General features: G+C 69.7%; 111 protein-coding genes and 1 CRISPR repeat array (1 of these 112 running past the window's edge). Of the genes, 37 read left to right on the top strand and 74 right to left on the bottom strand.

Annotated elements, in window-relative coordinates:
• The 19 genes from ABZ463_RS20295 to ABZ463_RS20205 form a co-directional block, all read right to left on the bottom strand.
• Window positions 1–409: the beginning of an SDR family NAD(P)-dependent oxidoreductase gene (locus ABZ463_RS20295; protein ID WP_362777898.1), read on the bottom strand. Its footprint begins 416 nt before the window's first position; the window shows 409 of its 825 coding nt (coding positions 1–409); the start codon lies at window positions 407–409; the stop codon falls past the left edge of the window.
• Window positions 410–615: 206 nt separating this feature from the next.
• Entirely contained in the window at window positions 616–2,439 is a 1,824-nt protein-coding gene (locus ABZ463_RS20290) for a BTAD domain-containing putative transcriptional regulator (RefSeq protein WP_362777896.1), read from the bottom strand.
• A gap of 171 nt (window positions 2,440–2,610) precedes the next feature.
• Complete coding sequence (locus tag ABZ463_RS20285) at window positions 2,611–3,288, bottom strand: hypothetical protein (RefSeq protein WP_362777893.1); 678 nt, start codon at window positions 3,286–3,288, stop codon at window positions 2,611–2,613.
• A gap of 883 nt (window positions 3,289–4,171) precedes the next feature.
• Window positions 4,172–4,822, bottom strand: coding sequence for an antibiotic biosynthesis monooxygenase (locus ABZ463_RS20280; RefSeq protein ID WP_362777891.1), 651 nt, complete (start codon window positions 4,820–4,822; stop codon window positions 4,172–4,174).
• 162 nt (window positions 4,823–4,984) lie between these two features.
• On the bottom strand, window positions 4,985–6,241 hold the full coding sequence (locus ABZ463_RS20275) for an MFS transporter (protein ID WP_362777889.1): 1,257 nt from the start codon (window positions 6,239–6,241) through the stop codon (window positions 4,985–4,987).
• 19 nt (window positions 6,242–6,260) lie between these two features.
• A complete protein-coding gene (locus tag ABZ463_RS20270) occupies window positions 6,261–6,485 on the bottom strand; it encodes an acyl-CoA carboxylase subunit epsilon (protein WP_352011031.1) in 225 nt (74 codons plus the stop codon).
• A gap of 11 nt (window positions 6,486–6,496) precedes the next feature.
• On the bottom strand, window positions 6,497–8,068 hold the full coding sequence (locus ABZ463_RS20265) for an acyl-CoA carboxylase subunit beta (RefSeq protein WP_362777886.1): 1,572 nt from the start codon (window positions 8,066–8,068) through the stop codon (window positions 6,497–6,499).
• A gap of 83 nt (window positions 8,069–8,151) precedes the next feature.
• Complete coding sequence (locus tag ABZ463_RS20260; protein WP_352011033.1) at window positions 8,152–8,913, bottom strand: SDR family oxidoreductase; 762 nt, start codon at window positions 8,911–8,913, stop codon at window positions 8,152–8,154.
• 109 nt (window positions 8,914–9,022) lie between these two features.
• Window positions 9,023–10,987 carry an SDR family oxidoreductase gene (locus tag ABZ463_RS20255; protein WP_362777882.1) on the bottom strand — a complete coding sequence of 655 codons (1,965 nt, stop codon included), beginning with the start codon at window positions 10,985–10,987 and terminating at the stop codon, window positions 9,023–9,025.
• Between the two features lie 15 nt (window positions 10,988–11,002).
• On the bottom strand, window positions 11,003–11,950 hold the full coding sequence (locus ABZ463_RS20250; protein ID WP_352011035.1) for an aromatase/cyclase: 948 nt from the start codon (window positions 11,948–11,950) through the stop codon (window positions 11,003–11,005).
• 41 nt (window positions 11,951–11,991) lie between these two features.
• The gene (gene fabG, locus ABZ463_RS20245; protein ID WP_362777879.1) at window positions 11,992–12,777 is read right to left on the bottom strand and encodes a 3-oxoacyl-ACP reductase FabG; all 786 of its coding nucleotides are present in this window, start codon (window positions 12,775–12,777) and stop codon (window positions 11,992–11,994) included.
• Between the two features lie 64 nt (window positions 12,778–12,841).
• The gene (locus tag ABZ463_RS20240; RefSeq protein WP_352011037.1) at window positions 12,842–13,114 is read right to left on the bottom strand and encodes an acyl carrier protein; all 273 of its coding nucleotides are present in this window, start codon (window positions 13,112–13,114) and stop codon (window positions 12,842–12,844) included.
• A gap of 65 nt (window positions 13,115–13,179) precedes the next feature.
• The gene (locus ABZ463_RS20235; protein WP_362777876.1) at window positions 13,180–14,397 is read right to left on the bottom strand and encodes a ketosynthase chain-length factor; all 1,218 of its coding nucleotides are present in this window, start codon (window positions 14,395–14,397) and stop codon (window positions 13,180–13,182) included.
• A complete protein-coding gene (locus ABZ463_RS20230) occupies window positions 14,394–15,674 on the bottom strand; it encodes a beta-ketoacyl-[acyl-carrier-protein] synthase family protein (protein ID WP_362777873.1) in 1,281 nt (426 codons plus the stop codon). The genes ABZ463_RS20235 and ABZ463_RS20230 overlap by 4 nt, the downstream gene beginning before the upstream one ends.
• A complete protein-coding gene (locus ABZ463_RS20225; RefSeq protein WP_362777870.1) occupies window positions 15,671–15,997 on the bottom strand; it encodes a TcmI family type II polyketide cyclase in 327 nt (108 codons plus the stop codon). Before ABZ463_RS20225 ends, ABZ463_RS20230 begins: the two co-directional genes overlap by 4 nt.
• Before the next feature lie 65 nt (window positions 15,998–16,062).
• Window positions 16,063–17,532 carry an FAD-dependent monooxygenase gene (locus tag ABZ463_RS20220; RefSeq protein ID WP_362777868.1) on the bottom strand — a complete coding sequence of 490 codons (1,470 nt, stop codon included), beginning with the start codon at window positions 17,530–17,532 and terminating at the stop codon, window positions 16,063–16,065.
• Window positions 17,533–17,580: 48 nt separating this feature from the next.
• Window positions 17,581–18,618: a methyltransferase gene (locus ABZ463_RS20215; RefSeq protein WP_352011042.1), complete on the bottom strand. Its 1,038-nt coding sequence runs from the start codon at window positions 18,616–18,618 to the stop codon at window positions 17,581–17,583.
• A gap of 619 nt (window positions 18,619–19,237) precedes the next feature.
• Window positions 19,238–19,930, bottom strand: a complete 693-nt coding sequence (locus ABZ463_RS20210) for a response regulator transcription factor (protein ID WP_362777865.1) — start codon at window positions 19,928–19,930, stop codon at window positions 19,238–19,240.
• Window positions 19,931–20,369: 439 nt separating this feature from the next.
• On the bottom strand, window positions 20,370–21,836 hold the full coding sequence (locus tag ABZ463_RS20205) for a DHA2 family efflux MFS transporter permease subunit (protein WP_362777862.1): 1,467 nt from the start codon (window positions 21,834–21,836) through the stop codon (window positions 20,370–20,372).
• Window positions 21,837–21,968: 132 nt separating this feature from the next.
• Between ABZ463_RS20205 and ABZ463_RS20200 the strand changes: the two genes are divergently transcribed.
• A complete protein-coding gene (locus tag ABZ463_RS20200; protein ID WP_362777860.1) occupies window positions 21,969–22,619 on the top strand; it encodes a TetR/AcrR family transcriptional regulator in 651 nt (216 codons plus the stop codon).
• Window positions 22,620–22,824: 205 nt separating this feature from the next.
• Here ABZ463_RS20200 and ABZ463_RS20195 read toward each other — a convergent pair whose 3' ends face one another.
• On the bottom strand, window positions 22,825–23,085 hold the full coding sequence (locus ABZ463_RS20195; RefSeq protein ID WP_362777857.1) for a hypothetical protein: 261 nt from the start codon (window positions 23,083–23,085) through the stop codon (window positions 22,825–22,827).
• Between the two features lie 143 nt (window positions 23,086–23,228).
• Between ABZ463_RS20195 and ABZ463_RS20190 the strand changes: the two genes are divergently transcribed.
• Window positions 23,229–23,486, top strand: a complete 258-nt coding sequence (locus ABZ463_RS20190; protein ID WP_352011047.1) for a holin — start codon at window positions 23,229–23,231, stop codon at window positions 23,484–23,486.
• Between the two features lie 172 nt (window positions 23,487–23,658).
• Here ABZ463_RS20190 and ABZ463_RS20185 read toward each other — a convergent pair whose 3' ends face one another.
• A complete protein-coding gene (locus ABZ463_RS20185) occupies window positions 23,659–24,255 on the bottom strand; it encodes a TetR/AcrR family transcriptional regulator (RefSeq protein ID WP_362777853.1) in 597 nt (198 codons plus the stop codon).
• A gap of 141 nt (window positions 24,256–24,396) precedes the next feature.
• Between ABZ463_RS20185 and ABZ463_RS20180 the strand changes: the two genes are divergently transcribed.
• Both ABZ463_RS20180 and ABZ463_RS20175 read left to right on the top strand, forming a co-directional pair.
• The gene (locus ABZ463_RS20180; protein ID WP_352011049.1) at window positions 24,397–25,416 is read left to right on the top strand and encodes an aldo/keto reductase; all 1,020 of its coding nucleotides are present in this window, start codon (window positions 24,397–24,399) and stop codon (window positions 25,414–25,416) included.
• Window positions 25,417–25,547: 131 nt separating this feature from the next.
• Window positions 25,548–25,853, top strand: a complete 306-nt coding sequence (locus tag ABZ463_RS20175) for a hypothetical protein (protein ID WP_352011050.1) — start codon at window positions 25,548–25,550, stop codon at window positions 25,851–25,853.
• A 117-nt stretch (window positions 25,854–25,970) separates the two neighbouring features.
• Here the strand turns inward: ABZ463_RS20175 and ABZ463_RS20170 are convergent, their stop codons facing one another.
• The 3 genes from ABZ463_RS20170 to ABZ463_RS20160 all read right to left on the bottom strand — a co-directional run bounded on the left by ABZ463_RS20170 (window position 25,971) and on the right by ABZ463_RS20160 (window position 30,986).
• Complete coding sequence (locus ABZ463_RS20170; RefSeq protein ID WP_362777848.1) at window positions 25,971–27,104, bottom strand: acyl-CoA dehydrogenase family protein; 1,134 nt, start codon at window positions 27,102–27,104, stop codon at window positions 25,971–25,973.
• On the bottom strand, window positions 27,094–29,013 hold the full coding sequence (locus ABZ463_RS20165) for a radical SAM protein (protein ID WP_362777846.1): 1,920 nt from the start codon (window positions 29,011–29,013) through the stop codon (window positions 27,094–27,096). Before ABZ463_RS20165 ends, ABZ463_RS20170 begins: the two co-directional genes overlap by 11 nt.
• A 155-nt stretch (window positions 29,014–29,168) precedes the next feature.
• Window positions 29,169–30,986 (bottom strand): non-ribosomal peptide synthetase, encoded by a 1,818-nt coding sequence (locus ABZ463_RS20160; RefSeq protein WP_362777843.1) that lies wholly within the window; start codon window positions 30,984–30,986, stop codon window positions 29,169–29,171.
• 1,111 nt (window positions 30,987–32,097) lie between these two features.
• On the opposite strand from ABZ463_RS20160, the gene ABZ463_RS20155 reads away from it, so the two are divergent.
• Both ABZ463_RS20155 and ABZ463_RS20150 read left to right on the top strand, forming a co-directional pair.
• Window positions 32,098–33,060, top strand: coding sequence for a hypothetical protein (locus ABZ463_RS20155; RefSeq protein WP_352011054.1), 963 nt, complete (start codon window positions 32,098–32,100; stop codon window positions 33,058–33,060).
• A complete protein-coding gene (locus ABZ463_RS20150) occupies window positions 33,057–34,496 on the top strand; it encodes an MFS transporter (RefSeq protein ID WP_362777840.1) in 1,440 nt (479 codons plus the stop codon). Before ABZ463_RS20155 ends, ABZ463_RS20150 begins: the two co-directional genes overlap by 4 nt.
• On the opposite strand, the gene ABZ463_RS20145 is transcribed toward ABZ463_RS20150, so the two are convergent.
• From ABZ463_RS20145 to ABZ463_RS20095, 11 genes are all read right to left on the bottom strand, one after another.
• Complete coding sequence (locus ABZ463_RS20145) at window positions 34,487–35,479, bottom strand: LacI family DNA-binding transcriptional regulator (RefSeq protein ID WP_352011056.1); 993 nt, start codon at window positions 35,477–35,479, stop codon at window positions 34,487–34,489. The genes ABZ463_RS20150 and ABZ463_RS20145 overlap by 10 nt on opposite strands.
• 179 nt (window positions 35,480–35,658) lie before the next feature.
• Window positions 35,659–36,612: a diiron oxygenase gene (locus tag ABZ463_RS20140; RefSeq protein ID WP_362777836.1), complete on the bottom strand. Its 954-nt coding sequence runs from the start codon at window positions 36,610–36,612 to the stop codon at window positions 35,659–35,661.
• Window positions 36,609–36,884, bottom strand: coding sequence for a PqqD family protein (locus tag ABZ463_RS20135; RefSeq protein WP_352011058.1), 276 nt, complete (start codon window positions 36,882–36,884; stop codon window positions 36,609–36,611). The genes ABZ463_RS20140 and ABZ463_RS20135 overlap by 4 nt, the downstream gene beginning before the upstream one ends.
• Window positions 36,884–37,663, bottom strand: a complete 780-nt coding sequence (locus ABZ463_RS20130; protein ID WP_362777832.1) for a hypothetical protein — start codon at window positions 37,661–37,663, stop codon at window positions 36,884–36,886. Before ABZ463_RS20130 ends, ABZ463_RS20135 begins: the two co-directional genes overlap by 1 nt.
• On the bottom strand, window positions 37,653–39,836 hold the full coding sequence (asnB, locus tag ABZ463_RS20125) for an asparagine synthase (glutamine-hydrolyzing) (protein ID WP_362777830.1): 2,184 nt from the start codon (window positions 39,834–39,836) through the stop codon (window positions 37,653–37,655). The genes ABZ463_RS20130 and asnB overlap by 11 nt, the downstream gene beginning before the upstream one ends.
• 31 nt (window positions 39,837–39,867) lie before the next feature.
• A complete protein-coding gene (locus tag ABZ463_RS20120; RefSeq protein ID WP_352011061.1) occupies window positions 39,868–40,011 on the bottom strand; it encodes a hypothetical protein in 144 nt (47 codons plus the stop codon).
• Between the two features lie 54 nt (window positions 40,012–40,065).
• Entirely contained in the window at window positions 40,066–41,832 is a 1,767-nt protein-coding gene (locus tag ABZ463_RS20115) for a prolyl oligopeptidase family serine peptidase (protein WP_362777826.1), read from the bottom strand.
• The gene (locus ABZ463_RS20110) at window positions 41,829–42,350 is read right to left on the bottom strand and encodes a DinB family protein (protein WP_362777824.1); all 522 of its coding nucleotides are present in this window, start codon (window positions 42,348–42,350) and stop codon (window positions 41,829–41,831) included. The genes ABZ463_RS20115 and ABZ463_RS20110 overlap by 4 nt, the downstream gene beginning before the upstream one ends.
• Before the next feature lie 25 nt (window positions 42,351–42,375).
• Window positions 42,376–43,404, bottom strand: coding sequence for a winged helix-turn-helix domain-containing protein (locus tag ABZ463_RS20105; protein WP_352011064.1), 1,029 nt, complete (start codon window positions 43,402–43,404; stop codon window positions 42,376–42,378).
• Window positions 43,404–44,585, bottom strand: a complete 1,182-nt coding sequence (locus ABZ463_RS20100) for an adenylosuccinate synthetase (RefSeq protein WP_362777822.1) — start codon at window positions 44,583–44,585, stop codon at window positions 43,404–43,406. Before ABZ463_RS20100 ends, ABZ463_RS20105 begins: the two co-directional genes overlap by 1 nt.
• Before the next feature lie 11 nt (window positions 44,586–44,596).
• Window positions 44,597–46,024, bottom strand: coding sequence for a radical SAM protein (locus ABZ463_RS20095; RefSeq protein WP_352011066.1), 1,428 nt, complete (start codon window positions 46,022–46,024; stop codon window positions 44,597–44,599).
• A 327-nt stretch (window positions 46,025–46,351) separates the two neighbouring features.
• Between ABZ463_RS20095 and guaA the strand changes: the two genes are divergently transcribed.
• From guaA to tmk, 3 genes are all read left to right on the top strand, one after another.
• A complete protein-coding gene (gene guaA, locus ABZ463_RS20090; RefSeq protein ID WP_352011067.1) occupies window positions 46,352–47,941 on the top strand; it encodes a glutamine-hydrolyzing GMP synthase in 1,590 nt (529 codons plus the stop codon).
• 130 nt (window positions 47,942–48,071) lie between these two features.
• Window positions 48,072–48,854, top strand: coding sequence for an SDR family oxidoreductase (locus ABZ463_RS20085; protein ID WP_362777818.1), 783 nt, complete (start codon window positions 48,072–48,074; stop codon window positions 48,852–48,854).
• A gap of 114 nt (window positions 48,855–48,968) precedes the next feature.
• Window positions 48,969–49,616, top strand: coding sequence for a dTMP kinase (gene tmk / locus ABZ463_RS20080; protein WP_362777816.1), 648 nt, complete (start codon window positions 48,969–48,971; stop codon window positions 49,614–49,616).
• A gap of 173 nt (window positions 49,617–49,789) precedes the next feature.
• Here the strand turns inward: tmk and ABZ463_RS20075 are convergent, their stop codons facing one another.
• Window positions 49,790–51,673 carry an ABC transporter ATP-binding protein gene (locus ABZ463_RS20075; RefSeq protein WP_352011070.1) on the bottom strand — a complete coding sequence of 628 codons (1,884 nt, stop codon included), beginning with the start codon at window positions 51,671–51,673 and terminating at the stop codon, window positions 49,790–49,792.
• A 449-nt stretch (window positions 51,674–52,122) separates the two neighbouring features.
• Between ABZ463_RS20075 and ABZ463_RS20070 the strand changes: the two genes are divergently transcribed.
• Together ABZ463_RS20070 and ABZ463_RS20065 are read left to right on the top strand one after the other, a co-directional pair.
• Entirely contained in the window at window positions 52,123–52,371 is a 249-nt protein-coding gene (locus ABZ463_RS20070) for a DUF6400 family protein (protein ID WP_362777814.1), read from the top strand.
• Complete coding sequence (locus ABZ463_RS20065; RefSeq protein WP_352011072.1) at window positions 52,358–52,588, top strand: hypothetical protein; 231 nt, start codon at window positions 52,358–52,360, stop codon at window positions 52,586–52,588. Before ABZ463_RS20070 ends, ABZ463_RS20065 begins: the two co-directional genes overlap by 14 nt.
• A 3-nt stretch (window positions 52,589–52,591) precedes the next feature.
• Here ABZ463_RS20065 and ABZ463_RS20060 read toward each other — a convergent pair whose 3' ends face one another.
• From ABZ463_RS20060 to ABZ463_RS20040, 5 genes are all read right to left on the bottom strand, one after another.
• Window positions 52,592–53,707, bottom strand: coding sequence for a methyltransferase domain-containing protein (locus ABZ463_RS20060; protein ID WP_362777810.1), 1,116 nt, complete (start codon window positions 53,705–53,707; stop codon window positions 52,592–52,594).
• Window positions 53,704–53,844, bottom strand: a complete 141-nt coding sequence (locus ABZ463_RS20055; protein ID WP_352011074.1) for a hypothetical protein — start codon at window positions 53,842–53,844, stop codon at window positions 53,704–53,706. Before ABZ463_RS20055 ends, ABZ463_RS20060 begins: the two co-directional genes overlap by 4 nt.
• Window positions 53,845–53,984: 140 nt before the next feature.
• Window positions 53,985–54,842, bottom strand: a complete 858-nt coding sequence (locus ABZ463_RS20050; RefSeq protein WP_362777807.1) for a helix-turn-helix transcriptional regulator — start codon at window positions 54,840–54,842, stop codon at window positions 53,985–53,987.
• A 5-nt stretch (window positions 54,843–54,847) separates the two neighbouring features.
• Window positions 54,848–55,360 carry a DUF6879 family protein gene (locus ABZ463_RS20045; RefSeq protein ID WP_352011076.1) on the bottom strand — a complete coding sequence of 171 codons (513 nt, stop codon included), beginning with the start codon at window positions 55,358–55,360 and terminating at the stop codon, window positions 54,848–54,850.
• Complete coding sequence (locus ABZ463_RS20040) at window positions 55,329–55,604, bottom strand: hypothetical protein (RefSeq protein WP_362777804.1); 276 nt, start codon at window positions 55,602–55,604, stop codon at window positions 55,329–55,331. The genes ABZ463_RS20045 and ABZ463_RS20040 overlap by 32 nt, the downstream gene beginning before the upstream one ends.
• A gap of 218 nt (window positions 55,605–55,822) precedes the next feature.
• Here ABZ463_RS20040 and murJ point away from each other — a divergent pair, with 218 nt between their 5' ends.
• Window positions 55,823–57,385, top strand: coding sequence for a murein biosynthesis integral membrane protein MurJ (murJ, locus tag ABZ463_RS20035; RefSeq protein ID WP_362777801.1), 1,563 nt, complete (start codon window positions 55,823–55,825; stop codon window positions 57,383–57,385).
• Between the two features lie 123 nt (window positions 57,386–57,508).
• Here the strand turns inward: murJ and ABZ463_RS20030 are convergent, their stop codons facing one another.
• The 3 genes from ABZ463_RS20030 to ABZ463_RS20020 form a co-directional block, all read right to left on the bottom strand.
• Entirely contained in the window at window positions 57,509–58,132 is a 624-nt protein-coding gene (locus tag ABZ463_RS20030; RefSeq protein ID WP_362777799.1) for a hypothetical protein, read from the bottom strand.
• Window positions 58,116–59,393: an aminotransferase class I/II-fold pyridoxal phosphate-dependent enzyme gene (locus ABZ463_RS20025; protein WP_362777796.1), complete on the bottom strand. Its 1,278-nt coding sequence runs from the start codon at window positions 59,391–59,393 to the stop codon at window positions 58,116–58,118. Before ABZ463_RS20025 ends, ABZ463_RS20030 begins: the two co-directional genes overlap by 17 nt.
• A 117-nt stretch (window positions 59,394–59,510) precedes the next feature.
• The gene (locus ABZ463_RS20020) at window positions 59,511–60,518 is read right to left on the bottom strand and encodes an aldo/keto reductase (protein WP_362777793.1); all 1,008 of its coding nucleotides are present in this window, start codon (window positions 60,516–60,518) and stop codon (window positions 59,511–59,513) included.
• 106 nt (window positions 60,519–60,624) lie between these two features.
• Between ABZ463_RS20020 and ABZ463_RS20015 the strand changes: the two genes are divergently transcribed.
• Window positions 60,625–61,182, top strand: a complete 558-nt coding sequence (locus ABZ463_RS20015; protein ID WP_362777790.1) for a helix-turn-helix domain-containing protein — start codon at window positions 60,625–60,627, stop codon at window positions 61,180–61,182.
• Here ABZ463_RS20015 and ABZ463_RS20010 read toward each other — a convergent pair.
• The 5 genes from ABZ463_RS20010 to ABZ463_RS19990 form a co-directional block, all read right to left on the bottom strand.
• Window positions 61,166–61,390 carry a BldC family transcriptional regulator gene (locus tag ABZ463_RS20010; RefSeq protein ID WP_362777787.1) on the bottom strand — a complete coding sequence of 75 codons (225 nt, stop codon included), beginning with the start codon at window positions 61,388–61,390 and terminating at the stop codon, window positions 61,166–61,168. The two genes, ABZ463_RS20015 and ABZ463_RS20010, sit on opposite strands and share 17 nt — an antisense overlap.
• An 11-nt stretch (window positions 61,391–61,401) precedes the next feature.
• Window positions 61,402–61,638, bottom strand: coding sequence for a hypothetical protein (locus ABZ463_RS20005; protein WP_362777785.1), 237 nt, complete (start codon window positions 61,636–61,638; stop codon window positions 61,402–61,404).
• Window positions 61,639–62,049: 411 nt separating this feature from the next.
• On the bottom strand, window positions 62,050–62,355 hold the full coding sequence (locus ABZ463_RS20000; RefSeq protein ID WP_362777783.1) for a hypothetical protein: 306 nt from the start codon (window positions 62,353–62,355) through the stop codon (window positions 62,050–62,052).
• A gap of 80 nt (window positions 62,356–62,435) precedes the next feature.
• Complete coding sequence (locus ABZ463_RS19995) at window positions 62,436–62,780, bottom strand: hypothetical protein (RefSeq protein WP_362777781.1); 345 nt, start codon at window positions 62,778–62,780, stop codon at window positions 62,436–62,438.
• Window positions 62,777–62,992, bottom strand: coding sequence for a hypothetical protein (locus ABZ463_RS19990; RefSeq protein ID WP_362777779.1), 216 nt, complete (start codon window positions 62,990–62,992; stop codon window positions 62,777–62,779). The genes ABZ463_RS19995 and ABZ463_RS19990 overlap by 4 nt, the downstream gene beginning before the upstream one ends.
• Window positions 62,993–63,290: 298 nt before the next feature.
• Between ABZ463_RS19990 and ABZ463_RS19985 the strand changes: the two genes are divergently transcribed.
• Together ABZ463_RS19985 and ABZ463_RS19980 are read left to right on the top strand one after the other, a co-directional pair.
• Window positions 63,291–64,643 (top strand): tetratricopeptide repeat protein, encoded by a 1,353-nt coding sequence (locus ABZ463_RS19985; protein WP_362777776.1) that lies wholly within the window; start codon window positions 63,291–63,293, stop codon window positions 64,641–64,643.
• A gap of 22 nt (window positions 64,644–64,665) precedes the next feature.
• Window positions 64,666–65,172 carry an NUDIX domain-containing protein gene (locus tag ABZ463_RS19980; protein WP_362777773.1) on the top strand — a complete coding sequence of 169 codons (507 nt, stop codon included), beginning with the start codon at window positions 64,666–64,668 and terminating at the stop codon, window positions 65,170–65,172.
• A gap of 140 nt (window positions 65,173–65,312) precedes the next feature.
• Window positions 65,313–65,662: direct repeats of the CRISPR family, unit length 29 nt; unit sequence GTCACTCATCACCCTGAAGGGTTCGCAAC.
• Between the two features lie 37 nt (window positions 65,663–65,699).
• Here the strand turns inward: ABZ463_RS19980 and ABZ463_RS19975 are convergent.
• Both ABZ463_RS19975 and ABZ463_RS19970 read right to left on the bottom strand, forming a co-directional pair.
• A complete protein-coding gene (locus ABZ463_RS19975; protein WP_362777770.1) occupies window positions 65,700–66,668 on the bottom strand; it encodes a magnesium transporter CorA family protein in 969 nt (322 codons plus the stop codon).
• 20 nt (window positions 66,669–66,688) lie between these two features.
• Window positions 66,689–67,744, bottom strand: a complete 1,056-nt coding sequence (locus ABZ463_RS19970; protein WP_362777767.1) for an FAD-dependent oxidoreductase — start codon at window positions 67,742–67,744, stop codon at window positions 66,689–66,691.
• A 237-nt stretch (window positions 67,745–67,981) separates the two neighbouring features.
• Here ABZ463_RS19970 and ABZ463_RS19965 point away from each other — a divergent pair, with 237 nt between their 5' ends.
• Entirely contained in the window at window positions 67,982–68,413 is a 432-nt protein-coding gene (locus ABZ463_RS19965) for a hypothetical protein (RefSeq protein WP_352011086.1), read from the top strand.
• Between the two features lie 71 nt (window positions 68,414–68,484).
• Here the strand turns inward: ABZ463_RS19965 and ABZ463_RS19960 are convergent, their stop codons facing one another.
• Window positions 68,485–69,681, bottom strand: a complete 1,197-nt coding sequence (locus ABZ463_RS19960; RefSeq protein ID WP_362777763.1) for a benzoate/H(+) symporter BenE family transporter — start codon at window positions 69,679–69,681, stop codon at window positions 68,485–68,487.
• Between the two features lie 112 nt (window positions 69,682–69,793).
• On the opposite strand from ABZ463_RS19960, the gene ABZ463_RS19955 reads away from it, so the two are divergent.
• Both ABZ463_RS19955 and ABZ463_RS19950 read left to right on the top strand, forming a co-directional pair.
• Window positions 69,794–70,378 (top strand): XRE family transcriptional regulator, encoded by a 585-nt coding sequence (locus ABZ463_RS19955; protein ID WP_362777760.1) that lies wholly within the window; start codon window positions 69,794–69,796, stop codon window positions 70,376–70,378.
• 241 nt (window positions 70,379–70,619) lie between these two features.
• On the top strand, window positions 70,620–71,864 hold the full coding sequence (locus ABZ463_RS19950) for an MFS transporter (RefSeq protein ID WP_362777757.1): 1,245 nt from the start codon (window positions 70,620–70,622) through the stop codon (window positions 71,862–71,864).
• Here ABZ463_RS19950 and ABZ463_RS19945 read toward each other — a convergent pair.
• Together ABZ463_RS19945 and ABZ463_RS19940 are read right to left on the bottom strand one after the other, a co-directional pair.
• A complete protein-coding gene (locus ABZ463_RS19945) occupies window positions 71,845–72,594 on the bottom strand; it encodes an MBL fold metallo-hydrolase (RefSeq protein ID WP_352011090.1) in 750 nt (249 codons plus the stop codon). The genes ABZ463_RS19950 and ABZ463_RS19945 overlap by 20 nt on opposite strands.
• Window positions 72,595–72,743: 149 nt before the next feature.
• Window positions 72,744–73,172: a hypothetical protein gene (locus ABZ463_RS19940; protein WP_362777754.1), complete on the bottom strand. Its 429-nt coding sequence runs from the start codon at window positions 73,170–73,172 to the stop codon at window positions 72,744–72,746.
• A 111-nt stretch (window positions 73,173–73,283) separates the two neighbouring features.
• On the opposite strand from ABZ463_RS19940, the gene ABZ463_RS19935 reads away from it, so the two are divergent.
• On the top strand, window positions 73,284–74,114 hold the full coding sequence (locus ABZ463_RS19935) for a putative RNA methyltransferase (RefSeq protein ID WP_362777751.1): 831 nt from the start codon (window positions 73,284–73,286) through the stop codon (window positions 74,112–74,114).
• Between the two features lie 175 nt (window positions 74,115–74,289).
• Entirely contained in the window at window positions 74,290–76,056 is a 1,767-nt protein-coding gene (locus ABZ463_RS19930) for a prolyl oligopeptidase family serine peptidase (RefSeq protein ID WP_362777748.1), read from the top strand.
• Window positions 76,057–76,234: 178 nt separating this feature from the next.
• Here the strand turns inward: ABZ463_RS19930 and ABZ463_RS19925 are convergent, their stop codons facing one another.
• Window positions 76,235–77,773, bottom strand: a complete 1,539-nt coding sequence (locus tag ABZ463_RS19925; RefSeq protein WP_352011094.1) for a GAF domain-containing SpoIIE family protein phosphatase — start codon at window positions 77,771–77,773, stop codon at window positions 76,235–76,237.
• Between the two features lie 121 nt (window positions 77,774–77,894).
• Here ABZ463_RS19925 and ABZ463_RS19920 point away from each other — a divergent pair, with 121 nt between their 5' ends.
• Window positions 77,895–82,073, top strand: coding sequence for a HAMP domain-containing protein (locus tag ABZ463_RS19920; protein WP_352011095.1), 4,179 nt, complete (start codon window positions 77,895–77,897; stop codon window positions 82,071–82,073).
• Window positions 82,074–82,706 carry a response regulator gene (locus tag ABZ463_RS19915; protein ID WP_362777744.1) on the top strand — a complete coding sequence of 211 codons (633 nt, stop codon included), beginning with the start codon at window positions 82,074–82,076 and terminating at the stop codon, window positions 82,704–82,706.
• Window positions 82,707–82,795: 89 nt separating this feature from the next.
• On the opposite strand, the gene ABZ463_RS19910 is transcribed toward ABZ463_RS19915, so the two are convergent.
• Window positions 82,796–84,022: an NYN domain-containing protein gene (locus ABZ463_RS19910; protein ID WP_352011097.1), complete on the bottom strand. Its 1,227-nt coding sequence runs from the start codon at window positions 84,020–84,022 to the stop codon at window positions 82,796–82,798.
• Between the two features lie 267 nt (window positions 84,023–84,289).
• Between ABZ463_RS19910 and pyrE the strand changes: the two genes are divergently transcribed.
• Window positions 84,290–84,826 (top strand): orotate phosphoribosyltransferase, encoded by a 537-nt coding sequence (gene pyrE, locus ABZ463_RS19905; RefSeq protein WP_362777740.1) that lies wholly within the window; start codon window positions 84,290–84,292, stop codon window positions 84,824–84,826.
• On the opposite strand, the gene ABZ463_RS19900 is transcribed toward pyrE, so the two are convergent.
• On the bottom strand, window positions 84,827–85,234 hold the full coding sequence (locus ABZ463_RS19900; RefSeq protein WP_352011099.1) for a hypothetical protein: 408 nt from the start codon (window positions 85,232–85,234) through the stop codon (window positions 84,827–84,829).
• Window positions 85,235–85,322: 88 nt separating this feature from the next.
• Window positions 85,323–86,042, bottom strand: coding sequence for a VTT domain-containing protein (locus tag ABZ463_RS19895; RefSeq protein ID WP_352011100.1), 720 nt, complete (start codon window positions 86,040–86,042; stop codon window positions 85,323–85,325).
• A gap of 167 nt (window positions 86,043–86,209) precedes the next feature.
• Here ABZ463_RS19895 and fbaA point away from each other — a divergent pair, with 167 nt between their 5' ends.
• Window positions 86,210–87,232 (top strand): class II fructose-bisphosphate aldolase, encoded by a 1,023-nt coding sequence (gene fbaA, locus ABZ463_RS19890; RefSeq protein ID WP_352011101.1) that lies wholly within the window; start codon window positions 86,210–86,212, stop codon window positions 87,230–87,232.
• 228 nt (window positions 87,233–87,460) lie between these two features.
• Here the strand turns inward: fbaA and ABZ463_RS19885 are convergent, their stop codons facing one another.
• Genes ABZ463_RS19885 through ABZ463_RS19870 form a run of 4 tightly spaced genes read right to left on the bottom strand, consistent with a single transcriptional unit; the run spans window position 87,461 to window position 90,412 of the window.
• Entirely contained in the window at window positions 87,461–88,135 is a 675-nt protein-coding gene (locus ABZ463_RS19885; protein ID WP_362777736.1) for an SDR family oxidoreductase, read from the bottom strand.
• Window positions 88,132–88,953, bottom strand: a complete 822-nt coding sequence (locus ABZ463_RS19880) for a GDSL-type esterase/lipase family protein (protein ID WP_352011103.1) — start codon at window positions 88,951–88,953, stop codon at window positions 88,132–88,134. Before ABZ463_RS19880 ends, ABZ463_RS19885 begins: the two co-directional genes overlap by 4 nt.
• Window positions 88,950–89,660, bottom strand: a complete 711-nt coding sequence (locus ABZ463_RS19875; RefSeq protein ID WP_362777733.1) for a hypothetical protein — start codon at window positions 89,658–89,660, stop codon at window positions 88,950–88,952. Before ABZ463_RS19875 ends, ABZ463_RS19880 begins: the two co-directional genes overlap by 4 nt.
• Window positions 89,657–90,412, bottom strand: a complete 756-nt coding sequence (locus ABZ463_RS19870; protein ID WP_352011105.1) for an SDR family NAD(P)-dependent oxidoreductase — start codon at window positions 90,410–90,412, stop codon at window positions 89,657–89,659. The genes ABZ463_RS19875 and ABZ463_RS19870 overlap by 4 nt, the downstream gene beginning before the upstream one ends.
• 68 nt (window positions 90,413–90,480) lie before the next feature.
• Between ABZ463_RS19870 and ABZ463_RS19865 the strand changes: the two genes are divergently transcribed.
• From ABZ463_RS19865 to ABZ463_RS19855, 3 genes are all read left to right on the top strand, one after another.
• On the top strand, window positions 90,481–90,969 hold the full coding sequence (locus ABZ463_RS19865; protein WP_362777731.1) for a MarR family transcriptional regulator: 489 nt from the start codon (window positions 90,481–90,483) through the stop codon (window positions 90,967–90,969).
• 73 nt (window positions 90,970–91,042) lie between these two features.
• Window positions 91,043–91,459 carry a DUF3151 domain-containing protein gene (locus ABZ463_RS19860; protein WP_352011107.1) on the top strand — a complete coding sequence of 139 codons (417 nt, stop codon included), beginning with the start codon at window positions 91,043–91,045 and terminating at the stop codon, window positions 91,457–91,459.
• 113 nt (window positions 91,460–91,572) lie between these two features.
• The gene (locus tag ABZ463_RS19855) at window positions 91,573–92,856 is read left to right on the top strand and encodes an adenylosuccinate synthase (RefSeq protein WP_362777728.1); all 1,284 of its coding nucleotides are present in this window, start codon (window positions 91,573–91,575) and stop codon (window positions 92,854–92,856) included.
• Between the two features lie 94 nt (window positions 92,857–92,950).
• Here ABZ463_RS19855 and ABZ463_RS19850 read toward each other — a convergent pair whose 3' ends face one another.
• Entirely contained in the window at window positions 92,951–93,349 is a 399-nt protein-coding gene (locus tag ABZ463_RS19850; RefSeq protein WP_362777726.1) for a nuclear transport factor 2 family protein, read from the bottom strand.
• A gap of 62 nt (window positions 93,350–93,411) precedes the next feature.
• Between ABZ463_RS19850 and ABZ463_RS19845 the strand changes: the two genes are divergently transcribed.
• The gene (locus ABZ463_RS19845) at window positions 93,412–93,909 is read left to right on the top strand and encodes a helix-turn-helix domain-containing protein (RefSeq protein ID WP_362777723.1); all 498 of its coding nucleotides are present in this window, start codon (window positions 93,412–93,414) and stop codon (window positions 93,907–93,909) included.
• A gap of 5 nt (window positions 93,910–93,914) precedes the next feature.
• On the opposite strand, the gene ABZ463_RS19840 is transcribed toward ABZ463_RS19845, so the two are convergent.
• Window positions 93,915–94,499 (bottom strand): HD domain-containing protein, encoded by a 585-nt coding sequence (locus ABZ463_RS19840; protein WP_362777720.1) that lies wholly within the window; start codon window positions 94,497–94,499, stop codon window positions 93,915–93,917.
• A 121-nt stretch (window positions 94,500–94,620) separates the two neighbouring features.
• On the opposite strand from ABZ463_RS19840, the gene ABZ463_RS19835 reads away from it, so the two are divergent.
• Complete coding sequence (locus tag ABZ463_RS19835) at window positions 94,621–95,601, top strand: GlxA family transcriptional regulator (RefSeq protein WP_362777717.1); 981 nt, start codon at window positions 94,621–94,623, stop codon at window positions 95,599–95,601.
• A gap of 211 nt (window positions 95,602–95,812) precedes the next feature.
• Complete coding sequence (locus tag ABZ463_RS19830) at window positions 95,813–96,178, top strand: hypothetical protein (protein ID WP_352011114.1); 366 nt, start codon at window positions 95,813–95,815, stop codon at window positions 96,176–96,178.
• Between the two features lie 180 nt (window positions 96,179–96,358).
• Here ABZ463_RS19830 and ABZ463_RS19825 read toward each other — a convergent pair whose 3' ends face one another.
• Entirely contained in the window at window positions 96,359–97,282 is a 924-nt protein-coding gene (locus ABZ463_RS19825; protein WP_362777714.1) for an alpha/beta hydrolase, read from the bottom strand.
• 55 nt (window positions 97,283–97,337) lie between these two features.
• Here ABZ463_RS19825 and ABZ463_RS19820 point away from each other — a divergent pair, with 55 nt between their 5' ends.
• Window positions 97,338–97,913: a TetR family transcriptional regulator gene (locus ABZ463_RS19820; RefSeq protein WP_362777711.1), complete on the top strand. Its 576-nt coding sequence runs from the start codon at window positions 97,338–97,340 to the stop codon at window positions 97,911–97,913.
• Between the two features lie 40 nt (window positions 97,914–97,953).
• Here the strand turns inward: ABZ463_RS19820 and ABZ463_RS19815 are convergent, their stop codons facing one another.
• The gene (locus tag ABZ463_RS19815; RefSeq protein ID WP_362777708.1) at window positions 97,954–99,642 is read right to left on the bottom strand and encodes a hypothetical protein; all 1,689 of its coding nucleotides are present in this window, start codon (window positions 99,640–99,642) and stop codon (window positions 97,954–97,956) included.
• 311 nt (window positions 99,643–99,953) lie between these two features.
• Here ABZ463_RS19815 and ABZ463_RS19810 point away from each other — a divergent pair, with 311 nt between their 5' ends.
• A complete protein-coding gene (locus ABZ463_RS19810) occupies window positions 99,954–101,345 on the top strand; it encodes a hypothetical protein (RefSeq protein ID WP_362777706.1) in 1,392 nt (463 codons plus the stop codon).
• Between the two features lie 57 nt (window positions 101,346–101,402).
• On the opposite strand, the gene ABZ463_RS19805 is transcribed toward ABZ463_RS19810, so the two are convergent.
• From ABZ463_RS19805 to ABZ463_RS19790, 4 genes are all read right to left on the bottom strand, one after another.
• Complete coding sequence (locus ABZ463_RS19805) at window positions 101,403–102,518, bottom strand: hypothetical protein (protein ID WP_362777703.1); 1,116 nt, start codon at window positions 102,516–102,518, stop codon at window positions 101,403–101,405.
• Complete coding sequence (locus ABZ463_RS19800) at window positions 102,515–103,033, bottom strand: SigE family RNA polymerase sigma factor (protein ID WP_352011120.1); 519 nt, start codon at window positions 103,031–103,033, stop codon at window positions 102,515–102,517. Before ABZ463_RS19800 ends, ABZ463_RS19805 begins: the two co-directional genes overlap by 4 nt.
• Window positions 103,034–103,148: 115 nt before the next feature.
• On the bottom strand, window positions 103,149–103,625 hold the full coding sequence (locus ABZ463_RS19795) for a lamin tail domain-containing protein (RefSeq protein WP_362777700.1): 477 nt from the start codon (window positions 103,623–103,625) through the stop codon (window positions 103,149–103,151).
• An 81-nt stretch (window positions 103,626–103,706) separates the two neighbouring features.
• Window positions 103,707–104,621, bottom strand: a complete 915-nt coding sequence (locus tag ABZ463_RS19790) for a sigma-70 family RNA polymerase sigma factor (protein ID WP_352011122.1) — start codon at window positions 104,619–104,621, stop codon at window positions 103,707–103,709.
• 83 nt (window positions 104,622–104,704) lie between these two features.
• Between ABZ463_RS19790 and ABZ463_RS19785 the strand changes: the two genes are divergently transcribed.
• On the top strand, window positions 104,705–105,154 hold the full coding sequence (locus ABZ463_RS19785; protein WP_352011123.1) for a carboxymuconolactone decarboxylase family protein: 450 nt from the start codon (window positions 104,705–104,707) through the stop codon (window positions 105,152–105,154).
• Between the two features lie 73 nt (window positions 105,155–105,227).
• Here ABZ463_RS19785 and ABZ463_RS19780 read toward each other — a convergent pair whose 3' ends face one another.
• Genes ABZ463_RS19780 through ABZ463_RS19770 form a run of 3 tightly spaced genes read right to left on the bottom strand, consistent with a single transcriptional unit; the run spans window position 105,228 to window position 108,195 of the window.
• On the bottom strand, window positions 105,228–105,662 hold the full coding sequence (locus tag ABZ463_RS19780; RefSeq protein WP_352011124.1) for a DUF6463 family protein: 435 nt from the start codon (window positions 105,660–105,662) through the stop codon (window positions 105,228–105,230).
• The gene (locus tag ABZ463_RS19775) at window positions 105,659–106,255 is read right to left on the bottom strand and encodes a DUF2867 domain-containing protein (RefSeq protein WP_362777696.1); all 597 of its coding nucleotides are present in this window, start codon (window positions 106,253–106,255) and stop codon (window positions 105,659–105,661) included. The genes ABZ463_RS19780 and ABZ463_RS19775 overlap by 4 nt, the downstream gene beginning before the upstream one ends.
• A complete protein-coding gene (locus ABZ463_RS19770; RefSeq protein ID WP_362777694.1) occupies window positions 106,252–108,195 on the bottom strand; it encodes a fumarylacetoacetate hydrolase family protein in 1,944 nt (647 codons plus the stop codon). The genes ABZ463_RS19775 and ABZ463_RS19770 overlap by 4 nt, the downstream gene beginning before the upstream one ends.
• Before the next feature lie 85 nt (window positions 108,196–108,280).
• Here ABZ463_RS19770 and ABZ463_RS19765 point away from each other — a divergent pair, with 85 nt between their 5' ends.
• On the top strand, window positions 108,281–108,928 hold the full coding sequence (locus tag ABZ463_RS19765) for a TetR family transcriptional regulator (RefSeq protein WP_362777692.1): 648 nt from the start codon (window positions 108,281–108,283) through the stop codon (window positions 108,926–108,928).
• Window positions 108,929–109,174: 246 nt separating this feature from the next.
• Here ABZ463_RS19765 and ABZ463_RS19760 read toward each other — a convergent pair whose 3' ends face one another.
• Window positions 109,175–109,960 carry a GntR family transcriptional regulator gene (locus tag ABZ463_RS19760; protein ID WP_352011128.1) on the bottom strand — a complete coding sequence of 262 codons (786 nt, stop codon included), beginning with the start codon at window positions 109,958–109,960 and terminating at the stop codon, window positions 109,175–109,177.
• A 202-nt stretch (window positions 109,961–110,162) separates the two neighbouring features.
• Here ABZ463_RS19760 and ABZ463_RS19755 point away from each other — a divergent pair, with 202 nt between their 5' ends.
• The 3 genes from ABZ463_RS19755 (at window position 110,163) to ABZ463_RS19745 (ending at window position 111,280) form a co-directional block, all read left to right on the top strand.
• Complete coding sequence (locus ABZ463_RS19755) at window positions 110,163–110,486, top strand: hypothetical protein (RefSeq protein ID WP_352011129.1); 324 nt, start codon at window positions 110,163–110,165, stop codon at window positions 110,484–110,486.
• Between the two features lie 228 nt (window positions 110,487–110,714).
• Complete coding sequence (locus tag ABZ463_RS19750) at window positions 110,715–110,939, top strand: hypothetical protein (protein ID WP_362777688.1); 225 nt, start codon at window positions 110,715–110,717, stop codon at window positions 110,937–110,939.
• Window positions 110,936–111,280, top strand: coding sequence for a hypothetical protein (locus ABZ463_RS19745; protein WP_362777685.1), 345 nt, complete (start codon window positions 110,936–110,938; stop codon window positions 111,278–111,280). The genes ABZ463_RS19750 and ABZ463_RS19745 overlap by 4 nt, the downstream gene beginning before the upstream one ends.
• Window positions 111,281–111,584 lie beyond the last annotated feature (304 nt).

Raw genomic sequence — 111,584 nt, 5'->3', positions numbered from 1 at the left:
CCGCGACGTTCATGATGACCGGTCTCTCCCCCTTCTCCAGAAGGCCGCGCAGATCGTGGCCGAGCAAGAACCGGCTCAGGTAGAAGAGCGCGAAGGTGTACTCGAACCCCTCGGCCGTCTCCCGGCGCTCCGAGAGGAAGTGCCGTGCGCACAGGACGAGTACGTCCACCGCGGGAAGCCTCTCACCGATCTCGCGGACCACCCTGCGGTTCTCACTCACCAGGCTCAGGTCCGCCCGCACGAAATGGGCTCGCCCGCCCGCGCCGATCTCCCTGGCAGCGGAGAGGAAGGACTCCCCCTTCCTCTCGTCGCGCCCGATGACGACGACCTCGTCGCCCCGCTCCAGGAATGCGGCACCCATTCCCCTCCCCATCCCGTCACTGCCCCCCTGAACAACGATTCTTTTCACATTTGTCCTTTCGAATGGTGTGATTCCCGGCTGATTTTACGTCGAGACGGACCTGGCATCGCAAAGAACAAAGAAAAACTCCGAGCACGGTTTTCCAGGTGGATGACAAATCCATCTCCAAGACGGGGCGGAAACGCAGGAGAAAGTAAAGCGGCGGCTCCGTCCAGGCGGGTGACGGAGTGGGCGGCGGTCCCCGCGACTCCTCCTCACCGTGATCGGGCGGCCTGCGCGGAAACCAGGGACAGGCGGTCCTCCCCGTCGAATGCGAAATCCCCCACAGAGGCACTCCATGGCCGGTCCGCCCAGGTGGACAGCATCAACCGCAGCAGCCCGGGAACCTCCAGCACCGGACCGTCGTGACGGTCGCGCACCTTCAGCGAGTGGGACGCGAGAAGGGACTCCACCAGACGACCGAACTCCCTGGCGTACGGCCCCGGCCGTCCCGCCTCGTTCCAGAGGTCGGCCTCCCGCACCGGCCCGGGAAGCCGGGACAGGGTGGACAGCAGGCGCCGCTCCGCGGCGGGGAGCCGCAGATACGCTTCTCTGAGCCTTCGCAGGCAGTCGTTCCGCGGCCCCTGGAGCAGCGCCAGCCGCTCGGTGTGGTCGCGCGCCCGGCGGAGCACCTCGTGCAGGAAAAGGTGCGGCCGGGCCCTGAGCCGCTCTCCCAGTGCGACCAGGGCCAGCGGCGATCCCTCGTACAGCCGTACCAGTTCCATGGCGGCCGCCCGCTCCCGCGCGACGCGTTGGGCACCGACGACGGAGCTGAGAAGTACCACTCCTTCGTGGTCGGACATGCCCTCAAGCGGGACGTGGGTGACGGCGCCGGGTAAGCCCTCCAGTCGCCAGCGTGAGGTGACGATCACCGCGCAGCCCGGACTGTTCGGTATGAGGGGAAGCACCTGCCCGCAGGAGTGGGCGTCGTCGAGCATCACCAACATGCGCCGTTCCGACGTCCAGCTGCGGAAGAGCCGCGCCATGTCCTCCGTCGACTCGGGCAGGTGCCGTTCGAGGTATCCGGCCGACAGAAGCAGCGACGTGAGCGCGTCCCGGACGGGCACCGGGGTGCTGTCCGGACGGTGCAGTGTGGTGAAGAGCTGGCCGTCGGGATACCGGCGGCGCAGGCAGTGGGACGCCTCGACCGCCGTCACCGTCTTACCCACTCCCACACCGCCCGCCACGAGCACGATGCGCACCGTCGACGGGCCGCTGGAGGCCGCGGCGGCCGGTCGGACGGCGCGTACGATGTCCGCGACCTCGCGACTGTGCGCGGTGAAGCCGGGTGTCCTGGCCGGCAGCTCCGCCGGAGGTTTCTGGGGCGGCCCGCCGACGACGCGCACCCTCGGCCTCTCCAACGACACCTGGCCCTCCAGGATGCGGCGTTGCAGATCCCTCAGTTGTGGGGAGGGTTCCAGACCGAGTTCGTTCGCCGTCGTGGTCCGCAGCCGTCTGTAGGCGTCGAGTGCCACGTGCTGCCGTCCGGAATGGGCCGCCGCGCGCATGAGCTGCCCGCAGATCACCTCGTTCAGCGGATGGCTGATCACCAGGCCGCTCAGCTCGGTCAGCAACTCACGGTGCCGCCCCAGTGCCATGTCGGCCTCGATCCGCTGTTCCAGGGCGTGCATCCGCAGCTCTTCCAGCCTGGCCTGCTGGGCCATGAGCAGCACCCCGGTCTCCACGTCCTCGAAGGGCCGCCCACGCCACAGCGCGAGCGCCCTTCGATAACTGTCCGAGGCCGCCTCGACATCTCCCCCGCCCAGCTCGGAGAATCCCGCTTCGCACAGTTTCTGGAAACACCAGAGGTCGAACCGGTCCTCTTCCGGCCGGATCCGGTAACCATGCTGTCCGGTCTCTATGGGAGGCTTTCCCTCCATGTTCTTCCGCAGTGCCTTGCGCACGGAGTAGATGTACGTCTGTACGGTCTTGCGGGCGAGTTTCGGGGGCCTTTCCCCCCAGAGCTCCTCTATCAGGGTCTCGACCGAGACCGTCTGCCCGGCGTGGGCGAGCAGCAGCGAGAGCACTCGGCGGCCCATCGGGGACATGGGATCAAGGAGCCCCCGCTCTCCACACACCTCCAATGGGCCAAGAATGGCGAAGTACATGATGACCCCCGTTCATCAGCCGGCATTCATGACGTTTCCACGGCGTCCAGCGTGCTTTCCTGGACGAAGAAGGACCGCCACGGCACCCCATCGGCAATCAGGTCACGGGCCCGTGAGCGTCAGCGCGTGCGTGTAGCGCGCTCCCGCGTCGCCACCGCCCGCCTGGTCGAGCAACGGCTGGATCACCTCCTCGATGTGTTCGGCCGCCTCTTTCTCCGAGGCCCACTCAGAGAGCACGAAGACGCCACCGTCGCCCAGACCCACATGGAAGTTGGCCGCGATCGCACCGGGATAGGCGCGTTCCTCTCCCTCGACCTCCTCCTCGGAGGCCAGCAGATCGTCGATCCAACGACACGCGGCGTCCTCGCCGGGCATCGGGAAGACCGCGGCGGGGAAACATTCGGGGACCGGTTCGGGTTCGGTGATCGCCCCACCTCTCACGACCCGGTACAACCGGTACGGCACGGCGCCGAGGGAGTGAGCCCCCTCGACGCCCAGGTAGGGGCCCTCCTGCGGTCCGTCCTCCTCCTCCCGCAGGGCGTTCAGCGCGGCCTCCCTGGACGACCACTGCGCGTACGTGAGCACGGAGTCTCCGTCGGTGCTCACGTAACAGCTGAAGGAGAGGAGTTCCGCGGGCCAGGGGCGGGACCGCCGGTGGGCGGCCGTCGCGTCCACGACGGCGCCCTGTCCATCGGCTCCGCCGACGGATATCACCTCCACGCACACCGCGGCGGCGTCCGGACGGTCGATGACGGGAAGACTGTCAGCGGTACGGAACATTCTTGACCCCTTATCAAGGATTTTTCGGCCGCGCCGCACCCGGTGATCCGGCGCGACATGTCATACCGTTGAATGCGCGGACAGGAAATCTTTAAGGAGAGCGAGGTCCCGTTACCAGGGAATCGCCGAAGCGGCCACATTATTTCGGCTCATGCATTCGGTGCCGTCTAAGAGACTGTTCGCGACCTCATTGCCATTCTTCATCCTCCCGCACGGCGGGGGTAGCCCCCTGCGGGCGCCCGAACGGGTTTCATTCGCCCCTACACCCGAGCGCCCCAAACGGGTAGGCCGACCGTCCGCGCCGGACGCGTCACGCGTATCATCCGCGGGAAAGGGAATCACTCCGCACGGCGAGCCCGCAGACAACCCCTGGCCTGCGCGTTCGCCACCTTCACCCGGGTGGGGAAAACCACGACGGCACGTCCGTCGGAATGTGTTCGCGAAACGATCAGGAAACGTTTCCCGTCACCCTAAGTCAATTAGGGGCTACGATACACAGTCGGGTGCGAGCGCTCAAGGCGCCTCTTCTCACGACCATGTCGAAAAATGCGGCGGAACAGGCCCGAAGTGCGGAACCGTCTTTTCACGCCTCGTTCTGCGCCGCTGCGCCCCGGCCCGCCGGGCCCGCCGTACGGGCTCCTCCGGGGGGCCGCCTGCCCCGTGCTCGCCGCCCGGCCCGAGGCCACCGCCGTCGTCGTGGTCCGACGTGGCGGCACCGGAGAGTCCTGTGTGCCCCTCCGCGATCCGGCCCGCGGGTGTCCCGCCGCCCGCGGGCCGATGCCGTCGAGGGCGTCGCGGCTGGAACGGCCTCGCGGTTCCGCCCTTCCGGCCCTTGACGAGGCGCTCAGGACCGGGAGAGCGCCGGACGCCCTCGTGCACGGCTCTACGCCTGTCTTTCGAATCCTCGGTAGAGGTGGTAGCGCTTGAACCCGATGGGCCGTACGCCGGGAATGTCGTCACTGACGCTCCTGGTCGTGACCCGTGCCGCGCTGTCGAGGAACGCCGTGTGCGTCTCGTCGGACGTCCACTCCGCGTAGTTGAGGACCCGGGTGGCGTCGGTGCTCACGTGGAAGTTCGCTGAGAGCATTCCGGGGGATCGGCCCGCCCGCGTCCTCTCCAGCGCGTCGGTCAGGGAGTCGATGACCCTGTCCTGCCGTTCGGCGCCGTCGACGTCGAACGTCGCGACGACCATGCATCCGGGGGTCCCCGCCGCCCCCCGCGGCACCACGCTCCCCCGCAGGCGGTACTCCACCGCTCCGGCGTTGGCGGCTCCGTGCAGGGAGGCGACGAACGGCCGGTACACCGCCGCGTCGGAGCACTGCGCGTAGGTCAGTACGGTGTCCTCCTCGACGCTGAGGTAACAACTGAAGGAGAGAACGCCGACGGGCCACGGCGTACCGCTCCACTGCTCGACGTGCTGCTGCAGTACCTCGATCGCCGCCTGCCGGGTCGGCACGTACCGTTGTCCGACGAAGACGGCCCGCGCGTCCGTGCGGCGAACGTCCGGCATGCGCGCGGAGGTGAGCCGGGTCATTCCGCCTTCCCTTCGAGGAAAGCCAGGCGGTGTCCATGGGGAACAACCGTTCGCGGTGTTTCTCGCCGCACGGTGGAGCTCCCCTCGTCGCGGGCGGCGACGCCGGGACTGACGGGCCCCTCCCGGACACCGCCGACGGTCACGACGAGGTCGGCAGGACGATCAATCATGAACAGGACCTCCCATGTGTTCTCCGGGGCGCCGCAACGCGCCCCCGCGTAGTCCGGCGAGCGCCGCCAGCAGGCCCAGTGCCCCGGCGGCGGTGATCGCCAGCGTCGCCGCCCGGGGGGTGGGCCGAACGGTCACCAGCACCGCGACGAGCGGCAACATCACGGCGGCGCCGAGTTGGACCCCGGTCTGGTAGAGCGGAACCGCCAGCCCCCGTTCTGCGGGCCGGATCCCCGCCGTGGCCTGCATGTTCAGCGCGGCGAAGGAGAGGACGAACCCGGTCTCGACCAGCAGCAGCGTCGGCAGTGTCCCGGACCAGTACGGCCTCGTCTCCGGCGACAGAAGGTAGAACGCGTAGCCGAGAAGCGAAGTGGAGGCACCCGCCGTTATCAGCTTCTCCGTTCCGAAACGGGCGGTCAGACGCCCGGCGAACGGCACCGTCACCGCCAGTGGCACGCAGGCGGGCAACAGCGCCAGGGCACACCGCCAGGGGGACCATCCCAGCCTCTGCTGAAGATCGAAGGTGACCATCAGGAGCAGGCTGACGTAGCCCCCGTTGAGCGTGGCCGCGCCGATCGTCGCGTTACGCAGCCGTCCGTCGCGGAGCAGCGACGGCTTCACCCAGGTCACGCGTCTCCCCTCGCCGGGTTCCTCCGTCATGGTCCGTGCCGCGAGGAGGAGCAGCACCAGTGCGACCGGGGCAGGGAAGAGGAAGGTCCACCGCCAGTTCACGGCGAGGAAGGCCGCGGAGAGCAGCAGACCCGCGGTGAACCCGACGGCGCCGAACAGGGCGTAGACGGAGACGGCCCTGCGCCGCCTCGGCCCCTCTTCGAAGGTGGTGGCGATGACGGCCAGACCGGTGGGCGCGGTCAACGCGGCACACACCCCCTTGACGACCCGGCTCGCGACGAGAAGGGCCTCGCTGTCCGCCGTACCGCCGGCCACCGAGGCGACGACGAACAGCAGCATGGCCCCGAGATAGGCGCGGCGCCGCCCCAGGCGGGCGCAGATCCAGGGCCCCAGGACGAGCAGAGCCGCGAAGCCGAGGGCGAATCCGCTCATCAGCCACTGCGCCTCCGGCAGCGACATGCCCAGGGCGCCGCCGATGGTGGGCAGCGCGAGGAGCACCACGGACACCTCGACGGCGTCCAGGAGCATGTTCCCCGACAGGACGAGCAGCAGGACCCATTGGCGTGCCCCCCGGGGGTCCGGGACGGTGAGGGAACCCCGTGTCGTGCGGTCCGCCGTCACCGTCCCACCGTTCCGGCCGTCATGTGCCGTCCCTTCGCCAGGATCGTGGGTCCTCGAAGACGGCCGTCCGTTCCGGCCTGCGCCAGCGGGCGTTCGCCTCGGCTCCCGGGGGGAGGCCGTCGCGTGGAAGATCACGTTTACGGCGCGCGCAGGCGAGCAGCACGGCCGTGATCGCGGTCAGTTCCTCCGCGGTCGGGCGCCCCCTCCTCACCCGCAGCAGGGTCCGGTCATGAGGTTCGCTCATCGGTTGACTCCTCACTGTGGCGGGTTGCCGTGTTTACGGCGGGGCAGGTCACGGTCCTTGGCGCGGAGCATGGCGAGCGAGCGGGCCAGCGCCGAACGCGTCTCCCGTGGATCGATGACGTCGTCGACGAGACCGCGTTCGGCCGCGTAGTAGGGATGCACCAGCTCCCTCCTGTACTCCTCGATCTTCTGCCTGCGCACCGCATCGGGGTCGTCGGCCGCCGCGATCTCTCTCCGGAAGACCACGTTGGCGGCGGCGTCCGCCCCCATGACCGCGATCTCGTTCCCCGGCCAGGCGAACGCGACGTCCACACCGATCGACCGGGAGTCCATGACGATGTACGCCCCGCCGTACGCCTTGCGCAGCACCACGGAGACGCGCGGCACAGTCGCGTTGCAGTACGCGTACAGCAGTTTCGCGCCGTGCCTGATGATGCCCCCGTGTTCCTGCTCCACGCCGGGGAGGAAGCCCGGCACGTCGACCAGGGTGATGAGCGGAATGTTGAAGGCATCGCAGAACTGGACGAAACGTGCACCCTTCTCCGACGCCCTGATGTCCAGCACACCGGCCGTCACCGACGGCTGGTTGGCGACGACGCCCACGACGTGGCCGTCCAGCCGGGCGAGCGAGCACACCAGGTTGGGCGCCCAGATGGCGTGCACCTCCATGTGCTCACCGTCGTCGACGATCTCCTCGATCACCTGGCGGATGTCGTAGGAGCGGTTGCCCTCCGCCGGGACCAGGTCCACCAGCGCCTCGCACACCCGGTCGGCCGGGTCTCCCCCGGATCCGACCGGCGCCAGCTCACGGTTGTTCGAGGGCAGCAGGGACAGGAGGTAACGCACCTCGTCCAGACAGGTCTCCTCGTCGTCGTAGACGAAATGGGCCACGCCGGAGATGCCCCCGTGGACGTCCGCCCCGCCCAGCCCTTCGTGGGAGATCTCCTCCCCCGTAACCGTCTGGACCACGTCCGGCCCGGTGACGAACATCTGGGAGACACCGCGGACGGCGAAAACGAAGTCGGTCAGCGCGGGTGAGTACGAGGCGCCCCCGGCGCACGGCCCCAGCATCACGCTGATCTGCGGGATGACACCCGAGGCCCGGGTGTTGCGGCTGAAGATGCCACCGTAACCGGCGAGCGCGGAGACTCCCTCCTGGATGCGTGCCCCCGCTCCGTCATTGAGCGAGACGAGCGGCGCCCCGGCCGCGACGGCCATGTCCATGATCTTGTGGATCTTCTGCGCGTGCGCCTCCCCCAGCGCTCCGCCGAAGATGCGGAAGTCATGGGCGTAGACGAAGGTCGTGCGGCCGTCGACCGTACCCCAGCCTGTCACGACGCCGTCGGTGTACGGACGTTTCGCTTCCAGCCCGAAGCCGGTGGCGCGGTGGCGCCGCAACGGTTCGACCTCCACGAAACTCCCCTTGTCGAGCAGGAGGTCGATGCGTTCACGGGCGGTCAGTTTGCCCTTGGCGTGCTGCCGTCGCGTGGCTTCGCCGTCCGGCCCTTGGCGGGCAAGCTCCCTCACCTTCCCCAGTTCCCGCAACGGGTCAGGTGCCGGAGGAGCCTGGTGTGCGGCCTTCATCGGCGTTCACTCCTTTCCTACGTCGCCGCCCAGAGCCCTGAGAAAGCCCGTGGTCCCTGGGCTCCTGGAAGAGCACGAGGCCGTCACCAGGCCAGCTCCCGGCCGGTGTCCGAGCCGTCCTCCCCCAGGAACACGGCTGTGGGGCCGTCGTCGCCGAGGGTCGCCAGGAGCACGGGAACGCGCGCGCCCTGTTCCGGCGTCAGATGTCCTCGGTGACCGTTGATGTCGGTCGCCACGAAACCCGGGGAGACGGCGTTGACGAGGATCCCCTCCCCCCGCAGTTCGTTGGCGTAGGTGACGGTGAGGGCGTTCAGCGCGGCCTTCGACGTGTTGTACTCCAGCAACGCCGGGAAGACCCCCTCGGCGAACACCCCCGTCGGGTCGTGCCGGGCGGCCGCGTGGGTGAGGGAGCCGAGGACGCTGCTGACGTTCACGATCCGAGCGGCTTGCGAGCGGCGCAGCAGCGGCAGCATCGCGTTGGTGACGGCGATGACACCGAAGACGTTCGTCTCGTACGTCCGCCGCACCTCGTCGAGGGAGACCTCGCTGGGGGCGCTCACCGAACCGCCGACGCCCGCGTTGTTCACCAGGACGTCGAGGCGGTGGGACTCCTCGTCGATGTGCTTGGCCGCCAGGAGAGCCGAGGCCTCGTCCGTGACGTCGAGGCGTACGAACCGTGCGTCCAGCCCGTCCGCGCGCAGGTCGCGCTCGGCCGTCCGGCCCCGTTCGCCGTCACGGACGCCCAGGTAGACACGCATCCCCAGCTCTCCGAGGCGGCGGGCGACGGCGTGTCCGATGCCCTTGTTCGCCCCTGTGACGAGTGCGACGCGAGGCGTGCTGGACATGTGCGACCTTCTTCCTATCTGGCTTCCTGTCTGGCTTCCTGTCTGGCTTCCTGTCTCGATGCCGGAGGCTCCGACGGGCCGGTCTCCCGGCCGGGAGACCGCAGGGCGCTCATCGGAGCAGGGTTCCGCCGCTGACGTCGAGGAACGCGCCGGTGATCCATCGCGCCTCGTCGGTGGCGAGGAAGGTCACCACGTCGGCGACGTCACCGGCCTCGCCCACCCGGTTGAAAACCGACAGACCGGCCATCTGCTCCACCGCCTCGGGAACGTCGAAGATCGGCCCGCCGTTGTCGGTGATGCCGGGCGCCACGGTGTTCACCGTGATCCCGCGCGGACCCAGATGCTTCGCGAAGTGCAGCGTGACCTGTTCGAGGGCGCCCTTGGTCATCGCGTAGGCGACCTGGCCGGGGTTGGCGAACCGGGTGAGCCCGGAGGAGATGTTGATGACACGGCCTCCGGACGGCATGTTGGTCAGCACACGCTGCACGATGAGGAACGGGGCCTTGGCGTTCACCTCGAAGTACCGGTCGAGCTGCTCCTGTGTGACGTCCTCAGGGGAGAAGCCGTCCATGCCGGTGACCGCGGCGTTGTTCACGAGGATGTCGAGCGTGGCCTCTCCCGTGCGTTCCTTCAGCCCCTGTTCCAGGCCGGTGAAGAGGGTGTGCACGGCGCCGGGGGTGCCCAGCTCCGCGCGGACCGTGAAAGCCCGGCCCCCCTCCTTCTCGATCGTGGTGACGGTCTCCAGCGCCGCCTGTTCGTTGACGGCGTAGTGCACGGCGACCAGCGCCCCCTCGCGGGCGAGCCGTACCGCTATGGCCCGGCCGATGCCCCGGCTTGACCCGGTGACAAGCGCCGTCTTGCCGGCGAGCCTGTTCATGATGGAACTCCCGTGTGTCGAGAAAGGGTGGGTGATGTCACGCTCCGCCGTACGGGACTCCGCCCGGTCGTCCAGGCCGCTGATCATCCGGGCCAGATGACGGCGGACGACTCCCATCCGCAGCAGCCGGCCGAAGACCTCCCGCATGCCGTCCACCTCAGGCCCGCCGAACAACAGGAGGGCCTGGGCCTGGATGTTGGCCAGCGTCCGGGCGCCGACCGGGTGGCGCTCGCGGTGGTAGCCGTCCAGTACGCCGTCGTCGGCCCGGCCGGTGACGCACGCGGCCAGCCTCGGTCCCAGGTCGGCCGCGTCCTGCAGGCCGAGGTTCAGCGCCTGACCACCGACGGGCATCTGGATGTGGGCGGCGTCACCGGCCAGCAGGACACGTTCCCTGCGGTACCGGGTGACCTGTCGGCAGGTGTCGTCGAAGCCGTTCAGCCAGACCGGTGTGCCTCCCGCGAGGTCCTCACCCGTCACCCGTTCCCAGGCCGTCCTGACGTCCGCGAAGTCCGTTTCCCTTGGGTGGGGGCGCGGGACGCGGGTGCGGTCGTGGACCATGAGGCGAGTGGTCCCGTCGGCGCGGCGGTACGCCGTGGCGGTGCCGTACGGGAAGCGCTGGAGGCGGCGGGCGGGGATGTCCACTCCCAGCACATCGGCTCGCAGCATCTCCCGGGTGGCGTCCCGCCCGGCCGTCTCGAAGCCCGCCAGCTCGCGTACGGTGCTCCGCTCCCCGTCGCATCCCACGACGTATCCGGCGGTGTGACCGTGTGTTCTCCCGTCGGCGTCGACGGAGACGACCTGCACCCGGTCCCGCCACTGGGTCAGCGCGGTGACCGTGTGCCCACGGCGCACCTCGGCCCCCAGGCCCACGGCCCACTCCTGCAGGACCGGCTCAAGCCGACTCTGCAGGCACTCCCACTGACCCGCGTGGGGGTTCTCCGGGTCCGCCCCCCTCAGGTCGAGCGGGATCCCGCCGAAGTGGCCGCGCCCCGCGTCCGGCACGGCGCCCAGCCTGTGGAGGATGCCGCGCTCGGCGAAGATCTCCATGGTCCGCGCGTGGAGTATCGACGCCCGGGATTCGAGGGTCGGCTCGCTCAGCCGCTCCAGTACGACCACCCGGGCGCCGCCCGCGCTCAGGTCGCCGGCGAGCATCAGCCCGACCGGGCCCGCGCCTACGACGATGACGTCCGCGTCCACTGGGCACACCGGCGTTCAGCGCCGTGCTTCGGCGAACTCTTTGGCGTGCCGGAGCGTGGCCCTGCTGTTGGCTCCGAGAGCCTCCCGCAGGAACGCGCGCGCCTCGGGAACGCCCGCGTCCGGCCCCAGGACCGCGGCGATCTTTTCGGTGTTGACCATCACCGTGTGCCGTGAGGTCACGACGGTGGTCCCGTCGTCGTCCTCGGCGAAATCCCAGTAGCCGGTGTGCAGCGTCATCAGGGCCGGAAGCGTGGTCTGTTTGTAGGCGATCCCGCGATGAGGGAAACAGATCCTGATCGACTCGGTGGTGTGCGTGGAGCCGTCCTTCGCGACGGTGTCCATACGCAGGGTCTGGATGCCCGGTGTGTCCTCCGTCAGCCGTACGGCGGACACGTGCGGCAGCCGTTCGGTCCACAGCCGGGCCTCGTTGATGAAGTCGTAGGCGTCCTTGGCCGAGCCGTTGATCCGGACGCCGTCCTCGAACGAGAGCGTGAGTTCGGCGGACCGGGCGGCGAGCTCCAGGTTCTCCCGCAGGGCGGGCAGCTCCGCCCTGCTGTTGCGGTCCACCGCCTCGTCGATCCACCTCAACCCCTCGGGGTCGTCGTCGACGGCCCGGTAGGCGTGCAGCAGACGGACCTCGCACCCCCCGTCGCCGCGCGGCTCGATGATCCAGGTGCCGCTCATCTCGGCGACGGGCGGGGCCGAGACCTCCTGCCAGAAGGTGATGCGGAGCCTGTCCGGCTCAAGTCTGCGGCGTGACGTCCAGTTCTTGACCTCGCCGTTTGCCGTGGCCCAGATTCGGATGCGCTCTTCGTCGCGGTTCTTCTCCACGTAGTCCACGTACACCGACGGCGGGAAGAGCCTGGGCCAGTTCTCCACCTCCGCGAGAAGGCGGTATGCCTCCGCGGCGGGGGCGGAGACGGTGATGGTGTGCTCGACCTCGCGGGACACGCTCTCGGTCATGTTCCTCTCCTTGGTCGCCATGGGGCGCGGTGCCGCCGTGATCAGAAGTTGCCCAGGCCGCCGCAGACGTTGAGCGCCTGGGAGGTGATCGAGGCCGCGGCGTCGGAGACCAGGTAGCCGACCAGACCGGCGACCTCCTCCGGGGTCGAGTAGCGTCCCAGCGGGATCTTGGCGGTGAACTTCGCCAGGATCTCCTCCTCGCTGGTCTTGTACGCGGCGGCGTATCCCTGACGGACCCGCTGGGCCATCGGGGTCTCCACGTAGCCGGGGCACACGGCGTTCACGGTGATGCCGGTCGGCGCGAGCTCGTTGCCCAGGGCCTTGGTGAAACCGACGACGCCGTGCTTCGAGGCGGAGTACGGCGCCCCCAGCACGACGCCCTGCTTGCCGGCGGTCGAGGCTATGTTGACGATGCGGCCCCTGGCCTTGTCCCGCATCCCGCCGGTCGTGAGCACTTCCCGCGTCACGCGGAAGACACTGTTGAGGTTGGTGTCGATCACGTCGTGCCACAGCCCGTCGTCGATCTCGGCGGTGATCCCGCCCCCGCTGCGGCCCGCGTTGTTCACCAGGACGTCGACGGTCCCGAAACGGTCGACGGCGGCCCGGACCAGGTCGCGGACGTCGTCCGTCGACCGTACGTCGGCCGCCCTGCCGTCCGCCTCGAACCCCTCGTTCCTGAGGTCCTTGACCGTCCGCAGGACGGCCTCCTCAGTGCGCGCGCACAGGAACACACGGCAGCCCGTACCGGCCAGCAGGCGGGCGACGGCCAGGCCGATGCCGCTGGTGGCGCCGGTCACGATCGCGGTCTTGGGTGCGTCTTGCGTCATGGCTTCTCTCCTGGGAGTGGGTCGGAGACGCGCGGCGCACGGATCTGGCCGCGGTGCGAGCCGGTCATCGGGTACGGCCGGTCGGGAGTTGCTCGTTGACCAGGTCGATCAGCGCGCGAGGGGTACGGACCTCACCGAGGGCCTCGTCATCGAGCCTGATCCCGTATTCGCGCTCTATCCGGCTGCCCGTCTCCAGCAGCGCGATGGACTCGTATCCCAGTTCGTCGAACTGCCTGTCGAGAATGTCGTTGTCGAGATCGACGGCCTCGTCGGCTCCCGCTCCTTCACGCAGGATCCGCCTGAGGTCGTCGACACCGAAGGGACTTGCGGTCGGCATGGCTGTCCTTTCTTCGCAACGTTGTGCGGGTCTGAGGGCCGTTCGCCGGAGTCGGTTCGCCGGGCTCACGGCCCGAACGCGCGCACGACCAGCGCGGAGTTGAATCCGCCGTAACCGCGGGCGAGCACCAGCGCGGTGCGCACGGGCGCCTCCCGGGGGACGTCTCTCACCAGGTCGATGTCGTAGCGGTCGGAGAGCGAAGTGTTGACGGTCGGCGGTATCACGCCGTCCCGGACGCTGAGGAACGCGGCGGCCACGTCCAGCGGCGCGGCACCGGAGTAGAGCCGTCCCGTCATGGTCTTGGGAGCCGTCACGGGTACGGCACGCGGGCCGAAGACCTCGCTGACCGCCTCGGCCTCGATCCGGTCCAGGTCGGGTATCGCCGCGGCGTCGGCGAAGACCACGTCGACCTCGCCGGGTGTGGCCCCCGCGTTGGCCAGCGCCGACTCGATCGCCCGCCTCGTTCCGGGCGGACGCCCGCTGGAGGGCGGCGGGTCGAACGTGGCGGCGTAACCGGCGATCTCACCGTAGATCCGCGCGCCCCTGGAGCGGGCGTGGTCCGCGTTCTCCAGAACGAGCAGTGCGCCGCCCTCTCCGGGAACGTGACCGGCGGCATCGTCGTCGAAGGGCAGGTAGGCCCGCGTCGGCTCCTCACCGCCGCTCAGCCGGCGGCTCGCCAGCTGGGCCACCCAACCCCAGGGACAGACCGAGGCGTCGACCGCGCCGGACACGACCAGGGGTGTGCCCCGGCGAATCTGCCTGCGGGCCTGGGCCATCGCGTCCAGCCCTCCGGCCTGGTCGCTGACGACGACGCCGCTCGGTCCGCGCATGCCGTTCCTGATCGAGATCTGACCGCTGTTGACGGCGTAGAACCAGGCGAAGGACTGGTACGCGCTCACATACCGGCCTCCCTTGCTCCACAACGCCCTCAGCTCGTTCTGACCGAACTCGAAGCCGCCGGAGTGACTGGCCGTGATCACTCCCATGTCGTACTCGGGCAACGTGCCCGGGACGATCCCGGCATCGGCCAGGGCCCAGTCGGCACTCGCCAGCGCGAGCTGGGTCATGCGGTCCGTCTGCGGCAGCAACCTGTTGGGCAGGTGATCGGCCGCGGAGAACCCCTTGATCTCCCCGGCCAGCCGTACCGGATAGGACGAGGCGTCGAAACGGGTGACGGGGCCGATGCCGCTGACGCGCGCCAGGGTGGCCGACCAGTACGCCCGCGCGCCCAGCCCGTTGGGCGCCGCGACGCCGAGCCCCGTCACGACCGTGGCGGTGCTCATCGCCGGGCCCTGTCCGGACGGGCGAGCACCACCGCGCTCTGGAAGCCCCCGAAACCGCTGCCCACGGACAGTACGGCGTCGATCCGCCGTTCACGCGCGGTGAGCGGGACGTAGTCCAGATCGCACTCCGGATCCGGAGTGCGCAGATTGGCCGTGGGCGGCACGACGTGATGCTCCATCGCCAGGGCGCAGGCGGCGAGTTCTATGGAGCCGACCGCGCCGAGTGAGTGGCCGATCATCGACTTGATGGAGCTGATCGGCACCCGATACGCCGCCTCGCCCAGGCTGCGTTTGAAGGCCGCCGTCTCGTGGCGGTCGTTCTGCTTGGTCCCCGAGCCGTGCGCGTTGACGTAGTCGACGTCCTCGGGGACGAGCCGGGCCTCGTCGAGGGAGACCCGTATCGCCTCCGCCATCTCCCTGCCGTCGGGACGCAGCCCGGTCATGTGGAAGGCGTTCGAGCGGGTCGCGTACCCGGCGATCTCCGCGTAGACATGCGCGCCACGCCGCCGGGCGCGTTCCCACTCCTCCAGCACGAGGACGGCACAGCCCTCTCCCAGGACGAAGCCGTTGCGGCTGCCGTCGAAGGGCCGGGAGGCGTGCTCGGGGTCGTCGTTACGCGGGGTCGTCGCCTTGATCGCGTCGAAGCAGGCCGCGGTGATCGGCGAGATCGGCGCGTCCGTGGCGCCCGCGATCATGACGTCCGCGGCCCCCTCCCTGATCACCTCGGCCGCGTATCCGACCGCGTCCAGGCCCGAGGTGCACCCGGTCGAGACCACCGTCACGGGCCCCTCCGCGCCCACGGTCCACGCGACCTCGGCGGCGAAGGAGCTGGGAACCATGTGGTTGTACAGGTGCGGTACGGCGTAGCGGTGGTCGACCAGTTCCAGCCGTCCGCCATCGCTCACGACGCGATACTCCTGGTCCAGGCTCATCGTGGCGCCCACCGCGCTGCCGATGGTCACTCCCATGCGGTGCGGCGCGGGAAGGCGGTCCTCCAGGCCGCTGTCGGTCACCGCCTCACGTGCGGTGACCACCGCGAACTGGGCCGCGCGGTCCATGCGTCTCGTCTGCTGGGGACCGAGTCCCAGCGCCTCGGCGTCGAAGTCCACCTCGGCCGCGACCTGGGAACGGAAAGGTGTGGGGTCGAAGAGGGAGATGCGACGGGTGGCCGTCCGCCCGTCGGTGAGCAACTGCCAGAAGGGTTTGACCCCTGGACCACCGGGGGCGGTGACACCGATTCCGGTGATCACGACCCGTCGTCCCTCCGCACCGCTCACTCGCCGCTCCAGTGGTAGAAGCGGCCCGCCATCGCGTCGGCGGGCGAACGCCATGTCGCGGGGTCGTACGCCTCGATGAACGGCTTCAAGTCCTCGCTGATCTGGATGAAGCGCGGATCGGTCCTGAAGGACTGGATGTGCGAGGCGCCGTTCTCGTTCTCGAAGTCCTGCAGGTGGAAGTACAGCCCGCGGTACGAGAAGAGTTCCCTGCGCCGGGTTCCCATCAGGTGGGGGACCTCTGTGCTGTCGAAGGCGGAGAAGATCTCCGAGACACTTGCCGCGGATCCTGGGTCCATCCGTGCGACGATCAAGGTGCTGTACATCTCTTCCCCTTCACACTCGTGTCTGAACAGTCCGGTCCGGTCGTGTGCACAGGTGTGGCGCGGTGTCAGCGGGCGGGGCCGAACCACCGTTCCAGGGCCATGGTCAGGTCGTGGTGGCTGCCGGGAGCCGCCCAGGCGACATGGCCGTCAGGGCGCAGCAACACCGCCGAGGTGCCCTCGACCGGACCGCCCGCCTCGATGTCCCGCGGCGTGGCGAGGACGACGTCGATCCGGTCCGTCCATCCGGCCGCGCGTCGCCGCAGCCACGGGACGTCCTCCAGGTCGATCAGCACGCCTCGGCCGCTGCGGAGCAGCCGGGTGCTCGTCGTCTCCTCCGTTCCGCGTGTCAGTTCCAGGCGCGGCAGGCGCGCGCCGAGAAGCGGGTTGTCACCGCCTCCGACGTCGTAGCGGATGTCGAGCTGGCTCGCCAGCGCGGCGAAATGACGGCCGACCTCCTCGTACCGGACCAGGTCCGTGAGAATGTCGCGCAGCGACCGCACCTCGTCGTCGCCCAGGATGAGCAGGCTCTGCGCGCGGGTGTTGGCGAGCAGACGGCGTCCCACCTCGTGCCGTTCGCCGTGGTAGGTGTCCAACAGCGAGGCGGGGGCGCTTCCGCGCAGCACGGCGGCGAGCTTCCAGCCGAGGTTCACCGCGTCCTGGACACCGGTGTTCATCCCCTGGCCGCCCGCGGGCAGATGGACGTGAGCCGAGTCACCGGCCAGCAGCACCCTGCCTCGGCGGTACTCGGTGACCTGCCGGCTGGCGTCGCCGAAGGCGCTCACCCACACGGGTTCGGCGTGGGAGATGTCGATGCCGGTGAGCCGTTTCCACGCGTCCGCCACCTCCGCGAAGGCGGGCGGCTCCGTACGGCGTCGCGGCGGCGCCCCGCGCTCGCTCACGATGATCCGGTGTACTCCCTCCTCCAGCCTGGCCACCATGACCATCCCGCCGGTGATCCGGTGCGCGACCATCCGCGGTTCCAGGTCGACGCCCCGGATGTCCGCGAGGAACAGCTCGGTCGTGGCCGGGGTGCCGGGGAAGTCGAATCCGGCGGCCTTGCGCACCTGACTGTGCCCACCGTCACAGCCGACCAGATATGAGGCCGTCAGTGTGTGGTCCCCACCGGGGCCGCGCAGCCGGACCTCGACACGGTCTCCGCCGTCGGTCAGCGAGACGAGCTCGTGGCCGCGGCGGACGTCCACGCCGAGTTCACGGACCCAGGCCTCCAGCACCGTCTCGGTGAGCGACTGTGACACCGTCCTCGCGGCCCGTACGTCACGCCCGAGAACCCGGAAATCCACTGGAATGCCGCCGAAGTGGCCCTCGCTGCTGGTCTCGACGTCCCCGAAACGCCGCAGCAGGCCGCGTTGGTCGAACACCTCCATGGTGCGAGGGCTGAGACCGACGCCACGGGACTCTCCCGTGCGTCGCGCATGCCGTTCCACGAGCGTCACGTCCGTCCCGGCCAGGCGTAGTTCACCGGCGAGCATGAGTCCGGTCGGCCCCGCTCCGACGACCACGACCGGTGTGTCCATTCGCTCCTCCTGTCCAGCGGCGCGGCCCATGTCTCGGCCTCGCACCTCTCAGCGCTCCTTGTGGCCGACCACCAGGACGTCGTCGGGGGTGTCCTCGGGGCCGACCGTCTCCGGGCGGAACCCCGCCTCCTTGAGCCAGGCATGACACTCGCCGACTGTGTACTCGCCGCCGCCGCGGGACCAGACCAGCATGCTGAGGCTCGCCAGGGTCGCGTAGAGCGGCGGCGTGCCGTTGCCGACCATGGGGTCGTAGACGATGACCGCGCCCCCCGGGTGGACCGCCTCGTAGGCCTTGCGCAGCAGGTCGAGGCGGGCTTCCACACCCCAGTTGTGCAGCACGTGCCCGAAGATGAGCACGTCGGCCCGGGGCAACGGGTCGGTGAAGAAGTCACCGCCGTGGAAGGAGACCGCCTCCTGCCCGCCGAGCTCGCGCATGTACGCGGAGAAGGCGGGCTCCAGCTGCGGCAGGTCGAAGACGGTTCCTCTCAGCCGGGGGTGCGCGCTCACCAGGTGGTGTGCGAGGTTGCCTCGGGCGCCGCCGACGTCGACGAAGGAGCCGTATCCGCTCCAGTCCAGCTCCCCCATCCGCCGTGAGAGAGGGGTGTTGAACATGTCCATGCTCTCCAGGAAGAAGTTCGTCACCTCCCCGTCCTCGTACAGGGTGTCGTAGGGGTTTCCCTCAAGGGCGGCGCGGTTCTGGGGAGCTCCGGTGCGCAACGCCTCCGCGAGCCCGTCCCAGGCGGGGTTCAGCTCGCGGTCGCAGAAGAGCACGTAACCGCCGACGTACTCGGGGCGCCCCCGCACGAGATACCGGTCGGCGACCGCGGAGTTCCGGAACCTTCCTTCGTCCGTGGTCTCAAGCAGCCCCAGCCCCGCCAGCGCCAGGAGGAAGCCACCGGCTCCGGGCATGCGGTATCCGAGCCGACCGCACAACTCCTCCGCGGTGGCGGAGGAGCCCGACAGAGCGCCGAAGAGGTCGGAGTTCACCGCCGTGATGAGAATCCTCGCCTGCCAGTAACCGGCCAGCATCCCCATGACATGGTCAACAGCCGGTTCTCCGGGAGCCGGGACACGCTGATCACCCATATGAGCGCCCTTCTCGGGATCTGTTGGTCCGGTGTTCCGCCGCGCGCGGTCTGGTGTTCCGGTTACACGGTGGTTCGGTGTTCCGCCACGCGGCCGAAGGGCCGGATCTCGGTTCCCCCCGAGGATCGCAGCGCCCGACCAAGAAACGACCAAGGCTCGTTCAACGCCGCGCTCAGGCGGATGCCCGGCCGGGCGGGGACTCCGAGACGTCCCCGGTCCGGCCGACGCGGCCACCACGTGGCCCACGGCCCCGTCATCCCCGAACGATCACCGCCCGCTTAAAAGCCGGGGCCCCGCCGTACGGCCGGAGCGCCGGGCAGCCCGTCCGCCGTCACCTCGCGCGACGCGGCGTCATATTCGCGAGGTGGGGTGACGCCCTGGAATTCCCGTGAAGGCCCGAGGGGTTTTCTCGCCGTTTCGGCACGCCGGCGGCGGGCACGCCCCTGCCGGGAGGGGCCGATCGGCGGCTCGCGTGGAGAACAGAACGCGTGACGGGATGAATACCGTCCGAGAAAGGATTCCGGCGTTCGACGTCCCTATTCGGAAGGGCCGGACGAACCGCGCCGGGAATGCGGTCGGCGAACGCCGGATTCTCCGCAGGAACACGTTATGGAGTGGTTCAGGCGGTGAACTCCTCCGGTTCCCGCGACGCCGTGCGGTGCACCAACCCCTCCCGCAGACTCCTCGCCACGGCCAGCGTGCGGTTCGGGGTGTTGAGCTTGGCCAGAATGCTGGTGACGAGGCGTTTCACACTGTGCTGTGAGAGATGCAGCCGACTGGCTATCTGCTTGTTGCTCAGTCCGTCGACGAGCAGGGACAGCACCTCCTGCTCCCTGGGAGTCAGGTGGACCGGGGCACGGTCGCGGTCGACCCGATAGGGCTCACCCGCCCGCCGCAGAAGTTTCATGGTCAGCTCGTAGGGCATCGGGACCTCGCCCGCGGACACGCGCTCCAGCGCGTCCGCGAGGGACTCGACGCCCAGGTCGTGCTCCGACAGGAACCCGTGCGCGGGCACCGCGGCGATGCGCGAGACGCGTTCGTCGGAAACCCGGTCGAGCAACAGCAACGTCTTGCTGTGCTCCGGGAGCCGGGCGATGAAGGCGACCAGGGATTCGTCCAGATCTTCGACCGGGATGATAAAGATGTCCGTCTCGGATTCGGCGACAGAGGCGAGTTCCGCTCCCCCCTCATAACTTGTGAATGATTCCACGAGCGGTATCCGCTGCAGCAGCTGTTCGAGCCCCAGGCGGCGGAACTCGTTCCTGCTGGCCAGCGTGACGGTCACCTTACAGGCCTTCGACGTCTTTGCCATCGTTTTTCTTCCCCCAGGACACCACGACGATAAGCCTCCAATATCCAACCACCGTCTCATTGAACGCAACTATGCATCGCATGCCATGACGATATGGCGGCCCTCCGCGGCTAGCTCATCCGGCCGGTTCCTTTCCGGCAGGCCGGGATCCGCGGAGAGGAAAACCGAATTCGCAGGCGTACGGCCGGGGCCCGATCGACGAAGAAATCAGGCCGGCACCATCCGGAATGGTTAGCGATATCTCCGCGACCGATGCGAGGTCATCGGCCGTTCCGATCCACCGTGAGTTATGGATCTCAGGTCCGATTCTCCGGAATCAGCGGCGGGAAAGCCGGACCTGAGATCCTCGACGCCGCCGGTTCGATCCGGCCATGGACCGGTCGGCGTCGGCACGGGAGGCGCGGGAGGCCGGTCGCCCCGGGGTGGGGCGGCCGGGCGCCTATCCGTCGGCGTGGACCCCCTCGGTCCGCAGGCTCGCCCGGCCGCCGCCGCTTGACACGGGCTGGGGGCGTCCCGGCAGAAGCGGGGTGGCGACCAGGATGACCAGGGCGACGCCGACCATGAACCAGTACGCGTTGTGGAATCCGCCGGCCGACTCCCCGACGCCTGTCCTGCCGACGCCCGCGGTCGCCAGGACGAGAGCGACGACCGCCACGCCGAGCGCTCCGCCGAACTGGTTGAGGTTGTACAGCACCGAGCTTCCCTGCGGGACCTTCTCCGGCGGCAGCGTCCGGTACAACGCCCCCATCGTCGGCGCGCCCACGGCGCCCAGACCCAATCCGACCGCGAAACCGGCCAGCCCCGACCACACCTCGCCGACGTCTCCGTTGATGCGGGTAAGGGCGAACGCGGCCAGCCCCGCGAGGAGGGCACCGCCCCGGACGAGGTTCCTGGCCCCCAGCCGGTCACTGAGACGGCCGGTCAGGGGCATGGCGAGGGCGGACCCCAGACCCAGGGGCGCCACCAGTAACCCGGCCGCGCGGGCGCCGTGGTCGTGGACCATCTGGTAGTAGAGCGGCAGCGCGAAGAGGCCGGCGTAGGTGGCGACGCCGACGAGTCCCTGGACCAGGACGCTCGCGGCGAAGGCGCGGCTGGCGAACAGCCGGACGTCGATCAACGGTGCGACACGCCGTACCCGAAGCGCGTGCGCCACGTAGCCGGCCAGGAACACGACACCGAGAACCAGTGGGACCAGCACGGGCAGGGTGTCGAAGCGGGCCTGTTCACCGGCTCGCGTCAGGCCGAACACCGTCGCCGCCAGGCCGGGCGCCATCAGCACGAGGCCCATGGCGTCGAGACGCGAGGCGGAACGGCTCTCGGTCGGCGGGTCGGCCGGGATCACCCGGATCGCGAGCGCCAGGGCGACGATCCCGATCGGCAGGTTGATGAAGAACATCCAGCGCCAGCTCACGGCGTCGAGCACGACCCCACCGAGGACAGGACCGAGAACCGGGCCGAGGGACAGCACCACTCCCATCATGCCCATGACGCGTCCCGCCCGGCTCGGCCCCGCCGCCCGCGCCAGGATCACCAGCACCAGGGGGTCGACTATGCCCGCGCCCAATCCCTGGACGACCCGGAAGCCGGTCAGGCTCGGCACATTCCACGCGACCGCGGAGGCCAGCGAGCCGACCAGGAACACCGACAGGCCGAACAACCACAGTCGCCTGACGCCGAACCGGCCGACCGCCCAGCCGGTGACCGGAATGGTGACGGTGAGCGCGAGAAGGTAGGCCGTCGAGGACCAGCTGATCGAGCTCAGCGACGTGTGAAACTCTCTCCCGAGCGTCTCGGCCGCGACGGTGACCATCGTGCTGTCAAGGATCCCCATGATCCCGCCGAGCAGGACCACACCGATCAGCCGCAGCAGCTTGGGGTCCAGACGGTCGTCCACTAGTTGAGTCATCTCAACCTCGTTGAGGGCCGATGGCGAACATGGAATTGAACTACCTGGTTCAAGTTAGCGAACCAGGCGATCCACTTCAACTGATCGGTTCAGAAAAATGAACCGTCGGGTACAGAGAGGTACGATGCTCACGTGAACGGAGCCACGACCTCGTCTGCGCCGAGGCCGAACGTTCGGCGCGGACGCGTCGACAAACGACAGGCGATCCTCGCGGCCGCGTTCCGGGTCTTCGCCCGTACGGGTTACGACCAGTCCTGCGTGCGGGAGATCGCGGCCGAGGCCGGCGTGGCCAAGCCGACCATCTACAACCACCTGCTCGACAAAGAGGCGTTGTTCCACGAGGCGATGCGAGCCGCGGCCCATGACACGTTCGCCGAGGCGTTGACGGCGCTCGACCAGCTCCGCGCCCCGGAAGCCGACACGTACGCGATGCTGGAAAAGGTCGGTCACCACCTGCTCCGGTGCCACTGCGACGAGCGGTCCTGGGCGCTTCGCCGGCTCCTGCACGCCGAGGTCACCCGGTTCCCCTCCCTCGTGGAGGCCATCCACCAGGAGGGGGAACAGCGCGTTCGTCACGCCCTGGCCGACCGGCTGGCGCGACTCGCCCTCACCGGCCGCCTGCGCACGGACGACCCGGACATGGCCGCCGAGCAGTTCCTCGCGCTGCTGACGGGCCCGATGGAGGTACGTTCCGGGCTGGGCACCAGGCAGGTTCCGGACACCGAGACGCACGCCGTGGTGCGCGCCGCCGTCGAGACGTTCCTGCGCGCCTACGGCACCTGACGGGCGACCGTCCGTTCCACGCGTCCCCACCCTTCCGCAGAACCGTACGGTTTCCCGGCCTCCGCACTCCCCACGACGCGTTCCCCACGGCGCTTCCACACGACCGGGCCGTGGCCGGAAGGCCGGGGACACGGCGACGCCCCGCCGTCCCGCGGTGGAGTCACCACAGGACGGCGGGGCGTCGCCGACATGCTTGGCGCGGCCGTCAGCCCCTGGTCTCGACGTTGCCGCCGATCATGGAGGCGGGCGGGCACCAGGTGGAGGAGGAGGCGGTGGTGGGCACCCACGCGCCGAAGTTCTTCAGGACGGTCTGGCCGTCCCGGTAGAGGCAGACGGCCCTGTGCTCACCGGTGCCACCCGAGCAGTAGGTCGTGACCGCGCCGCTGTAGGGGTAGGTCGGCCGGCATCCGACGGGCGCCGCGGACGCGGGGGCGGCGGCTGCCAGGGTCCCGGCGCCCAGCGCCACTGCGAGTACGGCCGCTTACGCACGGGTGGAGTGATGACTTCCTCACTGTGACGGTAAGTGTTCACAAAACTACAAATAGTTACGGTCATGGAAGTATCCACCCTCCAGAGCGCCCCGACCCCGGCGCAGATGAGGAGATCACAATGACGACACGACGGCTCCTGACCGGGACGTACTGGGCGGACACGGTCGAGCGGATGATCAGGGCGGCGGCCTCCAGCGCCCTGGCCGCGCTGAGCGCCAGGCAGGCCGGGTTGTTCGACGTCGCCTGGCCCGCGGTGGTCTCGGTGGCGGGCATGGCGGCGGTGGTCAGCATGCTGACCTCGGTCGCCGCCGGCACGACCGGCGATCCGCAGACCGCCGGGTTCACCACCGGCGCCCGAAAGGGCGCGAGGCCGTAACCGTCAACGCTCCGCCCGACATCCACTCACGACGTCCCCCGTTCGTCACGACCGAGAGACGAAGGGCCGCGGTGGAAGCCGGAACCATGAGGCTCGCCCTCCTCACCGCTTCCACCGTCAGAGCCCTCGGGGCGGCCCCTGAGCGAACCTGTCGGTCCTCACCCGTGGGGATTCACGACCCGTCGGCATTCCTCAGGCCCGCCACGAGGAGTTCGACCAGGCGGCGCGCGTCGTAGCGAGGATCGCCGCCCGCGCCGATACAGAGGTTCCCGATGCCGCGCATGAGCTCGTAGGCCTGGATGCCCGATCGGATCTCACCGGCGTCGGCCGCGGCGTCGAGCAGCCGGCCGCATACGGGCACGAGACGGTCGATGAAGTAGGCGTGCAGCGTGTCGAAGCCGGGGTTGTCCGGCTGCAGCACAGCCGCGAGACCGTGTTTGGTGACCAGGAAGTCGACGAAGAGGCCGATCCATCGCTCCAGCGCCACGTACGGCGTCGCGCCCGAGGCCAGCAGGGCCGGTCCGGCCTCGGCGCACGCCTCGACCTGGTGGCGGTAGACGGCGATGATGAGGTCCGCCCGCGTCGGGAAGTGGCGGTAGATCGTGGCCGTCCCGACGCCCGCCTTGGCCGCGATGTCACGTACCGGCGCCTCGACGCCCGAGGTGACGAAGATCGCGGCGGCCGCGTCGAGCAGGGCCTCCTTGTTGCGCTGGGCGTCCGCCCGCTTGGGGCGGGCCGTACTCCCCGCGTTCTCGTCGCTGTTCTTCACCGCGCCGTTCCCTCCGCCGTCGAGCTTGCTAAACGGGACAACGTTCCATATCGTTAATCGGGACATCGTCCCGTTTATTCATGATGGCAGAACGGGCCCCCGTGTCCAAGCTCCCCCACCTTTGACGGAAGGAACACGGCCATGCAGTACCGCACCTTGGGCCGCACCGGTGTGCAGGTCAGCTCCCTCGCACTCGGCGCGATGAACTTCGGCCAGATCGGCCGCACCACCCAGGAGGAGGTCACCGCCATCGTCGACGCCGCCCTCGACGGCGGGATCAACGTCATCGACACCGCCGACATGTACAGCGCGGGCGAGTCGGAGGAGATGGTCGGCAAGGCCGTCGCCGGGCGCCGCGACGACATCGTGCTGGCCACGAAGGCGGCCATGCCGATGGGTGAGGAGCGCAACCACCGGGGAGGCTCGCGCCGCTGGCTGGTCACCGCGCTGGACGACAGTCTGCGCCGCCTCGGCGTCGATCACGTCGACCTCTACCAGATCCACCGCTGGGACCCGAGCGCCGACGACGAGGAGACGTTGTCGGCCCTGACCGACCTGCGACGCGCGGGGAAGATCCGTTATTTCGGCTCCTCAACCTTCCCCGCGTACCGCATCGTGCAGGCTCAGTGGGCCGCCCGCGAGAACCATCTGGGGCGTTACGTCACCGAACAGCCCAGTTACTCAATCCTGCAGCGCGGTGTCGAGACCCACGTGCTGCCCGTGGCCGAGCAGTACGGACTCGGTGTGCTGGCGTGGAGTCCACTGGCCTCCGGCTGGCTTTCGGGAGCGATCCGTGAGGGCCGGGAGATCACCACCAGCCGCTCGACGTTCATGCCACAGCGTTTCGACACCGCGATCCCCGCCAACCGCGCCAGGCTCGACGCCGTCGAGCGACTGGCCAAGGTCGCCGACGAGGCGGGACTGACCATGATCCAGCTCGCGCTCGGGTTCGTGACCGCGCACCCCGCCGTGACCTGCGCGCTCATCGGCCCCCGCACTTTGGACCACCTGCGCTCGCAGCTCGACGCCGCGGACACGGTGCTCTCCGCCGACGTCCTCGACGCGATCGACGCGATCGTCGCCCCCGGTGTCGATCTGGCCCCGCACGAGAAGTTCGACACCCCGCCCGCCCTGCTCGACCCGTCGCTGCGGCGCCGCTGAACCTCCGGGTCCGTCGACACTCTCGGTGATCAGATGAGAAGGTCCAAAAGCCTGACGGTGTGGTGAGGGTGATCCTTGGGTGGATGGGTGGATAGTTGGACAATCATCCTTTTTCAGAAAGGACACCCCCCATGTCCCTGATCAAGCGTCTCACCATCACCGCAGCCGCTGCGGCCCTCGCCGGGCCGCTGCTGATGGTTCCGGCCGCGCACGCCGCCGGAACCTACACCTGCGACAGCGGGACCTTCTTCGAGCGGGGCCCCGCCGGAGGCACCCCCATCTGGCACGTCTGGGGCAATCCGTGCACGGGCTCCGGTGATGGAGGAGCAAGCGTGATCACCATCTCGTCCGGCTCAAGCGCCGGCACCTACGAGTGCGACCGGGCGAACCTGCTCACCAGCACCTGGGTCTCCGGAAGCGGCTGCGTCAAGCTGTGACCTCCTGAAGACCCACCCACCCGGAGCCGGAGCTGGAAAACCCCAGGTCCGCACCGGCTCCGGTTCGCCGCCGGACCCGCTGGAAACCACCCGATCCGCTTGGAGCCGTCGAACCGGTCACAGAAGGGACTGGCCGATCAGTTCCTTCATGATCTCGGTGGTTCCGCCGTAGATGGTCTGGACCCGGGTGTCCACGAACGCACGGGCCACCGGGAACTCCCGCATCACGCCGTAACCCCCGTGGAGCTGGACACACCGGTCGACCACACGTTGGCACAGCTCGGTGTTCCACCACTTGGCCATGGCGGCCTCCTCCGAGGTGAGGCGTCCGGCGTCGTGTTCGGCCACACAGCGGTCGGTGAAGGCGCGGGCGACCGTGAGCGCGGTCCTCAGCTCGGCGAGCAGGAAACGGTTGTACTGGTGACGTCCGATCGGCCGTCCGAAGACCTCGCGTCTGCCGCAGTAGGTCAGGGTCTCCTCGAAGAGCCGTTCGGCGGTGGCCAATGCCGAGACGGCGAGCATCACCCGTTCCTGCCGAAGGGTCCTGATCAGGTACGCGAAGGCACGGTCCTCACGACCGAGCAGGTTCTCCACCGGGATCTCCACGTCCGAGAGGAAGAGCTCGACGGTGTCGAGCGCGCGCATCCCGATCTTGTCGAGCGTCCTGCCCCTGGTCACCCCGACCCTGGTCGGCTCGACCACGAAGACACCGGCGTCGGAGGGCCGTTCCCCGGTCCGGGCGACGACCAGCACGAGGTCGGCCGTGGCCCCGTTCGAGACGAAGGTCTTCTGCCCGCTGAGCACGTAACGGTCGCCGTCCCGCACCGCCCTGGTCCGGATGCGCCGCAGGTCACTGCCCGCGTCCGGTTCACTGATGGCGACGGCCGTGACCAGCTCACCCGAGCAGAAGCCGGGCAGCCAGCGCAGTCGCTGCTCCGGAGTGGTGTGCGTGCGCAGGTAGAGGCCGCAGATCTCGTTGTGCAGGGAGAGCGCCGGGGCGTGGGCTCCGGCGCGGGCGAACTCCTCTCCCAGCACCGCGTGGTAGCGGTAGTCGGCGACGCCCGCCCCGCCGTACTCCGAGTCGACGTCGAGGCCGAGCAGGCCGTGTTCGCCCGCGCGCAGCCACACGGCCCGGTCCGCGGCACCGTGTTCCTCCCACCGTTCCAGGTTCGGGGTGACCTCCCTGGCGACGAAGGTCCGCACGAGGTCGCGGAACTCCTCGTGCTCCCGGGTGAAGAGGTCACGACGCATCGAGAACCCGATCCCGTACGGCCGCCGCCCGCCAGGAGGGCAGGATGTCGCGCAGCCGGTTCATCATCGCCTGGCAGTAGGCGGCGTTGTGCTCCAGACTGCGGTGACGCGGATAGGGCATCTTCCTGCGGCCTCGATGGTCGACGACGTACCTGCCGGGGTCCGTGACGCCCTCGACGAAACCCGCTTCGGCGAGTGCCCCCACGGCGGCCTCCGGCAGGTCGACCACGAGCCGGTAGCGGTCCCTGTCCACGATCCTCACCTGCGAGAGCGGCACCGCGGGCGCGGAGACGGCCTCCCGGTACACGTACGGTCTGGCCACCAGGTCGAGTTCGAAGACGGCGCGCAGTCTGGGATCGGCCAGCCAGCCCTGTTCGCCGAGGAAGTCCCCAAGCAGGGTGTCCATCTCCGCCCGGTGGGAGTGCAGCACCATGTGCAGGACCTTGCCGATGTTGTTGAGGTCGTAGTTGCCCAGCCCGCGCACCGACTCGGCGAAGAACGCGCAGATCTCCGTGTCGGTGCGGCGGCGGTAGTGGTCGGCGGCGCGGACGAGGAAGTCCTCGTAGGAGCAGACGCCGCTCCGGTCGAGTTCCCTGGCGACGTGGAAGGCGGCGCGGGCGTTGTAGAGGCTGATGACCGCGTAGTAGAACCAGGCCCCGGCCTGGAAGTCCTCGCGGGTCACCCACTTGGTGGCCACGACCACGTCCGCCTCGGCCACGGGGTCGTCGACCCGTACGGTCTCGATGCCCAGCGCCTCCCGCGTGCCGTACATGGGGGTGTTGCGCAGCAGCAGTTGCGGGTAGGCGACGACGGCGTCGGCCCCGGTTCTGCACACCTTGGCGATGCCCGCCTGGAAGGACTTCAGGGTCTCACCGGGCAGCGGCCAGATCAGCTCGGTGTAGGAACTGATCTGCTTCTCGTGCAGCTTGAGCTGCAGCTCCACATAGGTGGACTCCTTGATGTTGGCGCGCTGCACGATCTCAAGCGTCTGCGGGCTCAGCGTCTGCAGCGAGACCGGCTGGCTGGTCAGCAGGCCGCCCTCCACGAGGATCTCGGTGATCTCGGTGACCCGGTCGGGACGGTTCTTCGCCGCCTGGATGGCGATCATCATCGGGTAGCCGGTGCGCCGTTTGCCCTCGACCAGGTGCCGGGTCAGCTCAACGTCGCGGGGCAGCGCCCCCCAGTTGGCGTCGGCGAGGAAGACGCTCTCGACGCCGTGCTCGCTGATCCAGGTGAGGTCGGCCTTGACCCGCTCCAGGTCCCAGCGGTGGACCTTGTCGTTGGTCGCGGCGCCCCAGTAACAGTAGGAGCAGCTGTAGGGGCAGCCCCGGTTGGTCTCCACGACCGCGAAGGTGTACTCCCCGCCGTCGAACAGGCCCATGGCGAACGGCGAGGGGATCTCGTCCAGGTCCGTGATCCGGGCGGGCTTGTCGGTGGTCAGCAGCTCCCCCCGTACCCAGAAGCTCATCCCCGGCACCCGGGTGAAGTCCGGTACGGCCGCGCCCTCGCGGGCGGTGAGCAGCTCGGTGAGCAGCGCGTGGAAGGGCCGTTCCCCCTCGGCGTTGCACACCAGCACGTTCTCCAGCTCCGGCGGCACGTACTCGGCGGCGTGGTTCATCACCTGCGGGCCGCCCAGGACGAAGCAGGCGTCGGGGCGGTGCCGTACGAGTTCGTCGAGCACCTCCTTGATCCGGCGCATGTTCCACAGGTAGCAGCTCATCGCGTACACGTCGGCGTCCTGCGCGAGCAGCGCCGTGACCAGTTCGGCGACCGGCGTCCGCGCCGTGGGGGCGTGCACGAGGAACTCGCAGCCGGCCGCGACGGCGGGGTCCCGCAGGGCGTAGGCCTGCAGGTAGCCCGAGGCCAGGGGCAGCGTGTTGGTGTAGAGCGGCAGTTCGAGCAGGCTCACCCGCAGCGGCCTCGGCAGTGACCCAGACGGTGACCCAGACAGTGACTCCGACGGTGACTCAGGCAGTGACTCAGGCAGTGACTCAGGCAGTGACTCCGACAGCGGTTCGGGCAGCGGTTCAGGCAGGGGGCTCGTCGAAAAGCTCGTCAGGGGGCTCATCTGTCCTCACCCGCCGTCGCGTCGACCGCCGCCGCCAGTTCGTGCAGCACCTCGTGCTCGAAGACGTCCTCGGCGCCGAGCCTGATGCCGCGTTCCCTGGCCCGTGACGCCAGCCGCATCGCGCTGAGCGAGTCGCCCCCGAGGTCGAAGAAGCTGTCCTGCCGCCCGACCTCGTCGAGGTCGAGCACGTCGCACCAGATCTCGGCGAGCACCCGCTCCGCCTCGGTCAGGAAGCCGGTCTCACCTGCGACGCGGGCCGGGAGGGGGCGCCTGGCCAGGGCGTCGCGGTCGAGCTTCCCGTGCGGTGTCAGGGGCAGCCGTTCGACCGTGACGATCGTCTGCGGCACCATGTGGGCGGGCAGCAGAGCGGCCAGACCCTCCCCCGGGTCCTCCGTGAGGCCGTCGGACACGACGTAACCCACCAGCCGGTCGCCCCGCTCGTGCAGGACCACGGCCGCCTCGCGGACCCCGGGCAGGCGGGTCAGCGCCGTCTCGACCTCCCCGAGCTCGATCCGGAAGCCGCGCAGTTTCACCTGGTCGTCGGCCCTGCCGACGAAGACGAGCGCACCGCCGGGCAGCTCGCGGACCAGGTCTCCGGTGGCGTACGCGCGCCCGCCCGGGGTGAACGGGTCGGCGGGGAAGCGCTCCTCGGTCAGTTCGGGTCTTCGCAGGTAGCCGAGCGCGACCCCGGCCCCCGCGACGTACAGCTCGCCGACCGTGCCCGGCGGCACCGGGCGCCGCTCGGCGTCCAGGACATGGGTCCGCAGGCCGGGCAACGGCCTGCCGATCGGCGGGTCCTGGCCTCCGACCACGTCGGCGGGGTCGAGTTCGGCCCAGGTGGCGACCACCGTCGTCTCCGTCGGCCCGTAGAGGTTGTACACGGCGAACGGCAGGCCGAACGGCGGGTGGCGGCGCAGCCTCTCCCCGCCCAGGAGCAGGACACGGGGCGCGTGGCCGTACAGGTCCCAGGGCTGGTCGAACATCTCGACGGCCAGCACCGTGGTCAGGAAGCACACGGTGATCCGTTCCCGGGCGAGCCACTCGGCGAAGTCGGCCGGGGAGTCCGGCAGCCGCCCCTCGACCAGGCGCAACGTCGCGCCCCACGCCAGGCAGGGCCACACCTCAAGCGCCCAGGCGTCGAACGAGGGGCGGGCGAACTGGGTGATCCGGTCCTCGGGGCCCACGCCGAACGCCTGGCCGTACCAGGAGACCAGGTTGGACAGCCCGCCGTGCGCCACCATGACGCCCTTCGGCGTGCCCGAGGAACCGGAGGTGTAGGTGACGTAGCAGACGTCGCCGGCCGTCACCTCCGGGAGCGGGCCCGCCCCAAGGGACGGGCCTCTCTCCGGGGACGGGCTCACCGGCGGGAGGGGGCTCGCCTCCGGGGGCAGGCTCACCGGCGCGTCGGCGGCGAGCAGTTCCTCAACGGCCAGCACCTTGGCCGGTCCCCCGCCGAGCCGCCCGGCCGTGGCCGCGCGGGTGACGACGAGAGGGGCTCCGGAGTCGGCGACGATCGCGCCGAGCCTGGCGTCCGGTTCGTCCACGTCGACGCCCACGTAGGCGCCCCCGGCGAACAGCACCGCGAGGGCGGCGACGACCAGCTCCGCGGAGCGTTCGACGACCAGGGGGACCAGCGTGCCCCGCTCGACGCCGTGGGAACGCAGCACGCTCGCCATCCGGCCCGCCCGTTCGACCAGCTCGCCGTAGGTCAGCTCGGTACCGGCGGACACGATCGCCGGGTGGTCAGGACGCGCCCGCGCCCAGCGCGCGACAAGAGCGGGAACCGCGGCACCGACCGTCATCGGTTCGTTCATCGTTCCGCCTCCGAGGCATACGAAAAGAAAGGGCGTGACTCACGTGGAAATGGCTCCGCCGAACCGACGCCTTTTGTTTCCACCGTTTGTTCGGGATTTCCGAAAAACGCCGCGCGGCACCCGCCGCACGGCCGCATCGGCGCAGGCGGAGTACGACCGGCCGCTCTGCGATGTCCCTTTCCTCGTGCGGAGGCGGCCGGGTCCGAGCGCGGGATACTTCGTCAACCGGCTCGAATCATATGCACCGGGCAATTCCGGGAGAAGGGCCTCAGAAAACTGAGCATTCTACGATAAAAGGCCAGCGAAGGGAGGGGTGTGTCTGGATGATCGGGCCTTCACCCAGGGGCTCGTCGCGGCCCGGATCCGCCGGGGAGCCTCGGGTCCTCCGCCCCGTGGAGGGACCCCCGGGCGGTGCGACGGTCGCGACGAACAGGTACCACTCGGGGGCGAACGGACTCAGCGGCGCCCTGGGACGGGGCCGTACTCGTCGCGTACCGCCGTTTCCGGACCCGTGCACCGCGAAGCCTGGGGAGCCCCGGGAGTCCGGCGATTCGGCGGGGACCGAAAGAGTTGCCCGGCGATCTCCGGCGCCACGAAGGTTGGGCAGGGAACCGTATCGGCCGGAGGGCCGGAAGAGAAATCGCTGCGGCAACGGATTCAGAACGTCCTTCCCGTGGGCGGTCGCCTGTGGAAGAGGACGGCGGCCGGAAAACCCACGGCCCCGGGGAGACGGTTCCTGATAAAGACGGCCTTGTTTCGCGAGAAACACCGCCGCGACGGTCAGGAAGGGGGTGATCGGCCATGGGTGAGTCTCCGATGATTACCATCTCCACCAGGATGGAGTAGTCCTCCACAACGGGAGACGGTTGAGTTTCCCCAGCTTGACTGGGTGCGCGTGCCCTCTGACCGAGTGCTCGCGCACCCAGCCGCCCGGTCGCCGGGTCTCCACGACATGTCCGGCGACGATTCAGAAAAGCTGCCCGGTGACAGTTCTGGAAACCGTCCAGCGAGAGCCTCGGAAAGCGTCGGAAAGCTTATGACCACCCCCATGTCGAATGACGTCCTCGCGCGAGGGCGACGCGCCGCCGAATGGCTCGCGAAGGAACATCCCGTGTCCCGGATCTACCTCGGTGGCGCGCCGACGGCAGGGCTTGGTTCCCCGATGTCGGACATCGATCTGTTCGTCGTCAGGGCCGACTGCGAATCGCTTCCCCCGGCGCAGCTCGAATTCGAGGGCGAGCGCGCGGACGTGGAGTACCTGGATCTCGAACAACTGCGCCGGGACGTGCAGGAGAGCACGGTCTTCCGGGTGACGAACACCGACTTCAGCCAGACCGCGCGGTTCAGCCGTAACCGGCTGGACGTTCTCACCCGTTTCCTGCTCGGCGAGGTCGTCGTCGACGACGGTGAACTCGCCGCGTTGCGGCAACGCCTGGCCGACAACATGCCGGACTACAAACGGCTCCTCATGACGCGGCACGCGATCGACGCGCACAATCTCAACGAGGACATCTGCGGCGCCATTCTCAACGGGGACGCGCCCGCCATGAGGTATCTCTCCCAGGAGTACCTGCACCGCGCCACCGAGGCCTACCTGTGCATGCGGGACGACCTCTACGTGAACACCAAGTGGGTCTGGGCCCGCTGGAGGCGTTCGGCGAGCGAGCTGCTGAAGGCCTCGCTCACCGAGGTGATCGACCACGCGTACACGGCCGAGGACGACGCCGTCGGCAGGAACCGCTTCCTCGCGCAGGACCTGCTGGTGATGGCGGCGACCGGCCTGGAGTACGTGCCGGTGCTCGGCGCCGTGCCCGGGCACCACTCCCGGCGTATCGACGTGAGCGTGATCCCGATGAAGGGCAGCGGTGTCCTCATCGAGTCGGTACGCGGGGAGTCCGTGCTGCTCAGCTGGCAGGGCGCCCTGTTGTGGGGCATCTCCCACGGCCGCCCCAAGGAGGAGGCCGTACACCTGATGGGGGGCGTGCTCGCCTCGGCCGGGCTCCAGGTCGGCGAGGACGAGATCGCCGCCTACCACGCCTCGCTCGTCGACGTCGGCGTCATCGGCCTGCCATGAAGGACCCGGCCACGGAAGGCCCCGCTACGAAGGACCCCGCTGCGGAAGGCCGGGCTGTGGAAGACCCGGCCGTTGGAGGCTCGGCCGGGAAGGATTCGGCCGCGGAAAACTCGGCCGGGAAAGGGCCGGCCGTAGGAAGCCCGGCCGCGGAAAACCTGACGGGGAAAGGCTCGGCTGGGAAAGGCCCGCTCCGCGACGCGAACTTCCTCAGGTTCTGGACCGCGGTCACCGTCTCGGGAATCGGCTCCCAGGTCACGCTGATGGCCCTGCCCCTGACCGCCCTGATGGTCCTGCACGCCGACCCCGTACAGCTCGGCCTGCTGACCGGCCTACAGTACGTCCCCGCGGTCGTCGTCCTGCCCTTCGCCGGGGTCGTCGCCGACCACTGGCCGGCCAAGCTGGTGAACGCCGGGTGCGACCTGGCCCGAGGACTGATCCTGCTCACCGTGCCGATCGTCACGGCGACCGGCGTGCTGAGTCTGGGCTGGCTGTACGGCCTGGGCCTGGCCATGGGCGTGTTCAAGGCCCTCGGCGACGTGGCGCACCACTCCATGCTTCCCCGGCTGGTCGGTGAGGAGCAGCTCGTCCCCGGCAACGCCGCGGTCAGCACGAGCTACTCCGTCATCGACGTGGCCGGTCCCGGGCTCGCGGGGCTGATCGTCCAGCTGCTCGGCGCGCCGTACGCCCTCCTGGTCGACGCGGTGTCCTACCTGCTGTCGGCCTCCCTGCTGTCCACGCTGAAGCTCAGGTTCTCCGGGCGGAAGGGGCCGCAGCGGCTCCGCTGGGGGACGGCGATCACCGAGGGGTTCCGGTACTTCGTCAAGGATCGGCGGGTTCTCGCCTTCGGGGTGGCCAGCGGCCTCGGCAACATGTGCATCCAGGCGTTCGACGTGACGATCCTCATCTATGTGGTCCAGCACCTCGCCCTGACGCCCGCGCTGCTCGGGGTGGTCGTGGCCGCGGGTGCCGTGGGCGGCATCGCCGGTTCCGCCTTCGCCGCCTACGTCCACAACAGGTTCCCCGCGGGGCCGACCATCTTCGCGGCCCAGGTCATGAGCGGGATCGGGGTGATGGCCGCGGCCTCGGCCACGCTCCTCGACGCCACGGCGCCGCGTGTCGCCGTACTGGTGGCCTGCATGTTCGTCAGCACGTTCGCGCTGGCCGTGTACAACGTCCACGCCATCAGCGCCCGGCAGGCGATCGTCCGTCCCGAGCTGATGGGGCGGGTGACGGCGAGCTACCGGTTGATCTCGCACGGGGCCATTCCCCTGGGGGCGCTGGCCGGAGGGGTGGCGGCGCAGTCTCTCGGCAGCGCGACCACCGTGCTCCTCACCGGGACGATCCAGGCGCTCCTGCCGGTCGCCTTCCTCCTCACCTCGTTCGGGATCATCTACCGTGATCCCGGTCTCACGGGGGCTCGCGAACGTCAGGCCTGACGGGGCGGGGCGGTGGACTGCCGTACGACCAGGGAGCTCCGCAGCACGGCGGGGCTCGGCTGCCTGGCGGCGAGCCGGTCGTGCAGCGCCTGGGCACCGGCCGCCCCCAGCTCGGTGACCGGGATGTTCACCGTCGTCAGCGCCGGGTGGAGGACGTCGCTGATCGGAAGGTTGTTGTAGCCGATCACCGACAGGTCGTTCGGGACGTCGAGACCGAGGCTCCGCGCGGCGGCGAACACCACGACGGCCAGGTTGTCGTCCTCGCAGACCACCGCCGTGGGGGCCGGGTCAGAACGCAGTAGTTCCAGGGCCGCCCGCTGGGCGTCCACGGGGTCGAAGGTCGTGCCGACCACCGTGAGGCTCGCCCCCGGGCGGTGCCTGACCACCGCGCGCAGGGAGCGCAGCCTGGTCGTCAGCATCCAGGCGCCGCGCCGGTCCACGTGCAGGTAGCCGATCCTGTGGTGACCGAGGTCCAGCAGGTGGCGCGCGGCCTCGCGGCTGCCCACGGCGATGTCCACGTTGACCGCGTCGGGGTACAGCCGGGGGTCGCAGTCCAGCGGCACCATCGGCACGACGCCCTGCGGGCGGATGGCCTCCGTCCCCACGTCGCCGTAGACCAGCATCCCGTCGATGGCCTGCTGCGGTATCGGGAGTAGTCGCTCGTGCCTGTCGGTGCCCATGGGATAGACCAGGACGGTCGTCTCGTGCTGGTTGGCGACCTGGGTCGCCCCCACGTGCAGGTTGGCGAAGAAGGTGTTGGTGATCGCGGGAACGATCAGCAGCACCGTGCCGGTTCGCTCAAGTCGCAGGCTCCGCGCCGTCAGATCCGGCTGGTAGTCCATCTCCGCGGTGATGCGCCTGATCCTGGCCGCGGTCTCCTTCGAGACCCGGCCCGGCCACTTCCCGGTGAGGACGAGGGAGACCGTCGACTGTGAGACCCCGGCTGCCTGAGCCACATCCCTGCTGGTGATGCGCGCTTTCACCGGCCTAAGCATGTCTAATCACCCTATGTGTTCGTCATGGCGCACAGACAGATCGCGTTCTTCCCCGTGACCCGTGACCCCGTACACCGCTGCCACTCGATGCTCTGTGATCCGATGCCAGGACAAGTATTCCATCCAGGCATTCCCCATCGGATCGAAGGGGAAAAAGAGGCGCGCTCTCACCCGTCCCGGACGTTGTTCAGGAGCCCGGCCGAGACGAACGCCTCCATGGTCGCGCCGTCGTCGAGCGCTCCCGCCTCCTCGAAATACCGTACGACGGTCCGCGCCCTCGACGCGGTGTCCCGGGCCGTCCATTCCGCCGAGAGCGACTCGGCCGCGACGGTCCTGGCCTCCTCGCGCGACAGCCCCGCCGACCGGGCGACGACGGCCGCCGCCTCACGGTCCGGCTCGACGAACGCCGCGACGATCGCGGGCAGCAGAGGGCCGACGCAGGCGCGCTCCCCGGCGCTCAGCGCGGGCCAGAGCCGCTGGAGCAGGTCACGGAAGTAGGCGTGGTGCCTGCCCTCGTCCTCGGCGTGGTCGCGCACCAGGTCGCGTACGGCCCCCGGCAGCCGCCGGTCCCTGGGGATGTCGGTCAGGACGGTCGAGATGAGCGTCTCGCTGACGACCGCGAACAGCAGCCGTTCCAGCCCCCGGACCCGGGGGTCGAGGCGCCTGCGGACGGCGTCGAGGCGCCGCAGGAAGGCCGGGGTGCCCGCGTCGGCCCACTCGACCCCTGAGCGCGCCTCGACCTGCCTGATCAGGTCGTAGGAGAGCTGGGCGTGCCAGGCCTCGTCCGTCACGATCTTGTAGGCGTCGGCGCGCATCCGCTCCGGGAGGTCCAGCCCGGAGCGCCCCCTGGCGATCCTGGCCGCGACGGGGATGATCGCGAGCTGTTCCAGTTCAACCGTGAAGTGCAGGTAGTGGTAGAGGTGCTGGGCGAGGGCGTCGTGGACCGCCCGCTCCCCCCGCTCGGCGACCAGCGGATGGCGCAGCACGGGGACGAGCTCCGGGGGGAAGTACAGCGCGTCCGGCGCCGGGGGGTCCATGACGGGCTGCGGCTTGACCCTGACGGCCGCCCGTTCGTCCCAGCGCTCGAAACGGCTGCCGTAGTCCTCCGGCGTGTCTCTCATCTCAACCGCACGAGCCCGCCGTCGGCAAGCGCCGTCATGGTCTCCGCCGTGTCCAGCAGCGCGGTCTCGGCGTCGACCGCGTACTCCCCGGCCAGCAGCAGGGCCAGCTCGCGCAGCGACCTGCGGCCGTCCACGCGCCTCCACAGGAAGCCCGCCGTCTCGGAGAGCTCGAAGACGCTCTCGCCCCAGGCGACGGTGATCGTGCCGCCGACGTTGCGCACCCGGACGTCGAGCCTGGGCACCGGTACGGCCTCGGGGGACAGCTGTTCCATCAGATCACGACCTCCATGGAGATCCGGCGGCACGCCAGTACGACGTCCTCGACCCACGCGGCCGGGTTCGCCGGGTCGTACCCCCGCATGGTCTCGATCGTCCAGTACTCCTCGAAGGGCATGATGGTCTGCTCGACCTGGCGGAACCGGCGTGCCCGCCACTTGGCGCTGTGGCCGAACTCCCCGCACGAGACGTGCAGGGCGTTGACCGCGTAGCCGAAGGCGAGCTTGGCCGAGAGCACGGCGCTCTCCACGTCTCCCGCCTTGAGCTGGCCGACGGCGTCCTCGACGAAGAGGTCCGACAGGTTGAGCGCGCGGCTGACCAGGATCGAGCGGATCGCCGAGGACTCCAGCTGTGTCCTGCGCCCGGCCAGCCACGACTCCCCCGTGACGGACACGGCGCTGCCGAGTCGTTCGAGGAAGTCCATCTCGTGGGAGGTGAGCAGGTCGGCCACGCTGTGGTTGGTGTCGAACTCCTCCCAGGACACCTTGGCGAACATCTGGTCGACCTGGGAGTCGGTCCAGTACTCGATGTCCCACCTGACGCCGTCCACGTGGACGACCTCGACGGGGACGTGGTCGGGGGTCAGCGCGACCGGGGCGAGAGCCGTGCTCGGGGCGGTTCTCTGGGCGGTGGACACGACGTAGACGTCGAGGTCGCTGCCCGAGTTGCCCCAGCCCCTGACCAGGGATCCGGCCAGGTAGACGGCCTGGTGGTCCTCGGGCAGCAGCCCGCGCGCGGCCAGTTCCGCCAGGTGTCCGCTCGGGTCAACCCGCATGGCCCGTCCCCTCCTCGATCAGGTGCAACATCCCGTGTTCGACGGCCTCGGCGACCTGCCGTGCCACCTGGTCCCCCGGCCGCCCGGTCAGTTCGGCGATCTCGGCGACCGAGCGGGCGCCGTCGACGGAGCGCAGCAGGTCCAGCCAGTCGTCGTCCTTCTCCAGCACGTACCGGACGGCGCCGTCCACGGCGACGTACCAGGTCCCCTCGGCCGTGGTGTCCGCGAGCAGGAGGAAGCCGTCCTCCTGCGCGGGCACCGACCCCGGCTCGACGGAGGGCGCGCAGCCGAGGATCTCCTCCGTCCGCGCCTCGTTCTCACCGCCCAAGGCGACGGGGACCGGGCCGGCGGACATGTCCACGACGGGCGGGGGAAGATCGCCGACCATCTGGGACAGCAGCCCCAGGTTCACCAGCCTGAGCAGGATCTCCACCTGGGCCAGGTCGTCCCGTTCCGTCAGCGACCCCAGCAGTCCCCGTACGGCGGGGCCGTCCAGCGCGCCGGAGGCGCCCGGCGCGGCCAGGGCCTCCTCGACGAGCGCCGCCCCGTCCCCGCGCAGCATCCGCAGGAAGACCCGGTGGGTGTGGCGCTGCCCCTCGCCGTAGAAGAAGGGGACCTTCTCCCGGGCGGCGATCCGGTCCGGCAGCACGCCCCGCATGCTCTCCCGCAGGATCGTCTTGTCCCACAGCAGCCGTTTCCTGTGGCTCGGCGGGATGGACAGGACCAGTTCGACCAGGCGGTGGTCGAGGAACGGCACCCGCGCCTCGATGCCGCTGCCCGCGGCCGTACGGTCCTCGTGCCAGCAGTTGTACTGCTGGATCTTGCTGTACTCGGCGGCCAGGTAGGCCCGGTAGGGGTCCTCACGTACGGCGAGCAGCTCCCTGGACAGCAGCGGCACGTCGGTCCGCGTCCACCAGGGCGCCAGGCCGGGGCGGGTCCGCAGGGCGCCGGAGCACGCCATGGAGTCGAGGGTCGCGACGAAGGCGTCCCAGCCGCCTCCCCCGCTGTAGTCCACCGAGTAGCCGCCGTTGAACTCGTCGCTGGCGGCCCCCAGGAGCATGCCCCGCAGCTCCGGCCTGGCCTGTTTGGCGTAGCGGTGCAGTTCGTGCTTGTAGTACTGCTCGGGTCCGCACTGCGGGTGCTCCATCAGCCACAGCAGCCGTTTCCACTCGTCCGGGGAGGGGATCCGGTCGGCCTCGAAGCACACCTGGTGGTTGGGCAGGCCGAGCTTCCCGGCGAGCCAGGAGGCGTGCTCGGCGTCGCCGTTGCGCAGGGTGCTCGCCGACAGCACGGTGAAGGTGTGCAGCCGTCCCGCGTACGGCGTGGCCAGGGCGGTGACGGCCGCCGAGTCGACGCCGCCGCTGAGGAAGACCCCGAGTTCGGCGTCGGCGGTCGCGCACTCGGCCACGGACTCGGCCAGCAGTTCGCCGTAGCGGCGGACGAACTCCTCCTCCGAGGCGTCCGCGTCGGCCGTCGGCAGGGACCAGTACGTGTGCTCGCGGGTCGTCCCGTCGGCCAGGTCGATCTGCACGATCCGGCCCGCGGGGACGCACTCGATCCCGGTGAACCAGGTGGAGGGGACCTCCGCCCGGTGCGGGTACGGCGCGGCGCTGAGCATGGGGTGGGTGAGCGCCTGCTCCCAGTCCAGGGAGCGTGGCGTGGCCGGGTCGGCGAACAGCGCCTTGATCTCCGAGGCGAACACCACGCGCCGGCCGTCACGGTGGTAGTAGAGCGGTTTGATGCCGAACCGGTCGCGAGCCAGGACGAGCCGTCCCCGGCGACGGTCCCACAGCACGATGGCGAACATGCCGCGTACCTCGTCGAGGAAGGCGTCGCCCCGCTCGCGGTACAGGTGCAGGAGGACCTCGCAGTCGGAGCCCCCCTTGAGCCGGGTGCCCGCGGGAAGCCTCGCGGCCAGCTCACGGTGGTTGTAGACCTCGCCGTTGGCGATCAGGACGAGGTCGCCGTCCTCCGTCGAGAGGGGCTGGCCGCCGCTCTCCGGATCGACCAGGGAGAGCCTGGTGAAGGCGAGGCCGACCGGTCCCTGCCGCAGCAGTTCCCGGTCGTCGGGGCCTCGATGGGCGATGATCCGCGCCATCCGTTCCAGGAGCGCGTCCGTCGTGGCGTCCGTGTGGCCGCCGTCGATACGGGCCAGACCGGCCAGACCGCACATGTGCACCTCAGGGGTTGGGGGGAGTCCTTGCTCAGGCGACCACGCGCAGCACCGTGTTGTAGGCGACCTGCTTGGCCTGCGACTTGACGTAGGGCTTCAGGGGCTTGGAGGACTCGGCCGAGCCCTCCTCCTGGGGCTCCTCGGACATGGGCTGCGGTCTGACGTACGGCTTCATGGGTTCTCCCGGGTTCAGGGGTTCCTGGACGGACGGCTGATCGCCATCGTGACCCTAGGTGGCGTCCGCGGGCCCGACAAGGAATTCGGTTCCAGCCGAATGCCCCCACTGACCGGCCAACTTCTCCAGGGCCTCCATGAGGTTGCGGTGGCGGTTCAGCGCCTGTCTGAGGGTGGCGGGGCGGTGGCCGACGCCGGGCTCGACGACGAGTTCCCAGGGCAGGCCGCGTTCGGCCGCCAGCCGTGCGAGGTCCCGGACGTCCCCGAGGCTGGAGATCGGGTCCCGGTCGCCCTGGATGAGGAAGACGGGACCGCTCCCCGGGCAGGCGAGCCGTACCGGGTCCAGGGGGGCGACGGCTCCCTCGGCGGTCAGGTCCCCGAACCTGCGGGTGAACCAGGCCCGGCAGCGGGGGTCCTCCTCGACCATCCTGCGCACGTGGCGCACCAGGTCGACCAGGGGCGAGCAGGCGACCACGCCGGCCGTACCGGGCAGGATGGCGTTGCCGAGCAGCGCGAGGCCGCCGCCGAAGCTGGCGCCGAGCAGGATCGTCCGGTCGCGGGGCACGCCCTTGCGCTCCGCGAACGTCAGGCAGGCCGTCAGGTCCTCCCGCAGGGTCTCCTCCCAGGCGCGCCACGCGCGTCTGGTGTGGGCCGCCCCGTAGCCGGACGATCCGGCGTAGTTCACCGCGAGGACGGCGATCCCGCGTTCCAGGAGTCTCCGGTAGAGCCCGTCGAAGCGGAGCTCGTCCCGTTCGACGATCTCCGGCCCGCCGTGCAGGGAGATCACCACGCCGGTCGGCCCGCCTCCCGGCAGGTGGACGTGGATGGGGGTGGCGCCCTGCCAGCGGTGGCTGGAGACGGCGCCGCCGCCGAGTGGTGGGACGCCTCCCGGCGCGGTGCGCGTTGTCCCGTCCGGTGCCAGCCAGGCCCACACGCCGCCGTTCACGACGGAGGTCAGGCGCAGCCCGACACCCCCGGCGTGGGCGGAGCAGACCCGGATCCGGCCCGGCGGCAGCGGTACGGCCCGCCGGGCGCCGCTCGCCCGGTCGACGACGACCAGGCTGTCGGCGCCCTCGGAGGTGACGACCACGGCGATCGTGTCCGTGCCCGGTCCCAGGAAACGCGCGTCGACCAGGTCTCCCTCGATCCGGAGTTCGTCGGTGACGACGTCCGTGCCCGGCCGCCACGTCACCGGCCTGCCGTCGCGTTCGACGAGCGCCAGGCCGTCGCGGACGTCGAGCCAGCGTCCCTCGACCCGTCTCTCCACGGGGTCGTCAAGGTCCGGATCCAGGGGCCACACGTGGAGCACCGGCCGGTCGGGGGCGTCGTGGAGCTGGGTCACGGCCAGGTTCAGGCCGCCGTCCACGTGGACCGGCGACTCGCCGGGCCACCGGTTCGGGTGGATCCGCCCGGTCCCGCCGGGGAAGGCCTCAAGGATCGCCTGGGCGCCCGTGTCCGTCTCCACGACCAGCGCGACGCCCCGGGTCCCGCCGACCGGCCGTCCCGGCAGGGCGTCGAACGGCGCCCACCCCCGCGCGGCGGCACCCGTCAGGGGGGCCTCCCAGGTGACCGGGTCACCGCGCAGGGGCCGCTGGACGACCCGCAGGGTCGTGCCGTCCCGGTGGACGGACAGGAAGGCGGCCTCGTCCCCGGCGAAGATCGTGACGTCGGCCTCGTCGTCGATCCGGTGCACCGTACCGTCGGGGCCGGTGAGCAGCACGCCCTTCTCGTCCTGGTCGGCCAGCACCGGGCCGCCCGACCAGTCGAGCATCTCGACGTGCCCTTCGGTGAAGACGGTCTCCACCTCGTGGAGCCCGCTCACCACCGGGTGTTGCCCTTCCAGTTCCCGGCGAGCCCGTCGATCTGCTCCCGCAGCACGTCGGCGTGGCCGGTGTGCCGGGCGGTGTCCTCGATGAGGTGGGCCAGCACCCAGCGCATGGTCGGCGTGGCCGGGGCGGTCGGGCGCAGCGTCCGCACGCCGGGTGCGTCCAGGGACGCGCAGCCGTCGATGACGGCGTCCGAGCGGGCGGCGGCGGCGCGGTAGGCCGCGATCACCTCCTCGGCCGTCTCCCCTGGCCTTACCTCCTGGTCGCACAGTTCGGAGGGGAGGTCGACGCCCGCGTACGCCCAGCTCACCCAGCCGAGCTCCATGACCGTCAGGTGTTTGAGCAGCGCGAGCAGGCTCTTGCCCGAGGGAAGGAGTTCCCTGGCGGCCTGTTCGTCGTCGACGCCCGCCGACTTGGCGATCACGGACTCCCGCAGGTAGCGCAGGAAGGCGTGCAGCGTGGTCTTCTCGTCGGCGGTGAGGGACGGCGTCATCAACGGCGTCGTCGGTGGCATGCGGTGGTCCTTCCTGGAACAGGCGTCAGGCGGCCGGGTGCACGGTCTCGTTGTCGAGATACTCCAGCAGCGCCCGACCTGACCGGTTCAGCTCATACATCACACGTACACCGATTCGATGCCGTTGCACCACACCGGCGGCGACCAGAGCCGTCAGGTGTTCCGAGACCGTGCTCGCCGCCAGGCCGAGGGTCGTCGCCAGCACCGAGGTGGTGGTGGGAACCGCCAGCGCCCTGACGATGGCGGCCCTGCCGCGTCCCACCAGGATCGCCAGCCGGTCACCGCGTTCCGGCTCCGCGTCCTGCCTGACCGCCCCCGACGCCCGTCCCCCGGCCAGTACGGCCGAGCCGCGCGCCTGGTAGGCGATCGCCACCTCCTCCTGCGAACCGGTGGCGCACAACGGCGTGCCGCGGGCGAAGAGCAGCGGGACCAGCACCAGCCTGCTCGCGCCCCGGATGTCGCGCCGGGACGCCGAGGAGTCGTTGAGGCTCAGCGTCGGCCGGTCCCAGCGCAGCCGCCCGCCGAGCCTGCCGAGTACGGCCCCGCCGCCCGCGGTGGCCAGCACCCTGGCCTGGAGCAGCACCTCCTGGTCCAGGACGGGCCGCATGGCCGACCAGTACGGCGCGACCGTGGCCGCCCAGTAGTCCTGGAGCAGGTCCGCGTACCAGTCGAGCGCCTCCCGGGGCTCCCTGGCGAACCGGGCGAACGGCTCCGGCGTCCCCGACGGGTGGCGGCGGGCCAGTTCCTCCCTGACCGTCTCCTCGGGTACGGCGCGCAGCGCGGCGAGTTCCTCGTCGATCCCGGCCGCTCCCGGCGGCGGGGCCGGGGTGAGGAAGGCGGGCAGCGGGAGCCCGACCCCGGCGAACCACGCCAGGGCCTCACCCCCGCGTCCCCTGGCGAGCGCCTGCCTGGCGTTCCTGGCCCACACGGTGTACGGCCACGGGCAGGCGTCCCGCCTGCTGAGCAGCGACAGGCTCGCGACCGTCTCCCACAGTGGGCTGATCCCGATCCGCAGGTTGCCGAGTACGGCGTCGCCCACGTCGACTTCGATCATCAGTTCACGACCAGGGCCTGGTCGGGCGACCTCCACAGGTCTTCCTCGTCACCGCGCCACCACCAGTCGTCCAGCCCCGCCCCGCGGCCCGCCGCGACCACCGGGGTGGCGCAGTGCCGCTCGACCTCCGCGAGGTAGGCCGCGATGGGGGGCGCCTCGGCGCCCCCGGACGCGGCGGCGACGTCCTCGGCGCTCCAGCCGGGGAGCATCCGTACCGCGGGGGCCCTGTCCTGGTCGTAGAGCCCGATCGCCGGGAAGCCCGCGAGCACGTCGAACTTGGTCATCACGATCCCGTCCGCCTGGTTGAGGCGGCAGGCGCTGCGCAACCAGCCGATGTCGAGCCAGCCGGTGTCCCGCATCAGGTCGGTCGCGCGGTCGAGTTCCTCGCCGCGTTCCTGCAGTTCGGCGTTGAGCTCGCCGTACAGCCGCGAGGGCAGTTCACCGCCGCCGACCTTGGTGACGTAGGCGGGGGTCACCAGCAGGACGCTCGCGATGTCCCTGGGGCCGACCCCCAGGCCGGTGAGGACCGCCCCGACCGTGGTGTTGCTTGAGGTCACGTAGGGGTAGTCGCCGTGGTCGAGGTCCAGCCTGCTGCCCTGGGCGCCCTCGGCGACCACCCGCGCGCCGTGGTCGAGCCGGTCGCGCAGGTAGGCGACCTCGTCGACACAGCAGTGGCCGATCAGGTCGGCGAACTCCTCGGCGACAGGGCGCAGGTCGGCGGGCAGGCGGTCCCCGCCGGTCAGCAGGTCCTTGACCCGCAGTCCCGTGCGCGCCGCCTTGTCGCGGTAGGCCTGGCCGACGCCCATCCGGGTGCTGCCCACGCCGCTTCCGGCGCTGTCGGCCTCCCGGTGGTCGGCGGTGATGACGTGGGCCCGCAGGGAGACGCGCAGGCGGTCCGTCACGTCGGGGAAGGCGGCGCGCAGCGTCGCCACCTCGTTCAGCAGCATCCTGGGCTCGATGACGCAGCCGCCGCCGACGACGCCGACGGCCCCGCTCAGGATCCCGCTGGGCACCATCCGCAGCACCCACGGCTCGGTACGGCCCGGCGCGAGCACCGAGTGGGCGGCGTTCGGCCCGCCCTGGAAGCGGGCGCACACGTGGGCGTCCCGGCTGAGGGCCGCCGCGATCTTTCCCTTGCCCTCGTCTCCCCAGTGGGCTCCGAGAACGGCGAGTACCGGCATCTCGTCCCCTCTCAGACCGCGGCCGACAGGCCGGAGATGAACGAGGGGTTGCCGAGCAGGCGGGTGGCCCGGGAGTTCTGGTTGTGCAGTTCCCGGTAGAACTCCTCGTCGAGGCGCACGACCTCCGGGGAGTAGAACATCCAGGAGATGATGTCGCGGTACTTGAAGCCGGTCCTGGTGAGCTGCACCCGGTCCCCGGGCAGGCGGGTCAGCAGGCCGAGTTCCTCGGCGGCGAGCAGGACGGGCTCGAACAGGTGGGCGTGCTCGCGGTAGCCGTACCTGTCGAGGTCGTGCAGGTTCAGGTCGAACAGGTCCAGGGCCAGCCGCTTGCGGATCCGCTCGACGTCGTCGTAGACGAACCCGGCCCGGGGGGCGAGGCTGCCGGTGTTGGCGCCCTTGATGTAGTCGCCGACCTCGGCGAGCGTGGGGTTGGCGCTGCCGCCGACGATGTAGTCGACCGTGTTGGTGTAGGTCCGCGCCCCGGCGCCCAGGCCGAGAACGGGGACGCCGTGGAACTGCAGGACCTTCTGGACGTAGCCCCCGCGTCCCGGCTTCTTGTACCGGACGTTGGACTCCTGGACGTATCCCGCCGACAGCAGTTTCTCCTGCGCGTAGTCGTAGCGGTCGTACAGGGCGCCGTTGCGCATGTACCGGTACCTGCCGGTCTTGGAGAACCAGGCGTCCGGGCGGATCGTCAGGAAGTAGGTGCTGATCGTCTCGGGGGCCAGGGAGACCAGTTCGTCGACCGACTCGCGCCAGGACTGGTCGTCCTGTCCGGCGAATCCCATGATCAGGTCGGTGCTGAGGTTGGCGAGGTCCGTCGTCTTGACGATCTCGATCGCCTTGCGGACCGTGCGCTCGTTGGCCTGGCCGCGTCCCGCCTCGCGGATCTCCTGCGGCCGCAGGGACTGGATGCCCATGTTGACCCTGGTCAGGCCGCGTGCGATCAGGTGGCGCAGGGTGTCGGGCCGGTCGACGATGGAGTCGGGCGTCGCCTCGACCGCGACCTCCTCGGTGGTGCTGCGCCAGTTGGGGTAGACCTCGGTCAGCGTGTCGAAGATCTGGTCGAAGTTGCGGCGGTGCAGCAGGCTCGGCGTTCCCCCGCCGATGTAGACCGTCCGTAATCGCCGGTCCCGGATCACCGAGGCGTGCCTGCGGATGTCCGCGCACAGCGCCTCGGTGTAGGCGTCGTACACGTCCGCGTCCTCGGAGATGACGGTGTACAGGTTGCAGAACCCGCATTTGTACCTGCAGAAGGGAACGTGCAGGTAGAGGTTGAGTTCGCGCGTCGGCGAATGGCTCAGGTCCTCTTCCCAGATGGCCTCGACGGCCCGTCCCGGATCCAGCGGGCGGTAGGAGGAACGCACCGGATAGCAGTAGACGAAGGGAGGGATGGCCCCGCCGTCGATGGACCGCTGGAGTTCAGATTTGGTGGACATCTGTGCTCACTCCCAGCTGCAGAGTTATGGGCGGGAGACACGCTTTTTCAGGCGGCCAAAGCACCCATTAGCCCACAAACGGGCTTACAAGTGAGCCTCATCATACGTATGACTTTGGTAGTGTCAAGGACCTATAGTTAAGAAGGTTTACCGTTCGCGAGGGCCGGATCCGCTGGCTCTCCAAGCAGTCACGAGGCCTTGACCTGCGTAAATGTGAAGGGCCTCACGCGGGGCTTGTTTCCGGGCCTCGTCCTCATACTTAATACGTATGATCTGAGTACTTGTGGAACCCGCGTGGGACCACCGAGACCGCCCGAATGGATTCGCATGTCACGCTCCGACGTGAGCCCCACCTTCAACCGCCCCTCCGTCGAGCAGGCTGAGCTGGTCGTGCTCGACTACGGCTCGCAGTACAGCCTCCTGATAGCCCGCCGAATCCGTGAACTGGGCGTGTACTGCGAACTGATGCCCGCGACCGCCGACGTCTCGGAGATCGCCGCGCGCAAACCGCGCGGGATCGTGCTGTCCGGCGGCCCGCACAGCGTCTACGACGACGGCGCCGCCGGACTGCCCGAAGGACTGCTCGACCTGGGGATTCCTGTGCTTGGCATCTGCTACGGAGCCCAGCTGCTCGCCCACTCCCTCGGCGGCAGGGTGGCCTCCGCCCCCAGCCGGGAGTTCGGCCGCGCCGAGGTGCTCCTCGAAGGCGACTCCCCCCTGCTCACCGGCGTCGAGTCGAACTCCGTCGCGTGGATGAGCCACACCGACCACATCGTCGAGGTGCCGCCCGGCTTCGAGGTGTTCGCGCGCAGCGGCGACGGCCTGATCGCCGTCATCGGCGACGGCGCCCTGTTCTGGGGCGTGCAGTTCCACCCCGAGGTCGCGCACACCGCCTTCGGCCGCGACCTGCTGCGCAACTTCGCCCTCGACCTGTGCGGCTGCGCGGGCGACTGGTCGGCCACGTCGTTCATCGAGAACACCGTCGACTGGCTGCGCACCCGGATCGGCGACCGGCGCGTCATCTGCGCGCTGTCGGGCGGAGTCGACTCCGGCGTCGCCGCCGCCCTGGTCTCCCGGGCCGTCGGCTCCCAGCTGACCTGCGTGTTCGTCGACAACGGGCTGCTGCGCCTCGGCGAGGCCGAGCAGTGCATGGACGTGTTCTCCCGCCACCTGAACATGCGCGTCGTCAAGGTGGACGCCAGTGAGAAGTTCCTCAGCGCCCTCGACGGCGTGGTCGACCCCGAGGAGAAGCGCCGCCGGATCGGCCGCAGCTTCATGGAGGTCTTCGAGGAGGTCGCCCCCACCCTCGGCGACGCCGACTTCTTCGCCCAGGGCACCACCTACCCGGACGTCATCGAGAGCGCCGGAGACTCCAAGCGCCACTCCTCGGCCGCGGCGAAGATCAAGACGCACCACAACGTGGGCGGGCTGCCCGACACCATGCGCCTGGAACTCCTGGACCCGCTGTCGTTCCTGTTCAAGGACGAGGTGCGCCAGGTGGGCCGCAGCCTCGGCCTGCCCGAGGAGATCGTCGACCGCCACCCCTTCCCCGGCCCCGGCCTCGCCGTACGGATGACCGGCGCGGTGACCCGGGAGCGGCTGGAACGGCTGCGCCGGGCCGACCACATCTTCATCTCGGAGCTGCGCGCGGCCGGTCTCTACCGGCACACCGCGCAGGCGCTGGCCGTCCTCACCTCCGAGCGGACCGTCGGCGTGCTCGGCGACGCCCGGACCTACGAGGACGTCCTGGCCCTGCGCGCCGTGGACACCGAAGACTGGATGACGGCCGACTGGTCGCGTTTCTCCCACGACTTCCTGGCGACGGTGAGCAACCGCATCGTCAACGAGGTGCCGGGCATCAGCCGCGTGGTGTACGACATCACCAGCAAGCCCCCGGCGACCGTGGAGTGGGAGTGACGACCTCCCGGGAACGTCAGACGCCCCGCGAGGCTCCGGGCTCCTGGGGTGGCGCACTTCCCGGCGTCTTGGGCGGCGAACTCCCCGGCGCCTCGGGCGGCGAACTTCCCGGTGCCTTGGGAGGCAGGCGGTGACGGCTCCCCGTCGCGTGTGCGTGACCGGCGCCGCCAGCGGCATCGGTCACGCCGCCGCCGAGATCTTCCTCACGCGCGGCGACCAGGTCACCCTGGTCGACCGCGACGAGACCGCCCTCACCCAGGCCGCCGAACGGCTGGCCGCCGAACACGGCGCCGACCGGGTCCGGCCGTACGCGGTGGACGTCTCCGTGGCCGAGCAGGTCGAGGACCTCTTCGCCCGGATCGCGGACGCCGGGGGATTGGACACCCTGGTCCTGGCGGCGGGCGTCACCAGCGACGGGTTCGTCTCCGACATGTCGGAACACGACTGGTCCTACATCCTGGGCGTCAACCTCACCGGCCCCTTCCTGTGCCTGAAGCGGGCGGCGCCACTGCTGCGGCTCTCCTCCGGCGGCTCGGTCGTCGCGGTCGGCTCGGTCTCGGCCCACGTGATCGGCGCCGGTGGCGGGTGCGCCGCCTACGAGGCGTCCAAGGCGGGCCTGGTGCAGCTGGTACGCGCCTTCGCCGTGGAGAACGCCCCGTACGGCGTGCGGGCGAACATCGTGAGCCCGGGACGGACGGCCACCCGGCTCGGCGAGAACACCCGGAGACTCGCCGAGACCGTCTACACCTCCGCCGACGGTCCCCGGCGGGAACGTCACTCCTTCGGGGCGCCGCTACGCTTCGAGGGACGCCCCGAGGAGATCGCCGGTGCCATCCACTTCCTCGCCGGTGACGACGCCCGGTTCGTCACCGGCACCGAGTTGCTGGTGGACGGCGGCTACACCGCCATCTGACCCGGCCCGGGGCCGGAGCACCGTCCGGCCCCGAGAGGAACCGGCTTGCCCCGTGGCCGCCCCATCAGCTGTACCGTCATCTGCCCAAGAGAGGACTCTGAGAGGAGCCCGGACATGGCCCTTCCCCTTTACGACCACGACCTCCCCGGCACGTTCATCGCCTTCTGCGGCATGGACGGCAGTGGGAAGACCAGCCTCATCGAGGGGCTCTCCAAGCGGCTGGCCTCGGGGGGTGTGGAACCGGTCGTGACCATGCAGCCGTCCAGGTATGCCCGGGAGTCCCCGCTGTTCACCCGCTACATCTACCACCCGGAGGAGCGGCACCAGGTCGACTACCGCGCCCTGATCTGCCTGCTGACCAGCGACCGGCTGCAGAACCTCCACGAGGTGGTGCTGCCCGCGCTCCGCGAGGGGCGCACGGTCATCACCGACAGGTACGTCTTCACGGCGCTGGCACAGATGCGGGCACGCGGTTTCGCCAACGAGGAGTGGTTCTTCGAGATCTGCAAGCACGTGCCCAGGCCGGACCTGACGCTGCTGTGCGACCCGGGTTTCCAGGTCTCGCAGGGCCGGGTCGGACGCCGTACCGACTGGCGTGACTCCTACATCGAGGCCGATCACGACCAGCAGCTCTACATGAACTACCAGATCGTCGCCGACGAGGAGGGATTGGTCCGCTTCGACACGAACCTCCCGGTCGAGGAGAGCCTGGACCTCCTGTACGGCATCGTCAACGACCGCCTCCCCAACCTCCTGGGCTGACCTTCCCGCTGGTCGCCGGGGCACCGGTCGCGGCCCCTCCGGCGCCCGTTCGCTCCCCCCGCGCGCCCCACCGTTCCCCCGGTCCGCGGTCTCATCGGCTGCGTCCCCACGCCCCGAGCCCTTGAGGAAGAGGGTTCAGACCGTAGGGACGAGTTCAGACCGTGGAGACTGGCTCAGTGGACGGGCTCCTTCTCCTCTGACTGGTTGAACTGGGTGCGGTGGAGCTCCTCGTAGCGACCGCCGGCGGCGAGGAGGGAGGCGTGGGTGCCGCGCTCCACGATGCGGCCGTTCTCGACCACGAGGATGAGGTCCGCGGCGCGGACGGTGGAGAGCCGGTGGGCGATCACCACCGAGGTCCGCCCGGCGAGCGCCTCACCCAGGGCCTCCTGGACGGCGGCCTCCGAGGTGGAGTCCAGGTGGGCGGTCGCCTCGTCGAGGATGACGACCCGGGGGCGTGCCAGCAGCAGCCTGGCGATCGTCAGACGCTGACGCTCACCACCGGACAGGCGGTATCCGCGCTCACCCACGACCGTGTCCAGCCCGTCGGGCAGCGCCGAGACGAGGTCGGCCAGCCGGGCGCGCCGCAGCACCTCCCAGATCTCCTCATCCGTGGCCTCAGGGCGGGCCAGCAGGAGGTTGGCGCGGACGGACTCGTGGAACAGGTGCCCGTCCTGCGTCACCATGCCGAGCGTCTCACGCACCGACTCGGCGCTCAGGTCACGGACGTCGACACCGGACAGCCGCACCGCGCCGCTGTCGACGTCGTAGAGACGGGCCGCCAGCTGCGCGATCGTCGACTTGCCCGCCCCCGAGGAGCCCACCAGCGCGACCATCTGCCCGGGCTCTGCCCGGAAGGACACCCCGTGCAGCACCTCGACGCCACCACGGGTGTCGAGGGTCGAGACCTCCTCAAGTGAGGCGAGCGACACCTTGTCGGCCGAGGGATAGGCGAAGCCGACCCCGTCGAACTCGATGGAGACCGGCCCCTCGGGCACCGGCCTGGCGTCCGGGGCGTCGGTGATGAGGGGCTTGAGGTCGAGCACCTCGAAGACCCGCTCGAAGCTCACCAGCGCGGTCATCACCTCGACCCGCGCGCTGGCCAGGGCGGTCAGCGGGGCGTAGAGCCGGGTGAGCAGCAGCGCCATGGCCACGACCGCGCCCGGTTCGAGCTGCCCGCGCAGCGCGTAGAACCCGCCGAGGCCGTAGACGACGGCCAGGGCGAGCGCGGAGACCAGCACCAGCGCGGTGACGAACACCGACTGGGACATGGCCGTGCGCACGCCGATGTCGCGCACCCGCCTGGCCCGCCCCTCGAACTCCGCCGACTCGCGCCTGGGCCTGCCGAAGAGCTTCACCAGCGTGGCGCCCGGCGCGGAGAAGCGCTCGGTCATCTGGGTGATCATCGCGGCGTTGTGGTCGGCCGACTCGCGTTCGAGCCTGGCCAGACGGGTGCCCATCCGGCGGGCGGGCAGCACGAAGAGCGGCAGCAGGAGCAGGGCCAGCAGGGTGATCTGCCAGGAGGTCCCGACCATCACGATGAGCGTGAGCACGAGCGTCACGATGTTTCCGACCACGCCGGAGAGGGTGTCGCTGAAGGCCCGCTGCGCCCCGATGACGTCGTTGTTCAGCCTGCTGACCAGGGCGCCGGTGCGGGTGCGGGTGAAGAAGGCGATCGGCATGCGCTGCACGTGGTCGAACACGGTGGTGCGCAGGTCGAGGATGAGCCCCTCGCCGATGCTCGCCGACAGCCAGCGGGTGACCAGCCCGAGCCCGGCCTCGACGACCGCGATGACGGCGATCAGGGAGGCCAGGAGCACGACGAGGCCGAAGTCGGCGCCCTCGACGATCGCGTTGACGACCCGGCCCGCGAGCACGGGAGTCGCGACCGCGAGAACAGCCGTCGTGACGCTGAGCAGCAGGAACCACGTCAGGAACCGGCGGTGCGGCCTGGCGAAGGCGCCGATGCGCCGCAGGGTCGCCCGGGAGAAGGGCCTGCGCTCGTTCTGGGCGTGCATCGCGTGGTACATCGACGTCCACGCGGTGACTTCTATGTCCATCGCTCTTCTCCGGGGGGGTGGTGGCCTTCCGACCGCTCTTCGAACAGGTTGACGACACCGAAAGGCTCTCATCCGTCACCGACAAAACCGCCGCGTGACCGCGTCCGCGTGGAGACGGGGCGTGGCCGCCCTCCAGGTGTGGCCTCCCCGAACACTAAGACCTCAACATATGTTCAGGTCAACCATGGCACGACATCCCGTGAGACACGTCACGAACTAGGCAAGAAAAACGACATAAGGTATAAAAAGGTATAAAGAGGCCTCGTGGTGCGTCGCCGGATGTCCGACTGATCACAAAGATCCGCCACGTCTCCGTCACGGAAACCCCGCGAAGGCATGCGGGAAGCCCATGAACTCCGCGAGCCCCACGAAGCAGCGGGGAAGCCCACGGGCCCGGCCCCCGCGAAACCCCGCCAAGGAAAGCCCAGAGCGACCCACAGGAAAGTCTCATGAGTCAGGACAACAGCAACGCACACGTCGTCGTCGAGATCGACCTCACGCTTGAGGAGGCCCGGCGGCGGGCCGCGGTCATGGAGGCCCTGGGAGACGACTGGGACCCGATCGCGGTGATGCGGGGCGAGGAGGAGGCCTACGACCTGCTCTACTCGGGCCTCGACGAGCGGCAGCAGGAGACCTACGACATGCTCGTCGCCGCCGGGGTCCTGCCGTACCGGGGGGCGGGGCATGCTGCCGATTGATCCGCACGCCGACCTGGGACGCAGGGCCTGGGTCCCCTGCCCGGGATGCCGCGACGACAGGGACTGCGCCCCCTGCTCCGACGGCCGCAACTGCTCGGACCACTGGCGCTATCTCATCCGCACCACGGGAAGCCTGCTGCACCTGCAGTGTCCCGGCTGCACCCACCTGTGGAGCCACGAAACCAACTTCGGCGCAGGCGGCGGCCGCCCCTTCTGACCGTCACGGATTGACGACGCGTCCTGGATGGTCCACCCAGATGACGTCACCTTCAGGCGTGGCGGTGTAGCCATACCGGTCGCCGGCCGGGCAACCCCAGGAGATCCAGCGCAGGAACGCCTCCTCGGCTTCGCCGTACACGTCACGGTCGCCGCTGTACCGCACGATCCAGTCGTTCTCCCCTTCGCTCCAGGCCACGTAGGCGGCCGAGGTGTCGGAGTGCGCCCACAGGACGAACCCACCGTCGTGCTCAGTGGTACAGACGACGCCGGGCAGCATCGCGTTCAGGAAGACGGAGGCGGCCCACTCCCCGGTGATCCTCCGCGGGTCGATCCGGGCCGGACGCCTGCGCACGTCATCGCCGAGACCCCGAAGCTCCTCCGGACGCTGACCGCGCATCATCATGAACGAACAGCCCGATTCGACACGACCAACCGCCGTACCGTCGCCGAGGGCACGCAGGACGACGAACGCGCCATACCGCCACATCGGCATCCACGGAAACACGACGGTGCCGCCCGGCCGCGTCTGCCTGATCCACGCGGGTGACGCCTCGGTCGTGCCGACGGTGACATGCACCGCGTCGTACGGCTGACCGCCTGGATACCCCAGGGCTCCGTCCCCATGGACCAACCGGACGGCGTCGCGACCGGCCCGCGCCAGGTTGGCTCGCGCCTGCCGGTGGACGTCGGCGTCGATCTCGACGCTGGTGACCTGGCCACCGCCGACGAAACTGGAGACGAGCGCCGCCGTCCAGCCGGTGCCGGTGCCGATCTCCAGCACGTGGTCGTCGGCGTGGAGGCCGAGAAGCCCAAGCTCGGTGGCCACGATCGTGGGCATGGAGTTGGAGGAGCTGTAGAGGCTTCCCTCCTCATACCCCTCGACCAGGGGTGTGGCCCCGTCGTCGATCTGGGTGACGATCGAGATGTCGCTGTAGACGACCTTCTCCCAGGCTGAGGTGTCCGCGTCCCGGTCGATCACATAGCCGGGCCCGTCACCCGGCGACACCCATGCCTGGCCTGGGATGAACAGCTCTCTCGGGTTCGCCTTCAGGGCCTCCAACCACCGAGGGCCCAGCGCCTCGAAGGGCCCGGCTATCCGGTCGATGAGATCGGTCACTTCTTACCGCCGCCCGCGTGCTTGCCGTCTCCCTGCCCACCCGGCTGCTGACCATCCTGAGACGGCTTCGGCTGCTTGGGCAACGGCTTGTCGCCGGACTTCTTGTCGTCGTCGTGCTTACCCACCAGAGGTCTCATCGGGTTCCCTTCGTTTCCGGGCTTCCACGGGACCAAGCCCGCTCAGACGTCGACGCACGTGTCAGCGGCCTCTCTCAGGCACCGCTTGTGGTGCCGAGTGAAGGTCACGACCTCAATGTGCCAACGGCCCGGAGCGGAGGCTAGGAGATTTCATGTGATTGCAGAAAGTCACGCGCCTGTTCGATAAGGGCCCGTGCTTCGTCCCCATAAACGGCCTGCCCCTGCAGCAGGGTGAAAACCTTCATGAAGTAGGCGAGGTCTTCGGCACGAGTGGTCTGGAAACGCCCAGACCACATCTCGCTGCGCACAAGGCCGGAGTCGAACATATAGAAGCATTCTCCACCCCAAATCTTGCGGAATCCGGGTGGAATAATGCCAAACGCAACGTTGGGCAAGCGGGTAACCCGTGACAGGAAGTCGAACTGCTCGTTCATCGCATCCATGTCGCCGTAGGCATAGGTGAGAACGGCGGCTTCGATAACGAAACTGTACATATGAGCCATGCCCCCGGTGAGAAAGCGCTGTTTCCCCAGGCGGGCCTGAACTGCTCCTTCCACGCCCTCCATCGGCAGGTCATGGAGCATGGCACTGATGGTCTGGATGCCACGCGAGTAGCCCACAGTTTGCAGGATGCCGGGCACGACGATGGCTTCGTACACCCGCAAGAGCTTGGTCCGCTCGTACAACGGGGTACCGCGAGCCTGAACTGCCTGCTGGCTGTGCGTGCGGAAGGTCGTCCGATACTCCTGCCACATGCGTCGCACGTCACGGTGGACAGCGATCAGCTCAGGAACGAGGCCCTCGACGCCACAGGCTGTGCACCAGTCACGAATGTCTTGTTCAGAGGGATTCTGCCGGGCATGCTCGATACGACTGACCTTGGTGGGGTGCATGCCCGTGAGGTCGGCCAGCTTCTTGCCGTTCAGTCCAGCGTCTCGGCGCAGATCCCGGAGTCTGATGCCGAAGGCTTTCCGCGCCTCAGCCGACTGGTCTTGCACGTGGGTCAGACCGGGCGGTACTCATGATGTGGAATCGCTGCGGAGTAAGCCGCCTCGAAGATCTCCAGGCAGCGAGCGACGACAGCGGGATCGTCAGTGAACTGGATGTCGGCCCGCTCCCCGTTCCCGTCCAGAACGTTGAACATGGCGAGCCTGCCGTCCAGGACGAACATGTCGTTGCCGGGAAGCAGCACCGTGGAAGCGAGCCGCCGGGGCAGCCAGCGCAGATCCTCACCCGCGTCGACCGCGCTGCCGGAGTAGCGGAGGGACATGCGCTGGTAGTCCGAGAGTGGTTCGGAGACCAGTCTCACTCGGCGCAGATGTCTGCCATCGCGTTCCTTCTCGGCGACTTTGGCGGCCCATTGCCGGTAGGAGGCGTCCACAGCGTCCAGATCACCCGCCAGGAAGAGCTTCAGATCCTCCTTGTCAGCACCGTAATAGTCGTGTAGCTCAAGCTTGCGGGTGTCTCGACTCGCCCGCGCCAGTTCAGCCCGACGTTGGACTGAGATCGACTCCATAGTGCTCCTTGACATACATCCTCACGAACCGCTCCACCAGCGCCTCGGAGATTTCGACGAAACTCTCGTCATCCTTCAAGGCGCGTAGCTGGACCGCGACGTCCTCACCATGACGGAGACCCTGAACCACCCAGCTTCCCCGGTTGGTGCGGTAGAGGCTGGGGCAGTCTTCCTCATCCTTGGAGTCAGGGTCCTTGCAGAAGAAGGTAACCGTGATCGGCTTGGCTGCGCCGGAACCTTGCATGAGATTGCACCCCCAAGGTCGCAAATCGCCACCCTGAGCGTGTACGGCACATCAACAGAGGTCAAGCAGCTTGAGCGGAATAGAGCCGGAGCCATCCACGCCGGCACTCACACACCGTAGGACTTTCTGTCCAATATAAGCATATTTGACCGAAATTCCTGATCCGATTCCCGTCAAACGTCTCACCTTCCATGTCCTGTTCATGAAATATGGCGTTCATGGACGAAGGACTCGCGCGTGCGGGGCGGGCCATGGCCGTGGGGACGTTCGTCTCCAGGGTCACCGGTTTCCTGCGCACACTGGCACTGGTCGCCGCGCTCGGGCTCGGGAAGGGCCTGTTCGACATCTACACCGTCGCCAACACGCTGCCCAACTCGATCTACGACCTGGTGCTCGGCGGGGCGTTGACCAGCGTCCTGGTCCCGCTGCTCGTCCGGTATCCCGACGAGCTCTACGCGCAACGGCTGCTGTCGCTGGTGGTCTACGGCCTGGGCGTCACCGTGGTGGTCACCACCCTGTTCGCCCCGCAGATCGTGGACCTGTGCGCCGGTGACCTCGGCGCGGACCAGCGGCGGGTGGCGATCGTGCTCACCCGTTTCTTCCTGCCGCAGGTCCTGTTCTACGGCGTGGGGACGACCCTGGCCGCCGTCCTGAGCGCCCGGGGCCGCCAGGCCGTACCGATGTGGGCGCCGGTGGCCAACAACCTCGTGGTCGTCGCGACCACCGCCGCCTACCTGGCGATCGGCGGCACCGGCAGCCTTGAGAGGCTGACCGCCGCCCAGACCTGGCTGCTCGGCGTGGGCACCACGGCGGGCGTCGCCGTACAGGCGCTCGTGCTCTGCCTGGCCACGCGCGGCACCGGGTTCCGGATACGGCTGCGCGCCGATCCGCGAGGGGTCGGTGTCCGGCGGATCGCGGCCATGGCGGGCTGGACGCTCCTGTCCGTGGCCGCCGCGCAGATGGCGATCATCGTGGTCAACCGGCTCGCCCTGGCCTCGGGGGAGGGAGCCCTCGGCGCCTACGCCAACGCCTACACGCTGTTCCAGCTGCCCTACGCGGTCGTCACCGTGTCCATCGTCACCGGAGTGCTGCCGGGGCTGAGCTGGGCCGCGGCGCGGCGGGACCTGTCGCTGGTGACGGCCGAACTGTCCCGGTGTCTGCGGCTGTCCGGCGTGGTGCTCCTGCCGGTGGCCGCCTTCCTGGTCGTGCTCGGCCCGTACCTGGCCACGGCCCTGTTCGCGCACGGCAACGCCACCCCTCCGGCCGCCGCGCTCACCGGGTCGGTCCTGGCCGCCTACGGCCTGGCCCTGGTGCCGTTCTGCGGCTATCAGGTTCTGTTGCGCGGTTTCTACGCCATGCAGGACACCCGTACCCCGGCCATGATCGGGCTGCTCGTCACGGCGACCACGATCGGCGGCGCGGTGGTCTCGGCGTGGCTGGTGCCCGGCCCACGGATGGTCGTCGGGGTCGCGGTCGGGTACGCGCTGGCCAACTGCGCCGGGTTCCTCGTGGCGGCAGCCGTACTGCGGGGCAGACTCGGCAGGGTCGACGGTCACCGTCTGCTGCGCGCGCACGGCCGGATGCTCCCCGCCGCGCTCGTCGCGGGCGGGGCCGCGGCCGTCGTGGCGCGCCTGACCGGGCAGGTCACCGGACCGGGGTGGGCGGGTTCACTCGCCGTGGTGCTCGCGGCGGGCGCGTGCGGGGCCCTGCTGTACGGCCTGGCCGCGTGGGCGCTGCGCGTCTCCGAGCTCCGAACCCTGGTCAGCGCCCTGCGCGCCTGACCGCCGCGCCCGCGAAACCGGCCCTGCGCGCCTGGCCGGCGTACCCGCGAGCTGGCCCCTACGTGCCTGAGGAACCCCAAGGACGCGTCGAGCTCGGGGAACTTCGGCATCGCGAGCCGGCCCCTACGTGCCTGAGGAACCGTCCGTCGGCACGCGCCTGAGGACGGCCAGCGCCTTCGAGGCGGCGTCGCGCACCGCGGGCTCCTCGTCGGCCAGGCACGCGGCCACCGCCTCGGTCAGGTACGGCACCGCGGCCCTGAGATCGAGGACGACCTGGGCCATGATCACCTCAATGGCCTCTTCGTCCCAGACGTCCTCGCTCTCCTCGGAGTCCTCGGAGTCCTCGCTGAGCAGCGTCTCCAGGGTCGCGGCGATCTCCGCCTCCCGTCCCCGGGGGTCGGCCGCGGCCCTGATCTCCTCCTGCGGCACCTCGGGCTGGGCGGCCTCGCCGACCTCCCCGAGGAAGTCCAGCAGTACGGCCCGCAGCGGCGCCGAGGCCACCCGGCGCCGGGCCGTACGGGGATCGGACAGCAGCCCGGCGACGACCAGCGCCGCGGGCGGGGTTGCCGACCAGGGCGTTCCCTGGTGGATCACCGCCGCCCACAGGTGGTCGACGGCCTTGACCCGGGCCCGCTCGTCGTCGCCGGCCAGCGCGTCGAGGTGGGCGGGGACGTCGACGGCGACGCCGTAGGCGTGGAACAGCCGCGACCAGTCAGGCTCGCCCAAGCCGTTACCGGGCCTGCTCAAGCAGCTTCTCCGTGCCGACCAGGCGGACGCAGACGGCCAGGCCGCTGATCGCCAGCTCGACCTCGGGCAGCTCGGGGTAGGTGGGCGCGATGCGGATGGTGCTGTCGGCGGGGTCGTCGCCGTAGGGGTGGGTCGCACCGGCCGGGGTCAGCGCGATGCCCGCCTCCGCGGCGCGGCTGACCACCTGGCGGGCGCACCCCGGCAGCACGTCGAGGCTGATGAAGTAGCCGCCGAGGGGCTTGGACCAGGTGGCCAGGCCGGTTCCGCCGAGCTCCTTGCCGAGGATCAGGTCGACCGTGTCGAACTTCGGCCGGATCAGCTCCCGGTGGCGGCGCATGTGGTCGAGAACGCCCGCCTCGTCCTTGAGGAACTCCACGTGCCGCAGGTGGTTGATCTTGTCGGGGCCGATGGTGCGCTTGCCGGTGTGGCCGAGCAGCCAGGACACGTTCGCCGGGGAGGAGCCGAAGAACGCGACGCCGCCCCCGGCGAAGGTGATCTTCGAGGTGGAGCCGAAGACGAAGGCGCGGTCGGGGTTTCCGTGCTCCGCGCACAGCGCCAGGATGTCGGCGATCTCGACCTGGGTGTCCGTCAGGTGGTGTACGGCGTAGGCGTTGTCCCAATAAATCCGGAAATCGGAGGCGGCCGTCTGCATGGCGGCCAGGCGCCGTACGGTCTCGTCGGCGTAGGAGACGCCGTTGGGGTTGCTGTACTTGGGCACGCACCAGATGCCCTTGATCTGGGCGTCCTGCCGCACGAGGTCCTCGACGACGTCCATGTCGGGGCCCTGGTCGTTCATCGGCACCGGGATCAGCTCGATGCCGAAGCGCTGGGCCAGCGCGAAGTGCCGGTCATACCCCGGCACCGGGCACAGGAAGGCGACCCTCGGCTCGTCCACCCAGCGGCGTTCGCCACCGGGCACGCCGCTGAGCAGCGCGTGGACGAGGGTGTCGTGCATCAGGGACAGGCTGGAGTTGTTCGCCGCGACGAGCTGGGCGGCGGGCACCTGGAGCAGGCCGCTGAAGATCGCCCGAAGCTCGGCCAGACCCTGTCCGCCACCGTAGTTGCGGCAGTCGGTCCCGTCGGCGGCGGTGTGGCCGCTGGGCAGCGTCAGCATGGCGGAGGCCAGGTCCAGCTGGCTCGCCGAAGGCTTGCCCCGGGTGAGGTCGAGCGAGAGACCGCGCTGGACGAGTTCGTCGTAGTCACGCCGGGCGCGGTCACGCTGAGCGGTCAGCTCGTCGAGGTTCAGAGCCGAAAAGGTCACGGGATTTCCTTCGCCTGCTGGTCAGAATGGCCTTCGCAGAATAGAACAGCCGGAAAGCGGGCTATCTGCCGGGTACAGCATGCCATACCCGGAAATATCAGCTTTTCCGAAGTTCGATCAGAACGACGCCCCGGTCACGGGACGGTGCGCGGGCCGGGAGACCTCCTCAAGCCGGGCGGCCAGTTCGGCGGGAAGACCGAGGGCGAATCCGGCCGCGTTCCGTTCGTACTGCCCCAGGTCGCGCGGGCCGATGACGACCGAGGTGACGCCCGGCCTGGCGGCGACCCAGGCGATGGCCACCTCGACCGGCGTGACGCCCAGTTCGGCGGCGACCCCGGCCACCTCGTCCGCGATGCCGTGACTGCGCTCGCTGAGCATCTCCCCCGCCCAGCGGTCGGCCGCGGGGCTGGACATCTCCAGCAGGGAACTCATCCTGCTGTCCGGGCCGGGGGCGACACCCCTGCGGTAGCGGCCCGCCAGGACACCGCCGCCGAGCGGGGCGTAGGTGACGACGCCCAGACCGTGGCGTTCGCACGCGGGCAGGATCTCCGCCTCGATCAGCCTGGCCAGCAGGGAGTACTGCGGCTGGAGGCTGACCATTCTCGTGCCCCCGACGCGTTCGGCGGCCCACTGCGCCTCCACGATCTGCGGCGCGGTGAAGTTGGAACAGCCCAGATAGCGGACCTTTCCCGAACGGACGAACCCGTCGAGAGTCGCCATCGTCTCCTCAACGGGGGTCTCGGGGTCCCACTGGTGGCACTGGTAGAGGTCGATGTAATCGGTGCCGAGACGTCGCAGGCTCGCCTCAAGCGCCCTGGTCAGGTGCGCCCTGGACAGTCCCCGGTCGTTGGGGCCCGGCCCCTGGGGACCGAAGGCCTTGGTCGCGACGACCACCGAGTCCCGGCGTCCGCGCAGCGCCTTGCCGACGATCCGTTCCGCCTCGCCCGCGTGGTAGATGTCGGCGGTGTCGATGAAGTTGTTCCCCGCGTCGAGGAAGGCGTCGATGACGCGGATCGCCTCCGCCTCCTCGCAGCCGCCCACGCCGGGACCGGTGCCGAAGTTCATGGTGCCCAGGCAGGCGCGAGAGACCTTCAGGCCGGAGCCGCCGAGCCGTACGTGATCCATGGAAATACCCCCGATAGAATCGGAACCAGTGTTCCGCTTGGAATGCGCGAAACGATACGGAACGCTTGTTCCGGTTGTCAACGATCGTGAAGGACAGGGGGCGAGGATGCGCACGGACGCACAGCGCAATCTGGCGCGCGTGCTGAGCGCGGCGGAGGAGGTCCTGACCCGCGACGGCCTCTCCGCCCCCATGCGGGCGATCGCCGCGCGGGCCGGGGTCGGCGTGGGCACGATCTACCGGCAGTTCCCCACCAAGGAGGCCCTCTACCAGGCGATCGTCGTCGACCGTCAACGCAGACTCGCCGAGGAGGCGCGGGCGTTGGCGGAGGCGGCCGAACCCGGCGCCGCGTTCTTCGCCTTCTTCGCCCGCGTCGTGGAGGACGCCACCCCGAAGAAGATCTTCGCCGACGCCCTGACCGAGGCCGGGATAGACGTCAAGGCCGCGACCGCGGGAGCCCACGACATCCGCGGCGCCGTCGAGACCCTGCTGGTCCGCGCCCAGCAGGCGGGCGAGGTGCGCCAGGAGGTGGAGATGCCGGAGATCCTGGCCCTCCTGACCGCCGCCTGTCTGGCCGCCCAACACCAGAACTGGGACGAAGCCCTACGAACCAGAGCACTCGACGTCATCTTCCACGGCCTGACACCGCTCAGCGGGAAGGATTGAGCAGGGCGTTGATGTCACTCTCCCGATAACGCCGCTGCCTGCTGGGCGTCCGCACCGAGGGAATCTTCCCGGTCAACGCCCACCGGTTGACGGTCTTGGGGTCCACGCCGAAGATCCTGGCCACCTCGCCGGGAGTGAGCAGCCGTTCGGTGGTGTCGGGGCCGGTGACGAAGGTGCCGTCCGGCGCAACGGCCTTGAGGGGGGACAAGGGGACCTCCTTCAGTAGCGGAGGGTGTGCAGGATCTGGTCGTGCCTGGCCAGCGCCCGTGCCAGCCGTCGCAGGGTCGTACGGCCCAGCGCATCCCGGGCTCCGGCTCTGCGCTGGTCGGGCCGTAGTGGTTCGTAGCGGACGGCCCACCATGTGGGGAGTCCGGGCAGGTGGTGTTGCTCGTACCGCCAGCCGGGGTGAGTGCTGATCAGCAGTTCGATCATGCGTCGCTCGTAGTCGTCGGTCATGGTCGTCCTGGTTCGGAGGGCGGACAGGGGTTTTCGCTTGGGCCAGGACTCCCGATCGTTCGGGCCGGGCGGGAGATCCCTCATGGAGAGGGCGGGTGCCCGGCCCCGAGCCGGGGAGCACGACGGCCGGGCACCCTGGAGGAGGACCGGCCCCACACGCTCGGGGCCGGTGCGCCGGACGACTCCCTCCTTCCCCAGCACGCCCTTTGTCCCGGCGTGCAGGGGAGCCGTCCTGCGAGGGTGTGCGGCTCAGGTCCCTCCTACCTGAGCCGCACGTTCATTGGGGTACGGCGGGGCGGCGGGTGGGATGAGTTTCCACCGCCCCGCCGTACCGGCTTTCGGGAGTTTGTGTGCGGTCCAGGTCCCTCATCCCTGGACCGCACGCTCAAGGGGTACAGCTCGCCGTACCGGCTATGGGGAGCGCAGCAACCCGCGCAACGCCGCAGACCGACCCGGCACAGCGGCCTGACCAGGGCATACGGCCTGAACGACCCGGGAGACCCGCGCCAGTTGCCTGACCCGGGCGGTCTGGATGGCACGGGCGACCGCGACGGCCTGAATGCTCGGCGGCACCATCGGAACCGTTTGGGCGGCCAGCTTGCGCTCCAGCTCTTCAACCGAATCGGCCCGCACCAACAGCACGTCTCCGGCGTACGGCCTGCCGAACAGGACACTCCGGTAGGCGCTCCACAACCCGGTCGTCGAATTGTGAAACACCAGCCACCCCGGGTGAGCCTGTTGCACGGAGTTACAGGTTCGATCGGAAAACTCAGAAACTTGACCGAGAGCCCAGGCCGTCATGCCGCCCTCCCACCCGGCGAACGCCGCCCCTCGACCCCCGCCACCTCAGAGGACAGCCGTCCCCGCCGAGCCAGCGAAGGCGGCACCAACCGAATCGCCCAGATCATCTCCGCCTCCCGCATCCGCTCCTCCAACCCCTCGGAGGTAGCGTCCTCGACGACCACCGGCCGGGGACCGTCCCAGACGGCCATCGCGTAGAAGCTGCGTCGCCCCAGGCTGTAGAGGACCGTCCAGTCGGCCCAGGCCAAGTTGATCCGTTCGGCCTCGGCGCGGGCCGGACCGTCCCAGACCCGCCGATACACCGGCGCGTACGGCAGGCCGTCCCGATGCCGCCCGGTCATGAGGGCACCCCCTCAGCGATCTCCTCCTGACGGGCCACGGCCTCCCGGACCTCCTCGAAGGTGTCGGCATCCACCGTCGGCTCCGCCCCGGCCCGCAACGCCGTACGCGGAAACGCACGGTTGCGGATCGCCCAGAACCGGCCCGTGTCGCTGATGATCAGCCGCCAGCCAGGGATCGCCGGTTCGGTCAGTGTGCGCCGTGTGTCCTTCATGGCGGCCCTCCATTCGATCAGGGAGAAATCTGGGATTCGCGATGACCGGACTGACTTGTCCGTGAAATCGAGAATGAAGTTTCGGGAAACGCTGTACGAGCCGGAGATGCTCATGCCGGTTCGATCGGTTGGATGCTTGTTGGGCAGATTTGGGGCTGCATCACCCCGGGAAGTCAGGCCCGGGGTGCCTGGTCGCTTGGGCGACTGATGATTAGTGAAGCGCCAACGGCCCTCTGGGAGTAGGGGGAACGACACGGAGAGTGGTATACGGGGTTTACCCTCTCGGGAGGGAGGGACCGTGACAGTGACCAAAGAGCCCAACAGACGACTGCAAGAAGCAATCGCAGAGGCCGAATGGACCTACGATGCTCTAGCTTCAGCTATTCGGCGCATAGCTGCCGAAAATGGAGAAATCCTACGCACCAACAAGTCGGCTGTGGCCCATTGGATCGACGGCGCCCGGCCATCGGGCCAAACCGGCCAGTACATCGCCGAAGCTCTTTCCCGTCGAATGGGACGACCGGTCTCCCTGACCGAGATCGGCCTCATAGCAGCCGAAGATCCTATGGCGGCCGACATTGACCCTGTGCGCGCTGCTACAAACCTGGGACGCGCCGATGTCGAACGTCGGCACTTCCTGGCCGTCGCGACCTTCACTGCCGCTGGTGTCGCCATGCCGCTGAGCTATGACCACGAGCCGGTCTCTCGCCTGCTCCGGGCCCGCACCGGCACCGTACTGGTGGGAACAGAAGAGATCGACGTCGTTCGACAGATCACCTCCGTTTTCAGCGCGGCGGACGAACGTTTGGGAGGCGGTCACGGCCTCACCACCGTGACCGCATATCTGGCCGACACCGCAGCTCCCATGCTCAACGCGCGGTTTCCAAACGAACAGATTCGCCGCCAAGCCTTCGGAGCTGTCGCGGAACTCGCCTACCTCGCAGGATGGAAGCATCACGACCTCGGCCAGGAAGGTGCTGCTCAGCGCTATTACCAGGTGGGCTACCAGCTCGCCTACGAAGCAGACCCCAGGGGCCACGCAAGTTGGATGATGCGTGCTCTCGCCCAGCAAGCCCTAAGCATGAAGCAGCCACATCACTGTGTCGCCCTTATCCAGGAGGCACTCATTCGCAGTAGAGGAGCCCTCGACGGTCAAACCGAAGCCTTGCTGCACATCACCCACGCCCGAGCACACGCGGCATCGGCCGAAAAGACAGCTGCGGCACACGCTCTTCTTGCTGCGGAAAACGCGCTCACCAGACAAGGAGAGCCCCAGGCCGGTTTCTCTTTGGTCAGCGGCCCCGCCGCCGGCACCGTCGTCAGCCATACCGCCAGAACGCTAAGCGACCTGGCCGATCACGGTGGAGCGCAACGACAGCATCGAACAGCGCTGATCCGCTGGGACGCTGAAAAGTACAAACGCGTTCACATACTCACTTACGCTGATCTCGGTGACAGTCTCGCCGCCCAGAACCGGACAGACGAAGCGGTAGCCACTTGGCGAAAGGCCGTGGACCTCATGGAAGGGGTCTCCTCGGACCGAACTAGACAAGCTCTTGCCTCGATCAGATCGAGTCTGACGATCTACCGTAGACGTGGGGTCCCCGGGGCTACCGAACTGGACCAGCGAGTTCGGGACGCGTTGGTCTGACATCTTTCGAGAAGGGATCAGCATGACCGAACCGCGTACCGACGTCTCACCCCGGCCTCTGGCGCCTGCGATGGAGGCCATGACGTTGCTGGTCGCGGCGGTGATCGTACACGACCGCGAAACCGAACGGGTCGTCCTGCTCCAGCGCGGTCCCCACGCCAAGTTCGCCCAGGGCATGTGGGACCTGCCCGTCGGCAAGAACGAGCCGGGAGAGCCCATCACCCAGACCGCGACCCGGGAACTCAAGGAGGAGACCGGCCTGACCGTTCACGCGGAGTCACTGCGGCTGGCCCACGTCATCCACGGCGCCCGGGGCGTGGAGGCGCCCAACGGTTTCCTCACGGTCGTCTTCGCCGTACACGAATGGTCAGGCACCCTGACCAACGGCGAACCCCACAAACACGCCCAGGTACGGTGGACCCCCACCACGGACCTGCCACAGAACTTCGTCTCCACCACAGCCAGCGCCCTGCACCGCTACCTGGCAGGCGGCCCGGACATCTCCCTCGACTCCTGGAACCGACCGTAGGAAGGCAAGCGTTATAGGATCCGACCCCACCCAAGATGATCAACGCTCTGACCTGCACCTCCGCACTACCGCCGGACTGCCGCAGAAACAGCGAATCCCGCTCCTGCGACACCTGGCCTGACCTGGGACTTTACCCTCGGGTCACTCATCACCCTGAAGGGTTCGCAACCAGGTCCGGCATACCCGTCCGCGCTGCCGTTTCCGGTCACTCATCACCCTGAAGGGTTCGCAACACGTAGGAGCTCGCCGACCGCACCGACGCCTCACGTCACTCATCACCCTGAAGGGTTCGCAACCCGCCATCACCGGGCAGCCAAAAGAAGAGATCCTCAGTCACTCATCACCCTGAAGGGTTCGCAACGCGACCTTGCCGTCCATGACGGCCTCCAGGACGAGTCGCTCATCGCCCTGAAGGGTTCGCGACAAGACCGCAACATAGATGGTCGGTGAGGTCATGCGTGGTCGCTCATCACCCCAAAAGGCTCACAACGCCAACCGAAGGTGACGACCCCAAGGACCGCTGCCCCCTACAGCCAGCCCTTGCGTTTGAAGGCGGTGTAGAGGGCGGCCGAGGCGATGACGATGGCCAGGGTGGAGATCCAGAAGCCGGCTGTGTGGCCGAAGCCCGGGTAGGGGACGTTCTGGCCGTAGAAGCCGGTGATCATCGTGGGCACCGCGATGATCGCGGCCCAGCTGGTGATGCGCTTCATGATGTCGTTGAGCCGGAAGCCCTGCTGGTTGATGTGGGCCTCCCTGACGTTGCCGACCAGCTCGCGCAGGGAGTCCGTCCACTCCGCCGCACGCAGGGTGTGGTCGTAGACGTCCTGGTAGTACGGCGTCAGCGCCGGGTCGACCATCTCCACGCTGCGCCGCAGGAGACTGCCGACGACCTCCCGCACCGGTACGGCCAGCCGCCGGAAACGCACCAGTTTCTTGCGCATCTCGAACGTCAGCCGCTGGATGTGCACCCGGTCCCCCGGCACGTCGGCGAACAGGTCGTCCTCAAGCGCCTCGACCCGGTCGTCCATGGCCTGCAGCACGTCGAAGTAGCCGTCCACGACGTAGTCGAGCAGGCCGTGCAGCAGGTACGGCACGCCGTACCTGGCCATCTCGGGGTTGGCGTCCCAGCGCCTGACCACCTCGTCGATGTCGAAGCCGGGGTTCTCCCGCACCGTCACCAGGGCGTTCTTGGTGACGAAGACGGATATCTCGACGAGGTCGAGACTCCCGCTGTGCAGCTTGGCACCGTAGACGGTGATGAACAGGTGGCTGTCGTAGCTGTCCAGCTTGGGGCGCTGGTGGCTCTGCAGGGCGTCCTCGACGGCCAGGCGGTGGAGTCCGAGCTCCTCGCTGATCGTCTCCAGGTCGGCGGGCGTCGGCGAGCACAGGTCGAACCACACCACGGCGGAGGGGTCCCCGACGTGCTCGGAGACCTCGTCGATGGGGAAACCCTCGGCCTTCAGAGCCCCGTTGCGGTACAGGCGGGTGCGGTCCATGGCGTTTCACACTAACCCGGTCAGGCGGCCTCGGAAACGGCTTCGAGAAGCCTCCTGATGTGCCTGACGGCGGTACGGCCCGCACGGTTGGCCCCGATGGTGCTCGCAGAGGGACCGTATCCGACCAGGTGGACGCGGGGGTCGAGGACCGCGACGGTGTCCTCGACCCGGATGCCACCGCCGGGCTCGCGCAGACGCAGCGGGGCCAGGTGGTTGACGACGGGCCGGAACCCGGTGGCCCACAGGATCACGTCGGCCCTGACAAGATCACCGGTGTCATCCCAGACCACCCCTTCGGGAACGATCCTGTCGAACATCGGCAGCCGGTCCAGCGTCCCGGCCGCCATCGCGGCCCGCACCTGGGGGGTCAGCGGGTAACCGGTCGCGCCGACCACGCTGCCCGGCGGCAGGCCCGCCCGGACCCGGGCGTCCACCCTGGCGACGGCCGCACGTCCCGCCTCCTCGTCGAACGGCCCCTCGCGGAAGACCGGCGGGCGGCGGGTGACCCAGGTGGTCGTGGTGACGCGGGCGATCTCCATGAGGAGTTGCACCCCGGAGGCGCCCCCGCCGACCACCACGACGTGCCTGCCCGCGAACTCCTCGGCGCTCACGTAGTCGGCGGTGTGCAGTTGCCGTCCGGCGAAGGTCTCCTGCCCGGGGTAGCGCGGCCAGAAGGGGCGTTCCCAGGTGCCGGTGGCGTTGACCAGGGCACGGGCCGACCAGTCGCCGGCCGAGGTCCGCACCAGCAGCCTGCCCTCGGGCCCCTCCTCGACGGAGCGCGCCTCGACCGGGCGCAGCACCGGCAGGTCGAAGGTCCGCTCGTAGCGGGCGAAGTACTCGGAGACGACCTCCGCCGAGGGACGGCCGGGGTCGGGGTCGCCCAGCGGCAGGCCGGGCAGGTCGTGCACCCGGTGCGTGGCGCCGAGGGTCAGCGAGGGCCAGCGGAACTGCCAGGCGCCGCCGGGAGCCGGTGAGCGGTCGAGCACGACGAAGTCGAGACCGGCCCTCTTCAGGAAGTAGGCGCTGGACAGCCCGGCCTGCCCCGCTCCGATGACCACGACGTCGATCTGCGTCATGCTCCCTGGCAACCACGGCCCGTCCACGGATAATCCCCCGCGAATCCCCCACCCGGCCGAACGCGCACCGGACCATGTCAGCCGCGGACGCCCCCACGCACGGCCCGACACGCACCGGACCATGTCGGTCCGTCCACCTCGGGCGATCCCCCCTCCTGCGGCCGGACCCGCATAATCGGGCCGTCCCGGGGCAGTTTGGGTGACCAGCACAGCACAAGCAGCCCGAGATGAGGTCACATGTTGGTTCTTGGAGTCCTCCTGATCGTCCTCGCGGGCGCGACTGTGGTCGCGGTCTCCTGGGACGAGGCCGCCACCGCGACGGCGACCGCGACGTTCACGGTCTTCGACCGCACCCTCCAGCTCTCCCAGCTGGAGTTCTTCTTCGCCGGAGCCGCGACCGGCGCGGTCTTCCTGCTCGGCCTGGCCCTGCTGATCGCCGGGACCCGCCGCTCCGCCGTACGGCGAAGCAGGCTGCGCGCCTCCCGTCTTGAGGCGCGTGACCGCATGAACCGCCTGGAGCGGGAGAAGCAGGAGCTCGAACGCAAGCTCGCGGAGACCCCCGAGACGGCCGACCCCGAGACGACGGCCCCGCACCCCCGTGTCGAGGTCCCCCGTCAGCACTCGGCCGACCAGCTCGTCGCGGGCCGCCACACCCGCCCGTCGAAGTAGGGACCACGAGGTGGGACCGCGCCTTCCCGTCCGGTACGGCTCCGCGCCCGGCCGCCGGACGGGAAGGCGGGTCAGCGTAGGGCGGGCTCGGCCTTCTCCGGCTCCGCCGGAGCCACCGGAGCCCTCCGTCCGCCGTACAGGAGGGTCATCAGGCCTCCGGCGACCAGGCCCCAGAAGGCGGCGCCGATCCCGAACAGGGTCATCCCGGAGGCCGTGACCACGAAGGTGATCACGGCGACCTGCCTGCCGTCCGGGTCGGCCAGGGCCGCGGCGAGCGCGGAGACGAGCGCGCCGACGAGGGCCAGGCCCGCCACGGCCTCGATGAGCACCGGTGGGGAGAGCAGGACCAGCGCGGTGGCCAGTCCGGAGCCGACGCCAAGGACGATCATCGAGACACCGGCCGTGACGGAGGCGATCCAGCGGCGTCCCGGGTCGGGGTCGGCGTCGGGGCTCGCGGCCAGGGCGGCGGTGATGGCGGCCAGGTTCACCGCGTGGCCGCCGAGGGGGGCGCCGACCGTGCTGGCCAGACCGGTGCCGAGCAGGATGCCGCGAAGCGGGGGGCGGTAGCCGTACTGGGCGAGGACCGCCATGCCCGGCACGTTCTGGGAGGCCATGGTGACCAGGAACAGCGGCAGGGCGACGCTGATCATGGCCTGGGGGCTCCAGGTGGGGACGGTGAGCTCCACGACCGGGCGGATGTCCACGGCGCCGAGGCCGGAGCTGGTCAGCGCGATGGCCACGACCGCGACCAGCAGGGCGCAGGGGACGGCCCACCGGGCGGCGAAGCGGCTCAGCAGCGCCCAGGTGAGCACTACAGGGGCGGCCATCAGCGGCACCTCGCCGAGCGCCCTGACCGGGGCCACGCACAGGTCGAGCAGGACCCCGGCGAGCATGGCGCTCGCCATGGGGGCCGGGATGGCCGCGACCAGGCGGCCGAGCGCGGGGAAGAGCCCGGCGGCGACGATCAGCAGGCCGCAGACGACGAAGGCGCCGACGGCCGCGGGGAAGCCGCCCTCGACGGCGCCGGTTGCGACCAGCAGCGCGGCGCCGGGGGTGGACCAGGCGATGGTGATCGGCATCCGCCGCCACAGCCCGAGACAGATCGCGACCACCCCGTTGGCCAGGCACAGGGCGAGCAGTCCCGACGCCGCCTGGTCCTGGTCCGCGCCGACCGCCCGCAGCCCGGCCAGGACCACGGCGAAGGAGCTGGCGAAGCCGACGAGCGCGGTGACGATCCCGGCGAGGGCCGGTTGCAGAAGGCGTGACATCGTTCTCCGTTCTCCGCCCGGCGGCACGCGACCCCGCCCGACGGCATGCGCATCTCACCCGACCCGTTCCGAACGACGCGCGGACGATCGTTCCGTAAACGGAACAGCGGGCATGCTGCACCATAGCCCCATGGAGTGCCACTCACAAACCCCTCGTCCAGCTCTGGAGAGCAACACTCACGACATCGGCCTGCGAATCCGCCAATTGCGTGAGGAACGCGGCATGTCGCTCTCCGAACTGGCCCGTCGTGCGGGCGTGGGGAAGGCCACCCTCTCCGGCCTGGAGAACGGCACCCGCAATCCGACCCTGGAGACGCTCTGGTCGGTGACCGCCGAACTCGGCGTGCCGCTGGCCGTGGCCCTCGGCACCGCCCCCGCCGCCCCGGGCACCACCATCAGGGGTACGGCCGTCGCCGCCGTGCTCCTTGAGGTGTTCGAGGAGAGGGAGGTGACCTACGAGCTCTACCGGATGACGGTCCCGGCGGGCGCCGCGCAGACCTCCCCGGCCCATCACCGGGGGGTGACCGAGCACATCACGGTCTTCTCCGGGACGCTCAGGGTCGTCGCCGCGGACCGCACGCTGACGGCCGGGGCGGGCGAGCACATCGGCTGGGTGTCGGACGTGCCGCACTCCTACGAGGCCGTCGGCGACCAGGACGTCCACGCGAGCCTGCTCATCCGCTACCCACAACGCTGACACCCATCCACGACATCAGCGTCACCCACGGCCCCACCCAGGACACACCACCGAAACCCGACCACGATCCCGCCCGCCCAAAGCCGGCCCGGGGCACGCACCGCGCACAGCCCGTCCGGAGCGCGACACCGAAGCCCGCCCACTACCCACCCAAAGACGACCCGGGGCACACGTACCGCCCACAGCCCATCCCGGGGACCCCAATGGTTCGGCAAAAAGGGCATAAACGTATATTCATCCCATGACTCCACGAGCCAAGGCGGGGCTCTTCTGGGCCGTGGGCGTCCTTGCCTACGTGATCGCGGTCTTCCACCGCCAGTCCCTCGGCGTCTCCAGCATCGAGGCCGCCGCGCGGCTCGGGGTCGGCGCGGCCGGGCTCTCCGTCCTGGCGATGCTGCAGCTGCTGGTCTACGCGGCCATGCAGGTGCCCGTCGGGGTGCTGGTCGACCGGTTCGGCTCGAAGCGCATGCTGGTGACCGGCGCGGTCGTGATGGGCTGCGGCGAGCTGGTCTTCGCGTTCGCCGACGGCCTGACCGGCGGCATCGCGGGCAGGGCGCTGATCGGCTGCGGCGACGCGATGACGTTCATCAGCGTGATCCGGCTGGTCAACGTCCACTTCTCCGCCCGCCGCAACCCGCTGATGGTGCAGCTCACCGGCCTGATCGGGCAGGTGGGCGCGATCGCCTCCACGGTGCCGCTGATCCAGTCCCTGCACGTCAACGGCTGGACCCCGACCTTCGTCGGAGCGGCCGGGCTCGGGGCGGTCTCGGCGGTGCTGCTGCTGGTCGTGCTCCGCGACGCCCGGCCCGCGCGGACGGCGGAGCGGCCGAGCCTGGGCGCCGCCTGGGCCGAGCCGGGGACCCGCCTCGGCATGTGGACCCACGCGGCGACCCAGTGCTCGGCCGCCGCGTTCCTGCTGCTGTGGGGGTATCCGTTCCTGGTCCAGGGGCAGGGCCTGTCCCCCGCGACGGCGGGTGTGCTGCTGTCCACGCTGACGCTGTGCGGCATGGTCTGCGGACCGCTGATGGGCTACCTCGCGGGCCGTTTCCCCTTCCACCGCTCACGGATGGTGTTCGTCGTGGTCGGCAGCACGGCCGCGGCGTGGACCGCCGTACTGGCCTGGCCGGGACGGGCCCCGCTGTGGCTGCTGGTGGTGCTCGTGGTCGTGCTGGCCTCCAACGGGCCGGGATCGATGATCGGCTTCGACTACGCCAGGACCTTCAACCCGGCCGCCAGGATCGGCGCGGCGACCGGCATCGTCAACGGCGGCGGATTCGTGGCCTCGATGTCGTTGATCGCCCTGGTCGGGATCGTCCTCGACCTGACGGGACAGACGACCCTGGAGTCCTTCCGCTGGGCCCTGGCCGTCCAGTATCCGATCTGGGCGCTGAGCGCCCTCCAGGTCCTGCGTTACCGGCGCAGGACCCGGAGGCTGCTGGCGGCCGTACGGACGGCCGAGCCCGAGGTCACCCCCCAAGCCGGGTGAACGGCTCGGCGAAGTGGGCGGTGGCGATCACGCCCCGCTCGGCCTCGACCTGTTCGAGCAGCTTCGTACGGGTGACCACGGCGAGGTCGGGATCGTCGTCGTACAGGTAGGGGATCGACGGATCGGCCAGCTGCACCGGGTGCAGCACCACGTCACCGGTCAGCACCAGGTCTCCCACCCGGACGACCTGGTGGCCGGGTGTGTGGCCCGGGGTGTGCAGGACCCTGATGCCGGGGAACACCTCGGCCCCGCCCTCGACGACCTGGACCCGCTCGCCCAGCGGCCTGACGAACCGGTCGAGGGCCGTCTCCTCCGCCGTCTCGATCTCGGCCCGCTGGAGCAGGTGCCTGGCGTTGGGGAAGGCGGGCGACCCACCGACCACGACACCGCTCGCGTGGTCGCTGTGCAGGTGGGTGACGACCACCGCGTCGATCTCCTCGGCGGTGACGCCGACCCGCGCGAGCTCCGCGCCGAGCACGCCGGGAACCGGCGCCCAGCTCGCGGCGGGCGAGTCCTCCGGCCCGACCCCGGTGTCCACCAGCACCGTACGGCCGGCCGCGTCACGCAGCAGGTAGCAGTGGAAGTGCAGCACCCACTCGTCGGTCTCCCGGTGCCCGCCCCCGGGGAACAGCTCCGTCAGCGGGCGCCGGACCGTCCCGCCCATCGGGCCCACGGCGTCGCAGAGGGGGAACACCTCGACTCCGGCGACGGTCATCGGCTGATGTGGCATCGGCTCTCCTGTTCGTCCACGGCTTGACGGCGCTACGGCGAATGCGGGTGTGACGCACCGCAGGCCGGGCCGCGTGCGATGATCCGCCCATTCTTCCCCATCGCCCTGGTCCCCTGATCAGGGCATCGGGGGCGTCAAGGGCGACCCGCTCAGTACGCCAGGTCCTCGTTCCTGATCGAGTCGACCCGGCAGTACCCGAGTGCACGCGTCCTGCGGTCGTAGAGGCAGATCTTGATGTCGACCCTCGTGATCTCGCCGTCCGAGCCGAGCCGGTAGGAGCCGCTGGGGGCGCATGTCACGCGCGGCTGCGCCCACCCCGTCCCACCGCCCGTGTAGTGGAACCTGGCCCTGATGTAGGCGCAGTGGTCACGGTGCGGGTCGCGGTCGTAGAGCGTGCCGTACACCTTGAACGTCTCGGCGCTGAAAGAGGTGATCCTGACGGTCGCCTTCGCGTAGCCACCGTGGCCGGACGAGGTCCTGACCGACCCCAGCCGGTAGTCCGCCGCGGCGGGAAGCGCGGTGACCGGGCCCGCCGCGAGGGCCACGAGGACGGCACCGGCGAAAAATGTCCTTCTCATGCTTCGAATTTGTACGGCCCGCCACTTGGAACCGGCTTGTACGGCACTGAGTTGAATTCCCCTTCAGAACACCGGGGCGGGGCACTCCCCGGGAGGCGGGATGATGGACGGATGCTGGCCGACGTCGTCCATCTTCTCGTCTGCCCGGTCTGCGGCGGCGACCTGGCCCTCGACGAGCGGGCCGTACGGTGTGACACGGGACACACCTTCGACGTGGCCAGGCAGGGATACGTCAGCCTGCTGACCGGTTCGCGGGCGCCGGGGACGGCCGACAGCGCGGACATGGTCGCGGCCAGGGACGCCTTCCTCGGGGCCGGGCACTTCGCCCCTCTCGCCGAGGCCGTCGCTGGTGCCTGCCGTACGGACGCCGGGGTGGTCGTGGACGCGGGGGCGGGCACGGGGCACTACCTGGCCCGGGCTCTCGACCGGCTGCCGGGAGCGGTCGGTGTCGCGCTCGACGTCTCCAAGCACGCGCTCAGGCGGGCCGCGCGGGCCCATCCCCGGCTCGGCGCCGTCGTGGCCGACGTGTGGCGGCCACTGCCTCTCAGGAGCGGTTCGGCCGAGGTGTTGCTGAACGTGTTCGCGCCGCGCAACGGCCCCGAGTTCGCCAGGGTCCTCGCGCCCGACGGCACGCTGGTCGTGGTCACCCCGACCTCCAGGCACCTGGAACCGCTGGTCGAACGGCTCGGGCTGCTCTCGGTCGACCAGGACAAGGAGCGGCGGGTCGCCGACAGCCTGGGCGACCGGTTCGTCGAGGCCGGGCGGAGCCTGCACGAGTTCGGCATGGCCCTCGGACGTGACGCGGTCGAGGCCGTCGTGGGCATGGGACCGAGCGCCTGGCACACCAATTCTCACGCTATGCGAGCGAGGATCGCAGACCTACCGGAATCCAGTGAAGTGACGGCTTCTTTCTATATGTCTATCTTTCACCGCTGTCTCTGATCAAGCCGTTAACTTGACAGATGCCTCCGAGATTCGTGTTACTGGAGTGACATTTAGTCCGAAATTCCCACACATTAATGAAGCAAACCAGTGGTGGAGGCGACATACTGGACGGCAATCCGGCGAGCCCGCGCCTGGACGCTTGAAGCCACGCCTTGACGAGGGGAAGCGATATATGAAGGCGGAGGAACGCTGGCAATCCAGGTTCCGAGCGCCCCGCGTGACCTTGCCCGTGTGGGCGCGGCGGGCCCCCGCCAGGAACGTCTACCGGAGCAACGCCTCGGGCACCTGGGAGATCTACGCCTGGGACCGCACGACAGGCGCGACCCGCCAGGTGACCACGCGTCCCAAGGGCACCTCGCACGGCACGATCGACCCCACCGGGAAGTGGGTCTGGTGGTTCTCCGACACCGACGGTGACGAGTGGGGCGGCTGGATGCGCCAGCCCTTCTACGGCGGCCCCGACGAGCCCATCGACCTGGAGCCCGGCTTCCCCTCGGGAATCGCCCTGGCCGCGACGGGTGAGGCGGCCATCGGCATGGCCAGGCCCGGCGAGGGCTTCACCGTCAGCCTCGTACGGCCCGGCGAACCCGCCCGGGTGATCTACGAGCACGCCGAGGCCGCCTCCGTCGCCGCGATCTCCCTGGACGGCTCCCTCATCGCGATCAGCCACAGCGAGCACGGCGACTCGCGCCACCCCGCGCTGCGGGTGCTCAGACGCAACGGCACGGTGGTCGGCGACCTGCGCGACGGCGAGGGCAAGGGCGTGCTGGGCCTGCGCTTCGCGCCCGTGCTCGGCGACCGCAGGCTGCTGGCCCTGCACGAGCGCAGAGGCCGCAGGGAGCCCCTGGTCTGGGACCCGGAGACCGGCGACCAGCGGGAGATCTGGCTGCGCGACTCCGGTGAGATCACCGCCGACTGGTACGACGACGGCCGTTCCCTGCTGCTCGTGCGGGCCAACCGGGGCCGTACGTACCTGCACCACTACGACCTTCCCGGCGGCAGGATGTCCCCGATCGACACCCCGCACGGGGTGATCGACGGTGCCACGCCCCGGCCCGACGACTCCGTCGAGTACTCCTGGTCGAGCGGCGCCCACCCGCCGGTGATCAGGTCGACCAACGGCCACATCGTGGTGAGCCACGGCGGCCCGACCGCGCCGCTGTCCGTACCGGTCGAGGACCTGGACGTCGAGGGGCCCGGCGGGCGCATCCACGCCCTGGTCTCACGCCCGGAACGCGGCTCCGGCCCCTTCCCCACGGTCTTCCTGCTGCACGGCGGCCCGACCTCGCAGGACGACGACTCCTTCGTGCCTCAGGTGGCCGCCTGGGTCGACCACGGCTTCGCCGTCGTGCGGATCAACTACCGAGGCTCGACCGGGTACGGCTCCGCCTGGCGGGACGCCCTGGTCGGCGAGGTCGGCCACATCGAGCTGGCCGACGTGGCCGCGGTGCGGACCACCATGATCGAACGAGGTATCGCCGACCCCACCCGCCTCGTGCTGGCGGGCGCCTCCTGGGGCGGCTACCTCACGCTGCTCGGCCTGGGCACCCAGCCGGGGATGTGGGCGGCGGGCATCGCCACCGTGCCCATCGCCGACCACCTGGCCACCTACCGCGAGGAGACCGAGGCGCTGCGGGCCTACCACCGCGCCCTGCTCGGCGGCTCCCCCGAGGAACAGCCCGAACGCTACGCGAGGTGCTCCCCCATCACCTACGTCGACCAGGTCGAGGCCCCGGTGCTGATCCTGGCCGGAGAGAACGACCCCCGCTGCCCCATAGGACAGATCGAGACCTACGTCTCCCGCCTGGCCGAACGCGACCACCCCCACGAGGTCTACCGCTACGACGCCGGCCACGGCTCCCTGGTCGTCGCCGAACGCATCACCCAGATGTCCGCCCAACTCGACTTCGCCCGCAAACACATAACCCCAGGCCCCTGACCCCTCCGCGTGAAGAGTTCGGCTTGTGCTTCACCGGCCCTCAGCGTGAAGAGTGTCGGCTTGGGCGCGTCGGTGCTTGGACTGAGGAGTGAGGGAGCGAAGCGGACGAACGACGAGGGAAAGCACCGACCCGAAGCGCCCAAGCCCGCGACGCCGAAGGCGTCGCAAAGAAACACAATCACCTAGCTCTTAGAACCACGATCGCCAGGTCGTCCGCGCTGGGTTCCGTGGCGAAGTCCTGTACGGCGCGGCGGATCCGTTCGGCGACCGCCCGCGCGGACAGTCCCACGCACTCGGCGAACAGCTTGGCCAGTCCCCCGTCGTCGTCGAGCAGCCTGCCGCCCTGGCGGCGTTCGGTCACCCCGTCGGTCACCGCGAGCAGGACGTCGCCGGGGTCGAGGTGGACGAGCTGGGCCTTGAACGTCGCCTCGGGGAAGACGCCGAGCAGCGACTGGGAGGTCACCACCGTGTCCACGACGCCGCTCGGCCGCAGCCGTAGCGCCTCGGGGTGGCCCGCGGAGACCATGGAGACGTCCAGCCCGGTCGGCACCGGCTTGATCTCCCCGTGCAGCAGGGTCAGGAAGCGGGCGCGGTCGCCCTCTTCGAGGATGGCCTGGTTGAGGCGGTCGAGGACGGCGGCGACGCCGTACCCCTCTCTGGCGAGCAGGCGCAGGGTGTGGCGGGCGAGGCCGGTGACGGCGGCGGCCTCGGGGCCGGTGCCGCAGACGTCGCCGACCGCGAAGCGCCAGCAGTCGTCCCCGGCCGCGAACAGGTCGTAGAAGTCGCCGCCGACCTCGTTGGTCTCACCGGCGGGCTCGTAGACGACGGCCGGGTCGAGGCCCGGGATCTCGCCGGGTTCGTCGGGAGGCAGCAGGCTGCGCTGGAGCGCCCGGTTGGCCGCGGCCTGGGTGGCGTAGAGCCTGGCGTTGTCCATGGCGAGGGCGGCGCGGCGGCCGATGTCCTCGGCGTACTGGAAGACGTCCTCGGCGAAGTGGTCGGGGCGCCCCAGGCACATCGCGCCGAGTGCCCTGCCCCTGGCCAGCAGCGGGACGACGAGCACCTGCCAGTCGCCGAGCTGCATGGCGCCGCCCGCCTGCGGTATCTGGACGGTGGCGAGTTCCTCGCGCAGCCCGTCGATGCCGCGTTCGTCGGTGTGCCACAGGTAGGCGGGGCGCTGCGGGCCGCCGTTGTCGCTCCAGGTGTAGACGGCGCACCAGGTGGCCAGGCGGGGCACCACGATCTGCGAGATGATCGCGGGCACCATGTCGGGGTTGAGGGTCCCGGCGAGCAGGTCGCTGGCGTTGGCGAGGAAGCCCATCCAGAGCGGCCCGCGGCTCGGCTCCTCCGCCTTCCACTCGGCGGCCTGCCCCTCGGCCTCGCCGGACAGGCCCAGTACCGCCCAGTGGGTACGCTGGTCGTCGGTGAAGGTGACGCCCCACTCCTCCACCGGCACGGTCGGGCGTTCGAACGCCGGCTCCGAGGTGTCCTGCCGCCGCACCTCGATCCGCAGGCCGTCGCCGAGGTGACTCCAGACGACCTCGAACGGCGCGTCCCCGGCCTGGCGGGCGAACTCCGCGACCAGCCGCTCGGCGGGCGTGAGCAGGGACGCGGCCGCCCAGGCGGTCATCACCTCCATGGTGAACCGCCTGGCTGCCGGGACGGCCGTGTCTCCTGGGGCGAATGTCGCGGCCAGGACGGCGCGGGGAGCGTTCGTCACTGTTCCGTGCCTACCACACTTGCTGCTGACATGGGGTAAATCGAAGGCGGGACTCGGAGTTGCGCACCGTGACAGACTGGGATGACTCACGGCTGCGCCCCCCGGGAGTCAAGGAGGTCTCATGACCACGGCCAACACCGTGTCTGGCGTCGAAGAACGACGGTACACCGAATCGGACCTGCAGCCGATTCTCCAGACACTGATCACCTGGCGCGATGGCGATTTCCGCCGCCGGGTGCCGCATGCCCCGCCGGGCATCCTGAGCGAGATCCGCCTGCTGCTCAACGAGGTGGCCGACCGCCGTGAGCACCTCGCGAACGAGTTGCACCGGGTGCGCCGGGAGGTGGTGCGGGAGGGCCGCTTCGGTGAACGTCTCTCCCCCGGCCCCGGGGTCGGTTCGTGGACGGAGAGCGTCGATTCGGTGAACGCTCTGATCGACGCGTTGGTCGGCCCGGTCAGCGGGGCCGCGGACGTGATCGACGCGGTGGCCAAGGGCGACCTGTCGCGCAGGATCGACCTGGTTCGCGGTTCCCGGGGCGAGGTGCGCCGCCTCGGCAAGGCGATCAACGGCATGGTCGACCAGCTCTCGCTGTTCACCTCGGAGGTGACCCGGGTCGCGCGCGAGGTCGGCACCGAGGGTCGTCTGGGCGGCCGGGCGAACGTGCGGGGCATGTCGGGCAGCTGGAAGGACCTGACCGAGGCCGTGAACACGATGTCCAGCCGCGTCTCGGCGCAGGTGCGCGACATCGCGCTGGTCACGACGGCGGTCGCGAAGGGCGACCTGAGCCGCAAGGTCACCGTCGACGCGGTCGGCGAGATGTTCGAGCTGAAGACCACGGTCAACACGATGGTCGACCAGCTCTCGGCGTTCGCCGAGGAGGTCACCAGGGTGGCCCGTGAGGTCGGCACCGAGGGTGAGCTGGGCGGTCAGGCGCAGGTCCGCGGGGTCTCCGGCGTCTGGAAGGACCTCACCGACAACGTCAACTTCATGGCGGGCAACCTGACGACGCAGGTCCGCGCGATCGCCTCCGTCGCCACGGCGGTGGCGCAGGGCGACCTGTCGAAGAAGATCACCGCCGACGCCCAGGGCGAGATCCTCCAGCTCAAGGACACCCTCAACACGATGGTGGACCAGCTGTCCATGTTCGCCGACGAGGTCACCCGCGTCGCCCGCGAAGTGGGCACCGAGGGACAGCTCGGCGGCCAGGCCCGCGTCCGAGGCGTCTCCGGCGTCTGGAAGGACCTCACCGACAACGTCAACTTCATGGCGAACAACCTGACCTACCAGGTCCGTAACATCGCCGAGGTCACCACGGCCGTCGCCAACGGCGACCTGACCAGGAAGATCGACGTCGACGCCCAGGGTGAGATCCTGGCCCTGAAGACCACCATCAACACCATGGTCGACCAGTTGTCCTCCTTCGCCTCCGAGGTGAGCCGGGTGGCGCGCGAGGTCGGCACCGAGGGGCAGCTCGGCGGTCAGGCGCAGGTTCCCGGCATCTCGGGCACCTGGAAGGACCTGACGGACAACGTCAACGTCATGGCCAACAACCTCACCACGCAGGTCCGGCAGATCGCGGCCGTCTCGACCGCGGTGGCGCAGGGCAACCTGTCCAAGAAGATCACCGCCGACGCGCAAGGTGAGATCCTCCAGCTCAAGGACACCCTCAACACGATGGTGGACCAGCTGTCCATGTTCGCCGACGAGGTCACCCGCGTCGCCCGCGAGGTCGGCACCGAGGGACAGCTCGGCGGCCAGGCCCGCGTCCGAGGCGTCTCCGGCGTCTGGAAGGACCTCACCGACAACGTCAACTCGATGGCGAACAACCTGACCTACCAGGTCCGCAACATCGCCGAGGTCACCACCGCCGTCGCCAACGGCAACCTCACCCGCAAGATCGACGTGAACGCCCAGGGCGAGATCCTGGCCCTGAAGACCACCATCAACACCATGGTCGACCAGCTGTCCTCCTTCGCCTCCGAGGTCACCCGGGTCGCCCGTGAGGTGGGTTCGGAGGGCAAGCTCGGCGGCCAGGCCCGGGTCGAGGGCGTCGAGGGCATCTGGCGGCGGCTCACCGAGAACGTCAACGAGCTCGCGGGCCGCCTGACCACGCAGGTCCGCGCGATCGCCGAGGTCACCACGGCCGTGGCCAGGGGTGACCTGACCCGTTCGATCACCGTGGACGCCGGGGGTGAGATCGGCGAGCTGAAGGACAACATCAACACGATGGTGTCCAACCTGCGCGACACCACGAAGGCCAACCAGGAGCAGGACTGGCTGAAGTCCAACCTGGCCAGGATCTCGCGTCTGATGCAGGGCCACCGCGACCTGATGGAGGTCGCCAGGCTGATCATGAGCGAGCTGACCCCGCTGGTCGCGGCCCACTACGGCGCCTTCTACCTCGCCGACCCGTCCGGTGACCACGACCTGCACCTGATCGCCGGGTACGGCGCCCGCCCCGGTTCGCGGATCAGGCAGCGCTTCGCGACCGGCGAGGGCATCGTGGGGCAGGCCGCCATGGACGGCAAGGGCATCTTCCTGGGAGAGGTCCCCGCCCGATACCTGACCGTGGACACCGGGTTGAGCAGTTCGGTGCCCGCCCAGATCATCGTGTTGCCCGTCCTGTTCGAGACGCAGGTCCTGGGAGTGCTCGAACTGGCCTCCTTCAGCCAGTTCAGTGAGATACACCATGACTTCATGAACCAGCTCGTCGAGACAATCGGCGTCACGATGAACACGATCATCGCCAACTCCCGGACGCAGGACCTGCTGACCGAGTCGCAGCGTCTGACCACCGAGCTCCGTGAACGCTCCGACGAGCTCCAGCGCCAGCAGGAGGAGCTGCGCCGCTCCAACGCCGAGCTTGAGGACAAGGCCGCCCTGCTGGCCAAGCAGAACCGCGCCATCGAGATCCAGAACTTCCAGATCGAGCAGGCGCGCCGTACGTTGGAGGAGCGGGCCGAGCAGCTGGCGGTCTCCTCCCGCTACAAGACCGAGTTCCTGGCCAACATGTCCCACGAGCTGCGCACCCCGCTGAACAGCCTGCTGGTGCTGGCCAAGCTGCTCACCGAGAACGCCGAGGGCAACCTCACCGTGCAGCAGGTCGAGTTCGCCAAGACCATCCACGGCGCGGGTTCCGCCCTGCTCCAGCTGATCAACGACATCCTCGACCTGTCGAAGGTCGAGGCGGGGCGGATGGACATCCATCCGCAGCGCATCTCGCTGCCCAAGCTCGTCGACTACTTCGAGGCGACCTTCGCCCCGCTGGCGCAGGACAAGGGGCTGTCGTTCGCGGTCGAGGTCGACCCCTCGGTCCCGCAGGAGCTGCGCACCGACGAGCAGCGCCTGCAGCAGGTGCTGCGCAACCTGCTGTCCAACGCGATCAAGTTCACCCCCAAGGGCGAGGTACGGCTGCGCGTCGTCCGCGCCCCCTCGAACGTCCCCTACGTCGACGACACCCTGCGTGGCGCCGAGGGCACCCTGGCCTTCGAGGTGATCGACACCGGCATCGGCATCGCCGCCGACAAGCTGGAGTTCATCTTCGAGGCGTTCCGGCAGGCCGACGGGACGACCAGCCGCAAGTACGGCGGCACCGGCCTCGGTCTGTCGATCTGCCGGGAGATCGCCCGCCTGCTCGGCGGTGAGATCCACGTCGCCAGCGAGGTCGGGCAGGGCAGCACCTTCACGCTGTACCTCCCGCCCTCCTACGTCGGCCCGCTGGCCTCACGGGACGGCGGCGCCGCCGTCTCCGAGACGCTGCCGCGCGGCCAGACGATCGTGGGGGTGGCCGAGGAGCCCGAGGAGCTGCCCGAGATCCCGATGCCGGAGGAGATGCCGGTCTCGCACTTCCCGAAGCAGGAGACCAAGACGTGGAAGGGCGACGATCCGCTCACCGGGACCAAGATCCTGATCGTGGACGACGACATCCGCAACGTGTTCGCGCTGACCAGCGTGCTCGAACGGCACGGCGCCACGGTCGTCTTCGCGGAGAACGGCCGTGAGGGCATCGAGCAGCTCGAACGCAACGAGGACGTCGCCCTCGTGCTGATGGACATCATGATGCCCGAGATGGACGGTTGGGCGACCACGTCGGCGATCCGCCGGATGCCCCAGTTCGCCGAGTTGCCGATCATCGCGCTGACCGCCAAGGTCATGCGCGGCGACCGGGAGAAGAGCATAGCCTCGGGTGCCTCGGATTACGTTCCCAAGCCCGTGGACGTCGACCGGCTACTGGAACGGCTGCGCGGCTGGCTCACCAGGGGCAGGCCGGCGGACGACTCCAACGAAGGGGCACAGTAGATGGCGGACCGCGCCAAGATCCTCCTGGTCGACGACCGGGAGGAGAACCTCATCGCGCTTGAGGCGATCCTCAGTTCGCTCGATCTGGTGCCCGTACGGGCCAGATCGGGAGAGGAGGCGTTGAAGGCCCTGCTCAACACGGAGTTCGCACTGATCCTGCTGGATGTGCGAATGCCCGGCATGGATGGGTTCGAGACCGCCTCGCACATCAAGCGCCGTGAGCGTACCCGCAACATCCCCATCATCTTCCTGACGGTGGTGGACAGCGCCCCCGACTACGCCTTCCGCAGTTACGCGGCCGGGGCGGTCGACTATCTCACCAAGCCGTTCGACCCCTGGGTGTTGCGGGCCAAAGTCGCGGTCTTCGTCGAGCTGTACAACATGAACCGCCGTCTGGCCGAGCAGGCCTTCATGCTCCGTGACCGGCTGGCCTCCGAGATCCCCTCGGGGGAGGCCGACGTCCATACGGCCGTGCTGCCGGAGCTGTCCGGGCGGCTGACGGCCGTTGAGGAGGAGCTCGCCCGGGTCGTCGAGCTGGCCCGCAAGAGTGGCGACCCGAACCTCGTCGGCCCCCTGTCCGACCTCTCCCACCGTCTCAACCATCTCAGGGCCGGTTTCGACGCCCTCTCCTGACACGGATCATGAGGCCGCCGGGGACCTTCCCCGGCGGCCTCACCGTTTTCAGGCGACGGCTTTCACGCGGCGGCCCCGGGGCCGGGAACCTAGCGGCGGGCGCGTTCCAGGGCGTCCCAGAAGCCCCGGCGCAGGGCGTGACGGACCTCGTCGTGCAGCAGGAAGTCGATCGGCAGGGAGGAGCCCTGCAGGAGGCGGGCCTCAAGGTCGGAGGGCATCCGTGGCTTGCGGGCGAGCACGGCCTCAAGCCACAGGGCCGGGGCGTCCTTGGCGACGGACTCGCCGAAGTCGTATCCCTCCTTGTGCGCGGCCTTCACCGCCTCGGAGAGGGTGGTCGTGCCGTTGCCGCCCGTGCTCTGCTGCGGGACGGGCGCGGGGTGCGGCCCGGTGTAGGCGCCCATCTGACCCGGCCGGTAGGCCGAGGGCCCGCCGGTGCCCGCCGAGCCGTACGGCGGCTGCGGCGAGCCCGCCGAACCGCCCTGGCCGGACGAGGCGGGCGGGGCCGGAGCCTGCTGCTGCGGCTGCGGTTGCGACTGGGGGACGGGCGGCGCCGGGGGCGCGGGCGGAGGCGGCTCGGTCGAGTAGCCGGGATAGGTGGGCAGCGCGTGGGCGGCCCGCGAGGGCGGGACGGCGGGCATGGGGCCGGTCTGCGAGGGCCCGGTGCCGAGGGAGACCACGGGGGCCTGCCCGTTCGCACTCGTCCTGCCGCCGGTGGGCAGCGCGGGGGTCTCGGTCGTCGCCGAGGTCACCGCGGGGGTGACCGTGACGCCGACCGAGACGCTCGACGTCACGGTGACGTACGGCCTCAGATGGGAGGCGCTGATCTCGATCAGGTCGTCGCACTCCTGGCGGAGCGAGCGCGAGACGGCCCAGCTGCCGTCCGCGGTGATGTGCACGACGGTGACCCGGACCCCGAAGTCCTGGGCGTCGCACACGACCTGGGCCAGGTCCTCGTCGCCGCTGACCACGACCGCGTCGCAGACCGCGCCGTTGCGCGCCAGGGTCATCAGGTCGCGGTGGACCTGGGCGTCCACACCCTCGCGGCGGCCGGGACGGATGCGGGACAGGCGGAGCTTGAGCCCGGGAAGGTCGGCCAGCGCGTCATGCTCGGGAGTGCGACGGCCCTCGACGGTGGCCTCGTACCAGTAGCAGCGCAGCAGCGGCAGGCCGGTGCGTTCCCTGGAGAGTTCGTTGAGCAGGGAGAGCAGTCCCCGGTAGTCCCACGAGACCTCCTCCCGATGACGGGTACTGTGCACCGCCATAGCGCCGTCGGCCAGCAGATATCCAGCGTCCACGAAAAGCGCGCAGCGATCCACGCGAAACCGCCCTTTCTTGCGTGGCCCGGCCCTTCCGGCTCACAAACGCCTGAAAGAACCCCTTGAGAGACCAGAACAGGCGGCCCTTTCTCAGGGTAATCAAGCCGCTGATCGTCCGAGGGTGAATCCCGACGATTCGACCCGCGCATGACCATACGCCGGAGGGTTTACGCAGACCGTACCAGTTTGTCCCGTTCTTGAGGCCCCCGCGGCACGTGGATTCGCCCGCCGCACGAGGCTCTCGGCGGCCACCCTAACCTTGTTGCCATGAGCGATCGCGAGAACCTGCTGACCGAGATCAAGGACAAGGGCGTCGTGCACGGAAAGGTCGTGCTGTCCTCCGGCAAGGAGGCCGACTTCTACGTGGACATGCGCAGGGTGACCCTCGACGGGCACGCGGCGCCGCTGGTCGGCCGGGTCATGCTGGACCTCACGGAGGACCTCGACTACGAGGCCGTCGGCGGGCTGACGCTGGGCGCCGACCCGGTGGCCACGGCCATGCTGCACGCCGCGGCGGCGCGGGGCCGCAGGCTCGACGCCTTCGTCGTCCGCAAGGCGCAGAAGGCGCACGGCATGCAGCGCAGGATCGAGGGGCCGGACGTGGCCGGGCGGCGGGTGCTGGCCGTCGAGGACACCTCGACGACCGGTGGTTCCCCGCTGACGGCGGTCGAGGCGCTGCGCGAGGCGGGCGCCGAGGTCGTCGCGGTCGCCACGATCGTGGACCGTGGCGCGGCCTCGGCGATCGCCGCCGCCGGCCTGCCGTACCTGACCGCCTACACCCTCGGGGACCTCGGCCTGGCCTGATCAGTCACGGGAGACGGTGAACTCCTGGCGCTTCCCCGGACTGCCCGGGGGGCGCTCCTCCCCGTTCACCAGCACCTTGACCGAGGCGGAGTCGGCCAGCACCACTTCGAGCTTCCGCTCGAAGGAACGGACCTGCTCGCCGTCGTCCATCTCCCGGTTGATCAGCACGTCGCCCCCGGCCTCCTTCAGGAAGACCGTGGGGCAACGTTCCCGTACACACCGCACCACGACCGTGGGCACCCGCCGCGGCGAGGCGGCGGAGGGCTCAGGGGACGGCGGAGTGACGGTCGGCGTCGGCTTCGGGGCCGCGACGGAGAGCGCTCCCGACAGGGACCTGACGCCGATCACGACCAAGGCGACGAGCGCCAGCACCGCCAGAGCCGCGAGGCCGAGGCGCGCTATACCCATCGGATCAGACCTGTGGCGTCCCACAGTGTGGAGAGTAGCGGCAGGCAGCGGACCTGGGAGGGGCTTCGGCCGGACTGAGGAAGAACGGTCAGAGACCGGGCTCACCAGGGGTGCCGGTCGGCGCGCCCCGGTGGTGCCTGCCCTGCGGAGTCTGTACGGCCTTGCCCTCCTTGCGGCTCTTCAGGACCTCCCGAATGATCGGGATGACGGACAGCAGGATGATCACAAGGGCGCCCGGCAGGATGTACCTGTCGACGTTGGGCACCGCGGAGCCGACCAGGCGGCCGAAGATCAACAGGCTGTCGGTCCACAGCACGGCGCCGACGCAGTTCCACAGGAAGAACCGCTTGGCGTCCATGCCGAGCGTGCCCGCGACGGGGTTCAGGAACGTCCGCACGATCGGGATGAACCTGGCGATGACCACCGCCCTGGCCGGGCCGAACCGCTGGAAGTAGTATTCGGCCTTCTCCACGTACTCCCGCTTGAAGAGCCGGGAGTCGGGCCGGTCGAACATCTTGCGGCCGTATCTGGCGCCGAGGTGGTGGCCGAGCTGGGCCCCCACGATCGCGCAGAGGGGAGCCAGGACGAGCAGCACCGGGAACGAGAGCGGTTCCAGGCCGGGTATGGCCTTGGCCGCCTCGGCCGTGCTGAACACCCCCGCCGCGACGAGCAGCGAGTCACCTGGCAGGAAGAAGCCGAGCAGCAGCCCGGTCTCGGCGAAGATGATGCCGAGCACGCCGATGGTGGCGAACGGGCCGAGAAGGCCGAGCCACCACTTCGGGTCGAGGATGTTATGCAGGAGGTCCATCGGCGTGAAGCCTACCCGGGCAAAGCCCCCGGATCGAGAGATCTTCGCGGGCACAAGTGTTGCCCGGACTGTCCGGCTGGGAAGGAACCCGGAATACTGGCTGAGGGCCTGGCCCCGGCCGGACCCCGCGCCAGCAGTTCACCGCCGTCTCTAGGGAGATGACACCGATGCCCATCGCGACTCCAGAGGTCTACGCTGAGATGCTCAACCGGGCCAAGGCCGGTGAGTTCGCCTACCCGGCGATCAACGTGACCTCGTCCCAGACCCTCAACGCCGCGCTCAGAGGGTTCGCCGAGGCGGAGAGCGACGGCATCATCCAGGTTTCGACCGGTGGCGCCGAATTCCTCTCCGGAACCACCGTCAAGGACATGGTGACCGGCGCGACCGCGCTGGCGGAGTACGCCAGGGTCGTCGCGGCCAAGTACCCCGTGACGGTCGCCCTGCACACCGACCACTGCCCCAAGGACAAGCTCCCCGGCTTCGTGCGGCCGCTGCTGGACATCTCCCTCGAACGCGTCGCCCGCGGCCAGGACCCGTTGTTCCAGTCGCACATGTGGGACGGCTCCGCCGTACCGCTTGAGGAGAACCTGGACATCGCGCAGGAGCTGCTGGACAAGACCGCCCGCGCGAAGATCGTCCTTGAGGTGGAGATCGGCGTCGTCGGCGGCGAGGAGGACGGCGTCGTCGGAGAGATCAACGAGAAGCTCTACACCACGGCCGAGGACGCCCTGGCCACCGCCGACGCCCTCGGTCTGGGCGAGCGGGGCCGCTACATGCTGGCGGCGACCTTCGGCAACGTGCACGGCGTCTACAAGCCGGGCCACGTCAAGCTCCGTCCCGGCGTGCTGAAGGAGATCCAGGAGGCCGTCGGCACGAAGTACGGCAAGGAGAAGCCCTTCGACCTGGTCTTCCACGGCGGTTCCGGTTCGCTGCTCGAAGAGATCCACGAGGCGATCTCGTACGGCGTGATCAAGATGAACATCGACACCGACACGCAGTACGCCTTCACCCGCCCGATCGCCGACCACATGTTCAAGAACTACGACGGCGTGCTCAAGGTGGACGGCGACGTCGGCAACAAGAAGGCCTACGACCCCCGTTCGTACGGCAAGGCGGCCGAGACCTCCATGGCGGACCGTATCGCCGAGGCCTGCCGGCACCTGAAGTCCGCGGGCACCAGGCTCACCTGAGCCTGGGCCTGAGTCCTTCGAGCCCGGGTCCGCGTTCGGACCCGGGCTCCTCTCGTCCGGAGATCCCGGCGGCCCGCCCCGTCCGGAGGCCCTGACCGGCCGCTTCGTTCGGAGGCTCCGGCGGGTCACCTCGTTCGGAGATCCCGGCGGCCCGCCTCGTTCGGGGTTGACGGCGGACCGCCGGGAAACCGTTTCCGGCCCACCCCCGTCGAGGGGCCGGACACCGGGTCACGAACCGACCTCGACCGTCCTTCCCCAGGTCTCCCGGTCCTCGACGTGCCCGATCATGTAGTCGGCCAGGTCCGCCCTGGAGACGCTGCGCAGTCCCTCCAGGTGGCCGTCGATCGCGGCGCGGGGGTGCCCGGTCGCCGGTTTGTCGGTGAGCATGGGCGGGCGGATGATCGTCCAGTCCACGGAGCCCGCCTTGACGAGGCGTTCCATGGCTGCCATGTCGGCGTAGCCGTACCGGTAGAGGCGCTGGATGACAAGCCTGGTGACCAGGCGCTGGGCCAAGGGGGTTCCCGGTGGGATCTCCAGGCCCGCGGACGACAGGCACAGCAGCCGCCGTACCCCGGTGCCGAGCATGGCGTCGATGATGTTGGACGTGCCCCGCGAGTAGACGGTCGTGGGGTGTTTGCGGTCCCTGCTGCCCAGGCAGGACAGGACCGCGTCGTGGCCGCCGACGTCCTGCCGCCATGTCGCGGGTTCCAGGACGTCGCCCCGGACCACGGTCAGCCGGGGGTCCCCACCCACAGCACCACCGACAGCCCCACCCACGGCACCGCCCGCGCCGAGCCTCGCCGGGTCCCGCACGACGGCGGTGACGTCGTGACCGGCGTCGAGGGCCCGGACCACGACCTGCAGGCCGGTGCCGCCCGTCGCGCCGAAGACGATCAGCTTCACGTGAGGTCCGCGAGGGTCTCGACCACGGCGACGGCCAGGGCCCGCTGGCCCGCGAGGGACAGGTGCACCCCGTCGTCGAGGTGGGCGTGGGCGCCCTCTTTCGCGACGGCGGGGCCGCCGCCGACCACGGGCTCCGGCTGGGCGGCCAGGAAGGCGCCCACGGGGTCGAGGTCGCGGTCGCTCCAGGAGAAGCCGCCCTGCAGGAACGGCTGGTAGGCCGCGACCCGCGCGTCGTCGATCGGGCTCGGCGCGACCCACACCCAGCGGGCTCCGGTGCGCGCGGTGACGATGTCGCGCAGCGCTCCCAGGTTGCGGCCGGTCTCGGCGGGGCTGACCAGGATCGGCCCCTCGGGGCCGCCGAAGCGCCGCACGTCGTTGGCACCCAGCATGCACAGCACCCAGTCGGGCCGCTGGAAGGCCACCGCGGGCGAGCCGGCCAGGGCCTGGGTGCTCGTCTGCCCGGAGACGGCCGTGTTCACCAGGACGATCCCGTCGCCGGGACGCCGCAGGGCGAGGAGGTGGCGCAGGATCTCGAACCAGGACAGCAGGTCGTCGGTCGTGCTCTCGCCGACGGCCACGACGCGCAGGCCGGGTTCGAAGGGCAGCCTGTCCACCTTCGCGGCGAACGCCGGGTCGTCGAGCAGTTCCTCCGCCGTCCGGCGCACCTGGTCCTCGTGGTCGCGGCGTATCCGCAGGTAGGCGTCCTCGTCGAGACCGAAGAGCGCGGCGACGCGGGTGTCGTCGAGCCCGCCGAGATAGCCGAGGACCTTCTCCGGGTGCTGGAACCTGATGAGCTTTTCGAGTATCGCGGTGTTCACGGGGTCTCCTTCGTGACGGTCGGGCGGCCGTTGCCGCGGGTCCGGGTACGGGGCAGCAGGAATCCGGCGGCCACCAGCCAGGCCATGCCGCCGAAACGGGCCACGGGCAGCAGTACGGCCAGCCCGGTCAGCGGGATGACGAGGGTGGTCAGCTCGGCCACCACGGCGATCACCAGGCCGGCCAGCGCGAACGGGCGCGGCAGCAGCCCGGCCAGCCAGCCCGGTACGGCGACGCCCGCGATGAGCAGTCCCAGGAAGACGACGTGCCCGACGCCGCCGGCGGCGAAGGCCAGGAAGTGCAGCGCGCGGACCACACCGGGCTCCGCGATCACCTCGGGGCGCGAGAGCGTCCAGCTGAACAGCGCGGACATGGTCAGCATGACCGAGGCGAGCGCGCCGCCCGTCAGGGCGATGACGGCGCCGGGCGCGCGGACGCCGAGGTTGTGCAGCCGGGCCGAGGCGGTCGCGGCGTAGACGGCCAGCGGGACCGAGGCGGCGAACTGCAGGAACCCGGTCACCGCGACGGCGTTGCCGTTCTCCCTGAAGTAGTCGACGACCCCGTCCCTGAAGGGCGAGGGGAAGGTCGCGCCGCCCGCCATGATCGTGCTGACGATGATCCCGGCCAGGAACAGCACGGTGAACACGACGCCGAGGACGCTCAGCGGAGGGCCGCCCTGGCCGTTGCGCCGTACGGTCGTCTCGCTCACACGATCACCCGGCCGCCGGTCAGGTCGAGGGTGACCCCGGTCACCCAGGACGAGGCGTCCGAGACGAGGTACAGGACGGCCTGGGCGACGTCCTCGGGACGCCCGATGCGGCCCAGGGGGTAGGAGGCGGCCAGCCCGTCGAGTTGCTCGTCGGACATGAACCGCCGCATGCGTTCGTTGAGCACGGCCGAGGGGGCCACGCAGTTGACGCGGACGCCGTGCCCGCCGACCTCGTTGGCCAGGTGTTTGGTGAACATCACCACCCCGGCCTTCGCGGCGGCGTAGGCGGCGTTCGCCCCGCCGGGGTGGCGTCCCGCCGTCGAGGACATGGTGACGATCGCGCCCCGGCCCCGCTCGACCATGGCGGGCAGGAACGCGGAGACCGTCAGGTAGACCGAGGTCAGGTCGGACTCGATGACCGCGCGCCAGCGGGCGGCCCCGAGATCGGCCGTGGGGGCGGGCGCCCCGGAGCCGCCCGCGAAGGCGGCGAGGATCTCGACCCGCCCGAGCTCGCGTTCGATCCGCTCGCGCATGGCCGACACCTGGTCCTCGTCGGTGACGTCCGCGGGTACGGCAAGCGCCGTACCTCCCCGTGCGGTGATGTCGGCGACGACCTCGTCGATCGCCGCCCGGTCGCGGCCGTTCACCGCGACCTTCGCGCCGCTGGCCGCCAGGACACGGGAGGTCTCGGCACCGATCCCCCGTGAGCCGCCGGTCACCAGCGCGACCCTGCCCGTCATGTCGTGGGACACGCTCTTCTCCGTTCTCTTTACTGAACTATTCATAGCAGAGAACTATTCACTACAGCTACCATCGCTCCATGACCACAGAGGAGCACGACAGCGGGACGGCGCCATGGTCGAAGCCCAGGGGCACCGCGTTCCTGCTCTCGCAGGTGGGCGCGCACGCGGCGGCGCGCTTCGCCGAGCGGGTCGGCGCCCTGGGCGTCGCCCCCTCGGACGTCGGTCTGCTGCGCATGATCGCCATGCGCCCCGGACGCAGCCAGCAGTCCCTGGCCGGAGAGCTCGGGGTCGTGCCCAGCCGGGTCGTCACGCTGGTCGACGGCCTGGAGCGCAAGGGGCTCGTCGAACGGCGGCGCAACCCCCAGGACCGCCGCAACTACGCCCTGTACCTCACCGAGGAGGGCTCACGCGTGATGGCCGGGATGCGCGAGGTGGGCACCGCGCACGAGAACGACATCTGCGCCGCCCTCGACGAGGCCCAGCGTGAACAGCTCGCCGCCCTCCTGGAGGCCGTCGCCGTACAGCAGGGCCTCACCCCCGGCGTCCACCCGGGCTACCGCCGCTGAGCCCGCAGAAGTAAGGCACGTCTCAGGCGGCCGATCTTGGCCTGACCCCGTCCCAACGGGTAGGACTGTCTCTATGGAATCCGAGAACCTTCTCGCCGGTCCGCCGCCCACCAGGCTGCCCGACCTGCCCGAGGCCAGGCAGGCGCTGGAGTCCGGCGCCCAGGCCTCAGACGTCGCCGCGCGCTTCCCCGCCTACCCCGCCGCCTGGGGCGCCCTCGCCGACGAGGCGTTCGCCGCCGGACACGCGGTGACCTCCTACGCCTTCGCCAGGACCGGCTATCACCGCGGTCTCGACCAGCTCCGCAGGGCGGGCTGGAAGGGCCACGGTCCCATCCCCTGGGAACACGAGCCCAACCGCGGTTTCCTGCGCTGCCTGCACGCTCTGGGCCGCGCGGCCCAGGCCATCGGCGAGAAGGACGAGGCGGAACGTTGCCAGCAGTTCCTGAGGGATTCGAGCGCCACCGCCGCCGAGGAACTGAACGGACGCTGACCCGCCAGGAAACGGACAATCCCCATTTCCCACCAGGTCAGGTATTCTCACCTCGCAAGAGCCCCTGTCGCGATTGCGTCAGGGGCTTTGGTTTTTGCGGTTGGAGACTAACGATGCCGGCTGTCGTTCTCGTGGGTGCCCAGTGGGGCGATGAGGGCAAGGGCAAGGCGACCGATCTGCTCGGTGACCAGGTCGACTACGTCGTCAGATACCAGGGTGGCAACAACGCGGGACACACGGTCGTCATCGGCGACCAGAAGTACGCGCTGCATCTGCTGCCGACGGGAGTGCTCTCCCCCAACGTCATCCCGGTGATCGGCAACGGTGTCGTCATCGACCCGGGTGTGCTGCTGAGTGAGATCGACGGCCTCCAGGCCCGTGGCGTCTCCTCGGAGCGTCTGCTCATCTCCGCGAACGCGCACTTGATCATGCCGCACCACAAGGCCCTCGACAAGGTCTCCGAGCGCTACCTCGGCAAGGCCAAGATCGGCACGACCGGCCGCGGCATCGGTCCCGCGTACGGTGACAAGATCTACCGCATGGGCATCCGGGTCCAGGACCTGCTCGACCCGGGCATCCTGCAGAAGAAGATCGAGATCGCCCTGGGTGAGAAGAACCAGATCCTCACCAAGATCTACAACCGTAGGTCCATCGACGCGAACAAGGTCCTCGACGAGTACCTCGGCTACGCCGAGCGTCTCAAGCCGCACATCGCCGACACCTCCCTGATCCTGAACAGGGCCCTCGACGAGAACAAGGTCGTGCTGCTCGAAGGCGGTCAGGGCAACCTGCTCGACATCGACCACGGCACCTACCCCTTCGTCACCTCCTCCTCCCCGACCAGCGGCGGCGCCTGCTCGGGTTCCGGCATCCCGCCGACCCGTCTGACCCGCGTGATCGGCATCCTCAAGGCCTACACGACCCGTGTCGGCTCCGGCCCGTTCCCGACCGAGCTCGACGACGAGATGGGCGACTGGCTGCGCACGACCGGCGGCGAGTACGGCGTGACCACCGGCCGCAACCGCCGTTGTGGCTGGTTCGACGCCGTCATCGCCCGCTACGCCAGCCGGATCAACGGCGTCACCGACTTCTTCCTCACCAAGCTGGACGTCCTGTCCGGCCTTGAGCGCATCCCGGTGTGCGTCGCCTACGAGGTGGACGGGGTCCGCTACGACGAGATCCCGATGACCCAGACCGACTTCCACCACGCCAAGCCGATCTACGAGGAGTTCCCCGGCTGGCAGGAGGACATCTCCGGCACCAAGTCCTTCGAGGACCTGCCCGCCAACGCCCAGGCGTACGTCAAGACCCTGGAGAGCATGAGCGGTGCCCGCATCTCGGCCATCGGTGTCGGCCCCGGCCGTACCGAGACCCTGCAGGTCCACTCGCTGATCTGATCCCGTACGGCCCGCGGACGCGGGGACGGTGCCCGGCGCCGTCCCCGCGTCGCGTTTCCCTCTCCCTGCCTTCCCGTGCCCCCGCGCCGGGAATTCAGGCCTCGGAACCGCGCAGGGCCGCGTCGAGTTTGAGGGTGTCCTCGACGACGACGTCGTCGACCATGCGGCCCCAGCGGAGAGTGACCCACTGCATGGCGAGGTTGCGGTACGGCGTCCCGTCCCGCAGGGTGCCGACGACCTGCAGGCACACCGCGACCTTGGTGTTCCACGGCCAGCCGTTGGCCACGACGTCGACGAGCCTCAGCCGGACCCCGGGCAGACGCTCCTCGAAACGGGCGAACCACGCCCGGAACGCGTCGCGGCCCCGCACGTCCGCGCCCAGCGCCGTGTCCCCGACGAACCGGAAGCGCACATCGGGAGCGGCCATCGCGACCGCCGCCCCGTAGTCGCCCGCGCCCACCTTGCGCCAGGTTCTCCTGACAACGGACCGCACAATAGCGTGATACATGAAGCGCAAGGTATCCTGCTGACTTGCTTTAAGCAAGGGACTCAAATATGACCAGAACGGACTTCACCGGCATCGCATGTTCGATCGCCCGTTCCGCGGCGATCGTGGGTGATCCCTGGGCACTGTTGATCATGCGTGACGTGACGCTCGGCCTGCACAGGTTCGACGACCTCCAGCGCGATCTGGGAGCCGCGACCAACGTGCTGAGCCAGCGCCTCGAACGGCTGGTGGAGGGCGGCCTGCTCCGGCGTGAGCGCTACGCCGAACGGCCCGACCGGTACGGCTACCACCTGACGGACAAGGGCCGGGACCTGGTGCCCGTCCTGCTCGCGCTGACCGCGTGGGGCGACCGCTGGGAGGCCGACGACACGGGGCCGCCGCTGATCGTCCGGCACCACACCTGTGGCGACGACACCCGGGCCACCGTGACCTGCCGGTCGTGCGGCGGCGAACTGACCGCCGACCAGGTCGGCTACCACCCCGGCCCCGGCGGCCGCACGGACCGCGGCACCGCCCTGATCGGCACCGTGCTAGAAAGCCCCTGAGGCGGCTACTCCTCCAGCCTGTCGATCGGATTGGCGCCCATCAGGTCGGTCGCCCCGAGGGCCCGCTCCAGTTCGGCGAAGGAACCCTCCGGGTGCCGTCGGATCTCGCCGAGGAAGCGGTCGCGCATGTGCGAGGCGAAGCCGAGGCGCGGATAGGCCCTCAGAACGCCGGAGAGATCATCCCTCCTGACGTGCTCGTAGCCGAGTCCGCCGACGTCCAGGGCGGCCCCCGCCTGGATCACGCGGTACTCGGGCACCTCCTCGGCGTGGATGTTGGCGTGCCGCAGGATCGCCTCCTCGACCAGGTGGATCCGGTCCGGATCCCAGCCACGCCCTTCGAGGAAGCGGCACGCGTGGTCGGCCCCGACGCGCGCGAACTCCGCCTCGCCGCGGTAGTCCTCGGCCAGGCCGAGGTCGTGGAGCATGGCCGCGACGAAGGCCGCCTCCTCGTCGATCCCGGGTTCGGCGACCAGGTACCGGCCGAAGAGGTAGGTGCGGTAGCTGTGGTTGAGCAGATCCACGGGCTCGGCCTCGGCGGCGAGGGCGACCGCCGCCTGGGCGATGGGCGAGTCGGGAATCGAGGGAATCATCGGGTGCTCCGTACGTCACCGGTGGATGGACGATCACCATCGTCGATCGGCGAAACCGATGTCCGCAAGGACATGCACATGTCATATCCGGCCATCGCATCCGTACGGCAGAGTGGGCACCGTGACTTCGCATCTCGTCGTGATCACCGTGTACGACGGTGTCGAACTGCTCGACGTCGCCGGACCGCTTGAGGTGTTCTCCACCGCCGACCGCCTTCTCGGCGAGGGCGCACCCGGCTACGAGATCGTGGTCGCCGGACCGGAGGCGGGCCTCGTCCGCTGCGCGGGAGGCGCCTCGATCGCCGCCGACGTCTCCTGGACGGAGCTGCGCCGCGAGATCGGGACGTTGATCGTGCCCGGTGGCCTGGTGCTGGACACGACCGGCCCCAGGGTCCTGCGGGCCGAACCGCTCGTCGAGTGGCTCACCACCCTCGCCGACCACGACGTACGGAGGATCACATCGGTCTGCGTCGGGGCCCACATCCTCGCGGCGGCCGGGCTGCTCGACGGACGGCGGGCGACGACGCACTGGGCGGCGGCGGAACGGCTCGCCGCCGACCACCCCGAGGTGACCGTCGCCCCCGACTCGATCTTCGTGCAGGACGGGCACATCTGGACGTCGGCCGGGGTGACCGCGGGCATGGACCTCGCCCTCGCCCTGGTCGCCGAGGACCACGACGCCGAACTGGCCCGCCGGGTCGCCCGGTGGCTCGTCATGTACATGCGACGGCCCGGCGGGCAGAGCCAGTTCAGTGAACTCCTCGCGCACCCCTCGGCATCGGACGCCGGGATCGCTCGCCTGCAGGCGTGGATACCGGACCACCTCACCGAGGACCTCTCCAACGAGGCGCTCGCGCGCCGGGCCGGTCTCAGCGTCCGCCACTTCTCACGGCTCTTCCGCCGCCAGGTCGGGGTCACACCCGCCGACTACGTCGAGACGATCCGGGTGGAGGCCGCGGCGCGGCACCTGCTCCACACCGGCAGCGGCCTGCGGACCATCGCGAACACGGTCGGCCTCGGCTCCGTCGAGACACTCCACCGGGTCTTCAGACAGCGCTTCGGCGTCACCCCGACGGACTACCGCGAGCGTTTCACCACCTGAGCATTTCGCCGGATGACATTCTTTTGAATCACGGAGATCAGGCTATTCTGACGGGCGCCGGGAGCAAGGACTTGGTCGTTTTCCCCGCCAGGATCGGAGCATTGTGCGAACGAAGCCGGGGCGTGCGGTTCTCGCGCTGACCATCCTGTTCCTCCTGGTCAACGGCAGAAGCTGTGCCGCGTGCGACGTTTCGCAGGGGCCACCGGTCACCATGCCGAAGGACGACGCCGCCGCGGACGTGGTGGTCCGCGCCTATCTCGCCGCCGTCGCGGCGCGTGACCCCGACGCGGCCCGCGCCTTGTCGACGCCGTCCTATCACCGGCGTTTCCACGGCTGGCTGAACGACCCGATCAACACGTGGGCCGACGTGAAGGTCTCCAAAGTCGGCAGACCGATTTCCGACACCTATGGACCCGGCGGTTATCGGCAGGTTCAAAGAGTCCACGTCGATGTCGAGATCCGCCGGTGCAGCGAAGAGCCTCCTGACGACGACCGCCATTACCCCTACAGCTTCCTGGTCGGCAGGCAGTCGGACGACGCCCCCTGGAGAATCCTCGAATACGGAGGGGGCGGCTGACCACCGGGTGGCGCAGCCGACGGGCAGCGGGGCGGACGGTTCCTCGATGGGGAGGCGAGGGCGTCGGCCGCACCGGCGTCGCCGCGGTCGCGGTCACCGTGGTTGTGGGTCGTCCTTCGGGGTGATTCTCCGGAGCTCGACGGCCGCCGGATCCGCTTTCTCAGTTGACGGACGTCATGTTCACGAGCGGCGCTCGACCTCGGCCAGGAAGGCGTTGACGGTGGTCTCGACGCGCTCGGGGAACTCGCCGTTGACGGCGTGCGACGCCTCGGGCCAGAGTTCGACGGTGCCGTGCTGCAGGAGGCGGCGTGCCCGTGCCACGGCCTTCTCCGGATTGTGGATGATGCTCCGGCCGCCGATGACCACCAGGGTGGGCAGGTCGATCCCGGCGATCTGCTCGTCGGTTGGGTAGTCGGGCCGGGGAAGGGCGGCGGTGAAGTCACGCATGCCGGAGGCGATCAACTCGGCGACGGGCTCGTCCTCCGAGGCGTCGGCGCCGCCGGAGATCCAGCTCAGCAGGCGTCGCCGTACCGCGCCGGGCATGGGGAGCACCGACCCCAGGGAGACGACGACGACCTTCCAGGTGATGCCACCGAAGGTGACGGCCGGTTCGAGCAGGACGAGCGAGCGGATCCCGGCCGGTCGGCGGACGACGAGGTTGAGCGCGGACCAGCCGCCGATCGACAGCCCCAGCACGTGGAGCTCCGGCTCCGGCAGGGCGTCGACCAGCGAGGTGAGCCAGGCCGCCTGGTCCTCGGAGGAGGCCAGCGGCCGGGTCTGCACGGACAGGCCCGGCTCTCCCATGAGGTCCACCGCGTACACCGGGCGGTTCCTCGCCAGGCCCGCCAGGTTGGCCTCCCACATGGGCGCGGCCGCCGCACGACCGGGCAGCAGCAACAGCGGCACCCCGTCGGCGGGCCCGAACCGGTAGGCGCGGACGGTGCCGAAGTCGGTCGGCACGTCCAGCGTCGCGCTCGGCGCGGGCAGGGTCGCCAGCGCGCGGTCGTAGGCCTGCCGATATCTGGCGTAGGCGGCGGCGTCGTGGAAGTGACCGAGCCTGTCCGCCCTGAATGCCGCTCCGACGTTCGGCGCGATGGTGTCCATGGCAACCCCCTCGTTTACGATACGATCGTACTGTAAACGCTCCACGGAGGTGACGATGCCGAAGCGCGTGGACCACGACGCGCGGCGTGAGGAGATCGCCAGGGCGGCGCTTCGGCTGTGCGTGCGCGAGGGCCCGGAGGCGGTGACCGTCGGGCGCGTCGCGGTGGAGGCCTCGATCTCCAAGGGCCTGGTCCAGCACTACTTCCCCGCCAAGGAAGAGCTGTTGCGGCTGGCCGCGACCATGCGGCGGCACGACATCGAGAGCGCCTTCGCGGCAGCCGTACGGCCGGGTGATCCGCCGCGTACGGCGCTGCGTCAGGTCCTCCTGGCACTTGTGGACCTCGGCGCCGAACAGATCCTGACGGGCCACGCCTTCCTCGCCTCGACCGCCGCGAACCCCCAGCTCCACCGGCTCTACCGGGAGGGGCTGTCCGCCGCGACGGCCGCCGTCGCGCGGCTCGTCGCCGAGTCCTACGGTCCGGCCGTCGCCGCCGAGGCGGAGGCGCGCATCCTGCTCGGCGCGGCGGGCGCGCTCGCCGACGCGCTCATGCTGGGTGAGACCGACCGCGACACGGCCGTCGCGACCCTCGACCTGCAGCTGAACCGCCTCGCCGCCGATCCGGCCTCATGACCATCGGTACGGGCCCTCCGGCGCCGGAGGGCCCGCGCCCTTACTGCATCGGCACCTTGACCATGGTGGGGGTGCAGGGGATGTACAGCAGTTGCTGACAGGTGGCGGTCGTTCCGCCGCTGTTCGGCACCCCGGTCGGGAAGGGGTTCAGGAGGCTGGGGTCCGGGACGGGGTCACCCGGCCGGACCGTCTTGACCGGCTCAAGGACGACGACGGTGCCGTGGTCGGTGCCGGTCGGGTTGCCTGAGCCCGGGGTACCGGGGTTCGGGTTACCGGGGTTGCCCGGGTTGCCGCCGCCGGGGAAGAGCCAGGAGGAGGGCGGGGTGCCGATGACGACGCCCGTCGGAGCCCAGGGGGAACCGCCCCTGCCTCCGCCACCGCCACCGCCGCCGCCGGTGGAACCGCCGCCGCTCGGGGTCCAGTCCGGCGGCTCCCACACCGTCGACGACTGGCACGGGCGGGCCGGAGCGTCCGGTGCCGGAGCGCCCGCCTCGGGCACCGCCTTGACGCCCACCTCGGCCGCGATCATCAGCGCGTAGTAGTTCGCCAGTACGGCGGCGCCCGCCCTGGTGGGGTGCGCGGTCTGCTGGACCCTGTTGAAGGTCGTGGGCCCCGCCTGGATGGCCAGGTTGCGGACGTACGGGCTGCGGCTGCCCAGTTCGTGTCCGGCGAAGGCGTTCTGGATGTCGAGCAGGTCGGCCTGGACACCGTGGGAGACCAGGACCTGCATCGCCTTCCTCATCGAGGCGGTCAACTGGCCCGCCAGCGGCTCCAGCTGGTCGAGGTTGGTGTTGTGCCAGTTCAGGAGCCTGCCCATCACCCCGGTCGGCAGCTGCCCCGCCTTCACGCTCTGGGGGTAGTTGACGAGCATGACCCTCGTCTTCGAACCCCCGGAGGCGTGCATCGCGCGTACCAGCTGGACATAGCGGGCCGAGAGCGTCGAGGGAGTGGTGAGCGGGCGCTGCAGCGGAGGAGTGGGGGGAGCCGAGTCCGCCCATTCGGTCTCGTCCGCGCGTGAGGTGTCCAGCAGGGGCAGGTTGTTTCTGATGATCGCGCTCTGCGCGGCGCCCCCCTTCAGCATGTCCTGGACCCGCGGCCCGAACTGGACGTCGTTGCCGCCGAATCCGGCGATGACCAGGTCCGTTTCCCGGGTGATGCCCTCCTGCTGCGGCGGGTTGTCGCGGTTCTCGTTGTCCAGCTGCCGGACGAAGTAGTGCTGCGACGACGCGCCGGAGGAGGCGTTGAACCGTACGTCGAAGTGGACGTCGGGATTGGCCCGCCGCAACTGGTCGATCGCCACCATGACGGCGGCGTTGGGCGACCTGTGCCGCCAGTCGGTCTGGTAGTCCTCGGCGGAGTATCCGGGGGCGGGAACCGGCCCGTTGGGCCCGGGAATCATCGGCGGAGGGACGACGCCCTTCTTGTTGTAGTAGTCGCTCGTCCCCTCACCGGACATGTAGGAGTCACCGGTGATGACGATTCTGACGACGCGTTGCCCCGGTAACGGGACCGGCTGGGTTCCGAAGGCGTTGAAGGCCGGTCCGCCGGGTCCGCTTCCCGGTTCGCAGAGGTCGGTGTTCCCGTACTCGGCGATGATCTGCCCCAACGTGAAAGGCGGGTCCTTCTCGGTCCCCGCCGGATCGAGGGGCGGTTTCGTGGGGGAGATCTGCGCGGACGCCGCGCCCGTCGCGGCCCACGTCATACCGGCGACCAACATGGCGACCGTCATGACCTGCAATTTAGGTGTTTTGCGTCGCATGCGGCGATTTTCGCAGTGGATCACAATGGCGACAATTAGACTAAAGTAGATATATTTCCTATTAGACCGGGATATTTCACCAAAGGCACGCAAGAGCTTCCGCAACGTCGGCTCGCGATGGCCGGCGGCTTCCTGTTCCTGTCGGCCTTCGCCTCACCGCCCTCAGCGCGACGCGGCCGGGGGGATTCGCCCGGGCGGTAAACGCATTTTCTGTGGTGGGTGTCATATCTGACATACGCGACATCCGTCGCGAGGGAAAACGCGGATGTGGAAGGGAATTCATGCTGCCGTTAAGCGGTGTGACCCAGCAGGAACCGTTCACCCACCCCCAGCTCCCCCAGCCTCCGCTCCGTGCGACGCTGCACCGGTTGGTACGGCGCGCCTACGACAGGGTCCGGCCGGCCGACCTGGGCGCGTTGCGGGTCGCGCTCGGCAGTACCGGCGTGGACAACTACGCCAGGACCGCCGCCCCGTTGAACTACGCGAACGCGGCGGCCAACGACACCCTGGAAAAGCTGATCGCGGTCCTCGCCGACAGGACCCCGTACGTCGCACAGGCCGGAAACCGGCAGAACCAGCCTCCGGGCGACGCCGGTCAGGCGGTGCTGAAGACCATGGTGGACGAGGCGACCACCGCCTTCACCCAGATCGCGGCGGGCAACGCCGACGCGCACATCACCGCCGTCTTCAACCTGCCGGACGGCACCAGGCTGCCGAAGATCAAGCAGAGGTTCACCGACGCCGCGAACGGGCTGAGGCGCCTCTACGACAACCGGATGATCCTGCTGGACAGCCGTGGTGACCTGGCCATCCAGGGTGCCGGGGCCGTGTCGTCACCCGAGTCGCTGACCGTCCCCATGGCGTTCGCGGACGCCCGCACCGACGGCCGGGTCCGCACCCTGCTGCACGAGTCCTTCCACATCGCCGGCAAGGACATCGTGGACCACATCTACTTCGGCGCGGCGGGCTTCGCCACGGTCGACTGGCCGGCCATGAAGACCAACGCCGACCACTACGCCGAGGTGGCCAGGCGCCACACGAACCTCGTCCTGCCCGCGCCCGCGCCGCTCGCCGTACTCGCCCCGGCCGCCGGTCCGGCCCTGACGGTTCCGCAGGAGACCAGGGTGCGCCAGGCGCTGACGGAGGCCCAGGAGCGTCTCACCAAGGGCTGGGCGCGGTCGCTGTGGGTGTGGCAGAACATGGTGTTCGTCCAGAAGTACCAGAACTCCTACATCTGGCTGGATGAGGCGCCGACCGAGTTGCTGTACCGGCAGCTCATGCTGGAGTCGCAGCAGATCTCGATGACCCTGCACCACGGGCCCGGCGGCCGCTCCACCACCCCGGTCGACACCTCGCCGGTCCTTCCCCTGATCACCGCCTACGACCTCGCGGTGATGGAGGAGGTCCTGGCCGACCTGCACCGGCTGGTCGGCTGGGGTCAGGCGCAGCAGACCGTGCACGTCCTGGCGGCCGGGACGCCCCTGCCCGCGGGGAACGCGGCCTACCTGTGGGCCGCGGACGTGACGAACGCGGCGACGCCGGTGTCCAACCTCGCCGACCAGCTCGTCGCCCAGGCCACCCAGTCTCTGGCCGACCCCTGGCTGCCGACCGCCGCCGCCCTCAAGACCCTCGTGGACGGCATGCGCGCCCGTCACGGCCAACTCTCCAGCTGAACGCCGGAAGGGCGTCGGAGCCCCCTTGTCCGACGCCCTTCCCACACGCTCGGTGGATCAGTTACTCGCGATCCCCGGCAGGGTCAGGTACGGCGCGTTCGGATGGTCGGCCAGCCGGCGGGTCTTCCCGGCGCCGATGTCGACCCCGTAGACATAGGTGCGCTTCGAGTCCTGCACGACGACCGTGAGTTCCGACCCGCTCAGCCAGGGACCGGTGGCCATGACGGGTTCCCCCTCCGGGAGGCCGCCGATGGGCACCTCGCGCACCCTGCGCCCGGTGCCGACGTCGAGCAGGGTGAGCGTACGCAGCTCCTGGACCCACTTCTTGGCGTCGCGTCTTTCGAAGGCGGCGACCGTACGGCCGTCGGGAGAGATCTCGCTGAAGCCCGTGAACGTGCCGTCGAAGTGCACCGTCCTGCCTCCGCCGGTGACGGGCATCAGCCGCAGGTCGGTCCTGAGGTACCGGACGAGCTCGGCGACGCCGCCGCGCACGCTGACCGCCTCGTACTGGCCGGGCACCCGCACCGTCGTGCCGGTGCGCACGTCGATCAGCAGCCCCGGCTTCTTGGTCCCCTCGCGCGGGTCGAACACCACGTGACGGCCGTCGTCGGAGAGCACGAGCATGGAGCCCGCGCCGATCTGCGACTCCTTCACCGTGACGGGGGACGTCGTCTCGGAACCGCCCACGAGGTCGCGCACCACGTGCGCCCGGGCCTTCCTGCTGTAGTAGGCGAGCATGCGCCCGTCCCGGCTGATCGAGACGGGCACGCGGTGGTTCTGGGCCGTCATGGCGAGCGCCTGCGGCAGCCGGTAGGTCGTGCCCGCGCGGGTGACCACCCGCCACTCCGCGGAGGAGCAGTCGAGGGCCTTCCGCTTGTCCACCTTGCAGGGCGTCTCGTACGCGTATTCGAGCGGTCCCACGTTCCCCCCGGGCAGGTCGGCGATCGCGCCCGCCCGCAGTGACGCGGCCACCTCCGGGGACCGGGACCGCGTCACGGTCGCCATCACCGTGCCCGTGGCCACGACCGTGACGACCGTGGCGACGGCGGCCAGCACGGCGGTCGTGTGCCGTCTGCGCCGGTTCCCCGTCAGGATCCGGTCGACCATGCCGGACAGGTCCGCCGAGGGCGCCTCCTCGGCGAGGTCGTTCAGGGCTCTGCGCAGCCTCGTCATACCGCCACCTCCTGCAGTAAGGAAAGGGAACTCCGGTCGGACAACTCGGGCGCGAGCCTGCGCAGGCGGGCCAGCGCGCGGTGGGTCTGGCTCTTGACGTTGCCGACCGAACAGCCCAGCGCCTCGGCCGTCTGCGTCTCGGTGAGGTCCTCCCAGAAACGCAGCACGAGTACGGCGCGCTGCTTACGCGTCAGCTTGGTCATCGCCTGACGCAGCATGATCCGGTCGATCGTCGCCTCGTCGTGGGAGGCGCCCCGCTCGGGTGGAGAGGCGCTCGGCCACTCCCGCTGTAACCGCCGCCGCCACGAGATGTACTGGTTCATCAGCGCCTTGCGCGTGTACGCCTCGGGGTTGCCGTCAACGGACAGCTTGGGCCACTGTTTGGCGACCTTGATCAGCACGCTCTGCAGCAGGTCCTCGGCGAGGTGCGCGTCACCCGTGAGCAGGTACGCGGTCCTCGTCAGCGCCTGCTGCCGGGCGAGCACGAACTCGCGGAAGCCGTCGTGACGATCCAATGTGATCTCCTCTCGCCGGTTCCCAACGCGGCCAAACCAGCGAAAGGTTGCAGGACATCTCAAACGGAAGGAGCCCGCCCCTTCCGGCGCGGGCTCCTCGGCGGTTCACCGGGTCCTAGACGCAGTTGACGTACTCGACCCGGGACGAGTTGTAGGAGCAGGAGTCGACCAGCTTCCCCCTGGGGTCACGCAGGTAGCCGGTGTCCCTGGTCTGGTTCCAGATGTAGGCGAGCGTGCCCCCGCTCCTGCCCCAGTACCGGGTGGTCGCGGTGTTCCTCCCCTTACCGGTCCGCAGGGTCACCGTCTTGCCCGCACCGAGGGTGAAGGCGCCGAACGTGTAGACGTGGTCGGAGCGACGCGTCTCGTCGCGGACGGTCCAGCCCTTGAGGCTGACCGCTCGCCGGGTCGTGTTCTTGACCTGGATGTACTCGCCGTTCAGGCTGCTGTTCGCCCCAAAATCGGGTGACCCAGGCGAGTTGTACCAGATACGGGTGATCTGGAGGGACGGAGTCGCGGCGGCCTGAACGGGCAGGGCGGGGACGAGCGTGGCGGCGGCCAGTGCCACCGCGCAGGCCAGGGGGAGAGAACGCACCAATCCTCCGGAAGCGCAGTAAAAGGTAACTCTGCTAGTGATCCTCGCACTTCACACGTCTTTTGAGCAGGTCCCGACGGCTCACGCCGGGTCGGGCAGGTTCATCCGCGCGAGCTTGGCCGGGTCGGTGAGGGCCGTGATGGCGGCGATCCTGCCCTCGGTGACGGTGAACGCCAGGACGGAGAGTGGGGTGCCGTCCTGATGCCAGGAGACGAAGCCGGGCAGGCCGTTGACGAGGACCGCCCGGCCGAGGGCGCCCGCGCCAGAGGACAGCCGCGCGCCCGCCGCGACCCTGGTCGCGCCAAGGATGACGATCTCTCCGGTGGGGGTGTCGACGGTCAGCCTCACCTCGGGGTCGAGCAGGCGCAGCAGTTCCTCGAAGTCGCCACGGCGGGCGGCCGCCAGGAAGGCCTGGACCACCTCGCGCCGCTCCCGACCGGCACCCGCCGGACGCTCGGTGGCCCGCACCTTCCTGCGGGCCCGGCTGGCGAGCATCTTGGCGGCGTCGGTCGACCTGCCGAGGATCTTGCCGATCTCGTCGAACGGCACCGCGAACAGGTCGTGCAGCACGAAGGCCAGCCGCTCACTCGGCCGGAGCGATTCGAGGACGACGAGAAGCGCGAGCCCGACCGAGTCGGCGAGCACCGCGTCCTCCTCGGGAGCGGGACCGTCATCGGGGGTCACCACGAACTCGGGCAGCCGGTCGTCCAGGAGCACCTCGGTGCGGGCCCGGCGCGTCCGCAGGACGTCGAGGCTGATCCTGGCGACCACCGTGGTCAGCCACCCGGCGAGGTTGGCGATGCCGGCGGTGTCGGCGGTGTCACCAGCGACCGCCGCGTCCTGGCGGGACAGCCGCAGCCACGCCTCCTGGACCACGTCCTCGGCGTCGGCGTGTGATCCGAGCATGCGATGGGCGACCGCGCGCAGCCGGTCGCGCTGTGACTCGAACGCCTCGGCCATCGGGTCGGCGGGCCTGGCCTGGCCGGTGTCGGGCATGTTGTTACCTTCCGCAGAACCGCTCCGTCATGGGTGATGACGAGCCGGAACGGGCTCAGGTAACCGACGAGGGAGCAGGAACCATGGAAGCACGTCTGAAAGGTACGGCAAGCCCCGAACTGATCGAGGGAATCACGAAGCTGTACAGGGTGATTCACTCCGGAGGTGTCGACGGCCGTCTGCTGTCGCTGGTCCACCTGCGCGTCAGCCAGATCAACGGCTGCAGCCCGTGTGTCTTCGCCTCGGTCGCCTCGGCGAAGAAGGCCGGTGAGACCGACGAGCGGCTGCACCACGTCGTCGCGTGGCGCGAGACGTCCTTCTTCACCGACGAGGAACGGGCCGCGCTCGCCCTGGCCGAGGCCGCCACCCGGATCCAGGACGGCGCCCCCGGCGTGACCGACGAGATCTGGGACCACGCCGCCGACCACTTCACCGGCGAGCAACTGAACGCGATCACCATGGAGATCGCGCTGACCAACTTCTTCAACCGGATCAACCACACGATCCGCGAGCAGGCCGGCAAGACCTGGTGAACCGGACGGGGCGTCGTCGCGACGGACGACGCCCCGCCGGGAGCGTGAGCCGGACGCCCCCGTGGTGACCGGCTCAGCTCCCGTGCGAGGTCGGCGCACCCACTCCCCTCCGCGCCGCCAGGACGATGAGCGCTCCGGCGACGGCCCCGAGGAAGAACGGGGACGGCACGAGGACGACGCCGCCCACCACGGACCACGCCGCGACGCCCCAGCCGACTCCGGCGGGTACGGTCACCCCACGCCCGGCGAGGTGCCACGTCAGGCAGCCCAGCAGGACCAGGGGAACGGCGAAGCCTCCCGGACCGGCCCAGAAGATCGTCTTGTCCCGCAGGGTCTCCACCAGCTCACCCGTGTCGCCGCTCGTGCCGAGGAACGGGACGGCCGCCCACAGGCCCTGCCGTACCCAGTCGGAGATCTGCGCCCAGCCGGTGAGCACCACCACGGACAGGTGCCCCGCGCCCAGCGTGATCATGATCCCGCTCGCCCAGCGGAGCATCCTGGAGTTCATCGGGGCGTCCTTTCCGCGTGGTCCCGCCAGGCCCGTTCCCAGCGCCGGGTCAGCGCCGGGTAGACGACGAGGTACCTGAAGGGCGCGATGGCGGCCATGTAGAGCCGTCCGAACAGGCCGTTGGGCTTGACGAGGACGGCCATCCTCAGTTCGTGGTCACCGTCGGCGCCTCGAACCCAGCCCAGGTGCATCACGGTGTGCACGGTCCTGTTCGCCAGTTCCCTGGCGGACTCGGTGTCGAGTTCGTAGACCGCCCTGAGCGGCATGGTCGCGCTGTCGGCGCCACGGGGGGCGTCGCGGAGGTCGTCGGGCAGGCGGTCGCGCAGCGAGCCGACCCGCGCGCCGACGCCCGAGGACGGCCTGTCCCAGCCGAGCAGCGCGCCGATCCTCCAGCGGAGGGTGAACAGGGACCGCGCGGGCCGGGGCAGCTTCGCGATCCCCCCGGCGGTTCGCATCGCCGCGAGCATCGTGGGGAAGTCGTCGGGCCCGGCGCCGGGGGTACGGAACGACCACACGTCCTCGACCGTGAAGTCCCCGGTGAGTTCGTGGACCCGCCAGGGCAGGCGGGTGTGCGCGGTTCCGGGGAGCCTCACGAGAGCCCCCGTGTCGCGTCCCAGTCGGCCATCATCGCCATCAGCGTCAGCCGGTTCAGCTCGGGCGTGGTCTCGGGGTCGAGTTCGCGGTAGCGGCGGTGCAGGTTGACCACGATCCGCTCGGCGTCCAGCCAGGTGGCGTACTCCCCGAGGTCGACGGTCTTGGCCGCCTCCGCGAAGGGGACGCCCCGGGCGTGGGCGGCGTCGGCCTGCTCGACCACATGGGTGAGGTAGCCGCGTACCGCGCGAACGCCGTCGGGGTCGGTGACCGGGCCGTGGCCGGGGACGATCGTGTGGGCGCCGGTGGCGATCATCCTGTCGCAGGCGGCGATCCAGTTGCCGACCGGGCCGCTCCACACGATGGGCGTGCAGCCGACGAACAGCAGGTCCCCCGCGAAGAGCACCCCCGCGTCGGGCACGTGCACGACCGTGTCGGCGCCGGTGTGGGCGGGACCGAGGTTCGTCAGGCGCACCTCACGCCCTCCGACGTCCAGGGTGAGCTCCCCGTCGTAGGTCCGGTCGGGCAGCCTCAGACGGATCCCGCCGAAGTCGAAGGGCCCGAACCGCTCACGGAGGTAGGGGGTCGCGGGGCCGACGTCCATGACCTGGGTGGCGGTCAGCAGCTCCGCGGGCATCTCGTGCGGCATCTCCGCGCCGGTGGCCGTGGCGGCGACGATCTCGACACCCTCGCCGAGCAGTTGGTTGCCGTGGGTGTGGTCGCCGTTGGAGTGGGTGAGGACGGCGTGGGTGAGCGGGTGCCGAGCGGTGACGTGACCCATCGCGTGGAGCATCTCGGCCGTCAACGGCAGGTCGAACAGGGTGTCCACCAGGATCGAGGCGCCCTCGCCCGCGACCAGCCCGGCGTTGCTCAGGCCGTACCCGCCGTCGGGCAGCAGCCAGGCCCACACGTCCGCGCCGACCTCGTGCAGACCGCGCGTGTAGGGCAGCCGCGACGGCGCCCTGTTCACCCGGGGCCGCGGCGGACGCCGGTCGGGGTTCTCCCGAGGCGTCAGCGCGTACGGCCTGACCGACGCGCGAACCGTCTGCCGGGTACGGCCCAGCCCCTCGACGGCCAGCTCGACGACGTCGCCGTCCTTCAGCCAGCCGGGGAAGGAGGCCGGGTCCGTCAGGGACAGGTGCTCGACGAGGCAGCAGCCGGGCACCGTACCCGAACCGAACACGTCACCGGGCAGCAGGTCGACACCGCGTGAGGCGTAGGAGACGACCTCGCCGAAGCTCCAGTCCATGGAGTCCGTACGGCCCGAGCCGATGACCCGGCCGTTGACGGTCGCCTCGACCCGCAGCGCGAGCCTGCCGTCGCGAAGGTAGGACTCAAGCTCGTCCGGGGTGACCAGGAACGGGCCGAGGGTGGTCGCGCCGTCCTTGCCCTTGGCCTGGCCGATCGCCAGCGCGGCCTCGTGCGTCTGCAGGTCCCGCGCCGACCAGTCGTTGTAGACGGTGTAGCCGACGATGCGCTCCTCGGCCTGCTCCGGGGTGAGGTCCCGGCCGCCGGGGCCGATGACCGCCGCGATCTCCAGCTCGAAGTCGAACCAGGAACTGCCCGGGGAGATCGCCACGTCGTCGTACGGCCCGACGACCGTCGAGGGAGCGGCGAAGTAGAAGGCCGGGATCTGGTACCAGGCGTCCTTGAGCGTGCGCGGCCGCCCCATGGCCTGTTGGCAGTTGCGCATGTGGTCCAGGAAGCACAGGCAGTCGCGCATCGAGGGCGGACGCGGGATCGGCGCGCGCAGCCTGACCCCGGCCAGCGGGACCGTGTGCGCCTCCGAGGTCAGTGCCGCCTCCCCGGCCGCGCGCAGCTTCTCCGAACCCTGGCCGATGAGGTCGATCAGGCTGACGCCCGGCCCGATCGGGTGGATCCGGTCGTCGTCGACCACTCCGACGCGGTCGCCGTCGTCCGTTTCGTAGGTGACCCAACGCATGGATGCCTCTTTCTATGTTGGATGACACAGAATATATCGATCAGCACTTGGTAGGTCATCGGGCATACCTGGTTTGATGGGTCACATGGCCACGCGACGTACCGAGATGACGCAGGAGAGCCGCCGGCTGCTGGTGACGGCCGCCTCCGAACTCTTCGCCGAGAAGGGCTACCGGCAGACGAGCTTCATCGACATCGCCGACCGGGCCGGTATCAGCCGTGGCTCCATCCCCTGGCACTTCGGCAACAAGCTGGGCCTGCTTGAGGCGGTGATCGACGACCGCCTCGACGCCATGCTGACCGCCTTCGGCCCGGCCCCGGCGTCCGGTCCGGCCTCAGGAACCTCGGCTTCCGGCCCGGCTTCAGAAGGCTCGGCCGCAGGGGAGGTGCGCGGCGACCCGCTGGAGCAGGTGATGGCCTTCATCCGCATGCCCGTCGCACGCCTGTTCATCACCCTGCTCGCCGAGGCCGTCGAGGCCGACTCACCGATCCGCGACCACTACGCCCGGCTCCACGTGGCCCTCAGGGAGGCCGTACGAGCCTGGATCCCGGAACACGCCGTTCCCCCGGGAACCACCCCGGAGGCGTTCACGGTCGTCCTGGTGGGAACCGTCATCGGCATCCACGCCCAGTGGCGGATAACCCCGGAAGCGGTAGACCTGGAAGCCGTCCGCACCGCCCTCCGCGCCCTGCTTCCCACGGTCCTGGAGAGCACCGGGACCGACCGGGAGTGACGAGCGACCAGGATGCCGGAGTCGAGACGACCCACTGGAGGCCGCGTTGCGAACCCTTCAGGGTGATAAGTGAGCCGAAGATAAAGTCCCAGGTCAGGCATCGCAGGAGCGGGATTCGCTCGCGGGCGCCAGAGGCCGAGACGAGACATCGGTGCACGGCTCGGTCATACCGATCCCCTCGTTGAAGGCGTCAGACCAGATCCGGTAGCAACTGAGGTACGGCGAGCACCCTCAAAAGTGAGCGTTTCAGCTGGGCCGGTGTTGTTCGGGTTGGGGTGGCAGGACGATGCGGTCCACGCGGATGGCGCGGTCGGATGGGATGACGATGGGGTCGGCGACCTCGACCACTCGGCCCTGGGCGAGGGTGCGGCGGACGATGGAGAAGACGGGGATTCCGCTGCCGATGCCGAGGGTCGCGCCCTCCTGGGCGTCGGGCATGCGGGCGGTGGTCTCCTCGGTGATCTCGTCGACCTCGATGTTGAGGGTTCTGAGCTGGGCGATGTTGCCGCCGGGCCAGGGTTCGTTCTTCGGGTCGGCGACGGCGGTGCCCTCGACGTCGGCGGCCAGCAGGCAGGAGCGTGAGGTCTGGGAGGGCAGGCCGTTGGCGTAGAAGACGAAGCGGCGTTCCAGGACCCTGGTGCCGGGTTCGACGCCGAACAGGGCGGCCAGGCGTGGGTCCGCGGTGATCCACTGGTAGGCCTTGTCGAGGCGGTATTCCGACCATCCGATGCCCGCGTCCCGGGTGAAGGAGGTCTGGGGTACGGTCTGCGGTCCGGCGTCGGCGAGGTAGCGGTCCATGGAGATCCGGCGGACCGGTGGGCGTTCGCGGACGGTGGTGCCGCCTCGGCCGCGTGTTTCGACGAGTCCTTGGCCTTTCAGGTCGTCGATGGCTTTGCGGATGACGATCTCGGAGACGCCGTAGCGCTGGGCGAGGTCGGCGTGTCTGGGCAGTCGTGTTCCTGCGGGAAGGTCACCTCGCAGGATCGCCTCGCGCAGCTCGGCCGCGACGTGTTCGTAGGCATGACCCCGCACCGGTTCTCCCTTTCTTGGAAGGATCTTTGTCGAACGGCTTGACAGGCACGATACCGGTCTCCATTCTCGCATACGCCAATCAGTTAACGTATACGAGAACGGGGGCTGGGTGACAACTCCACACGATCCGGCACATCTCGCACGCCTGACATTCCGATGGCGTGACGAGCACTGGCACCTCATCGAGGAACCGGAGCCCATCGTGGTCATCGTCAGCGACCGCCTGTCGAAAGGGGACCGATACCCCACAACGGAGAGCGCCGAAAGCGCCTTCTGGGACTCGGTGACAGGCGCCCTCCTCGCTCACTCCGAGCGCCTGGCCAGCGCACAGTGGCCAGGCGCGGAACTCGCCGTCATCCGCGACCACGGCGACCACGTCCACCTGGCGGAGAAAACCATCCGAAGCGGTTGCCCACCAATATGCCAGGCCTGGACGCTCACCGACGCCGCGACCGGCATCACCGCCTTCCTGCGCCGACTACGTCTACTGGCCGAGAAGGAACTCTCCGACCACGCAAGTCCTTGATCGCGGAAAAGCACAACAGCACCCCAGGCCAAGGGCGCTGACCGCAAACGTTCGGTGATCGAAACGGATGATCGCACCCGCCCTACCAGGGTGGCCACCAACCGGAAGACACCTACGACCACGCCAACCGCGTATCGAACACCGCACTGAGCACTTCCCGAAACAGGGCCTCTACCCGGAAACCACTACCACCCGACAGGCCCTTGAGCAGAAGAGGAGGTTCGATTCATGGAGACTCCGGCCTGCCAGACGATCCCTGGCTGGCGGCTGATCATCAGTGATGCCGGACGGTTCTGGGCGATCCGCAATCGGGCGTTCCCGAGTACGGCGTTGCGGGCCGGTGCGGAGCCGACCGTGGACGCCGACACCTTCGAGGAGGTCCGGGAGGCCGTGGCCGCGCAGGAGGAGAAGGCCCGGGAGGCCGTCGCGGCTGTTGAGGGGGTGCCTTCGTGACCGGGCGGCATCGGGACGGCCTGCCGTACGCGCCGGTGTATCGGCGGGTGTGGGACGGGCCTGCGCGGGCCGAGGCTGAACGGATCGACCAGTCGTGGGCGGACTGGACGGTTCTTTACAGCCTGGGGCGACGTTCCTTCTACGCGATGGCCTCCTGGGACGGTCCGCGTCCGGTGATCGTCGAGGACTCCACTTCCGAGGGGTTGGAGGAGCGGATGCGGGAGGCGGAGATGATCCGGGCGATTCGGCTCGCGCCACCTTCACCGGCTCGACGGGGACGCCTTACCTCCGAGGTGGCGAGGGTCGGTGGACGGCGTTCGCCGGGCGGGAGGGCGGCGTGATGCTACTTCCCGCAGGGCCTCGTCAAGTTTCTAAGTTTTCGGATCGAACCTGTGACTCCGTACAGACGGCTCACCCGGACTGGCTCGTCTTCCACAGCTCGCGGTCCGGCCTGTGGAGCGCCTACCGGAGCGTCCTGCCCAGCAGGCCGTACCCCGGGGACGTGCTGCTGGTGTGTGCTGCATCCGCCGAAGAACTGGACCGCAAGCTGTGTCGACGACGGGTGAAAACTGACCCTGTGGCGACGGCCGAAAACTGACCCCCCTTCAGTCACTCTGGAGGGTGATCAAGGTGGAGGACTGGGCG

The sequence above is a fragment of the Streptosporangium sp. NPDC020145 genome, from assembly GCF_040631275.1.
Taxonomy (GTDB): Bacteria; Actinomycetota; Actinomycetes; order Streptosporangiales; family Streptosporangiaceae; genus Streptosporangium.
The sequence above is the reverse complement of the archived record's forward strand: the minus strand, read 5'-3'. Positions and strand labels throughout refer to the sequence as shown.

Excerpts from the sequence above, each read along its gene's own strand:
- ABZ463_RS20290 (WP_362777896.1), bottom strand. The coding sequence starts at position 2,439 with ATGGGCCGCCGAGTGCTCTCGCTGCTGCTCGCCCACGCCGGGCAGACG.
- ABZ463_RS20285 (WP_362777893.1), bottom strand. The coding sequence starts at position 3,288 with ATGTTCCGTACCGCTGACAGTCTTCCCGTCATCGACCGTCCGGACGCC.
- ABZ463_RS20280 (WP_362777891.1), bottom strand. The coding sequence starts at position 4,822 with ATGACCCGGCTCACCTCCGCGCGCATGCCGGACGTTCGCCGCACGGAC.
- ABZ463_RS20270 (WP_352011031.1), bottom strand. The coding sequence starts at position 6,485 with ATGAGCGAACCTCATGACCGGACCCTGCTGCGGGTGAGGAGGGGGCGC.
- ABZ463_RS20265 (WP_362777886.1), bottom strand. The coding sequence starts at position 8,068 with ATGAAGGCCGCACACCAGGCTCCTCCGGCACCTGACCCGTTGCGGGAA.
- ABZ463_RS20260 (WP_352011033.1), bottom strand. The coding sequence starts at position 8,913 with ATGTCCAGCACGCCTCGCGTCGCACTCGTCACAGGGGCGAACAAGGGC.
- ABZ463_RS20250 (WP_352011035.1), bottom strand. The coding sequence starts at position 11,950 with ATGACCGAGAGCGTGTCCCGCGAGGTCGAGCACACCATCACCGTCTCC.
- fabG (WP_362777879.1), bottom strand. The coding sequence starts at position 12,777 with ATGACGCAAGACGCACCCAAGACCGCGATCGTGACCGGCGCCACCAGC.
- ABZ463_RS20240 (WP_352011037.1), bottom strand. The coding sequence starts at position 13,114 with ATGCCGACCGCAAGTCCCTTCGGTGTCGACGACCTCAGGCGGATCCTG.
- ABZ463_RS20235 (WP_362777876.1), bottom strand. The coding sequence starts at position 14,397 with ATGAGCACCGCCACGGTCGTGACGGGGCTCGGCGTCGCGGCGCCCAAC.
- ABZ463_RS20225 (WP_362777870.1), bottom strand. The coding sequence starts at position 15,997 with ATGTACAGCACCTTGATCGTCGCACGGATGGACCCAGGATCCGCGGCA.
- ABZ463_RS20220 (WP_362777868.1), bottom strand. The coding sequence starts at position 17,532 with ATGGACACACCGGTCGTGGTCGTCGGAGCGGGGCCGACCGGACTCATG.
- ABZ463_RS20215 (WP_352011042.1), bottom strand. The coding sequence starts at position 18,618 with ATGGGTGATCAGCGTGTCCCGGCTCCCGGAGAACCGGCTGTTGACCAT.
- ABZ463_RS20210 (WP_362777865.1), bottom strand. The coding sequence starts at position 19,930 with ATGGCAAAGACGTCGAAGGCCTGTAAGGTGACCGTCACGCTGGCCAGC.
- ABZ463_RS20205 (WP_362777862.1), bottom strand. The coding sequence starts at position 21,836 with ATGACTCAACTAGTGGACGACCGTCTGGACCCCAAGCTGCTGCGGCTG.
- ABZ463_RS20190 (WP_352011047.1), top strand. The coding sequence starts at position 23,229 with ATGACGACACGACGGCTCCTGACCGGGACGTACTGGGCGGACACGGTC.
- ABZ463_RS20180 (WP_352011049.1), top strand. The coding sequence starts at position 24,397 with ATGCAGTACCGCACCTTGGGCCGCACCGGTGTGCAGGTCAGCTCCCTC.
- ABZ463_RS20175 (WP_352011050.1), top strand. The coding sequence starts at position 25,548 with ATGTCCCTGATCAAGCGTCTCACCATCACCGCAGCCGCTGCGGCCCTC.
- ABZ463_RS20170 (WP_362777848.1), bottom strand. The coding sequence starts at position 27,104 with ATGCGTCGTGACCTCTTCACCCGGGAGCACGAGGAGTTCCGCGACCTC.
- ABZ463_RS20160 (WP_362777843.1), bottom strand. The coding sequence starts at position 30,986 with ATGAACGAACCGATGACGGTCGGTGCCGCGGTTCCCGCTCTTGTCGCG.
- ABZ463_RS20150 (WP_362777840.1), top strand. The coding sequence starts at position 33,057 with ATGAAGGACCCGGCCACGGAAGGCCCCGCTACGAAGGACCCCGCTGCG.
- ABZ463_RS20140 (WP_362777836.1), bottom strand. The coding sequence starts at position 36,612 with ATGAGAGACACGCCGGAGGACTACGGCAGCCGTTTCGAGCGCTGGGAC.
- ABZ463_RS20135 (WP_352011058.1), bottom strand. The coding sequence starts at position 36,884 with ATGGAACAGCTGTCCCCCGAGGCCGTACCGGTGCCCAGGCTCGACGTC.
- ABZ463_RS20130 (WP_362777832.1), bottom strand. The coding sequence starts at position 37,663 with ATGCGGGTTGACCCGAGCGGACACCTGGCGGAACTGGCCGCGCGCGGG.
- asnB (WP_362777830.1), bottom strand. The coding sequence starts at position 39,836 with ATGTGCGGTCTGGCCGGTCTGGCCCGTATCGACGGCGGCCACACGGAC.
- ABZ463_RS20120 (WP_352011061.1), bottom strand. The coding sequence starts at position 40,011 with ATGAAGCCGTACGTCAGACCGCAGCCCATGTCCGAGGAGCCCCAGGAG.
- ABZ463_RS20110 (WP_362777824.1), bottom strand. The coding sequence starts at position 42,350 with ATGCCACCGACGACGCCGTTGATGACGCCGTCCCTCACCGCCGACGAG.
- ABZ463_RS20105 (WP_352011064.1), bottom strand. The coding sequence starts at position 43,404 with ATGATCGAAGTCGACGTGGGCGACGCCGTACTCGGCAACCTGCGGATC.
- ABZ463_RS20100 (WP_362777822.1), bottom strand. The coding sequence starts at position 44,585 with ATGCCGGTACTCGCCGTTCTCGGAGCCCACTGGGGAGACGAGGGCAAG.
- ABZ463_RS20095 (WP_352011066.1), bottom strand. The coding sequence starts at position 46,024 with ATGTCCACCAAATCTGAACTCCAGCGGTCCATCGACGGCGGGGCCATC.
- guaA (WP_352011067.1), top strand. The coding sequence starts at position 46,352 with ATGTCACGCTCCGACGTGAGCCCCACCTTCAACCGCCCCTCCGTCGAG.
- tmk (WP_362777816.1), top strand. The coding sequence starts at position 48,969 with ATGGCCCTTCCCCTTTACGACCACGACCTCCCCGGCACGTTCATCGCC.
- ABZ463_RS20075 (WP_352011070.1), bottom strand. The coding sequence starts at position 51,673 with ATGGACATAGAAGTCACCGCGTGGACGTCGATGTACCACGCGATGCAC.
- ABZ463_RS20070 (WP_362777814.1), top strand. The coding sequence starts at position 52,123 with ATGAGTCAGGACAACAGCAACGCACACGTCGTCGTCGAGATCGACCTC.
- ABZ463_RS20065 (WP_352011072.1), top strand. The coding sequence starts at position 52,358 with ATGCTGCCGATTGATCCGCACGCCGACCTGGGACGCAGGGCCTGGGTC.
- ABZ463_RS20055 (WP_352011074.1), bottom strand. The coding sequence starts at position 53,844 with ATGAGACCTCTGGTGGGTAAGCACGACGACGACAAGAAGTCCGGCGAC.
- ABZ463_RS20045 (WP_352011076.1), bottom strand. The coding sequence starts at position 55,360 with ATGGAGTCGATCTCAGTCCAACGTCGGGCTGAACTGGCGCGGGCGAGT.
- ABZ463_RS20040 (WP_362777804.1), bottom strand. The coding sequence starts at position 55,604 with ATGCAAGGTTCCGGCGCAGCCAAGCCGATCACGGTTACCTTCTTCTGC.
- murJ (WP_362777801.1), top strand. The coding sequence starts at position 55,823 with ATGGACGAAGGACTCGCGCGTGCGGGGCGGGCCATGGCCGTGGGGACG.
- ABZ463_RS20020 (WP_362777793.1), bottom strand. The coding sequence starts at position 60,518 with ATGGATCACGTACGGCTCGGCGGCTCCGGCCTGAAGGTCTCTCGCGCC.
- ABZ463_RS20015 (WP_362777790.1), top strand. The coding sequence starts at position 60,625 with ATGCGCACGGACGCACAGCGCAATCTGGCGCGCGTGCTGAGCGCGGCG.
- ABZ463_RS20005 (WP_362777785.1), bottom strand. The coding sequence starts at position 61,638 with ATGACCGACGACTACGAGCGACGCATGATCGAACTGCTGATCAGCACT.
- ABZ463_RS19995 (WP_362777781.1), bottom strand. The coding sequence starts at position 62,780 with ATGACCGGGCGGCATCGGGACGGCCTGCCGTACGCGCCGGTGTATCGG.
- ABZ463_RS19990 (WP_362777779.1), bottom strand. The coding sequence starts at position 62,992 with ATGAAGGACACACGGCGCACACTGACCGAACCGGCGATCCCTGGCTGG.
- ABZ463_RS19980 (WP_362777773.1), top strand. The coding sequence starts at position 64,666 with ATGACCGAACCGCGTACCGACGTCTCACCCCGGCCTCTGGCGCCTGCG.
- ABZ463_RS19975 (WP_362777770.1), bottom strand. The coding sequence starts at position 66,668 with ATGGACCGCACCCGCCTGTACCGCAACGGGGCTCTGAAGGCCGAGGGT.
- ABZ463_RS19970 (WP_362777767.1), bottom strand. The coding sequence starts at position 67,744 with ATGACGCAGATCGACGTCGTGGTCATCGGAGCGGGGCAGGCCGGGCTG.
- ABZ463_RS19965 (WP_352011086.1), top strand. The coding sequence starts at position 67,982 with ATGTTGGTTCTTGGAGTCCTCCTGATCGTCCTCGCGGGCGCGACTGTG.
- ABZ463_RS19960 (WP_362777763.1), bottom strand. The coding sequence starts at position 69,681 with ATGTCACGCCTTCTGCAACCGGCCCTCGCCGGGATCGTCACCGCGCTC.
- ABZ463_RS19955 (WP_362777760.1), top strand. The coding sequence starts at position 69,794 with ATGCTGCACCATAGCCCCATGGAGTGCCACTCACAAACCCCTCGTCCA.
- ABZ463_RS19950 (WP_362777757.1), top strand. The coding sequence starts at position 70,620 with ATGACTCCACGAGCCAAGGCGGGGCTCTTCTGGGCCGTGGGCGTCCTT.
- ABZ463_RS19945 (WP_352011090.1), bottom strand. The coding sequence starts at position 72,594 with ATGCCACATCAGCCGATGACCGTCGCCGGAGTCGAGGTGTTCCCCCTC.
- ABZ463_RS19940 (WP_362777754.1), bottom strand. The coding sequence starts at position 73,172 with ATGAGAAGGACATTTTTCGCCGGTGCCGTCCTCGTGGCCCTCGCGGCG.
- ABZ463_RS19935 (WP_362777751.1), top strand. The coding sequence starts at position 73,284 with ATGCTGGCCGACGTCGTCCATCTTCTCGTCTGCCCGGTCTGCGGCGGC.
- ABZ463_RS19930 (WP_362777748.1), top strand. The coding sequence starts at position 74,290 with ATGAAGGCGGAGGAACGCTGGCAATCCAGGTTCCGAGCGCCCCGCGTG.
- ABZ463_RS19920 (WP_352011095.1), top strand. The coding sequence starts at position 77,895 with ATGACCACGGCCAACACCGTGTCTGGCGTCGAAGAACGACGGTACACC.
- ABZ463_RS19915 (WP_362777744.1), top strand. The coding sequence starts at position 82,074 with ATGGCGGACCGCGCCAAGATCCTCCTGGTCGACGACCGGGAGGAGAAC.
- pyrE (WP_362777740.1), top strand. The coding sequence starts at position 84,290 with ATGAGCGATCGCGAGAACCTGCTGACCGAGATCAAGGACAAGGGCGTC.
- ABZ463_RS19900 (WP_352011099.1), bottom strand. The coding sequence starts at position 85,234 with ATGGGTATAGCGCGCCTCGGCCTCGCGGCTCTGGCGGTGCTGGCGCTC.
- ABZ463_RS19895 (WP_352011100.1), bottom strand. The coding sequence starts at position 86,042 with ATGGACCTCCTGCATAACATCCTCGACCCGAAGTGGTGGCTCGGCCTT.
- fbaA (WP_352011101.1), top strand. The coding sequence starts at position 86,210 with ATGCCCATCGCGACTCCAGAGGTCTACGCTGAGATGCTCAACCGGGCC.
- ABZ463_RS19865 (WP_362777731.1), top strand. The coding sequence starts at position 90,481 with ATGACCACAGAGGAGCACGACAGCGGGACGGCGCCATGGTCGAAGCCC.
- ABZ463_RS19860 (WP_352011107.1), top strand. The coding sequence starts at position 91,043 with ATGGAATCCGAGAACCTTCTCGCCGGTCCGCCGCCCACCAGGCTGCCC.
- ABZ463_RS19855 (WP_362777728.1), top strand. The coding sequence starts at position 91,573 with ATGCCGGCTGTCGTTCTCGTGGGTGCCCAGTGGGGCGATGAGGGCAAG.
- ABZ463_RS19845 (WP_362777723.1), top strand. The coding sequence starts at position 93,412 with ATGACCAGAACGGACTTCACCGGCATCGCATGTTCGATCGCCCGTTCC.
- ABZ463_RS19840 (WP_362777720.1), bottom strand. The coding sequence starts at position 94,499 with ATGATTCCCTCGATTCCCGACTCGCCCATCGCCCAGGCGGCGGTCGCC.
- ABZ463_RS19830 (WP_352011114.1), top strand. The coding sequence starts at position 95,813 with ATGCCGAAGGACGACGCCGCCGCGGACGTGGTGGTCCGCGCCTATCTC.
- ABZ463_RS19825 (WP_362777714.1), bottom strand. The coding sequence starts at position 97,282 with ATGGACACCATCGCGCCGAACGTCGGAGCGGCATTCAGGGCGGACAGG.
- ABZ463_RS19820 (WP_362777711.1), top strand. The coding sequence starts at position 97,338 with ATGCCGAAGCGCGTGGACCACGACGCGCGGCGTGAGGAGATCGCCAGG.
- ABZ463_RS19815 (WP_362777708.1), bottom strand. The coding sequence starts at position 99,642 with ATGACGGTCGCCATGTTGGTCGCCGGTATGACGTGGGCCGCGACGGGC.
- ABZ463_RS19810 (WP_362777706.1), top strand. The coding sequence starts at position 99,954 with ATGCTGCCGTTAAGCGGTGTGACCCAGCAGGAACCGTTCACCCACCCC.
- ABZ463_RS19805 (WP_362777703.1), bottom strand. The coding sequence starts at position 102,518 with ATGACGAGGCTGCGCAGAGCCCTGAACGACCTCGCCGAGGAGGCGCCC.
- ABZ463_RS19790 (WP_352011122.1), bottom strand. The coding sequence starts at position 104,621 with ATGCCCGACACCGGCCAGGCCAGGCCCGCCGACCCGATGGCCGAGGCG.
- ABZ463_RS19785 (WP_352011123.1), top strand. The coding sequence starts at position 104,705 with ATGGAAGCACGTCTGAAAGGTACGGCAAGCCCCGAACTGATCGAGGGA.
- ABZ463_RS19780 (WP_352011124.1), bottom strand. The coding sequence starts at position 105,662 with ATGAACTCCAGGATGCTCCGCTGGGCGAGCGGGATCATGATCACGCTG.
- ABZ463_RS19770 (WP_362777694.1), bottom strand. The coding sequence starts at position 108,195 with ATGCGTTGGGTCACCTACGAAACGGACGACGGCGACCGCGTCGGAGTG.
- ABZ463_RS19765 (WP_362777692.1), top strand. The coding sequence starts at position 108,281 with ATGGCCACGCGACGTACCGAGATGACGCAGGAGAGCCGCCGGCTGCTG.
- ABZ463_RS19750 (WP_362777688.1), top strand. The coding sequence starts at position 110,715 with ATGGAGACTCCGGCCTGCCAGACGATCCCTGGCTGGCGGCTGATCATC.